The sequence below is a fragment of the Gordonia sp. NPDC003504 genome (genome assembly GCF_053587995.1).
The window spans coordinates 343,568-458,038 of sequence record NZ_JBSFPC010000002.1; the positions used below are offsets into that span (position 1 = coordinate 343,568).

110 protein-coding genes, 1 tRNA gene and 3 pseudogenes (2 of these 114 only partly in view) are annotated in these 114,471 nt (G+C 66.7%); 45 read left to right on the forward strand and 69 right to left on the reverse strand.

All coding sequences use genetic code 11. From position 1 onward, the window contains the following. Positions 1–948, forward strand: partial view of an acyltransferase gene (locus tag ACWDPV_RS05780; protein ID WP_449742125.1) — the 3' portion only. Its footprint begins 435 nt before the window's first position; the window shows 948 of its 1,383 coding nt (coding positions 436–1,383); its start codon lies off the left edge, out of view; it ends in the stop codon at positions 946–948. A 245-nt stretch (positions 949–1,193) separates the two neighbouring features. On the opposite strand, the gene ACWDPV_RS05785 is transcribed toward ACWDPV_RS05780, so the two are convergent. The 4 genes from ACWDPV_RS05785 to ACWDPV_RS05800 form a co-directional block, all read right to left on the reverse strand. Then, on the reverse strand, positions 1,194–2,126 hold the full coding sequence (locus ACWDPV_RS05785) for an SGNH/GDSL hydrolase family protein (RefSeq protein WP_449742126.1): 933 nt from the start codon (positions 2,124–2,126) through the stop codon (positions 1,194–1,196). A gap of 94 nt (positions 2,127–2,220) precedes the next feature. Further along, positions 2,221–3,108: an enoyl-CoA hydratase-related protein gene (locus tag ACWDPV_RS05790; protein WP_449742127.1), complete on the reverse strand. Its 888-nt coding sequence runs from the start codon at positions 3,106–3,108 to the stop codon at positions 2,221–2,223. Positions 3,109–3,248: 140 nt separating this feature from the next. Beyond that, positions 3,249–5,795, reverse strand: a complete 2,547-nt coding sequence (locus ACWDPV_RS05795; protein WP_449742128.1) for an ATP-dependent Clp protease ATP-binding subunit — start codon at positions 5,793–5,795, stop codon at positions 3,249–3,251. A gap of 269 nt (positions 5,796–6,064) precedes the next feature. Next, entirely contained in the window at positions 6,065–6,679 is a 615-nt protein-coding gene (locus ACWDPV_RS05800; RefSeq protein WP_449742129.1) for a TetR/AcrR family transcriptional regulator, read from the reverse strand. A gap of 67 nt (positions 6,680–6,746) precedes the next feature. Between ACWDPV_RS05800 and ACWDPV_RS05805 the strand changes: the two genes are divergently transcribed. After that, a complete protein-coding gene (locus ACWDPV_RS05805) occupies positions 6,747–7,667 on the forward strand; it encodes an alpha/beta fold hydrolase (RefSeq protein ID WP_449742130.1) in 921 nt (306 codons plus the stop codon). A gap of 90 nt (positions 7,668–7,757) precedes the next feature. Further along, positions 7,758–8,327: an LppP/LprE family lipoprotein gene (locus ACWDPV_RS05810; RefSeq protein WP_449742131.1), complete on the forward strand. Its 570-nt coding sequence runs from the start codon at positions 7,758–7,760 to the stop codon at positions 8,325–8,327. 181 nt (positions 8,328–8,508) lie between these two features. On the opposite strand, the gene ACWDPV_RS05815 is transcribed toward ACWDPV_RS05810, so the two are convergent. Further along, complete coding sequence (locus tag ACWDPV_RS05815; RefSeq protein ID WP_449742132.1) at positions 8,509–8,901, reverse strand: ester cyclase; 393 nt, start codon at positions 8,899–8,901, stop codon at positions 8,509–8,511. A 60-nt stretch (positions 8,902–8,961) separates the two neighbouring features. On the opposite strand from ACWDPV_RS05815, the gene ACWDPV_RS05820 reads away from it, so the two are divergent. From ACWDPV_RS05820 to ACWDPV_RS05835, 4 genes are all read left to right on the forward strand, one after another. Further along, positions 8,962–9,603 carry a TetR/AcrR family transcriptional regulator gene (locus tag ACWDPV_RS05820; protein WP_449742133.1) on the forward strand — a complete coding sequence of 214 codons (642 nt, stop codon included), beginning with the start codon at positions 8,962–8,964 and terminating at the stop codon, positions 9,601–9,603. An 81-nt stretch (positions 9,604–9,684) separates the two neighbouring features. Next, the gene (locus ACWDPV_RS05825; RefSeq protein WP_449742436.1) at positions 9,685–10,209 is read left to right on the forward strand and encodes a DUF1990 family protein; all 525 of its coding nucleotides are present in this window, start codon (positions 9,685–9,687) and stop codon (positions 10,207–10,209) included. Between the two features lie 58 nt (positions 10,210–10,267). Further along, positions 10,268–10,807, forward strand: coding sequence for an RNA polymerase sigma factor (locus tag ACWDPV_RS05830; RefSeq protein ID WP_449742134.1), 540 nt, complete (start codon positions 10,268–10,270; stop codon positions 10,805–10,807). Beyond that, positions 10,804–12,132: a VOC family protein gene (locus ACWDPV_RS05835; protein ID WP_449742135.1), complete on the forward strand. Its 1,329-nt coding sequence runs from the start codon at positions 10,804–10,806 to the stop codon at positions 12,130–12,132. Before ACWDPV_RS05830 ends, ACWDPV_RS05835 begins: the two co-directional genes overlap by 4 nt. Here ACWDPV_RS05835 and ACWDPV_RS05840 read toward each other — a convergent pair. After that, a complete protein-coding gene (locus tag ACWDPV_RS05840; RefSeq protein WP_449742136.1) occupies positions 12,120–12,551 on the reverse strand; it encodes a winged helix-turn-helix transcriptional regulator in 432 nt (143 codons plus the stop codon). The genes ACWDPV_RS05835 and ACWDPV_RS05840 overlap by 13 nt on opposite strands. 105 nt (positions 12,552–12,656) lie before the next feature. Here ACWDPV_RS05840 and ACWDPV_RS05845 point away from each other — a divergent pair, with 105 nt between their 5' ends. The 4 genes from ACWDPV_RS05845 (at position 12,657) to ACWDPV_RS05860 (ending at position 16,762) form a co-directional block, all read left to right on the forward strand. Further along, positions 12,657–13,526, forward strand: a complete 870-nt coding sequence (locus tag ACWDPV_RS05845; protein WP_449742137.1) for an NAD(P)H-binding protein — start codon at positions 12,657–12,659, stop codon at positions 13,524–13,526. Between the two features lie 51 nt (positions 13,527–13,577). Continuing rightward, positions 13,578–14,897 (forward strand): hypothetical protein, encoded by a 1,320-nt coding sequence (locus ACWDPV_RS05850; RefSeq protein ID WP_449742138.1) that lies wholly within the window; start codon positions 13,578–13,580, stop codon positions 14,895–14,897. Positions 14,898–15,101: 204 nt separating this feature from the next. Next, a complete protein-coding gene (locus tag ACWDPV_RS05855) occupies positions 15,102–15,905 on the forward strand; it encodes a lytic murein transglycosylase (protein WP_449742139.1) in 804 nt (267 codons plus the stop codon). A gap of 155 nt (positions 15,906–16,060) precedes the next feature. Further along, positions 16,061–16,762, forward strand: coding sequence for a S1 family peptidase (locus ACWDPV_RS05860; RefSeq protein ID WP_449742140.1), 702 nt, complete (start codon positions 16,061–16,063; stop codon positions 16,760–16,762). A gap of 145 nt (positions 16,763–16,907) precedes the next feature. Here the strand turns inward: ACWDPV_RS05860 and ACWDPV_RS05865 are convergent, their stop codons facing one another. From ACWDPV_RS05865 to ACWDPV_RS05880, 4 genes are all read right to left on the reverse strand, one after another. Further along, positions 16,908–18,197, reverse strand: coding sequence for a M18 family aminopeptidase (locus tag ACWDPV_RS05865; protein ID WP_449742141.1), 1,290 nt, complete (start codon positions 18,195–18,197; stop codon positions 16,908–16,910). A gap of 10 nt (positions 18,198–18,207) precedes the next feature. After that, positions 18,208–18,888: a phosphoribosylformylglycinamidine synthase subunit PurQ gene (purQ, locus tag ACWDPV_RS05870; RefSeq protein WP_449742142.1), complete on the reverse strand. Its 681-nt coding sequence runs from the start codon at positions 18,886–18,888 to the stop codon at positions 18,208–18,210. A gap of 11 nt (positions 18,889–18,899) precedes the next feature. Next, positions 18,900–19,139: a phosphoribosylformylglycinamidine synthase subunit PurS gene (purS, locus tag ACWDPV_RS05875; RefSeq protein ID WP_348804636.1), complete on the reverse strand. Its 240-nt coding sequence runs from the start codon at positions 19,137–19,139 to the stop codon at positions 18,900–18,902. Positions 19,140–19,253: 114 nt separating this feature from the next. Further along, a complete protein-coding gene (locus ACWDPV_RS05880; protein ID WP_449742143.1) occupies positions 19,254–19,736 on the reverse strand; it encodes a glutathione peroxidase in 483 nt (160 codons plus the stop codon). Between the two features lie 243 nt (positions 19,737–19,979). Between ACWDPV_RS05880 and ACWDPV_RS05885 the strand changes: the two genes are divergently transcribed. Next, entirely contained in the window at positions 19,980–20,474 is a 495-nt protein-coding gene (locus ACWDPV_RS05885) for a MarR family winged helix-turn-helix transcriptional regulator (protein ID WP_449742144.1), read from the forward strand. Further along, a complete protein-coding gene (locus tag ACWDPV_RS05890) occupies positions 20,471–22,039 on the forward strand; it encodes a DHA2 family efflux MFS transporter permease subunit (protein ID WP_449742145.1) in 1,569 nt (522 codons plus the stop codon). Before ACWDPV_RS05885 ends, ACWDPV_RS05890 begins: the two co-directional genes overlap by 4 nt. A gap of 314 nt (positions 22,040–22,353) precedes the next feature. On the opposite strand, the gene ACWDPV_RS05895 is transcribed toward ACWDPV_RS05890, so the two are convergent. After that, entirely contained in the window at positions 22,354–24,531 is a 2,178-nt protein-coding gene (locus ACWDPV_RS05895) for a S9 family peptidase (protein ID WP_449742146.1), read from the reverse strand. A 7-nt stretch (positions 24,532–24,538) separates the two neighbouring features. Next, a complete protein-coding gene (locus ACWDPV_RS05900; protein WP_449742147.1) occupies positions 24,539–25,426 on the reverse strand; it encodes a phosphoribosylaminoimidazolesuccinocarboxamide synthase in 888 nt (295 codons plus the stop codon). Positions 25,427–25,461: 35 nt separating this feature from the next. Here ACWDPV_RS05900 and ACWDPV_RS05905 point away from each other — a divergent pair, with 35 nt between their 5' ends. Next, the gene (locus tag ACWDPV_RS05905) at positions 25,462–25,758 is read left to right on the forward strand and encodes a SelT/SelW/SelH family protein (RefSeq protein ID WP_449742148.1); all 297 of its coding nucleotides are present in this window, start codon (positions 25,462–25,464) and stop codon (positions 25,756–25,758) included. A 130-nt stretch (positions 25,759–25,888) separates the two neighbouring features. Here the strand turns inward: ACWDPV_RS05905 and purB are convergent, their stop codons facing one another. From purB to ACWDPV_RS05920, 3 genes are all read right to left on the reverse strand, one after another. Next, on the reverse strand, positions 25,889–27,316 hold the full coding sequence (gene purB, locus ACWDPV_RS05910) for an adenylosuccinate lyase (protein WP_348804629.1): 1,428 nt from the start codon (positions 27,314–27,316) through the stop codon (positions 25,889–25,891). Between the two features lie 152 nt (positions 27,317–27,468). Then, a complete protein-coding gene (locus ACWDPV_RS05915) occupies positions 27,469–27,882 on the reverse strand; it encodes a hypothetical protein (protein ID WP_449742149.1) in 414 nt (137 codons plus the stop codon). Between the two features lie 49 nt (positions 27,883–27,931). Next, a complete protein-coding gene (locus ACWDPV_RS05920) occupies positions 27,932–28,534 on the reverse strand; it encodes a TetR/AcrR family transcriptional regulator (protein WP_348804627.1) in 603 nt (200 codons plus the stop codon). Positions 28,535–28,675: 141 nt separating this feature from the next. Here ACWDPV_RS05920 and ACWDPV_RS05925 point away from each other — a divergent pair, with 141 nt between their 5' ends. From ACWDPV_RS05925 to ACWDPV_RS05940, 4 genes are all read left to right on the forward strand, one after another. Beyond that, the gene (locus ACWDPV_RS05925) at positions 28,676–29,434 is read left to right on the forward strand and encodes a DUF6882 domain-containing protein (RefSeq protein WP_449742150.1); all 759 of its coding nucleotides are present in this window, start codon (positions 28,676–28,678) and stop codon (positions 29,432–29,434) included. Between the two features lie 234 nt (positions 29,435–29,668). Continuing rightward, positions 29,669–31,759 carry an MMPL family transporter gene (locus ACWDPV_RS05930; RefSeq protein ID WP_449742437.1) on the forward strand — a complete coding sequence of 697 codons (2,091 nt, stop codon included), beginning with the start codon at positions 29,669–29,671 and terminating at the stop codon, positions 31,757–31,759. 71 nt (positions 31,760–31,830) lie between these two features. Further along, entirely contained in the window at positions 31,831–32,097 is a 267-nt protein-coding gene (locus ACWDPV_RS05935; protein WP_348804625.1) for a metal-sensitive transcriptional regulator, read from the forward strand. A gap of 30 nt (positions 32,098–32,127) precedes the next feature. Then, positions 32,128–32,556: a DUF302 domain-containing protein gene (locus tag ACWDPV_RS05940; protein WP_348804624.1), complete on the forward strand. Its 429-nt coding sequence runs from the start codon at positions 32,128–32,130 to the stop codon at positions 32,554–32,556. 669 nt (positions 32,557–33,225) lie between these two features. Here ACWDPV_RS05940 and purD read toward each other — a convergent pair. The 4 genes from purD to ACWDPV_RS05960 are packed head-to-tail and all read right to left on the reverse strand — an operon-like array spanning position 33,226 to position 39,339. After that, complete coding sequence (gene purD, locus ACWDPV_RS05945) at positions 33,226–34,479, reverse strand: phosphoribosylamine--glycine ligase (protein ID WP_348804623.1); 1,254 nt, start codon at positions 34,477–34,479, stop codon at positions 33,226–33,228. A 23-nt stretch (positions 34,480–34,502) separates the two neighbouring features. After that, entirely contained in the window at positions 34,503–35,714 is a 1,212-nt protein-coding gene (locus ACWDPV_RS05950) for a low temperature requirement protein A (protein WP_449742438.1), read from the reverse strand. A gap of 50 nt (positions 35,715–35,764) precedes the next feature. Continuing rightward, a complete protein-coding gene (locus tag ACWDPV_RS05955) occupies positions 35,765–38,062 on the reverse strand; it encodes an ArnT family glycosyltransferase (protein WP_449742439.1) in 2,298 nt (765 codons plus the stop codon). Between the two features lie 8 nt (positions 38,063–38,070). Then, positions 38,071–39,339, reverse strand: coding sequence for a glycosyltransferase (locus tag ACWDPV_RS05960; protein WP_449742151.1), 1,269 nt, complete (start codon positions 39,337–39,339; stop codon positions 38,071–38,073). Between the two features lie 147 nt (positions 39,340–39,486). On the opposite strand from ACWDPV_RS05960, the gene ACWDPV_RS05965 reads away from it, so the two are divergent. Then, on the forward strand, positions 39,487–41,625 hold the full coding sequence (locus ACWDPV_RS05965; protein ID WP_449742152.1) for a RecQ family ATP-dependent DNA helicase: 2,139 nt from the start codon (positions 39,487–39,489) through the stop codon (positions 41,623–41,625). A 154-nt stretch (positions 41,626–41,779) separates the two neighbouring features. Here the strand turns inward: ACWDPV_RS05965 and ACWDPV_RS05970 are convergent, their stop codons facing one another. Beyond that, a complete protein-coding gene (locus tag ACWDPV_RS05970) occupies positions 41,780–42,205 on the reverse strand; it encodes an HIT family protein (RefSeq protein WP_348804619.1) in 426 nt (141 codons plus the stop codon). Positions 42,206–42,436: 231 nt separating this feature from the next. On the opposite strand from ACWDPV_RS05970, the gene ACWDPV_RS05975 reads away from it, so the two are divergent. Together ACWDPV_RS05975 and ACWDPV_RS05980 are read left to right on the forward strand one after the other, a co-directional pair. Beyond that, positions 42,437–43,441, forward strand: a complete 1,005-nt coding sequence (locus ACWDPV_RS05975; RefSeq protein ID WP_348804877.1) for a DNA adenine methylase — start codon at positions 42,437–42,439, stop codon at positions 43,439–43,441. Positions 43,442–43,446: 5 nt separating this feature from the next. Next, positions 43,447–44,286, forward strand: a complete 840-nt coding sequence (locus ACWDPV_RS05980) for a hypothetical protein (protein ID WP_449742153.1) — start codon at positions 43,447–43,449, stop codon at positions 44,284–44,286. 12 nt (positions 44,287–44,298) lie between these two features. Here the strand turns inward: ACWDPV_RS05980 and ACWDPV_RS05985 are convergent, their stop codons facing one another. The 6 genes from ACWDPV_RS05985 to ACWDPV_RS06010 all read right to left on the reverse strand — a co-directional run bounded on the left by ACWDPV_RS05985 (position 44,299) and on the right by ACWDPV_RS06010 (position 49,527). Beyond that, complete coding sequence (locus tag ACWDPV_RS05985; RefSeq protein ID WP_449742440.1) at positions 44,299–45,708, reverse strand: sensor histidine kinase; 1,410 nt, start codon at positions 45,706–45,708, stop codon at positions 44,299–44,301. A 131-nt stretch (positions 45,709–45,839) separates the two neighbouring features. Next, complete coding sequence (locus tag ACWDPV_RS05990; protein ID WP_449742154.1) at positions 45,840–46,574, reverse strand: response regulator transcription factor; 735 nt, start codon at positions 46,572–46,574, stop codon at positions 45,840–45,842. Positions 46,575–46,646: 72 nt separating this feature from the next. Further along, on the reverse strand, positions 46,647–47,132 hold the full coding sequence (locus ACWDPV_RS05995; protein ID WP_449742155.1) for an SRPBCC domain-containing protein: 486 nt from the start codon (positions 47,130–47,132) through the stop codon (positions 46,647–46,649). Beyond that, the gene (locus tag ACWDPV_RS06000; protein WP_449742156.1) at positions 47,132–47,842 is read right to left on the reverse strand and encodes a DUF899 domain-containing protein; all 711 of its coding nucleotides are present in this window, start codon (positions 47,840–47,842) and stop codon (positions 47,132–47,134) included. The genes ACWDPV_RS05995 and ACWDPV_RS06000 overlap by 1 nt, the downstream gene beginning before the upstream one ends. Before the next feature lie 87 nt (positions 47,843–47,929). Further along, on the reverse strand, positions 47,930–49,126 hold the full coding sequence (locus ACWDPV_RS06005; RefSeq protein ID WP_449742157.1) for a winged helix DNA-binding domain-containing protein: 1,197 nt from the start codon (positions 49,124–49,126) through the stop codon (positions 47,930–47,932). A gap of 2 nt (positions 49,127–49,128) precedes the next feature. Next, on the reverse strand, positions 49,129–49,527 hold the full coding sequence (locus ACWDPV_RS06010) for a RidA family protein (protein ID WP_449742158.1): 399 nt from the start codon (positions 49,525–49,527) through the stop codon (positions 49,129–49,131). Positions 49,528–50,044: 517 nt separating this feature from the next. On the opposite strand from ACWDPV_RS06010, the gene ACWDPV_RS06015 reads away from it, so the two are divergent. Beyond that, a complete protein-coding gene (locus ACWDPV_RS06015) occupies positions 50,045–51,307 on the forward strand; it encodes a DUF222 domain-containing protein (protein ID WP_449742159.1) in 1,263 nt (420 codons plus the stop codon). Between the two features lie 263 nt (positions 51,308–51,570). On the opposite strand, the gene ACWDPV_RS06020 is transcribed toward ACWDPV_RS06015, so the two are convergent. The 4 genes from ACWDPV_RS06020 to ACWDPV_RS06035 form a co-directional block, all read right to left on the reverse strand. Further along, entirely contained in the window at positions 51,571–52,893 is a 1,323-nt protein-coding gene (locus ACWDPV_RS06020; RefSeq protein WP_449742441.1) for a lipase family protein, read from the reverse strand. 192 nt (positions 52,894–53,085) lie between these two features. After that, positions 53,086–54,606, reverse strand: coding sequence for a carboxylesterase/lipase family protein (locus ACWDPV_RS06025; protein ID WP_449742160.1), 1,521 nt, complete (start codon positions 54,604–54,606; stop codon positions 53,086–53,088). A 7-nt stretch (positions 54,607–54,613) separates the two neighbouring features. Further along, complete coding sequence (locus ACWDPV_RS06030; RefSeq protein ID WP_449742161.1) at positions 54,614–55,837, reverse strand: arginine deiminase; 1,224 nt, start codon at positions 55,835–55,837, stop codon at positions 54,614–54,616. A 140-nt stretch (positions 55,838–55,977) separates the two neighbouring features. After that, positions 55,978–56,049, reverse strand: a tRNA-Thr gene (locus ACWDPV_RS06035). A gap of 5 nt (positions 56,050–56,054) precedes the next feature. On the opposite strand from ACWDPV_RS06035, the gene ACWDPV_RS06040 reads away from it, so the two are divergent. The 4 genes from ACWDPV_RS06040 to otsB all read left to right on the forward strand — a co-directional run bounded on the left by ACWDPV_RS06040 (position 56,055) and on the right by otsB (position 60,172). Beyond that, positions 56,055–57,485, forward strand: coding sequence for a threonine/serine ThrE exporter family protein (locus ACWDPV_RS06040; protein WP_449742162.1), 1,431 nt, complete (start codon positions 56,055–56,057; stop codon positions 57,483–57,485). 150 nt (positions 57,486–57,635) lie between these two features. Next, positions 57,636–57,803, forward strand: a complete 168-nt coding sequence (locus tag ACWDPV_RS06045) for a hypothetical protein (RefSeq protein ID WP_014358961.1) — start codon at positions 57,636–57,638, stop codon at positions 57,801–57,803. Positions 57,804–57,806: 3 nt separating this feature from the next. After that, positions 57,807–59,387 (forward strand): alpha,alpha-trehalose-phosphate synthase (UDP-forming), encoded by a 1,581-nt coding sequence (locus tag ACWDPV_RS06050; RefSeq protein ID WP_449742163.1) that lies wholly within the window; start codon positions 57,807–57,809, stop codon positions 59,385–59,387. Beyond that, complete coding sequence (otsB, locus tag ACWDPV_RS06055; protein WP_449742164.1) at positions 59,384–60,172, forward strand: trehalose-phosphatase; 789 nt, start codon at positions 59,384–59,386, stop codon at positions 60,170–60,172. Before ACWDPV_RS06050 ends, otsB begins: the two co-directional genes overlap by 4 nt. A 37-nt stretch (positions 60,173–60,209) precedes the next feature. Here otsB and ACWDPV_RS06060 read toward each other — a convergent pair whose 3' ends face one another. Genes ACWDPV_RS06060 through ACWDPV_RS06070 form a run of 3 tightly spaced genes read right to left on the reverse strand, consistent with a single transcriptional unit; the run spans position 60,210 to position 63,316 of the window. Beyond that, entirely contained in the window at positions 60,210–61,334 is a 1,125-nt protein-coding gene (locus ACWDPV_RS06060) for a zinc-binding metallopeptidase family protein (RefSeq protein ID WP_449742165.1), read from the reverse strand. A 5-nt stretch (positions 61,335–61,339) separates the two neighbouring features. Further along, on the reverse strand, positions 61,340–62,152 hold the full coding sequence (locus tag ACWDPV_RS06065; protein ID WP_449742166.1) for a transglutaminase-like domain-containing protein: 813 nt from the start codon (positions 62,150–62,152) through the stop codon (positions 61,340–61,342). Positions 62,153–62,197: 45 nt separating this feature from the next. Further along, entirely contained in the window at positions 62,198–63,316 is a 1,119-nt protein-coding gene (locus ACWDPV_RS06070; protein ID WP_449742167.1) for an ROK family protein, read from the reverse strand. Positions 63,317–63,385: 69 nt separating this feature from the next. On the opposite strand from ACWDPV_RS06070, the gene ACWDPV_RS06075 reads away from it, so the two are divergent. Then, the gene (locus tag ACWDPV_RS06075) at positions 63,386–64,144 is read left to right on the forward strand and encodes an SDR family NAD(P)-dependent oxidoreductase (RefSeq protein WP_449742168.1); all 759 of its coding nucleotides are present in this window, start codon (positions 63,386–63,388) and stop codon (positions 64,142–64,144) included. Between the two features lie 32 nt (positions 64,145–64,176). Here the strand turns inward: ACWDPV_RS06075 and ACWDPV_RS06080 are convergent, their stop codons facing one another. Both ACWDPV_RS06080 and ACWDPV_RS06085 read right to left on the reverse strand, forming a co-directional pair. Then, a complete protein-coding gene (locus ACWDPV_RS06080; RefSeq protein WP_449742169.1) occupies positions 64,177–65,433 on the reverse strand; it encodes a L,D-transpeptidase in 1,257 nt (418 codons plus the stop codon). Positions 65,434–65,492: 59 nt separating this feature from the next. Beyond that, on the reverse strand, positions 65,493–66,083 hold the full coding sequence (locus ACWDPV_RS06085) for a helix-turn-helix domain-containing protein (protein ID WP_449742442.1): 591 nt from the start codon (positions 66,081–66,083) through the stop codon (positions 65,493–65,495). 114 nt (positions 66,084–66,197) lie between these two features. Between ACWDPV_RS06085 and ACWDPV_RS06090 the strand changes: the two genes are divergently transcribed. Together ACWDPV_RS06090 and ACWDPV_RS06095 are read left to right on the forward strand one after the other, a co-directional pair. Further along, positions 66,198–67,070 (forward strand): class I SAM-dependent methyltransferase, encoded by an 873-nt coding sequence (locus ACWDPV_RS06090; protein ID WP_449742170.1) that lies wholly within the window; start codon positions 66,198–66,200, stop codon positions 67,068–67,070. After that, complete coding sequence (locus ACWDPV_RS06095) at positions 67,067–68,035, forward strand: NAD(P)/FAD-dependent oxidoreductase (RefSeq protein WP_449742171.1); 969 nt, start codon at positions 67,067–67,069, stop codon at positions 68,033–68,035. The genes ACWDPV_RS06090 and ACWDPV_RS06095 overlap by 4 nt, the downstream gene beginning before the upstream one ends. Before the next feature lie 35 nt (positions 68,036–68,070). Here the strand turns inward: ACWDPV_RS06095 and deoC are convergent, their stop codons facing one another. Then, complete coding sequence (gene deoC / locus ACWDPV_RS06100) at positions 68,071–68,748, reverse strand: deoxyribose-phosphate aldolase (RefSeq protein WP_449742172.1); 678 nt, start codon at positions 68,746–68,748, stop codon at positions 68,071–68,073. 28 nt (positions 68,749–68,776) lie between these two features. Here deoC and purU point away from each other — a divergent pair, with 28 nt between their 5' ends. Beyond that, positions 68,777–69,697: a formyltetrahydrofolate deformylase gene (purU, locus tag ACWDPV_RS06105; protein ID WP_449742173.1), complete on the forward strand. Its 921-nt coding sequence runs from the start codon at positions 68,777–68,779 to the stop codon at positions 69,695–69,697. Positions 69,698–69,728: 31 nt separating this feature from the next. Here purU and ACWDPV_RS06110 read toward each other — a convergent pair whose 3' ends face one another. The 6 genes from ACWDPV_RS06110 to ACWDPV_RS06135 form a co-directional block, all read right to left on the reverse strand. Continuing rightward, positions 69,729–70,523, reverse strand: coding sequence for a DUF1542 domain-containing protein (locus ACWDPV_RS06110; protein WP_449742174.1), 795 nt, complete (start codon positions 70,521–70,523; stop codon positions 69,729–69,731). A gap of 72 nt (positions 70,524–70,595) precedes the next feature. Continuing rightward, entirely contained in the window at positions 70,596–71,735 is a 1,140-nt protein-coding gene (locus ACWDPV_RS06115; protein WP_449742175.1) for an LmeA family phospholipid-binding protein, read from the reverse strand. A 66-nt stretch (positions 71,736–71,801) separates the two neighbouring features. Further along, positions 71,802–72,629, reverse strand: coding sequence for a carbon-nitrogen hydrolase family protein (locus ACWDPV_RS06120; protein WP_449742176.1), 828 nt, complete (start codon positions 72,627–72,629; stop codon positions 71,802–71,804). A gap of 9 nt (positions 72,630–72,638) precedes the next feature. After that, complete coding sequence (locus ACWDPV_RS06125) at positions 72,639–73,391, reverse strand: class I SAM-dependent methyltransferase (protein ID WP_449742443.1); 753 nt, start codon at positions 73,389–73,391, stop codon at positions 72,639–72,641. Positions 73,392–73,425: 34 nt separating this feature from the next. Continuing rightward, positions 73,426–73,935, reverse strand: coding sequence for a DUF2505 domain-containing protein (locus tag ACWDPV_RS06130; protein ID WP_348804594.1), 510 nt, complete (start codon positions 73,933–73,935; stop codon positions 73,426–73,428). 15 nt (positions 73,936–73,950) lie between these two features. Beyond that, positions 73,951–74,445 carry a DUF2505 domain-containing protein gene (locus tag ACWDPV_RS06135; protein WP_449742177.1) on the reverse strand — a complete coding sequence of 165 codons (495 nt, stop codon included), beginning with the start codon at positions 74,443–74,445 and terminating at the stop codon, positions 73,951–73,953. 111 nt (positions 74,446–74,556) lie between these two features. On the opposite strand from ACWDPV_RS06135, the gene ACWDPV_RS06140 reads away from it, so the two are divergent. Next, positions 74,557–75,636 (forward strand): UDP-N-acetylmuramate dehydrogenase, encoded by a 1,080-nt coding sequence (locus ACWDPV_RS06140; RefSeq protein ID WP_449742178.1) that lies wholly within the window; start codon positions 74,557–74,559, stop codon positions 75,634–75,636. On the opposite strand, the gene ACWDPV_RS06145 is transcribed toward ACWDPV_RS06140, so the two are convergent. The 10 genes and pseudogenes from ACWDPV_RS06145 to ACWDPV_RS06190 all read right to left on the reverse strand — a co-directional run bounded on the left by ACWDPV_RS06145 (position 75,620) and on the right by ACWDPV_RS06190 (position 84,206). Further along, a complete protein-coding gene (locus ACWDPV_RS06145) occupies positions 75,620–76,270 on the reverse strand; it encodes a GyrI-like domain-containing protein (protein WP_449742179.1) in 651 nt (216 codons plus the stop codon). The genes ACWDPV_RS06140 and ACWDPV_RS06145 overlap by 17 nt on opposite strands. A gap of 2 nt (positions 76,271–76,272) precedes the next feature. Further along, a complete protein-coding gene (locus ACWDPV_RS06150; RefSeq protein ID WP_449742180.1) occupies positions 76,273–77,340 on the reverse strand; it encodes an alpha/beta fold hydrolase in 1,068 nt (355 codons plus the stop codon). Between the two features lie 65 nt (positions 77,341–77,405). Next, entirely contained in the window at positions 77,406–78,248 is an 843-nt protein-coding gene (locus tag ACWDPV_RS06155) for a MerR family transcriptional regulator (RefSeq protein ID WP_449742181.1), read from the reverse strand. Between the two features lie 75 nt (positions 78,249–78,323). Beyond that, positions 78,324–78,762 (reverse strand): annotated as a pseudogene (locus ACWDPV_RS06160) (hypothetical protein). Continuing rightward, positions 78,759–79,946: an FAD-binding oxidoreductase gene (locus ACWDPV_RS06165; protein ID WP_449742182.1), complete on the reverse strand. Its 1,188-nt coding sequence runs from the start codon at positions 79,944–79,946 to the stop codon at positions 78,759–78,761. The pseudogene ACWDPV_RS06160 and the gene ACWDPV_RS06165 overlap by 4 nt, the downstream one beginning before the upstream one ends. Before the next feature lie 65 nt (positions 79,947–80,011). Then, the gene (locus tag ACWDPV_RS06170; RefSeq protein WP_449742183.1) at positions 80,012–80,479 is read right to left on the reverse strand and encodes an RrF2 family transcriptional regulator; all 468 of its coding nucleotides are present in this window, start codon (positions 80,477–80,479) and stop codon (positions 80,012–80,014) included. 235 nt (positions 80,480–80,714) lie between these two features. Beyond that, complete coding sequence (locus ACWDPV_RS06175; RefSeq protein WP_348804585.1) at positions 80,715–81,044, reverse strand: DUF2516 family protein; 330 nt, start codon at positions 81,042–81,044, stop codon at positions 80,715–80,717. A gap of 65 nt (positions 81,045–81,109) precedes the next feature. Further along, entirely contained in the window at positions 81,110–82,267 is a 1,158-nt protein-coding gene (locus ACWDPV_RS06180) for a heparin-binding hemagglutinin (RefSeq protein ID WP_449742184.1), read from the reverse strand. A 34-nt stretch (positions 82,268–82,301) separates the two neighbouring features. Then, positions 82,302–82,796, reverse strand: coding sequence for a helix-turn-helix domain-containing protein (locus ACWDPV_RS06185; RefSeq protein ID WP_449742185.1), 495 nt, complete (start codon positions 82,794–82,796; stop codon positions 82,302–82,304). Positions 82,797–82,859: 63 nt separating this feature from the next. Next, positions 82,860–84,206, reverse strand: coding sequence for a DUF445 domain-containing protein (locus ACWDPV_RS06190; RefSeq protein WP_449742444.1), 1,347 nt, complete (start codon positions 84,204–84,206; stop codon positions 82,860–82,862). Between the two features lie 52 nt (positions 84,207–84,258). Here ACWDPV_RS06190 and ACWDPV_RS06195 point away from each other — a divergent pair, with 52 nt between their 5' ends. From ACWDPV_RS06195 to ACWDPV_RS06205, 3 genes are all read left to right on the forward strand, one after another. Beyond that, complete coding sequence (locus ACWDPV_RS06195; RefSeq protein WP_449742445.1) at positions 84,259–85,056, forward strand: TetR/AcrR family transcriptional regulator; 798 nt, start codon at positions 84,259–84,261, stop codon at positions 85,054–85,056. Next, entirely contained in the window at positions 85,053–85,844 is a 792-nt protein-coding gene (locus ACWDPV_RS06200; RefSeq protein ID WP_449742186.1) for an SDR family NAD(P)-dependent oxidoreductase, read from the forward strand. Before ACWDPV_RS06195 ends, ACWDPV_RS06200 begins: the two co-directional genes overlap by 4 nt. Before the next feature lie 61 nt (positions 85,845–85,905). Further along, complete coding sequence (locus ACWDPV_RS06205; protein ID WP_449742187.1) at positions 85,906–86,805, forward strand: polyphosphate kinase 2 family protein; 900 nt, start codon at positions 85,906–85,908, stop codon at positions 86,803–86,805. A 90-nt stretch (positions 86,806–86,895) separates the two neighbouring features. Here ACWDPV_RS06205 and ACWDPV_RS06210 read toward each other — a convergent pair whose 3' ends face one another. Beyond that, on the reverse strand, positions 86,896–88,095 hold the full coding sequence (locus ACWDPV_RS06210) for a benzoate/H(+) symporter BenE family transporter (protein ID WP_449742446.1): 1,200 nt from the start codon (positions 88,093–88,095) through the stop codon (positions 86,896–86,898). 38 nt (positions 88,096–88,133) lie between these two features. On the opposite strand from ACWDPV_RS06210, the gene ACWDPV_RS06215 reads away from it, so the two are divergent. Then, positions 88,134–88,682 (forward strand): helix-turn-helix domain-containing protein, encoded by a 549-nt coding sequence (locus tag ACWDPV_RS06215; RefSeq protein ID WP_449742188.1) that lies wholly within the window; start codon positions 88,134–88,136, stop codon positions 88,680–88,682. Positions 88,683–88,780: 98 nt separating this feature from the next. Here the strand turns inward: ACWDPV_RS06215 and ACWDPV_RS06220 are convergent, their stop codons facing one another. The 4 genes from ACWDPV_RS06220 to ACWDPV_RS06235 form a co-directional block, all read right to left on the reverse strand. After that, on the reverse strand, positions 88,781–89,572 hold the full coding sequence (locus ACWDPV_RS06220; RefSeq protein WP_348805134.1) for a heparin-binding hemagglutinin: 792 nt from the start codon (positions 89,570–89,572) through the stop codon (positions 88,781–88,783). Between the two features lie 354 nt (positions 89,573–89,926). Further along, the gene (locus ACWDPV_RS06225; RefSeq protein WP_449742189.1) at positions 89,927–90,811 is read right to left on the reverse strand and encodes a 3-hydroxybutyryl-CoA dehydrogenase; all 885 of its coding nucleotides are present in this window, start codon (positions 90,809–90,811) and stop codon (positions 89,927–89,929) included. 111 nt (positions 90,812–90,922) lie between these two features. Next, positions 90,923–92,209 carry an isocitrate lyase gene (gene aceA / locus ACWDPV_RS06230; protein ID WP_449742190.1) on the reverse strand — a complete coding sequence of 429 codons (1,287 nt, stop codon included), beginning with the start codon at positions 92,207–92,209 and terminating at the stop codon, positions 90,923–90,925. 454 nt (positions 92,210–92,663) lie between these two features. Beyond that, a complete protein-coding gene (locus ACWDPV_RS06235) occupies positions 92,664–93,473 on the reverse strand; it encodes a hypothetical protein (RefSeq protein WP_348810268.1) in 810 nt (269 codons plus the stop codon). 51 nt (positions 93,474–93,524) lie between these two features. Between ACWDPV_RS06235 and ramB the strand changes: the two genes are divergently transcribed. Beyond that, positions 93,525–94,943, forward strand: coding sequence for an acetate metabolism transcriptional regulator RamB (ramB, locus tag ACWDPV_RS06240; protein ID WP_348810267.1), 1,419 nt, complete (start codon positions 93,525–93,527; stop codon positions 94,941–94,943). A gap of 958 nt (positions 94,944–95,901) precedes the next feature. On the opposite strand, the gene ACWDPV_RS06245 is transcribed toward ramB, so the two are convergent. The 5 genes and pseudogenes from ACWDPV_RS06245 to ACWDPV_RS06265 form a co-directional block, all read right to left on the reverse strand. Next, positions 95,902–97,287 carry an APC family permease gene (locus ACWDPV_RS06245; RefSeq protein WP_449742191.1) on the reverse strand — a complete coding sequence of 462 codons (1,386 nt, stop codon included), beginning with the start codon at positions 97,285–97,287 and terminating at the stop codon, positions 95,902–95,904. A gap of 4 nt (positions 97,288–97,291) precedes the next feature. Next, complete coding sequence (locus ACWDPV_RS06250; RefSeq protein WP_449742192.1) at positions 97,292–98,494, reverse strand: HAD-IC family P-type ATPase; 1,203 nt, start codon at positions 98,492–98,494, stop codon at positions 97,292–97,294. Beyond that, positions 98,419–99,411: an HAD-IC family P-type ATPase gene (locus tag ACWDPV_RS06255; RefSeq protein WP_449742193.1), complete on the reverse strand. Its 993-nt coding sequence runs from the start codon at positions 99,409–99,411 to the stop codon at positions 98,419–98,421. Before ACWDPV_RS06255 ends, ACWDPV_RS06250 begins: the two co-directional genes overlap by 76 nt. Then, positions 99,408–99,716, reverse strand: a complete 309-nt coding sequence (locus ACWDPV_RS06260) for a P-type ATPase (RefSeq protein WP_449742194.1) — start codon at positions 99,714–99,716, stop codon at positions 99,408–99,410. The genes ACWDPV_RS06255 and ACWDPV_RS06260 overlap by 4 nt, the downstream gene beginning before the upstream one ends. A gap of 55 nt (positions 99,717–99,771) precedes the next feature. Continuing rightward, positions 99,772–100,065 (reverse strand): annotated as a pseudogene (locus tag ACWDPV_RS06265) (cation-transporting P-type ATPase); the annotation flags it as partial. Between ACWDPV_RS06265 and ACWDPV_RS06270 the strand changes: the two are divergent. From ACWDPV_RS06270 to ACWDPV_RS06280, 3 genes are read left to right on the forward strand one after another with little or no spacing between them, the layout of a single operon-like run. Continuing rightward, complete coding sequence (locus ACWDPV_RS06270; RefSeq protein ID WP_348810264.1) at positions 100,064–101,008, forward strand: PPK2 family polyphosphate kinase; 945 nt, start codon at positions 100,064–100,066, stop codon at positions 101,006–101,008. The pseudogene ACWDPV_RS06265 and the gene ACWDPV_RS06270 overlap by 2 nt on opposite strands. Then, a complete protein-coding gene (locus tag ACWDPV_RS06275) occupies positions 101,005–101,691 on the forward strand; it encodes an MFS transporter (RefSeq protein WP_449742195.1) in 687 nt (228 codons plus the stop codon). The genes ACWDPV_RS06270 and ACWDPV_RS06275 overlap by 4 nt, the downstream gene beginning before the upstream one ends. Before the next feature lie 14 nt (positions 101,692–101,705). Then, positions 101,706–102,704 (forward strand): FUSC family protein, encoded by a 999-nt coding sequence (locus ACWDPV_RS06280; protein ID WP_449742196.1) that lies wholly within the window; start codon positions 101,706–101,708, stop codon positions 102,702–102,704. Between the two features lie 571 nt (positions 102,705–103,275). On the opposite strand, the gene ACWDPV_RS06285 is transcribed toward ACWDPV_RS06280, so the two are convergent. Next, the gene (locus ACWDPV_RS06285) at positions 103,276–103,743 is read right to left on the reverse strand and encodes a MaoC family dehydratase (protein WP_449742197.1); all 468 of its coding nucleotides are present in this window, start codon (positions 103,741–103,743) and stop codon (positions 103,276–103,278) included. Positions 103,744–103,768: 25 nt separating this feature from the next. Between ACWDPV_RS06285 and ACWDPV_RS06290 the strand changes: the two genes are divergently transcribed. The 3 genes and pseudogenes from ACWDPV_RS06290 to ACWDPV_RS06300 form a co-directional block, all read left to right on the forward strand. Then, positions 103,769–104,305, forward strand: coding sequence for a carboxymuconolactone decarboxylase family protein (locus ACWDPV_RS06290; RefSeq protein ID WP_449742198.1), 537 nt, complete (start codon positions 103,769–103,771; stop codon positions 104,303–104,305). Between the two features lie 9 nt (positions 104,306–104,314). Further along, entirely contained in the window at positions 104,315–104,962 is a 648-nt protein-coding gene (locus tag ACWDPV_RS06295) for a class I SAM-dependent methyltransferase (RefSeq protein WP_449742199.1), read from the forward strand. A gap of 164 nt (positions 104,963–105,126) precedes the next feature. Next, positions 105,127–106,044, forward strand: a pseudogene (locus ACWDPV_RS06300) (acyltransferase family protein); the annotation flags it as partial. Between the two features lie 53 nt (positions 106,045–106,097). On the opposite strand, the gene ACWDPV_RS06305 reads toward ACWDPV_RS06300, so the two are convergent. The 5 genes from ACWDPV_RS06305 to ACWDPV_RS06325 all read right to left on the reverse strand — a co-directional run bounded on the left by ACWDPV_RS06305 (position 106,098) and on the right by ACWDPV_RS06325 (position 110,939). Then, complete coding sequence (locus ACWDPV_RS06305) at positions 106,098–107,282, reverse strand: LLM class flavin-dependent oxidoreductase (RefSeq protein WP_449742200.1); 1,185 nt, start codon at positions 107,280–107,282, stop codon at positions 106,098–106,100. Next, a complete protein-coding gene (locus ACWDPV_RS06310; protein ID WP_449742201.1) occupies positions 107,279–108,019 on the reverse strand; it encodes an ABC transporter ATP-binding protein in 741 nt (246 codons plus the stop codon). The genes ACWDPV_RS06305 and ACWDPV_RS06310 overlap by 4 nt, the downstream gene beginning before the upstream one ends. Beyond that, positions 108,016–108,876 carry an ABC transporter permease gene (locus tag ACWDPV_RS06315; protein ID WP_449742202.1) on the reverse strand — a complete coding sequence of 287 codons (861 nt, stop codon included), beginning with the start codon at positions 108,874–108,876 and terminating at the stop codon, positions 108,016–108,018. The genes ACWDPV_RS06310 and ACWDPV_RS06315 overlap by 4 nt, the downstream gene beginning before the upstream one ends. Then, positions 108,873–109,865, reverse strand: coding sequence for an ABC transporter substrate-binding protein (locus ACWDPV_RS06320; RefSeq protein WP_449742203.1), 993 nt, complete (start codon positions 109,863–109,865; stop codon positions 108,873–108,875). The genes ACWDPV_RS06315 and ACWDPV_RS06320 overlap by 4 nt, the downstream gene beginning before the upstream one ends. A gap of 189 nt (positions 109,866–110,054) precedes the next feature. Continuing rightward, on the reverse strand, positions 110,055–110,939 hold the full coding sequence (locus tag ACWDPV_RS06325) for a DNA-3-methyladenine glycosylase family protein (RefSeq protein ID WP_348805346.1): 885 nt from the start codon (positions 110,937–110,939) through the stop codon (positions 110,055–110,057). 118 nt (positions 110,940–111,057) lie between these two features. Between ACWDPV_RS06325 and ACWDPV_RS06330 the strand changes: the two genes are divergently transcribed. The 3 genes from ACWDPV_RS06330 (at position 111,058) to ACWDPV_RS06340 (ending at position 113,561) form a co-directional block, all read left to right on the forward strand. Next, the gene (locus tag ACWDPV_RS06330) at positions 111,058–111,912 is read left to right on the forward strand and encodes a universal stress protein (RefSeq protein ID WP_449742204.1); all 855 of its coding nucleotides are present in this window, start codon (positions 111,058–111,060) and stop codon (positions 111,910–111,912) included. Between the two features lie 253 nt (positions 111,913–112,165). Then, positions 112,166–113,209, forward strand: a complete 1,044-nt coding sequence (locus ACWDPV_RS06335; protein ID WP_449742205.1) for a linear amide C-N hydrolase — start codon at positions 112,166–112,168, stop codon at positions 113,207–113,209. Between the two features lie 163 nt (positions 113,210–113,372). Further along, positions 113,373–113,561, forward strand: coding sequence for a hypothetical protein (locus tag ACWDPV_RS06340; protein WP_449742206.1), 189 nt, complete (start codon positions 113,373–113,375; stop codon positions 113,559–113,561). 87 nt (positions 113,562–113,648) lie between these two features. Here the strand turns inward: ACWDPV_RS06340 and lpdA are convergent, their stop codons facing one another. After that, positions 113,649–114,471 carry the 3' portion of a dihydrolipoyl dehydrogenase gene (gene lpdA / locus ACWDPV_RS06345; RefSeq protein WP_348805151.1) on the reverse strand. Its footprint extends 563 nt past the window's final position, so 823 of the gene's 1,386 nt are visible here — the last part of the coding sequence; its start codon lies beyond the right edge, outside the window — the gene reads right to left on this strand; the stop codon is at positions 113,649–113,651.

A 114,471-nucleotide genomic window follows, 5' to 3' on the forward strand; every position in this document is an offset into this window, starting at 1 on the left:
GACCTCCTCACCGGCCATGCCGCCTACCACCTCTACTTCCTGTCGGTGAGCATGCAGATCTATCTGGTGTTCCCGGCAGTCCTCTGGGTCCTCAAACGGACCTGGGGTTATCACCGATACCTGCTGGGCCTGAGCTTCGTCATCCAGATGACGATGATGTACCTGATGGTCCGGCCGCCGCTGTCGTTCCTCACCTGGGGGCTCCAGGGCGTGATCTGGCGCCACCTCGAGGTGCTGATCTTCCCGTACCAGTTCTTCATCTTCGCCGGCTGCGTGGCCGCCATGCACTACGAGGCCGTGCAGGCGTTCGTGAAGCGCTGGCGCGTCCACATGATGGCGATCGGTGCCGTCGTGCTCTTCGGGACCTGGCTGTACTACCTCTACACGGTCGACCAGGGCGAGAATCTGTTCCGCGCCACCAACGTCTTCATGCTGCACAACCTGTGGGCCTTCATCGCGATCATCGTGATCCTCTACAGCCTCGGCACCATCTGGCAGGAACGACGTCATCCCGGTTCCATCCCCGACAAGCTGATGAAGACCGCCTCGGACCGGTCCTTCGGCATCTACCTCGCCCACGCGCTCGCGATCTACGCACTGATGCCACAGATCGCCGACCCCGACATGCCGGCTGTGCCCCGAGTGCTCATCGCATACGTCGCGACCGTGGCGCTGACCGTCTTCATGGTCGAGACCCTGCGTCGCAGCCCGATCAGCCTGATCACCACCGGCCGCAACCGCATCGACTGGCGCTCCCAGAACGCGACGCGGTCCGTTCTCGTCGGTGCGGCCGCGATCGTGCTGGGACTCATCCTGCGATTCGGCTTCGACATGTGGGCGGGCAACCTCGTCGCCCTCACCGGCGCCTTCCTGATCTTCTCGATGGGCCTGGTGTACTGGCGTCAGGTCCGCCACCACGATCACGAGTTCGTCGAGCAAGCGGTCTGAGGTCGCGGGCCGGTACCGGCTCGGTCTCGGGTGCTCGGTGTGCCCACTCGATGCGCAAGGGCGGCCTTCCCGTCATTGACAGCGCTCACGCGCGCGCTGTCAACGAGAACCGGGCGCTGTCAACGGTTCGGGGGCGCCCGTTCGACGGGAAACAGCGCCCACTCGACGGGAAACAGCGCCCATTCGACGGGAAACAGCACCCACTCGACGCGCAAGGGTACCCACTCGACGCGCGAGGGGTTGGGTCAGCGAACCGCGTTGATGATCATCGCGGCGACGGCGGCCTTACCTGCGGAATTCGGGTGATACGGCACAGGCGTCTCGAATCCCCGCAGCCACGGATCCGTTGAGCAGACCGTGTGGTCGGCTCCGGCGACCGACGCCGTGATCAGTTCGGCGCCCGAGATCTGGGCCGCCGCGGCGGTGACCATCGCCAGGGCGTCGAAGACGCGGATGGTGGCCTCGATCTCGGTCGGCGACAGGGGCAGCTTGGCGCAGGTGGGTCCACCGAGCACCACCGCCGGTGGGTAATCGACCAGCAGGATGCGTGCCTGCGGTGCGCGCTGGCGCACCGCGAAGACCGTGGCGATCATCTTCTGCTCGAGCGCCGCGAACCGTTCCGGCCCGGGTTCGGCCGGGATGGGACGGCCGAGATTGCAGGTACGTGCCGCGACCTCTTTGGCCACCTCGGGCGCGACGTTGCGGCAACTCATCGCGATCAGCCGCTGGATGTAGCCGACGTCGTTGCCGCCGGTGGTGATGGTGACCAGCGAGGTCTCCGGGGTCACCGCGTCGATCTGCGAATTCGGGGTGAACCGCTGCGGACGGTCGAGGATGTTGTCCGACGTCGATCCCGAGCACGTCGCGTCCACCAGGCTCATCCCGAGCGCGGTGGCGACCTGATTCGGATAGTTGTCGGGCGAACGCAGGCACCGATTGCTCAACGATTCGATGCCTCCGGGTCCGGCGGCGTACGAACTGCCCAGTGCCACATACTTCTGCGGGGCGGGCGCACTGATGTTCACCGGTGTCCCGGTCTCGTGCTGCGCCGCGGTACGCACCGATGGTGCCGCCTCGGTGTGCGACGCCAGCCCCGAACTCCCGGACAGCACGACGACGCCCGCGGCCACCAGGGCTCCGCAGGCCGTTGCGATACGACCGATCAAGGCTCGAGACATAACCGTCCAAGTTTCACACACGCGGCGCCGGAATCCACGGCGCGACCCATGTTGGGTTGACCACGCCGACAAGAACTTCTGACAACGCGCCGGCTCACCACCCGGTGGGCGTGTCGAAGATGTCGGGAAGGTCCGTCGCGACCGAGTCGGTGAACACCGGATCTCGCTTCTCGAGGAACGACATCACACCCTCGCGGACGTCGGCCATGCGGCCGCGCGCGTAGATCGCCGTCGAGTCGGCGCGGTGTGCGTCCCACGGACTCGGTGCACCGGCCATCCGCCACAGGAGTTGGCGGGTCAGCGCCACCGACACCGGTGCGGACCCGGCCGTCATCGATCGGGCCACCGCGATCGCGGTGTCGACGACCTCCTCGGGTGCGACCACCTGCTGCACCAGCCCTGCGTCCAGTGCCTCGGCCGCACTGACCATCTGCGCCCCCATCGTCCATTGCAGCGCGGTGGGTAGGCCCACCAGGCGCGGCAGGAACCACGTCGAACAGGCCTCGGGAACCAGCCCACGCTTGGCGAAGACGAAGCCGAAGCGGGCGTTGTCCGACGCGATCCGCGCGTCGGCGGGCAGCGTCATCGTCACACCCACCCCGGCCGACGGACCGTTGACGGCCACCACGACCGGTTTGAGCGATTCGAAGATGCGCAGGGCGACGCGACCCCCGTAGTCGCGGGGCACCTCCCCGGCGGCCTCCTCGGTGAGCTCGAAGGTCGATGCGCCCGCCCCGAGGTCGGCACCTGCGCAGAACGCGCGCCCGGCGCCGGTGATGACCACGGCGCGCACGGAATCATCGGCGTCGGTGTCATCGAGGGTGGCCATGAGCTGATCGCCCATCTCCGAGGTGAAGGCGTTGAGCCGATCCGGCCGGTTGAGGGTGATGATGGCGATCTCGCCGTCGCGGGTCACGGTGATCGGCGCCGCTGCGGTGGTCTCGCCGGACGCCGGGTCGCGATGGTCGGATTCGGTGGTCACAGTGTGCAGTCTCCTCGATCGGTTGCCAGTAGTCACGGTACTGAGTGACCACGGGCCGTGGACCGGGTCGAGCAACGACGACGCCCGCCGTATCCCCATCCGGGGTCACAGCGGGCGTCGTGGTATTCGATTGGGCGCGATCAGCTCTCGCTGCTGCCCTCACCTGCCTTGCTCAATTCGACCGGGGCGTCCGGCAGTTCGCGGGGCTTCTCCGAGCCGGTGAAGGTGAACGTGGCGTCCTCGCTGTCGCCTTCGCCGTCCCAGCCCTGCACGTCGATGAGGACGATCTGGCCGGGCGTGATGTCGCCGAACAGGATCTTCTCCGACAGCTGATCCTCGATCTCGCGCTGGATCGTCCGACGCAACGGACGGGCGCCGAGCACCGGATCGAAGCCGCGCTTGGCCAGCAACGACTTGGCCTTGTCGGTGACCTCGATGGCCATGTCCTTGTTGCGCAGAGCGGTCTCCACCCGGTTGAGCATCAGGTCGACCATCTGGATGATCTCTTCCTGCGTCAACTGGTGGAACACGACGATGTCGTCGATACGGTTGAGGAACTCCGGGCGGAAGTGCTTCTTCAGCTCGTCGTTGACCTTCATCTTCATGCGCTCGTAGTTCGACTTGGAATCGTCGCCCTTGCTGAAGCCCAGACCCACGGCCTTGGAGATGTCCGAGGTACCGAGGTTCGAGGTGAAGATCAGCACGGTGTTCTTGAAGTCGACCGTGCGACCCTGACCGTCGGTGAGGCGGCCGTCCTCGAGGACCTGCAACAGGGTGTTGTAGATCTCCGAGTGGGCCTTCTCGATCTCGTCGAACAGCACCACCGAGAACGGCTTGCGGCGCACCTTCTCGGTGAGCTGGCCGCCCTCTTCGTAGCCGACGTAGCCGGGAGGCGCACCGAACAGACGCGACGCGGTGAACCGGTCGTGGAACTCACCCATGTCGATCTGGATCAGCGCGTCGTCGTCGCCGAACAGGAAGTTGGCCAGCGCCTTGGACAGCTCGGTCTTTCCGACGCCGGACGGGCCCGCGAAGATGAACGAACCGGACGGGCGCTTCGGGTCCTTCAGGCCGGCGCGGGTGCGGCGGATCGCCTTGGAGACGGCCTTGACCGCATCCTCCTGGCCGATGATCCGCTTGTGCAGCTCCTCCTCCATGCGGAGCAGACGGGTGGTCTCCTCCTCGGTGAGCTTGAACACCGGGATGCCGGTCCAGTTGCCCAGCACCTCGGCGATCTGCTCGTCGTCGACCTCGGCCACGACGTCCAGATCACCACTGCGCCACTGCTTTTCACGCTCGGCGCGCTCGGCGACGAGTTGCTTCTCCTTGTCCCGCAGGCCGGCGGCCTTCTCGAAGTCCTGCGCGTCGATCGCGCTTTCCTTCTCCTTGCGGGCGTCGGCGATCCGCTCATCGAACTCGCGCAGGTCTGGCGGTGCGGTCATCCGGCGGATGCGCATCCGGGCTCCGGCCTCGTCGATGAGGTCGATCGCCTTGTCCGGCAGGAAGCGGTCGTTGATGTAGCGGTCGGCCAGTGTGGCCGCGGCGACGAGTGCACCGTCGGTGATGGACACCCGATGGTGGCTCTCGTAGCGATCGCGCAGACCCTTGAGGATCTCGATGGTGTGCTCCACCGACGGCTCGCCGACCTGCACCGGCTGGAAGCGTCGCTCGAGTGCGGCGTCCTTCTCGATGTACTTGCGGTACTCGTCGAGGGTGGTGGCGCCGATGGTCTGCAGCTCACCGCGGGCCAGCTTCGGCTTGAGGATGGACGCCGCGTCGATCGCGCCCTCGGCGGCACCCGCACCGACGAGCGTGTGCAGCTCGTCGATGAACAGGATGATGTCGCCGCGGGTGTTGATCTCCTTGAGCACCTTCTTGAGGCGTTCCTCGAAGTCACCGCGGTAGCGGCTGCCCGCGACCAACGAACCGAGGTCGAGGGTGTAGAGCTGCTTGTCCTTGAGGGTCTCGGGCACCTGACCGTTGACGATGGCCTGGGCGAGACCCTCGACGACGGCGGTCTTGCCGACGCCGGGCTCACCGATGAGTACCGGGTTGTTCTTGGTGCGGCGGCTCAGCACCTGCATCACGCGCTCGATTTCCTTCTCGCGCCCGATGACGGGGTCGAGTTTGCCCTCCGACGCCGCCGCGGTGAGGTTTCGGCCGAACTGATCGAGGACCAGCGAGGTCGACGGGGTGCCACCCTGCTCGGTGGAGCGACCACCGGTCCCGGCCTCCTGCGGCTCCTTGCCCTGGTAGCCGCTCAGCAGCTGGATGACCTGCTGACGCACCCGGTTGAGGTCGGCGCCGAGCTTGACCAGCACCTGCGCCGCCACGCCCTCACCCTCGCGGATGAGGCCGAGCAGGATGTGCTCGGTGCCGATGTAGTTGTGGCCGAGCTGCAGCGCCTCACGCAGCGACAACTCGAGGACCTTCTTGGCACGCGGCGTGAACGGGATGTGCCCCGACGGCGCCTGCTGGCCCTGACCGATGATCTCCTCGACCTGACTGCGCACACCCTCGAGGGAGATGCCAAGGGACTCGAGTGCCTTGGCGGCGACTCCCTCACCCTCGTGGATCAGGCCGAGCAGGATGTGCTCGGTGCCGATGTAGTTGTGGTTGAGCATCCGCGCCTCTTCTTGGGCGAGCACGACAACCCGCCGAGCGCGGTCGGTGAACCGTTCGAACATTGTTCTCCCTCATTTCGCTTTCGCCCCGGCCGTCGTGTTGTCCCGATGATCACCGAGCGTTCGGTGATCGAGATAGGCGACAACTGCGATGGTGTCGGGGTACACGACGACCAGCCTGCTTCCACTCTAGAGGTCGTGTGGTGTGCACCTGCAGTTAACGCCCGCCTGAAGTGATGTCGAAACGGGTGACGACGGGGGTTCGAGCTGTACAACCGCCCTGCATGGCAGGCTGTTCCGGCCTCGCTACGCCGAGAGCGAACGCGGGACGATCAACCCTGTCCGGTCGTGAAGGAGTCGACAATCCGATCAAGGATCGCGGTCACCTGCGCGGTCGCGGTGGCCGAGTCCTCGGCTGCGGCCACGAACAGCGCCGACTCGTCAAGCGCGCCGAGTGCTACATGCGCCATCGGACGGGTGGGCCCTGGCGCGATCTGCCCGGCCTCCATCGCCGCAGCGAGCAGGGACTCGACGAGGGCAAAGCCGAACTCCTCTCCGCGCGCCCGCCACGCCGCCCAACCGAGAACCGCCGGCGCATCGACGAGGCCGATTGTCTGAGCCGCCGGATCGTGAAAGAACTCCAGAAATGCGCGAATGCCCGCCTTGAGGGCAGCCACCGGATCGGCGTCCACGAGTTCGGCCGTCGCGTCGACACAGAAGCGGGCCACGTCCTGTTCGAGTTCATCGAAGACGGCCGTGAAAAGACCCCTCTTGTCGTCGAACTGGTGATAGAGGGCGCCGCGAGTCACCCCGGCCCGCTCGACGATCGCCTGGGTTCCGACGCCCGCATATCCCTCACGTCCGAAAAGCTCCCGTCCGGCACTGACCAGCGCTGCACGGGTGGCCGCAGTGCGCTCCGCCTGCGTTCGACGACGATTGACATTCATACTGTGTGTACGTAACTTCCATACTCAGTGTTTGTAACTTGCTCGGCAACTCTACCGGGAGATCTCAATGCCATCGGTCCGTACAGTCGAACTCCCGTCGGGAGTCCTCGAGTACCGCGAGGTGGCGCCCGCTGGTCGCGCCACCAACCTGCCACCCGTCGTCTTCGTGCACGGAGTGGTCGTCGACGGTCGGATGTGGGAGTCGGTGGCCGCACGCCTCGGCGTGGCGGGTTTCCACTGCTATCTACCCACACTCCCCCTGGGTGCCCACCGCATCCCCTGGGGGTCAGACGCCGATCGTTCTCCACGTGGTGCAGCAACGCTGGTCCGTGAATTCGTCGCCGAACTCGGCCTGTCCGCGGCCATCCTGGTGGGCTGCGACACCGGCGGCGCAGTCTGCCAGTTCGCGCTCGACGCCGATCCCGGCTTCGTCGGACGGGTGGTCTTCACCAATTGCGATGCCTTCGAACAATTTCCACCACAGCCGTTCCGCATCATCTTCGGTCTTCTCACGCAACGGTCACTGCTGCGACCACTCATCGCCGGGCCACTACAGCTCCGAGCACTGCGCCATAGCGCGCTCGGCGTGGGACTTCTGATCACCGACCCCGACCCCACGTACACACGCTCGGTCTTCGATCCGCTGCGGACCGATCCGGCCATCCGCGATGACTTCGTCACGTTCCTGCGCGCCATCGATCGACGAGAACTCGCTGAGTTGACGCCTCGACTATCCCGGGTGACATGTCCGGTGTCGGTGGTGTGGGGCATGTCCGACAAGGCATTTCGTCCCACCCTCGGCCGACGGTTGGCAGCGGTGTTCGAGCAGGGCGAGTTCATCGAGGTCGCGAACTCCCGCACGTTCGTGGCGATGGATCAACCGGAGGCACTCGCCGAGTCGATCATCGCGAACAGCCGGAAGGTGGGTATCACGACCGAACGACAATTCCTGAACTCCGCTAACAATCCTCGGGCGACGCCGATGTGACGAGTACGGAATGACTTCAGGTAGGGAACTACTTCCGGGGTCGGGACAACGGTCGGGAACGAACGCCACCACATCGAGGAAGGCCGCATCATGATCGATCCATCACCAACCTCCCGCACATCCACACGTCGTCGCCCGCGCACTCTCCGGCGGCTGGTGATCGCGTGCCTGTCGGTGACCGGCATCGTCGCCGGCACCCTCGGCGCGACGTCGATCGGTGCGGGCAGCGCGGCAGCCGCACCCAACGGCAGCGGACACGGCATGTGCTTCGACATCAACTCAGCCCTGGCCCGCACCTCGGCCGCCAAGGTCGGACGAGACGTCAACGGCGGCACCTTCGTCCCGTACCGGGCCAGCAACAATCCCATCTCCCGCGGCTGCAACCTGGACTGGATGCTGGTGAACGGCAACGGGATCGGCGATGCGACGTATCAGTCGCGGGTGCTGCTGTTCGCCGGCGGACGATTCCTGGGCACAGTCGACCCGAAGCCCTTCGGATACACCAGCATCTCCGGATACTCGCCGTATCACGTGACCGTCCGTTACCGCTGGCTGCTGCCCCAAGATGCCTTCTGCTGCGCGAGTGGCGGACCGACGTATGTGACGGCGGTCCAATTCGCCGGCAACATCATCCGGTGGGGCAACTTCCCGCCGGCGTGATCCGGTACCACCATCGCCCCCTTGTCATCTCGGGCTGGTCGTCATCTCGCTCGGGCTGGTCGTCATCTCGCGCTGCGCGCTCGTCTGGTGGCGAGCGCGCAGCGCAGCAGGTAGCCCGGGCTCGGCGGGACCCACCCCAGTTGTCGCGCCATCCCCTGATCGTCCCGATTGGCCCAATGCTCTACGCACAGGCCATCGTCGAGCGATACCAATGAGTCTGCGTGACAGCGAAACGTCGACCGGTCGGGGCGACGGCCCGCTCGACGCGCCCGGCCGCGTCGTAGACGACGAACGGGCCGCGATGCGTTCCGGACATCGTCGCGTGAATCACGACGAGGCCGCGATCGGACACCACGTCGAGCACGTCGAAGGACAGGTCGGGAAAGGCCGCACGGAGCCACCGCGCGGTCGCCCTGAATGCTTCCGGGCCACGCCCACGACACGCGGGCGGTTCCTCGACCGCTTCACGATTGACTGCGTCCGGATGAATGTGGGCGCCGAAGGAGTCCAGGTCTCCCGCACCCATGTCCACCAGAGAACGCAGAGCCACTCCGGTCGGATCGACGACACTCATGGAATCCCCCACCAATTTGGATACAGATCGCTGTAATGAAAATAGAGTATTCATTACAGAGTGCCTGGAGTCAATAGCGCGTCTCGTGGATATGACAGCTCGCGTCGACGCGAACGCGCCCGGGAGACCCGTCGCCGCATCGTCGCCGCAGCCACCAAGGCCTTCGAGCGCGACGGGTTCGCCGCGACGATCGCCGACATCGCACGCGAGGCGGAGGTATCGCCGGAAACCGTCTACAAGGGTTTCGACGGCAAGGCCGGGCTGCTCAAAGAGGCTTTCGACCAGGCGATCGCGGGCGACGACAAGCCTGTTCCGATAGCCGAGCGCCCCGAGACCGCCGTCATCGATGCCGAACCCGACGCTCGCACCAAGATCCGCATGTACGCCTCGGTGGGCACGGAGCGTGCCGCCCGGGTGTCACGATTGATGCCGGTGATCCGGGCCGGAGCAGCGCAGGAACCGAAGCTGGCGCGGCTCTACGACGAGTTGCTGGGGCAACGCCTGGCCGGAATGACCGCCCTGGCCACCACGCTCATGAGCACCGGTGAGGTCCGTTCCGGGATCACCGTCGAGCATGCGCGCGACGTGCTGTGGACGCTGATCGCACCGGAGGTGTTCGACATGCTCGTCATTCAGCGCGGATGGTCACTCGAGGACTACCAGGAGTGGTTGATCCGATCCATGACCGCCGAATTGCTCTGATTTGCGCACGAATCCCGCCCGGTGAGGACGCACGTCCGGCAGAGAGTCCGGCTCGTAGGATCGGGGTATGTTCCGCACATGATCGATCCGAGCGCCTGGGCCGGGGTGCCACTCACCTATTCCGAGGTCGGTGCGACGGCGTCCGTCCCGCCCGCCGTCGCCCATGCGATTCACGTCGAGCGCGTCGTCGGAGCGGGCCGGACCGACTTCGTCGCCGCCGGCGAGTTCATCCTCGGCTACGGCATGCAGCGCGGTGCCGGACTACGCGTGCGCGCGAGCACACCGACCGCCGCCGTCGACACGATCATGGTGATGTCGGCGCCGGTATTCGGGCGCATCCGGATTCCGTGCCGGGTGGTGTACGTGCTCGACGAGCCCGATCGGGCCGGTTTCGCCTACGGCACCCTCGCGGGTCATCCCGAGAGCGGCGAGGAACTCTTCAGCGTCGAACACCGCCCGGACGACTCGGTGGTGGCGGTGATCCGGGCGTTCTCCCGCCCGGGACGCTGGTACACCCGACTGGGCGGACCGCTGGCGAGAGCGATGCAGGCCGCGACGACGCGACGCTACCTCTCCGCGATCGCCGACGCCGTCGGCGCGCACTGATCAAAAATACCTTCCCCGAGACCGCCGGATTTCGGCCCCCGCCGACGACGATAGAGACGTGAGCGGTCAACGCGGCGGTGCCCAAGCACTGCTGGAGTGCTACGACGAGGCACTGCCGGCGGTCTACGGGTACGTGCTGCGCCGCTGCTCGGACCGGGGCGTCGCCGAGGACGTGACGTCGGAGACCTTTCTGGCCGCGATGGACACCGTGCACCGCGACACCGACCTGATGCCCAGCGTGGCCTGGCTGATCGGCGTGGCACGGCACAAACTGGCCGATCACTGGCGCCGCGCCCAACGCACCCCCGAGCCGGTCGACGAGATACCGGAGAGCGCGGGCGACGACTGGGATGCGCACCTCGATCGGATGATCGCCCATCACACGCTCGCCCAGCTCTCCCCGATCCACCGCGCGGCGCTGACCCTGCGTTACGTTGACGACCTCCCGGTCGCCGAGTGTGCCGCCCTGCTCGATCGCACCGTCGGCGCCACCGAGGCACTGCTCACCCGGGCCAAGCGAGCGTTTCGCGCGGCCTACCCCGAGGAGAAGACCCACCCCGAACAGACCCGGCTATCCCGGAAAGGAGGACGCGCATGAGCACCGACGGGACCGAATTCGGTTCGACGACAGATCCTTTCGTCGCGCTGCGCGCGTCGGCCGGACCGGAATGGACCGATCCGATCGCACCCGACCCCGACTTCGCCGCGCGTCTGCGTGATCTCCTCGAGCGCGGCGCCACCCTACCGACAGGAGTTGTCATGTCCACCACCACCGTCGAGGACCCCACCGCACCCACCAACCCGACCGCACCGGTCGTCGAACGGCCCGGAGCCCTCCCCTATCTCACCGTGCGCGATGCCCGTGCGGCCGTCGACTGGTATGTCGCGCACCTCGGGGCGCGGCTTCGCGGTGAGCCGATCCTGATGGACGACAACACCATCGGGCACGCCGAACTCGAGATCGGCGACGGCGTGCTTTATCTCGCCGAGGAGTTCCCCGACATGGGTTTGCAGGCACCGGGTCCCGGCCACGTGTCGGTGAGCCTGATGCTCCCGGTGCCCAGCGCCGACGCGGCCCTCGCGAACGCCCGCGGCGGGGGCGCGATCGTGACCCGGGAACCGTACGAGGCACACGGCACCCGATCGGCCACCATCATCGATCCCTTCGGTCATCGGTGGATGCTCACCGGCCCGGTGCTCGCGACCACCGTTGTACCCGAGCCGCTCCGGCCCGGCGATATCGCCTACCTATCGCTGCAGACCCCCGATGTCGAGAAGGCGGCACGCTTCTACGGTGCGGTATTGGGGTGGGAGTACGATCCGAGCCGTCGCCAGGTCACCAATCTCGGCCACCGGCTGGGCATTTCGGCCGCGAGTGACTACGGGGTGAACACCCTGTTCTGCGTGTACGCCGTCGACGATTTCGTTGCCGCACACGCGGCGGTCGTCGCCGCCGGTGGTCGCGCCGGAGAGGTGTCGACAGCCGGCGACGGCGTGCGGGTACTCGACGCCGTCGACGATCAGGGAGTCGCCTTCTCGATGTACATCCCTCAGGCGAATGATCAACGCATGCAACAGAATCCGTCCGGCCACGGCGAGATGTCGTACCTCACGGTGCACACCCCCGACAGCAGCCGACTGCGGTCGTTCTACGGCTCCGTGCTGGGCTGGTCCTTCACACCCGGGCGCATCGACGACGGCTGGGAGGTCGACGGCGCCCATCCGCAGATCGGCATCGCCGGTGGTGCGGATTCGTCTGTCGCCGAACCGATGTGGAATGTCTCCGACATCGACGCCGCGGTGGCGCGGGTGCGCGATGCCGGCGGCCGGGTGCTACGCGAACCCGATCGTCAGGCCTACGGGATCACCGCGCACTGCGTCGACGATCAGGGCGCCCGGTTCTACCTCGGTCAGCTCTTCTGACGCGACTCGTCGAACGCGTCGCGTGACCGCGCGACACTCTCGACGCTGCCCTCGACAAGTTCGATCAACCCCAACAGTCGTGCCGCCACGTCGGCACCGAGTTCGGTCAGCGAATACTCCACCTTCGGCGGAATCGACTGCAGCACGGTTCGATTCACGAATCCGTCGCGTTCGAGGTGCTGGAGCGTCCGGGACAGCATCCGCTCACTGACACCGTCGACGCGGCGACGCAGGGCACTGAATCGCAGATCCCCCTCGCCGAGTGCGACCAGCGCGAGCAGTCCCCAGCGACTGGTGACGTTCTGCAGGATGTCGCGCGAGGCGCAGTCACGGGCGAAAACATCGGCCATCAGAGCCGGGTCCGGCTCATCGCCGACCGGGTCGATCCCGGGGTCGGTGGCGGCGGACTCGGCGGACATGACAGTCATCGTATGCCCCCATCCACGCTGGCGCTAACCCTCATGGTTGCACCGCACGAATAGTAAGTGCATGATGATCAGGAAGCCGAACGAAGGAGCATCACCATGACCAGCTACGCCGTGACCGGAGCCACCGGAGCCCTGGGTGGCCTCGCCGTGTCCGCACTCATCGACCGGGGCGTCGCCCCCGCAGACATCCACGCCGTCGTCCGCGACCCCGACAAGGCGGCATCACTGCGCGATCTCGGTGTGGACGTGCGCGTCGCCGACTACTCCGACCCCGCCGCGCTGCGCGCCGCACTCACCGGCGTCGACCGACTGCTCCTCGTGTCGGGATCGGCGGTTGGATCACGAGTCCCCCAGCACCGCAACGTGATCGAGGCCGCCCGCGACACCGGCGTCACCCTCGTCGCCTACACGAGCATCCTGCGGGCCGACACCTCGCCGCTGGCCCTCGCACAGGAGCATGCCGCAACCGAGAAGATCCTCGTCGAATCCGGCGTCGGCTACGTCCTGCTGCGCAACGGCTGGTACTGGGAGAACTATCTGCAGTCGGCGCCGGCCGCCATCGAATCGGGCGTGCTGTCCGGCGCGGCCGGGACGGGCACCGTCGGCGGGGCGGCTCGTGCCGACTTCGCCGGTGCGGCCGCCGCCGCCCTCGTCGACGCGGCAGGCGGGGAGATCTATGAACTCACCGGAGATGAGCACCTCACCTACCCGGAGATCGCCGCGGCACTGGCGCAGGTCAGCGGCCGGCCGGTCGCCTACCAGGACCTCCCCGAGGCCGACTACGCGGCCGGACTCGAGCAGGCCGGCATCCCGGCACAGTTCGCGGCGATCCTCGCGGACTCTGATGCGGGCGTGGCACGCGGTGATCTCGATTCCGACTCGACCGCGTTGCACGACCTGCTCGGGCGGCCCACCACACCGCTCGTCGACGTGCTGCGCGCCGGGCTGGTCAGCGCCCCCGCCTGAGCGCCGCCTGGCCTCCCGACGCCGGCCGGTCGACGTGATTGACTGTTCGCCATGTCACTTCGCGCCGACCTGCGCCGTCTGGCCCACCGCCTTCCGTTCGGGATCGGGACCGTGGTCGCGATCCTGGCGGCAGCGATGGTGGCATCGGTCGGCGCGGTCCTGGCGATGGGCACCCCCGACGACGCCGACACGGTTCACGACTACGGACAGTTGCGGTCGTATCCGCATGCCCCGGCGGCGGCGTGGACGATCACCGATCGGCGCCTGCCCGGGTACACCGCCGCCGTCGGTCGGATCGAGGTCGCGGCCACCCACGGCGACGAGTGGTTGCTCAGCTACCCGTCGGGCATCGGACGCAGCTATCTGCTCGTCGACCGCGGCGACGGCCACGCGCTGTGGCCGTCGCCGGTCCGGGCGGGCACCGGGAGTTGCGACATCACCGATGACGGCGTGGTGGGATGTGCCGTCAACGCGAGCAGCGACCTCGCCAAGGGCTTCTATCTCGTCGAGGACGACGGCACACCCACCGCCGCGCCGGGTGACGACGACTCCGCGAAGGTCGTCGCCGTCGGCCACAACTTCGCGCACATCGACGCGACCGGATATCAGGTCACGCTGCGCACGCCGTCGGGTCGCACGCTGTGGTCGCGCTCGTTCTCCGACAGTGCCACACCGGAGGTCACCGCCAACGGCCTGCTGATGATCACCACCTCCGGGGGTGCGCGGTTCATCGTCGACCGTGGCACCGGCGCCGATCTGCTGACGTGCTCGGGGTGCACGATCAACGTCTATCCCACCGGCATCACCGTCGACCGCACCGACGCCGACACCCGCACCTTCGATTCCTATGCCGTCGACGACGGTCGGATCGATCCGACCCCCACCGCGCACAAGGACGGCTGGCACGTCATACCGGGGCCGACAACCCTTCCGGTGCTGGCCCTGACCGGACTCGCGCAGATGCAGGCGACCGACGGGCTCTATGTGATCGTCGACCCGGCCCGATCCGGCGCGCTCTGGCAGGTGACCGATCCCGAACTCTCCAAGGCCAACACCCGCCCATGCGGCCGCTACGTCGCGTTCGCGCTGAAGGATCGGTCGCGGTCGATTCACGCCCTGTCCGACGGTTCGGCGGTCGGCTCGCTGCCGGCACCGTCGTTCGAGGATCCCAACGGCAACCTCGACAATCTGCGGTGCGTCGGATCCAGTGGATGCCTATTGGTCTTCGCCAACGGCGCGCGGATCTCGGCGGTCGATCCGGCCACCGAGTCGACCGCGTGGTCGGTCGACGTGAACGGGGCCGTCGACAGCGTCGACGGTTTCATCGTGGCGCACGAGGGAAGTACCCTGCGCGTCTTCCAGCCCAGCTGAGCACGCCATTGTGGCGGGTATCACATTGCTCCGATCGCGACCGTGATGACCTGCATCGGCATATGCGACGCTCAGCCGACTCCCAGGATTTGATAACGACCAGATAACGGATTGGACACGCTGGCGTGTAGCGTCGTCGGCGGTCCGCGACCGAACACATGCTCGCGGGCCTCGATGTACCCGAGATGTTCTGAGGTCCGACCGTTGGGAAAGCACTCCAAGCCACGCTCGCCACTCCTTCCACGAGCGCGTAAACCGTTGATGGCCACCGCCTTGATCCCGGTCGTCGGCGCCTTTGCCGTCGCGGCCGCCGCCGCCACCGACGACGGCGGGCAGGCCGTCGCCCAACCCGCCGCGATGTCGACGCCCACCGCTTCACACACCGCCTCGTCGGCCTCCCCGGAGGCGGTCGGCGCACCCGCGCCCGCGGCGCACACCGCAATCACCGCGACACCCGCCGTCGCCACCCCGGCCGCGGCGCCGCTGCCCGCCAGCGTGACCGACGGAGCGGTTCCGACAATCAACTTCGAGGCCTACCGCAAGGCCGCCGACACGATTGCCCGCACCGAACCGGTGTGTGGCATCGATTGGAAATTGATCGCGGGGATCGGCAAGGTCGAATCGCACCACGCCAACAACGGCGACGCCGACACGTCCGGCCGTCTGCGCACGCCGATCTTCGGCCCCACCCTCGACGGTTCGTTGGCCGGCAATCAGGTGATCACCGACACCGACGGCGGACGTCTCGACGGCGATGCCGTCCACGACCGGGCGGTCGGGCCGATGCAGTTCATCCCGGCGACGTGGCAGAAGTACGGGGCCGACGGCAACGGCGACGGCGTTGCCGACCCCCAGAACATCTTCGACGCGGCCCTCACCACCGCGCGCTATCTCTGCGACGGCGGCCTCGACCTGCGCAATGCCGCGGCCCAGACGACTGCGGTGCTGCGCTACAACAATTCGATGACCTACGTCTCCGACGTCCTGGGGTTCGCGCGCGAGTACTGACGGGCGCAGTGTGACGACGGGACCTGACGACGGGACCGGCAACACGATCGGGACCCATCACAGTTGACTTCCCCGACCCACTGGATAGAGTGACGTTACCCATCGGGGGATTCGACATCGTGAACTCCCCGTCCTCATTTGCGAACGGAGAGTTCATGAGGCGCATCCTGCGCATCGTCACCGTGGTTGTCGGGCTGCTGCTGGCCCTGACACCCGCATTCACGGCACACGCCGCACCGCTCGCACCCGTCGGTGGTGGTAGCGGCATCGTCATCGACTCGCGGTACGGCTGCACGATGACGACTGTGGGACACGATCGCGCCGGACGACTCATCGGCCTCACCGCCGGCCACTGCGGCGATGTCGGATCGCGAATCTCGTTGGAGAACAACCCCCGAGCCGGGGTCGTCGGCCGCATCGTCCAGAAGAGCAAGCCCGGCGACTACGCGGTGATCCAGCTCGATACCAGCCGCGTGTTCGGCACCCGGACCGCCGGCGGCGCCACCATCCGTTCCGTCGGAGCGTTCCCGCCCGCCGGCGCGTCGGTCTGTAAGACCGGCCGCACCACCGGTTTCAGCTGCGGCCCGGTCCTGCAGACCTCCAGCACCGACAGCCTCAGCTACGTCTGCGCCAACCACGGCGACTCCGGCGGACCGGTACTCTCGGGCAACCGCGTCGTCGGCATGCTCAACGGCGGACTGATCGTCGGTATCCCCGGCACGCCGATCAAGGGTGCCATCGGCTGTATCCACCCCGCCGTCCCGGTCTACACACCGATGGTCGCCACCAAGATGACCGCCATCGTCGGCGACCTGAACTACTACGGACGCTACGGAGCCGGTTTCCGTCCGATCTGAATGACGTTGGCAGCGCCCTGAATTACGTTGACAGCGCCCACCCTGACGCTCATCGCATTCGGGTGGGCGCTGTCAGCGTGAGGAAGAGCGCTGTCAGCGTCAGGGAGAGCGCCGTCAGCGGGTGGCGGGCTGCCGGTCGGGATCGCTAGTCGGCGCTCAGAAATGCCTGCAGCGCAGCCGAATACATCGGAACGTCGGCGGCACCCATCATCTCGCGGGCACTGTGCATCGCCAATTGGGGCGCACCGACGTCGATGGTCATCAGACCGGTGCGGGTGGCGGTGATGGGGCCGATCGTCGATCCGCAGGGCAGGTCGGCGCGGTGGATGTAGCGCTGCATCGGTACCCCGGCGGTGTCGCAGGCGAGCGCGAAGATGGCCTCCCCCACCGCATCCGAGGCGTAGCGCAGATTCTGATTCACCTTGAGCACCGGACCGCCGTTGATCGCGATGCGGTGAGACGGTTCGTGACGCTCCGGATGATTGGGATGGGTGGCGTGCGCCATGTCCCCGGACACGCACACACTCGAGGCCATCGCCTGCAGGTAGTCGGCACGGGTTCCGCCGCGCGTCAGCACGATTCGTTCGAGGGTGGTCGCCAGGAAGTCCGACGCGGCGCCCCGTTCGGATCCGCTGCCGACCTCTTCGTGGTCGAACAGCGCCAACACCCGGGTGTGGACCGACGGCGCACCGTCGAGCAACGCGCGCAACCCGGCGTAGCATGTGCCCTGATTATCCAGCCGTGGCGCGCTGAGTAGATCATGATCGGCACCGATCAGCCCCGACGGCGCGATGTCGTGGGTCATCAGTTCCCAGCCGAGCAACGAATCCGGTTCGATGCCGGCGTATTCGGCCACCCAGCTCAGCACGCTCGGCACGTCGTCACCGATACCCCAGATGCCATCGACGTGGCGCTGCGGATCCGGGGAGACACCCTTGCGGTCGGCGGAGAGGTGAATCGCCAACTGCGGCACCCGCACCACCGGTTCGGTCACATGAACCAGTGTGTGCGCCACGGAGTTTCCCGATCGGTACGCCAGCCGCCCGGACAGCCCGAGGTCGCGGTCCAGCCACGAGTTCAGCCACGCCCCACCGTACGGCTCGAGCGCGATCATCGCGACGCCCGCACTCATCCGGTCCGGACGTTGCTTGAGTCGCAGGTTGGGACTGTCGGTGTGGCCGCCGACGATGCGGAAGTCGTTGCCGTCACCGAGATCCCACGCGATGATCGAACCACCGCGGATGACGTAGAACCTCCGATCCGGTGACGGGATCGACGCGTCCTGTTCGGTGAGCCACTCGTGTTCCTCGAACAGCCGCCGAAAGCCCGCCGCCTCCAACATTGTTGCGACGGTGGCGCAGACGTGGAATGGCGACGGCGAGGCGTCGATGAACTCGGCGAGCCCGGCCGCCGTCGCCGTCGTGGACAGACTCATGCGCGGCGACTCATGCGGCCGAGAGCACGGCGTCGATGGCCGAGTAGAACATCCCCAGACCGTCGTCGCTCGGGCCGGTCAGCGCCTCGGTGGCATGCTCGGGATGCGGCATCAGACCGACGATGCGGCCGTCGGGGCTGCTGATGCCGGCGATGTCGAGTGCAGAACCGTTGGGATTGCCGCCCGCATAGGTGAAGACGATGAGGCCCTCGCCCTCGAGTTCCTCGAGTTTACGCTGCGGCGCGACGTAACGCCCCTCACCGGACTTCAGCGGAATGAGGATCTCCGCACCCCGCTCGAAGCGTGAACTCCAGGCGGTGGTGGTCGACTCCACCCGCAGCCACTGATCGCGGCAGATGAAGTGCAGTCCCTCGTTGCGCGTCAGGGCGCCGGGCAGCAGACCGGCCTCACACAGCACCTGGAAACCGTTGCAGATTCCGAGGACCGGCATGCCCTTGCCCGCGGCCTCGACGACCGAACCCATGACGGGCGCGAACTTCGCGATGGCACCGGCGCGCAGGTAGTCGCCGTAGGAGAAGCCGCCCGGCACGATGACCGCGTCGACCCCTTTCAGGTCCGCATCGCCGTGCCACAGGTCGACGGCCTCGGCGCCGGCGAGGCGGACCGCGCGGGCCGCGTCGACGTCATCGAGGGTGCCCGGGAAGGTGATGACCCCAATTCGTGCGCTCATCTGCTCCCGACCTACTCCGAGACCCGGGAGACGCTGAAGTTCTCGATGACCGTGTTGGTCAGCAGCTCCTCGGCGATCCGCTCCAGGGTCACGTCGTCGACGCTGTCGTCGACCTCGAGTTCGAATCGCTTGCCCTGCCGGACGTCACCGATCCCGCTGAATCCCAGGCGCCCCAGCGCGCCGACGATCGCCTGACCCTGCGGATCGAGGATCTCGGCCTTGGGCATCACGTCGACCACCACTCGTGCCATCGGCAATTGCTCCCATTCGGTATGTCCATGTGTCGCGTCGGAAAATGGACTTTGGCTGATCACGGGCTACCTTACCGGCATCACGGGCGCCCGCTCGCCCCGACCGCCACCGGTCTAGAGAGCCGCTTCGATGGCCTCGATCACCTCGGGGGCGGTCGGTTCGGTGCGCGGGCGGAACCGGGCGGTGACCTCACCGTCGGAGCCGACGACGAACTTCTCGAAGTTCCACTGGATGTCGCCCGCTTCTCCGTCGGCGTCGGTGGCCTGGGTGAGTTCGGCGTAGAGCGGATGGCGGTCGTCGCCGTTCACGTCGGCCTTCGCCAGCAGCGGGAAGGTCACGCCGTAGTTCGTGGAACAGAACGTGGCGATCTCCTCCGGGCTGCCGGGCTCCTGCCCCATGAACTGGTTGCAGGGGACACCGACGACGGTCAGCCCGCGGTCGGCGTACTTCTCGGCGAGCTCCTCGAGACCCGTGTACTGCGGGGTGAGGCCGCATTTGCTGGCGACGTTGACCACCAGCAGCGGACCGTCGAAGTCCGACAGCGACAGTGCCGATCCGTCGAGGGCGGTGACCGGGATGTTCTTGACATTGCTCATGGCATCCGAGCGTAGTCGCCTCGGTGTGACCCCCGTTGCTTCTGCGAGGGGTTGGCGGAATCGATTGTTCGCCGGCAAGGCGGAGGAGGGAGCAATGGCGGAGCCATTGTGACCGACGACAACGCAGCCAGGGGGGCAATCGAGCCGCCAAGACCCACAAAGGGCAACGGGAGACATGCCCTATGACCGAGCTCACCATTATTTGCGTTGGTGCGATAGTTGCGTCCCCGTTACTATTTCCCGGTGTCTTCCTCCGTCGATTCCGCGTGCGGCGCGCTCCGCGACTTCCTGGATCGATTGACCTGCCTCGGCAAGACCGCCGCCATGGACGATCTCGCCACCACCGACCTCACCCTCAGCCAGATCAGAACACTGTTCGTGACCGGTGACGCCGAGGAGCCGATGTCGGTGCACGAGATCGCCGATGCGATCGGTTTGTCGGTGGCCGCCACCGGCCGCACCGTCGACCGACTGGTCAAGTCGGGATTCGTCGACCGCCGCGAAGATCCCGACGACCGTCGGGTCAAACGGGTCAGCCTCACCGCCGAGGGCCGCGCACTGATCGACAAGCAGTTGACCGTCCAGCAAGGCGTGCTCCGCGCCTTCGTCGCCGGTCTGCCCGCCCAACACCAGGCCGCCCTGATCGCAGCACTCCGACCGATCGTCGACGCCGACGTCGACTACTTCGACCTCTCCCCCATCGACTCGTCCACTCGCAAGCAGAAAGTCACCTCATGACGTCATCCTCCACCGGAGGTCATCTCCATTCCGGGCCGCCGGACACCGGGCTCGACAAGCATGTGCTGAAGATCGCCGGCGTCGTCGTGCTCGGCGCCATCATGTCGATCCTCGACGTCACCGTGGTGTCGGTGGCGCAGAACACCTTCCAGGAAACCTTCGACACCGACGCCGCCGGTGCCGCCTGGACGATGACCGGCTACACCCTGGCGCTGGCCGCGGTGATCCCGCTGTCGAGTTGGGCCGCAGCACGTTTCGGCACCAAGAAGGTGTATCTGACGTCGTTGCTGCTGTTCCTGCTCGGCTCCGCCCTGTGCGCGGTCGCCTGGAACATCGGATCGCTGGTCGCCTTCCGCGTGGTCCAGGGCCTCGGCGGTGGCCTGCTGATGCCGATCGGCATGATGATCCTCACCAAGGCCGCCGGCCCCGAACGGGTCGGTTCGGTGATGGCCGTCCTCGGTATCCCGATGCTGCTCGGCCCCATCGGTGGCCCCATCCTCGGTGGCCTGCTCATCGAGAAGGCCAGCTGGCACTGGGTGTTCCTGATCAACGTCCCGATCGGCCTGGTCGCCCTCATCTATGCGTGGCTGGTGCTGCGTGACGACGAGGAGACCACGCGCCCGAGTATCGACATCATCGGATTGCTGCTGCTCTCACCGGGTCTCGCCTTGTTTCTTTACGGCATCTCCTCGTCCACCGAGGCCGGCACGTTCATCGACGCGAAGGTCCTCACGATCACCATCATCGGTTTGCTGCTGATCATCGGGTTCGTGTTCCACGCCCTGCGGTCGAAGAATCCGCTGCTGGACCTGCGTCTGTTCAAGAACAAGACCCTGGCCATCGCCGTCATCACGATGACGACGTTCATGATCGCCTTCTTCGGTGCGGCACTGCTCTATCCGCAGTACTTCATCGGGGTGCGTGGCGAGTCGACGCTGATGGCAGGACTGTTGCTGGCGCCACAGGGACTCGGCGCGATGATCACGATGCCGATCGCCGGCCGCCTCACCGACAAGATGGGCCCCGGCAAGTTCGTTCTCGCCGGTATCGTGCTGATCTTCTGCGGCATGGGGTATTTCGTCTTCCTCGGCCCCGACACCCCGTACTGGGCGCTGTGCATCGCGCTGTTCGTGCAGGGTCTGGGCATGGGTATGACGATGATGCCGATCATGTCCGCTGCCCTGGCCACCCTGAACAACAGGCAGGTTCCGGACGGTTCGACCTTGATGAACGTCGTTCAGCAGTCGGCGTCGTCGATCGGTACCGCGGTGATCTCGGTGGTTTTGGCCACCCTGTTCAAGGCACATCCGGAGTCGCTCCTGGCGATCAGCAGCAATGCCGCACCGGAGAAGTACGAGGCGGGTGTGCAGGCCGGGCAGTTACCTCCGGAGCCGCCGCAGCAATGGTTCGAGTGGGCTGCGAATGCGTTCGGCACCACCTTCATCATCGCCACCGTCCTGGTCGCGGTGACCCTCATCCCGGCGTTCTTCCTGCCCCGCAAGAAGATCGCCTCCCCGCTGGTCGAAGAGGACATGGATCGCCCGGCACCGACGATGCTGCACTGAGCGACGCTCCGCGTCGCACGATGCCCCGCACCCGTTCTCGGGTGCGGGGCATCGGCTGGTGGTGCACCCCGTCGCACTCGGGGCCGGTCGGGCCCTCTACCCCAATCTGGAGAAACCAGTGCGCCCCGAGCGCGTCACGGCCGTGTTCCGTGGCGGAATCGTGGCGCACACCATGGTTCCGGTGTCAGACACCGTCGTCGACTGACACCCGAACACCGCCGGGACACACATATAGATGGGATGAATAGCCGGACTCACGTCAATAATTGTCATGAGTCCCCTGAGCCATCCGGTTACATGAGGCCCTCTCCCACTCAGGGCGTGACCGCACCGGTCTGCTGCAGGATCCAGGCGATCTCGAAGGCGACTTCCTCCCACTGCTTGTACCGGCCGGACACGCCGCCGTGGCCGGCCGACATCTCTGTCTTGAGCAGGATGAGATTGTCCGAGGTGCTCAGATCCTGTAGCCGGGCAACCCATTTGGCCGCCTCGGTGAACAGCACACGGGTGTCGTTGAGCGAGGTCTGCGCAAGGATCGGCGGATAGGGCAAGGCGGTGACGTTCTCATACGGCGAGTACGACTTCATGTACTCGTAGACCACCGGATCGTGCAGCGGGTCCCCCCACTCATCCCATTCGATGACCGTCAACGGCAGCGACGGATCGAGGATCGAGTTCAGCGCGTCGACGAACGGCACCGATGCGAGGATGCCGTTGAACAGTTCCGGCGCCAGATTGGCGACCGCCCCCATCAGCAGCCCGCCGGCCGAACCACCTTCGGCCACCATCTGTTTCGGGGTCGTCCAGCCACGTTCGACCAGATACCGCCCGGAGTCCACGAAGTCGGTGAAGGTGTTCTTCTTGGTGAGGGTCTTGCCGGTCTCATACCAGTGGCGACCCATCTCGCCGCCACCACGGATATGGGCGAGGACGAAGACGACGCCACGGTCGAGCATCGACAGTCGTGACACCGAGAATCCGGGATCGAAACTCGCCTCGTACGAACCGTATCCGTACAACAGGAGCGGAGCCGGGGAGGCACCGTCCTCGCCGGGCGCGGCGACATCCTTGCGTCGCACGATCGACAGCGGGATCCGCGTTCCGTCGGCGGCGGTGGCCCATTCCCGGGACTGCACATAGTCATTGACGTCGAAATCACCGAGCACCGGCTGCCGTTTGAGCAGCACACGCTCGCCGGTGGTGACGTCGAGTTCGAACAACTCCGACGGTTCGATGAAGCTGCCGTATCCGAAACGCAGTCGCGGCGTGGCCCATTCACGGTTACCGGCCAGGCCCAGGGAGAACAGTTCCTGGGCGACGGCGACCTCGATGAAGTCCTCCGCCACCGGGATGCCGTCGATGCGACGGAGGTCGGCGATCGACACCCGGGGCAGTGCATCCGCGCGGTAACTCAGCACCAGGTAGTCACCGAAGGCGTCGATGTCCTCGATCCGGATGCCGCGTCGGTGTCCGATGAACTCGGTGCGCGCGGACGGATCATCGACCGGCGCGATGTCGATGGCGAAGTCTTCGCTCTTCTCACCACCACGCTCGTCGTTGTGCACGATGAGGAAGTAGTCCTTGCCACCGATCTCGGCATGTTCGACGTTGTACTCGACACCGTCGACTCGTGGTGCGACGCTGCGGAATTCGCCGGTCGGATCGTCGGCGGCGAGGACGAAGCACTCGGAGGTGATCTTGGATCCGACGGCGATCATCAGGTACTTGTCGCTGCGGGTGGTCCCCATGCCGACCCAGTAGCGTTCGTCGGGTTCGTAGAACACCTTGACGTCGGGTGTGGAGGTCCCGATGTCGTGGCGCCACACCGTGTCCGGACGCCACGCGTCGTCGACGGTCTGATAGAAGACGTGGCGGGTGTCGGCCGACCAGACCGCACCGCCGGCGGTGTCGGCGATGGTGTCGGGCAGCAGTTCACCGGTGCGAAGATCCTTGAACCGCAGGGTGTATCGCTCGTCACCGACGACGTCGATGCTGTAGGCGAGCCAGTTGCCGTCGTGGCTGACGGTCAGGGCGCCCAACGAGAAGAAATCGTACCCCTCAGCTTCGGCGTTCGCGTCGAGCAGGACCTCTTCGCCGGGCAGGGCTGCGTAGTCGGACACCTCCGGGGGTGTCCAGTCGTCGGCGTCGACGATCGGGCAACGGCAATGCGTCGCATATTGTTTACCCTCGTGGGTGCGTCCGTAGTACCAGAATCCGCCGCGTCGCGACGGTACCGACATGTCGGTTTCCTTGGTGCGGGAGCGGATCTCACCGAAGATGTCGGCTCGCAGTCCGGCCAGCTGCGCGGTGTGCTTCTCGGTGAACTCGTTCTGCGCCTTCAGGAAGGCGATCACCTCGAGATCATCCTTGTCGCGCAACCACTCGTAGTTGTCGATCACGGTGTCGCCGTGGTGCGTGCGTTCCTTGGGAACCTTCTTCGCCGCCGGAGCGCCGTTGCGGCCGGTGTCGGTCGACGATGCTGCGTCGCTCACTGAACTCCTATCCTTGCGGCCAGTCGGTGAAGGACTTCTGCGAAATCCATTCGTAGGCCTCGATGTAGCGTGCCCGGGTGCGTGCCACCACGTCGTCGGGCAGTGCGGGTGGGGTGGTGTCGGAGGCGCGGTCCCAGCCAGATGCCGGTGAGGTCAGCCAGTTGCGAACGATCTGTTTGTCGAAGCTCGGCTGGACCTGACCGGGGGTGTAGCCGGTCGCCTCCCAGTACCGCGACGAATCGGGGGTGAGCACCTCGTCGGCGAGGACGAGGGTGCCGTCGGCGTCCTGGCCGAACTCGAACTTGGTGTCGGCGAGGATGATTCCGCGGTCGGCGGCGATCGCGGCACCCCGCGAGTAGATGTCGAGGGTGGCCGCGCGAAGCGCGGTGGCGAGGCCGTCCCCGACCGTCGCCGCCACCGCCTCGAAGCTGATGTTCTCGTCGTGGTCGCCCTGCTCGGCCTTGGTCGCCGGGGTGAAGATCGGTTCGGGCAGCCGGTGGGCCTCGTCGAGGCCGTCGGGCAGCGCAACCCCGCACACCGAGCCGGTGGCCCGGTAGTCGATGAGTCCAGAGCCGGTGAGATATCCACGCGCCACGCATTCCACCGGCACCATCGGAAGCTTGCGCACCACCATGGAGCGGCCCACCGCACCCTCCGGGATGCGCTCGTCGGTGGGTCCGCCGGCGAGGTGGTTGGGCACCCCGAGGGCGTCGAACCAGAAGAAACTCATCGCGGTGAGGATGCGTCCCTTGTCGGGGATGGTCGGGGTCAGGATGTGGTCGTACGCCGAGATCCGGTCGCTGGCCACCATGAGCAGGGTGTCGTCGTCGATCTGGTAGATCTCGCGCACCTTGCCCGAGGCGATGTGGGTGTACGAGTCGAGTGCCGGCCGCATGGCTTCGACCTTAGAGGTATGACAGGCTGACCCGCATGGCCGGGCCGCACGTCACCATCACCTACTGCACTCAATGCAACTGGCTGCTACGCGCGAGCTGGATGGCGAGTGAACTGCTGAATACCTTCGGTGCCGACCTCGGCTCGGTGACCCTGGTACCCGGAACCGGCGGCATCTTCGTCATCGACGTCGACGGCACACAGCTCTGGGAACGGAAGACCGACGGTGGATTCCCCGACGCCGCCGAACTCAAACGCCGACTGCGGGACGCGGCCCTGCCCGACTGGCGGTTGGGGCATTCGGAGGGGACGAGTTCGGCGTCCGAGGCGTAACCCGTCACCCGAGGCGTCCTCGACGCGGTGCCTCCACACTCACGTTCCCGGTGCAATGATCGCGCAAAGGAGCAGGTGCCGCGTGAGGAAGCAGTGACCGCGGCGGCACCGTCGAGCAGCGCCACTCGCCCTACAGAATCGGCGCCGGGCTATAAGCCGCAGCCTCCGGATACTCCCCGATGATCTTCTCCGCAGCAGCGATCACGTCGGCCACCTGCCTGCCGGCCGCTCCGACGAAGGCTTCCTTGTCCTCGAGCAGGGCGTCGAGCTGCGCCCGATCGAGCGGGATGCGGTCGTCGGCGGCGAGCCGGTCGAGCAGGTCGGGTTCGCGACCCTCCTCACGCATCGCGAGGGCCACGGCGACGGCGTTCTCCTTGATCGCCTCGTGGGCGGCCTCGCGGCCGACCCCGGCGCGCACCGACGCCATCAGCACCTTGGTGGTGGCCAGGAACGGCAGGTAACGGTCGAGCTCGTTGGCGATCACGGCCGGATAGGCACCGAACTCGGCGAGGACGGTCAGGAAGGTCTCCATCAGGCCGTCGATGGCGAAGAAGGCGTCAGGCAGTGCGACGCGGCGCACCACCGAGCAGAAGACGTCCCCCTCGTTCCACTGGGCGCCGGCGAGTTCGGCGGCCATCGAGGCGTAGCCGCGCAGCACCACCTGCAGTCCGTTCACGCGTTCGCAGGAGCGGGTGTTCATCTTGTGCGGCATCGCCGACGACCCCACCTGCCCCGGCTGGAAACCCTCGGTGACCAGCTCGTGGCCGGCCATCAGGCGGATGGTGTGGGCGAACGACGACGGCCCGGCGGCCACCTGCACCAACGCGGAGACCACGTCGTGGTCGAGTGACCGCGGGTAGATCTGGCCGACCGAGGTCAACGACCGCGCAAATCCGAGGTGCCCGGCCACCCGCGATTCGAGGTCGGCGAGTTTGCCTGCGTCACCGTCGAGCAGGTCGAGCATGTCCTGGCTGGTGCCCATCGGCCCCTTGATGCCGCGCAACGGATAGCGGTCGATCAGCTCGGAGAGCCGGGTGAGCGCGATCATCAGTTCGTCGGCGGCCGACGCGAATCGCTTGCCCAGGGTGGTGGCCTGCGCGGCGACGTTGTGGCTGCGTCCGGCCATCACCACCGTCGAGTACTCCGCGGCCCGCTCGACGAGGCGTGCGAGCACCGCGACACCGTGGGCGTGCACGTACCGCAGGGACTGCAGGATCTGCAGCTGCTCGACGTTCTCGGTGAGGTCGCGGCTGGTCATCCCCTTGTGGATCTGCTCATGCCCGGCCAGGGCGTTGAACTCCTCGATGCGCGCCTTCACATCGTGGCGGGTGACGCGTTCGCGGTCGGCGATCGATGCGAGGTCGATGTCGTCGACGACCCGCTCGTAATCGGCGATGGCCGTCTCGGGTACGTCGATGCCGAGGTCGCGCTGGGCCCGCAGCACGGCGATCCAGAGGCGGCGTTCGGCCGCGATCTTGTTGGTCGCCGACCAGATCTCGACGAGATCGGCCGATGCGTAGCGGCTCGCGAGGACATTGCTGATGACGGGTTTCGGCACGTCAACAGTCTAGTGTCTGGTGTTTGGTATGTGGTTTCTGGTGTCGACGCCGCGATCAGCGGAAACCGCGAGCGCAGTGCTGCACTACAGGGCGAGCACGGCGGTGCTAAAGGGCAAAGCACGGCGGTACTAAAGGGCGAAGCACGGCGGTACTAAAGGGCGAAGCACGCCCAGCCCGAGCCGTAGCCCTGATGCACGGGTGCGGTCACAACGGGACCCTTGACGCCGTTCTGCACCGCATAGAGCGTGCGCTTGCCCTGGTGCCGAGGAATCCAGTCGACGGTGGCCACGAGCTGGTAGGCCTGTGCCTTGCCGATGAACAGCGGCTTCTGTCCCTGGCCCTGCTCCCAGAAGTAGACCATTCCGGACGCGTTCACCGGGACGACGAGTTGATAGGTGCAGCCGGTGCCGTAGACGGCCGAGGAGAAGGGGACACCCGCATCCACCTGCCCGGACGGGGCCGCCGCCGCCGATCCGGCGCCGATCAAACCGGCCGCGGCCACCGACGCCGCCGCCATCGCCGTCACGGCCCACCGTCGCATCCGATACGTCATACCTTCTCCCATGTCCTCCCCTGACCCGGCCACCGTGCCCGACGACAATCGTTGCTGCTCTTCATCTTCGAGGTGCCAGGATATCGACGACACCGCCGAGTGCCGCGCGTGCGGCCGCGAACGGCGATTCGGCACCGGAGCCCAACGTCCCGACGACCGCACCATCCTCCACCGCGATGAGCCATCGCACCTGCTCCGGCTCCGATCGCCGCCCGGACTTCTCGAGCACCTCGCCGTGCAACGCCGACACGTGTTGCCGACGCTCCTCGACGACCTCACGCAGTCGTGGGTAGCGCGCGGCGAGGGTGATCAACTCGTAGCGGGCCGCGAGTTCCTCGATCGGGGTGTCGACGCCGACGAACACCTCCGACAGCACCTCCGCGGTGGCGCCGACGCCGCGTCGGCGACGGGTCACCGCCGCACCCCGGGCGGCGATCGCCTCGTCGGCGTCCCGCGTCACCTGACGAGCGGCCTCGGCCATCAACTCCTCGAGAGAGGCGAAATAGTAGGTGGTCGATGCCAGCGGCATCTGGGCACGATCGGCCACGGCACGGTGCCGGACGGCGTCGAAACCGCCCTCGAGCAGCAGGGAACCGGCAGCCTCGATGAGTTGAGACCGTCGCCTCGTCCCCTTCGGTGTGGCCGCCGATGTCATGGCGACCATGCTGCCAGGGTGATCTGCGCCACTGCGCCCTTTTCGTGGATCCGCGCCTCGATCCGCGGCCCGCGCAACGTCCCGGACGCCGGTCGGTTGATCACCCGACAGCCGGTCCGCGGCGGGTCCACGCGCATTAGCGTGAGCGGCATGCATCTGGACGGTTTGCGCGCGGTGGCCGATTGCGGCGCCTGGTACGCGCGGCTTCGACGCGACATGTTCGACGCCTTCCTGGCACGCGAACTGGGCGAGTGCACCGCGACATTCACCGGCACGCGGGTCGTCTTCACCTCCGTCGACGACCCGCGGCGCCTCGTCGAGACGCACGCCTCGCTGGTGGCGACGCTTGCCTCCGACGCATCGAGGGCCCGCTGGGGCTGGGCCGTCGACGCGGGTCCGACCGACCTGTCCACCGCGGAGTTGCGCCGGGCCGCAGAACGACTCGGGCTCACCGCGATGTCGGTTCCGGAGATGCCCATCGGACCGCCGCAGCACCCAACCGGCAACGTCCTCGACACCCTCGGCACGACGCTCGGCGCGGTGGCCGTGCAGCTCCTCGGACGTGGTCCCGACATGTGCGTCGTCCGTCCCGACGGCGGCCGCGACGTGGTCCTGCTGACCGACGTCGCTCTACCCGAACCCACCTTCGCCGACTTCGTCGCGGCCCTGCCGGATCTCCTCGCCGACGTCGAGGTCGGCGATCACCGGGTCGCGGTCCACGGACTCGCCGCACGTCGGGGATGGCACATCCGGTGGCAGACGCCGGGACCGGCCGAGGCCACCCACCGTTTCGACGTCACCGAACCGGGCGCGTCGATGTGCCTGGTCTCCGACGGTCGCGCGGTGACCCCGCTGTGGTTCGATCGCGCCGGTCGCGGGTTGACCGAAGCCGCAGAACTGTCCGCCTGATCGGCCCAGAGCTTCCCGCTCCGCCGCGTTCTCCCCTCGCATGTCCGAGGTACGGGCTTGGGCTTGCCGTTTTGATACCCCTAGGGGTATGTTGGCCACACCCATCCGATACCCCCATGGGTATGCTCGTGAGGAGAGAACGTGGCCACCAGCAAAGAGCTCGACGAATCACCACCGCCGACGGCACCCGAGCCGTCGGGGACGTCGACCCCGACGACATCATCACCCGGCCCGATGGCCCGGCTCGGTCTCTGGACCGCCACCCACCGCGGCTGGGTGTTCGCGGTGTGGGCGATCCTGGTGATCGGACTCGGTGCGGCCGCACCGAGTGTGTTCAGCTCGCTGGCCGGCGCCGGATGGCAGGCCAACGGGTCGGAATCGGTCGCGGTGCGCGATCTCGCCCAGGAGCACTTCGGCGGGAACTCCTCGGCCGCGGTCCAGGTGGTGATCCACTCCGACGACCAGCAGATCTCGAGCCCCGCGGTGCAGCAGGTCATCGCCGAGATCACCGAGGTCGCACACAGTGATTCGCGCTTCGCCGCGGTCGTCGCGCCGCAGCCGGGCATGACGATCAGCCAAGACGAGCACACCGGAGTGGTCATCATCGGCGCGAACGCCGACACCGACGCCATGGTCAAGGCGGTCGACGACCACAAGGAAGCACTGACGGCGTTGTCCGGCAACGGAATCGACGTCTACCCCACCGGGGCGTCGGCGCTGTGGAGTGACTTCAACAAGGCCAACCACGAGGCAATGATCAAGGCGGAGATGTTCTCCTGGCCGATCACCCTGGCGATCATGGTCGTCGCATTCGGTTCCCTGGTCGCAGCCGGACTTCCGTTGCTGCTCACCATCGCCGGGCTGGTCGCCTCGGCCGGCGGTCTGGTCCTGTTGAACACCGTCACACCGATCTCGGTGTGGGCCATGAACTTTGCCATGATGTTCGCCCTCGCCCTGGGAATCGACTACGCGCTGTTCATGGTGTCGCGGTTCCGTGCGGCGATGGTCTATCACGACACCCCGAAGCACGCGACCGCCGAGACGATGGACACCGCGGGTAAGGCGGTTCTGCTGTCGGGCCTGACGGTCCTGGTCAGCCTGTCGACGGTGCTACTGGTTCCCGCACCCGCGGTGCGCACGATGGCGGTCGGCATCATGCTGGCGGTGATCTTCGTCCTGGCCGCGACGATGACCCTGCTGCCCGCCGTGATGGCGGCCCTGGGCCCGAAGGTCAACGCCGGATCACTGCCGTGGGCCCGCAAGCAACAGCATCGCTCGCACCTGTTCGGCAAGTGGGGTGAACTGCTGCATCGTCATCCGTGGCCGTTCGCCGTCGTCTCGCTGGCCATCCTGATCCTGCTGGCGCTGCCGGTTCTGGGTCTCAAGGTCGCGATGCCGTCGATCAACGTCGTCCCCTCCGGCGCCCCGGTGCGCCAGGGCTATGCGATCGTCGCCGAGAACATGGGTCCGGGAGCACCCGGCGCCCTGCAGATCGTCGTGCCGCAGGCCGATGCCGCGGCGACGGCCGCCGCGGCCGCGCAAACCAAGGGCATCGCCATGGTCACCCCGCCCCAGAACGCTACCGACGGTTCCGGATACGCGATGATGCAGGCCATTCCGTCGGTCGATCCGTCGGATGCTTCGATGAACGACATCCTGTCCCGGCTACGCGAGAACGTGCCGGCCGATGCCCTGGTCGGCGGTGCCCCCGCGGAGAACATCGATCTGCAGACAGCGCTGAACGACTGGTTCCCGGTGATCGTCGCGGTGATCCTGACCCTGGGCTTCCTGTTGCTGCTGATCGCACTGCGCGCGCCCGTCATCGCCCTGCTGGGCACCCTGGTCAGCCTGCTGTCGACGGCCGCGGCCTTCGGCGTCGCGAAGCTGATCTTCCAGGACGGCCACGGCGCGGGACTGCTCGGTTTCGAGCCCCAGGGCTTCCTGGACGGCTGGGGTCCGGTGTTCTTCTTCGCGATGATCTTCGCCATCGCCATGGACTACACCGTCTTCCTGCTGGCCACGGCCAAGGAGCACTACGAGAAGTCGGGTGATCCGCGGTCCGCCCAGATCGACGGTCTGGCCTACTCCGGACGCATCATCTTCGCCGCGGCGGCGGTCATGGTGGCGGTGTTCTTCACCTTCGCGTTGGCCGATCCGCTCCCACCGAAGGAGATGGGCATCATCCTGGGTGTGGCGGTGTTGCTCGACGCCACGCTGATCCGCCTGGTACTGCTGCCGGTGCTGCTCCGGATCACCGGACATGGCGCCTGGTGGACCCCGCGCTGGCTCAACCGCATCCTGCCCAACATCTCGTTCAGCCACTGATGCAGAGCGACCGGTAGTCATACCCCAAGGGGTATGATGGATGCAAGTCAGCACGACAGAAAGGTCAGCCAATGGTAGGCGACGACGAAGCAATCGCAGTGGTTCTCAACCGACTGCGCCGGGCACATGGGCAACTCGCCGGTGTGATCTCGATGATCGAAGACGGGCGGGACTGCAAGGACGTGGTCACCCAGCTCGCCGCGGTCTCCAAGGCACTCGACCGCGCCGGTTTCAAGATCGTCGCCACCGGCCTGCGCGAGTGCCTCACCGGTGACGACGCCACCGGTGAGCCCATGACCCAAGAACAGCTTGAGAAACTGTTCCTCGCCCTCGCCTGAGGCGAGCCCATCCAGAGAGTAGGAGTTCCGATGGATATCGCGATCGCCACCACCCTGCCCGACACCGGCTTCGCCGAGGCCGTCGCCCGCACCCGGGAAGCGTTGGCACAACAGGGTTTCGGTGTCCTCACCGAGATCGACGTGACCGCAACGATGAAGAACAAACTCGACGAGGACATCGAGAATTACCTGATTCTCGGTGCGTGCAATCCGCCGCTGGCCCATCGCGCCCTGGGCGCCGACCGGCAGATCGGGTTGCTGCTGCCCTGCAACGTCGTCGTCCGCGACGACACCACCAACCCGGGATCGGTCATCGTCGAGGCGATGAACCCGGATCTGATGGTGCAGTTGCGGGACGCACCCGGACTGCCCGAGGTGGCCGCCGACGCCGCGACCAAGCTGCGTGCGGCGATCGCAACCCTCGACGCCGGGGTTCCGGTGGCCGAAGGGAGCGCCTGACATGTGCTACCCGGTGCGATGTGCGGTTTGCGGCAAGATCACCTGGGACGGCTGCGGCGCACATGTCGACGACGTCCGCGCGACGGTCCCACCGGAGCAGTGGTGCGACGGCCGGCATCAATCCGCCGGAATCGGCGGATAACCACGCGGTCAACGATGTTCGTCGACGGCCGGGGAATCCATCCCCGGCCGTCGACGGCGTCCGGGGTCTGCACGACGTCAACCCGGCGGGAAGGAAGACAGCCAGTGCCTTCGGAGTTGCTGAGCTCTTGTCCCGTTGGGGAGATCCGATCGATCCACGTCCGGTTCCCCGGCGGTACCACGACGAATTCGGTGACCGTCTGCCGCAACTCATGCTCGACAGGTGGCGGGAGATCGGCTTCGCCGGAGTCGTCGACACCTGGCTGAGCGGAATCGAAGTACCCGAAAGTCATCGGGGCAACCATATTCCGCTGTTCCGCAACGCTTTTGGCAAGATCTTCGGCTTCACGCCCGAACTCGGCCCCACGATCACCATCGACCCACTGTCATCGACGATCGTTGCGGAATCACCGTCCCCGCTTCGGGGTCGACGGTGGCTCGACCTCGAACTCGCGCATCGGCGCGCTCGAGGTCCCGACAGTCTCCGCCGTGTGAGCAGGTCGACGCCGACGGTGCCCGGTCGGACGACTAAAGCGAGATCCGGCCCTCCAGCGCGGCCAGGCCGATGTCGGTCCGGAAATGGGAACCGGGGAGCTTGATCCCGGCGACCCGATCGTAGGCCTGCGCCCGCGCCGCGGCCAGATCGGCGCCCACCCCGACCACCCCGAGCACACGACCGCCGGCGGAGACGACCTCTCCGTCGGCGTCTCGTTTGGTACCGGCGTGCAAAACTCCCTCGCCGTCGGCACCGGTGATCACGTCGCCGGTGCGCGGCGTCGACGGGTAGTTCTCGGCCGCGATCACCACGACCACCGCGGACCCGTCGGCCCATTCCAGCGGCGGCAGGTCGGCAAGCGTTCCGGAGGCGGTCGCCTTGAGCGCCTGTCCCAGCGGGGATTTCAGCAATGCCAGGACCGCCTGGGTTTCCGGATCGCCGAAACGACAGTTGAATTCGACCACGGCCGGGCCGTCGGCGCCGATCGCCAGGCCGGCATAGAGCAGCCCGCTGAACGGACAGCCTCGTCGCACCATCTCGGCGGCGACCGGCTCGACGACGTCGGTGACGATCTGCCGGGTGACCTCGTCGGGCAGCCACGGCAGCGGCGTATAGGCGCCCATGCCACCGGTGTTGGGTCCGGTGTCACCGTCGCCGACCCGCTTGTGGTCCTGCGCGGGGATCAGCGGGACCACGGTCTCCCCGTCGACGAGACAGAACAGGGAGACCTCGGGACCGTCCAGGAAACTCTCCAGCAGCACCGGGTGCCCACTCTCGAGACATTCGGCGGCATGATCGCGGGCGGCGGCGCGGTCGGCGGTGACCACCACGCCCTTCCCGGCGGCGAGGCCGTCGTCCTTGACCACCCAGGTCGGTCCGAAGCGGTCGAGGGCGGCGTCGAGGTGGGCCGGGTTGTCGACGGTCTCGGCGTGCGCCGTGCGCACCCCGGCAGCGGCCATGACGTCTTTCGCGAAGGCCTTGGAGCCCTCGATCCGGGCCGCCTCCCGGGACGGACCGAAGGTAGCGAATCCGTTCTCCCGCAACGCGTCCGCGACGCCGAGCACCAGCGGAACCTCGGGGCCGATGACCACCAGGTCGGCGGCGATCGAGGTGGCCAATGCCACCACATCGTCGGACGAGGTGACATCGACGGTGTGGTTGGTGGCCACCGTCGCCGTACCGGCGTTACCCGGCGCGACATGCAGATCGGTGACCGACGGGTCGTCGGCGAGTCGCAGGAGCAGGGCATGTTCGCGGCCGCCCGAGCCGATCACGAGTACGCGCACGTCCATGACTCTAGCGGCCGGCGTCATTCGACGTCGACGCCGATGTCACGCAGGGCGTGGGCCCGCCGCGGCACCCCGGCGATCTCGTCGATCACCGCGATCGACACCGGTGCGAGCGCGATCACCACCACCGCGGCGATCAGCGAGACACCGGCCGCGGCCATCCACACCCCGGCGACGAGAAGGACCAGGACGCTGACCCCACCGACAACGGTGACCGGCTCGAAGGGCAGCAGGTAGTTGTACAGGGTCAGCATGCCGAGGCAGTAGATGCCCAGCGGCACCGCCACGCAGGCGACCACCGCACCCGGGGAGATGCTGGCCTCGTGCTCGCTCCACAGTGCGGCCACCTCCAATCCGGCTCCGGTGGCCGCCGCCGACATGAAGATGATCAGGTGGCCGTAGCCGAAGCCGAAGCTCTTGTCCCGATGAGCGTGGAGGGCGTCGCCGATCGGAACGGTGAAGTAGATCCACCACATGCCGAAGGTCACGACCATCGCCGCGAGTCCGAACACCGCCGCCTCGACCGACCACCCCTGTTCCTCGACGACTGCCTGCAACACCGCGACGGTCGCGACGATCCCCTCACCGAGGGTGATGATCGTCAGCAGGGAGTAGCGCTCGGCGATGTGATGCGGATGCCACGGGGTTGGCTTGACGCGGGTCTCGGCGATCACCGGGCCCATCAGTTCGATGAGTGCACAGACCAGGATCGCCACGATGGTCGGCCACAGTGCGAGAGGGATGATCGCGACGATCACCCAGGCGATCTGTGCGGCGAGCACCGCGGTGGCGTAGGTGAAGCAGGTCTTCCGATACTCGGGACTCTGCAGGCCGGCACGTATCCACTGGGTGAGCAGTCCGACGCGCATCACCACGTAGCCGATGACCAGCACCCTGATGTCGACGTGCTCGTTGTGATCGATCGAGCTGAACACGGGGGCGACGCCCAGTGCCAGGATCGCCACGCCCACCATCTGGATGAGCACGACGCACCGGAAGAACCAGTCGTCGGTGTCGAAGGCCGAGGCGAACCAACTGAAGTTGATCCACGCCCAAATGCCCGCGAAGGTACACAGCACGTAGCCGAAAACCGCGGTGCGGTAGTGCCCTTCGGCGAGGTAGTGGGCCATCTGGGTGCCCGCGAGGGAGAAGATGACCACGAAGACGAGGTCGTAGAACAGTTCCAACCCGGTCGCGGCCCGCTCCTCCTGGAGCGGGTCGCGACCGGTCATGCGGGTGAGACGATGCCCGATTCGAAGTGCCACATCGGCACTTTAGCCAATCACTTCGGCGCGGTCAGGTCGTACAACGTCACGTTGTCGATGATCGACGAGGTGAAGTTCTGCTCCACCCATTCGGTGATCTGCGACGAGGTGCCCTCGGAGCCGCCTCCCATCATGCCCCGACCACTGGCGATGAAGTAGTGGATCTTCTTCTCCTCCACCAGTTTCTGGAACTGGGCGAGCGTCGGCGACGGGTCGGTCCCGTTGAAGCCGCCGATCGGCATGACGGAGTACCCGGTCTCGAGTTGGTAGCCGGAGGCGGTGTTGGATCCGATCGCGGCGGCCACCCAGGTGAACTGATCGGCGTTGCGCTGCAACGTCGAGACCATTTCGGCGCTGGGTTTCGAGCCCATCAGGAGGCCGCCGGCCGGGCCGTTCATGCCGCCCATACCCGTGTAGCCGCCGCCCTGGCCCGTTGCACCGGGCATCTGGTTGCCTTGCATCTGGCCCTGGCCGAAGCCGCGGGGCACCTGACCCTGGCCACCCTGACCACCGGGCATGCCGGGCATCTGGCCCTGGCCGAAGCCGCCGGGCGGCATGCCCGGCATCTGACCGTTCTGTTGGCCGCCGTTCTGTGGGCTCCCGTTCTGTTGGCTCCCGTTCTGTTGGCCCCCGGTCCAGCGGTTACCGCCACGCCCGGGTCCGCCGAAGCCGCCCGGTCCACCGCCCTCGACGGTCGGCCCGGCCGAGATGATCGAGCCTTCTTTGGCGGTGGTGATGGTGTCGACGGTGTAGGCCAGCGGTCCGGCGAGCGCCGCGATGAGTGACAGCGCCACCGCGACCGCACCGAGGTAGGCGCGATGCGCGATGAGCATGACCGCGCCGCCGACGAGACCGAGGAACAGTACGATCCACCGCAGCCACGGAACGAAGTCCGGTGAGCGGTCGAGCAGCACGAATCCCCAGATGGCGGCGAACCAGACCGCCGCCGCCAGCAGGATTCGCACCCAGAGGGTGGCCCGGGCGCGCCAGGCCACGGCACCGCCACCGGCGAGCACGGCGGCGACCGCCGGCGCCAGTGCCGCGGTGTAGTAGCTGTGGAAGATGCCGGCCATGAAGCTGAAGACGGCCATCGTCACGATCAGCCACAGGCCCCAGACCGACAGGTAGGCGCGGCGCATGTCGGTACGCGCGGCGCGACCGATGATCACCAGAGCGCCGATGCCGAGGATCAACGCGCTCGGGATCAGCCAGGCGATCTGTCCACCCTGGGCGGGTTCGAACATCCGCAGAATGCCTGTCTCTCCCCACATTCCGCCACCCGGGCCGCCGCGGCCGCCCGGACCGCCGGGGAAATATCCACCGGGACCGCCCATTCCGCCCATTCCGTCGGCGTAGGCACCGTACCCACGGTTCCCACCACCGGGCATGACACTGCCCCGCTCGTTCCCGTTGAGACGACCGAAACCGTTGTAGCCCAACGTGAGTTCGAGGATGGAGTTGTTCTGCGAGCCACCGATCCACGGACGTGACGACGCCGGCCACAACTCGACCGTGAGAATCCACCAGCCGGCAGACACGATCATCGCGGCCAGCGCGGCCAACAGATGCCACACCCGCTTGAGCCACCCGCCCGGCCCGAATGCCAGATACGTCAGCGCCAGCGGCGGCACGATCAGCATCACCTGCAATTGCTTTGTGAGAAAACCGAATCCGACGAAGACGCCGGTCAGGATCATCCAGCGCAGACGACCGTCCTCACAGGCCCGAAGACATGCCCAGGTCGCCGCCACCATGAGCAGGACCAGCAGCGCCTCGGGATTGTTGAAGCGGAACATCATCGCCGCCACCGGCGTCAACGCCAGAACGACACCGGCGAGGATGCCGGCCCAGTGCCCGAGATACCGGCGGGTCATCCAGTACAGCAACGCCACCGCGGCCACACCCATCAGGGCGTTGGGCACCAGCATCGCCCAGCTGTTAAGGCCGAAGATCCGCACGGAGATACCCGGAATCCACAGCGACGCAGGCGGTTTGTCGACGGTGATCGAATTCGCCATATCCGACGAGCCGAAGAACCAGGCCTTCCACGACTGCGAGCCGGCCTGGATGGCCGCGGCGTAGAACGAGTTGGCCCAGCCGTTGATCGACAGGTTCCAGAGATTGATCAGCGCGGTGCCGACGATCAGGGCGACCAGCGACAACCACTTCCACAGCGTCGGCGGATCGGCGGGCACCGAAACAGGGCCACGGCCCCGGGAGGAACTCTCCGGGGCCGCGGCATCTTCGGTGACGTCTGCCGATTCGGTTGTGGCGATGGAATTGTCGGACTCTTCGGGTGAATCGGGTTGACTCATCATCTCTCTCACTGGGCCGGTTGCGGCGCGGGGCGGTGCATGTGTGATCGGAAGACCCACCGTAGCCCGACGAATCGGGTGGCGGTGGCGACGAGGTTGGCGATCACCAGGACGAGCAGTTCGATGTGCTTGCCGGCGTCGGGCGCGAAGTAGTGCAATGCGACGAGCGAGAGCGACGTGACCGCCCACCCGAACAGGAAGACGCCGAAGCCGAAGAACTGGTGCTTGACCGCATCCTCACGTCCACGGACGCCGAAGCTGAACCGGCGGTTGGCCGCGGTGTTGGCGATGGCCGTCACCGCGAGCGCGACGAAGTTCGACACCTGCGCGCCAAGAAATGAATGCAGGAGCAGGTATAGAACGGCGTAGGCGACGGTGGAGGCGACTCCGACGACGCAGAACCGGGCGAGCTGACCGACCATGCCGTGCGGGACGCCGTCGAGGGCGGGTCCGGGGGCACGTTCCCGACCGATGGTGGAGCGCAGTTCGGCGATCGGCAGCCGGCCGGTGCTCAGCGCATAGCCGACGCGGGCGCATCCCTTGAGGTCCTCGACCGCGGTGGACACGATGTCGACGGTGCTGTTGGGGTCATCGGTCCAGTCGACCGGAACCTCGGCGATGCGCAGCCCGATCCGTTCGGCGAGCACCAGGAGTTCGGTGTCGAAGAACCAGCCGGTGTCCTCGACGTAGGGCAGCACCTGCCGCCCGATGTCGGTGCGCATGGCCTTGAATCCGCACTGGGCGTCGGAGAACTTCGCCCGCATGGTGGTGCGCAGGATGAGGTTGTAGGAACGCGAGATGAATTCGCGTTTGGGGCCGCGGACCACGCGGGCGTCCCTCGACAGTCGGGTGCCGATGGCGACGTCGGAGTGTCCGGAGATCAGCGGCGCGATCAACGGCATCAACGCGTTGAGGTCGGTGGACAGGTCGACATCGCAGTAGGCGACGATCTGCGCGTCGCTGCGGCTCCACACGGCCTTGAGTGCCCGGCCGCGCCCCTTCTCGTCGAGGTGCGCAACGCGGATGCCGTCGAGTTCGTCGGCGATGTGGGATGCGATCGCGACGGTCGAGTCAGTGCTCGCGTTGTCGGCGACGGTGATCCGCGCGGCGAACGGCACGTTGACGCGGAGATGTTCGTGCAGACGATGCAGGCACTCGGCGATGTCGAGTTCCTCGTTGTAGACGGGGACGACGATGTCGAGGACCGGAGCTGGTGCGGAACTGTCGGCGACCACCGTGATCGGGGCGGCGGCCTGCGGAAGCGCTTCTGTGGTCATGGCTACAAGCTTGGGCTCGCCCCCTGGGGCCACTCTGCGCCGAAGCTGCCAGTCTCCTGTGAGCCGCCACCAGCGTCGAACGGCGCCCACGATGCCCGATCCACGCAGGTCAGGGCGATGTCGGAGCATGACGATAGATTTAGGCGCATGTCGGGAACCGCACTGTCTGATACCGCCGCTGCCATCGCGGATGCCGTGATCACCAGCCTCGCCGGTCCGGACGCGCGCCTGCGGGACGACCAACTCGAGGCGATCACCGCGCTGACCACCCGGCCGGCGGCCCGGGTGCTGGTGGTGCAGGCCACCGGGTGGGGGAAGTCGGCGGTGTACTGGGTGGCCACCGCGATTCTCCGGCGCGATTCGGCGGGCGGGCCGACTCTGCCCGGCGCCGGGAGCGCAGCGAGCGGGCCGACTCTCATCGTTTCGCCGTTGTTGTCGTTGATGCGTGATCAGGTGGCGGCGGCGGGGCGAGCCGGGTTGACGGCGGCGACGCTGAACTCGTCGAATATCGACGAGTGGGATGAGATCGAGGCGTCGTTGCGGGCGGGCGAGATCGACGTGTTGCTGGTGTCACCGGAGCGGCTGGCCAATCCCGGATTCGGGCGCCGGGTGCTCGACGCGATGGCCGGGCGCCTGGGTTTGCTGGTGATCGACGAGGCTCATGCCATCTCCGACTGGGGCCACGATTTCCGGCCCGACTATCGGCGCGTCTCGGATGTGTTGCAGTCGCTGAATCCGGCGACACCGGTGCTGGCCACCACGGCCACCGCCAACGAGCGGGTCACCGCGGATGTGGCCGCGCAACTCGGTGGGCAGACGTTGGTGTTGCGTGGTTCCCTCGCGCGGAAGTCGTTGCATCTGAACGTGATCGACGGACTGTCACCGATTCAGCGGTATGGCTGGGTGGCGCAGTATCTGCCGGAGCTGCCGGGGTCGGGCATCGTGTATGTGCTCACCGTCGCCGACGCCGATCGCCTCGTCGGCGCCATCCGCGCGGTGCACGGCGACGATTACCCGGTCGCGGCCTACACCGGGCAACTCGAGGGCGATACCCGTCATCGACTCGAAGATGCGTTGTTGCGCAACGAGATCAAGGCGTTGGTGGCCACCTCGGCGTTGGGGATGGGATATGACAAACCCGATCTGGGGTTCGTCGTCCATGTGGGTTCGCCGCCGTCGCCGGTGTCCTATTACCAGCAGGTGGGTCGCGCCGGGCGTGCGCTCGACGACGCGGTGGTGATGCTGCTCGCCTCGGCCACCGACGCGCGGATCTGGGAGCACTTTGCCACCTCAACCATTCCGGAGCCGACGCGGATGGCGGCCGTGCTGGACGCGTTGAACTCGTCGCCCGAACCGATGAGCGTGGTGGCGTTGGAGGCGCAGACCGGTCAGCGTCGTGGCCGAATCGAGTTGATGCTCAAGCAACTCGCAGTGGACGGCGCCACCGAACGCGGCCCGGACGGATGGTCGGCGACGGGGCGGGATTGGACCTTCGACGCCGCGCACTACGACGGTGTGCTTGCCGTTCGACGCCGCGAGGCCGACATCATGCGCGACTACGTGGCGGGCCGTCGATGCCTCATGCAGTTGCTCACCGAGTCACTCGACGATCCGGCGGCCGAGCCGTGTGGCCGGTGTTCGGTGTGCCTGGGACATCTCACCGACCCGCTCGCCGCGGATGTCGACGCCACCGTGATCCGGTCGATCACCGCGTCGCTACGACAAGCGGCCCAGGTGCTCGAGCCACGCAAGATGTGGCCGGCCAAGAACGACTTCGGGCGGCGCGGACGGATCGCGGCGGCGGCGGCCGCCGAACCCGGGCGGGTGCTGGCGCACGCCGATGCGCCCGAATGGACGGATCTGTTGGCCGCGGCCCGCGATCATGACGAGCAGGCGGTGGCCGATCTGGGCGATGCGGCGGTCGCCACGCTGGCGGCGTGGGGTCGCGAATCGGGTCTGCGCCCGGAGGTCATCTGCTCACTGCGCCTGGGCGGCACATCCCTGGCCGAGGACGTCGCAGCGTACCTGTGTCGCGTCGGCAAGCGCGACGGCACGTCGTTGCCGGTGCGCCTGGGCGACCCGCCGCCGCGCGATGCCCCCGGCACCGTCGAGGCGGGGTACTGGCATGACCATCTCGGGCCGGCGCCCACCGAGGTCGCCGGCCGTTCGGTGCTGCTCGTCGTCGACGAGTCCCGCTCCGGTTGGGCGATCACCCTGGCGGCCGCACTGCTCCGGGAGTCCGGCGCAACCGCGGTGTTGCCGTTACTGATTCACCGGACGGTGTAGCGCGCTGACAGCGCCCGCCGCATCGCTGACAGCGCCCTCTCCACCGTTGACAGCGCTCTCGACGGTGCTGACAGCGCCACGCAGCGGGATCACCGAGCGCTGTCAGTGATCAGGTGAGCGCTGTCAGTGATCAGGTGAGCCGCGGGGCTTCGCCTCAGTCGTCGACGTATTCGGTGTAGCCGGTGGCGCGCAGGGCCGCCCGGATCTTGTCGGCGTCGGCGTCGAGTTGTTCCGGGGTGATGTCCTTGCGGGCGTTGCCGAGATCGAAGGTGTCCATGCTCAACGCCGGAAACACGTGGATGTGCACGTGCGGTACCTCGAGGCCGGCGATCAGCAGGCCCATGCGCGGTGCGTCGAAGGCCTCCCGTACGGCACGGCCCACCTTCTGCGCGACGTCGGCGAGGTGGGTGAAGGACGCGGTGTCCATCTGCTCCCAGTGATCGACCTCTTTGCGCGGCACCACCAGCACGTGGCCGGGGGTGACGGGCTCGATGGTCAGGAAGGCTACGGCCTGACCGTCACGCCAGACGAATCGACCGGGCAGTTCTCCGTTGATGATCTTCGTGAATACCGACGACATGACCCACAGTCTAGGGCCGGACACCCCACCGACAGTGGTGTTGGGGCCGATGTTCGGGGCGTTCGTCTCACCACGACGACCGGAGTTCACCGACGTGTTGATCTTTTGTTGTCGGAGGTCCGTGACATCCTGTGTGCTGTGAGTCGCCGAGCCTTCGATCCCGCCCGTGGTGCGCCCGCCGCTTCCGTCGACATCGTCGATGCGGCGCAGCGCTTCCCGCGGCTTCGCTACATGGGCTCGAAGTACCGACTGCTCCCGCACCTCGAACGCGCCTTCGCCGAGATCGGCGGCGCGACGGCGGTCGATGCGTTCTCCGGCTCCGGTGTCGTCTCGTACCTACTCAAGGCGCAGGGCTTTGCTGTGGCCAGCAACGATTTCCTGAACTTTCCGCACATCATCACGCGCGCGACGGTCGCCAACTCCTCGGTGCGGCTCGAACCCGATCTGATCGAGGAGATCTGTGGTCCCCCCGCCGACGACCGCGACTTCATCTCCTCGACGTTCGACGGCCTCTACTTCGACGCCGACGACCGCGCTTTCCTGGATTCGGCGTGGTCGCATATCGATCGGCTGCGCGGCTATCGACGCGACCTGGCCATCGCGGCGCTGGTGCTCTCGGCGGCACGCAAACAGCCACGCGGCGTGTTCACCTTCACCGATTCCACTCGCTACGCCGACGGCCGACGCGATCTGCGGATGTCGTTACGTGATCATTTCCGTCTCCGGTCGGCCGCCGAGTACAACGCGACGGTGTTCAGCAACGGTCTGCGCCATCACAGTTCCTGCGGCGATGTCTTCGACTTCGACGCCACCGCGGCCCTCGGGGGCGCCCCGGATCTGGTGTATCTCGATCCGCCCTACGCCCCGCCCACCGACGACAACGACTACATCAAGCGCTATCACTTCCTCGAGGGTCTGTCGGCGTACTGGCAGGGCATGACCATCATGGAGAACACCAAGACCAAGAAACTGCCGAAGCGGTTCACCCCGTTTGCCTACAAGCGGACCATCGAGGACGCCCTGGTGCGGACGTTCGAACATTTCCAGGACGCCGGCGCGATCGTGCTGTCCTATTCGTCGAACGCCCTGCCGGACGCCGATCGCATCACCGACCTGCTGGGCAAGGTGAAACCGTCGGTGGAGGTGATCGCGATCGACCACAAGTACAGTTTCGGCACGCACGCCGCCGCCACCCGCCGCGACGTCAACGAGTACCTCTTCATCGGACGCGACTGACCGCGATGGCCGACGCACCGGATTTCGACGAGTACCTGAAGACATTGGGACGCTTGACGTCTCACGTGGACCCGACGGCGTCGACGCCGGAGGCCGAGCACATCGCGGCCGCCACGGCCGGTCTCGGCGAACTCCTCGACACCGATATCGCCGGCCTCGCCGCGTGGGTCCGGGAGAATCCCGGCGACGTCCCGGTCTTGGGTCTGGCGATCGGACTGTCGCAGGAGAAGCTGAAGAATGTGCTGCGCGACCGATTCGACACGTCCGGCTGGCATGGCCTGGCGCGCAGCCGTCCGGTCGAACTGGTGACCTGGCTCGACGAGGAGTTCGATCTCGTCCGCATGCTGGCGGCGCAGATGCACCGGACCTATTCCTTCGCCGACATACTCGTCGCCCGCGCGGGTACCCGCCTGACGGCCACCCGGGCCGGGGCGTCGGGCCGCCGGATCGAAGACGAGATCGAGGACATCGCCCGCGACCTCGGCCTCGACTACACGACGCGATCCCGGTTCTCCGGCCGCAACGGACGCACCGCGCCGGCCGATCTCATCGTCGGCGATCCGTCGAGACCCGACATCGTGGTCGCGGCAAAGGGTTTCGATTCCACCGGGTCGAAGCTGACCGACGCGGTCCGCGAGATCGAGGAGATGGCCGAGGTACGTTTGCCACGCCAACTCGTGTTGGCGGTGATCGACGGGATCGGCTGGAAGTCACGTCAGGCCGATCTGCGTCGCATCCATCAACTCTGGGCGGACCGTCAGATCGACGGGATGTACACGCTGGTCACCCTCGACCGCTTCCGGGACGACCTCACCGACTTCGCCCGGCTACGGCAGTTGATCTGAGCAACCGCCACCTCAGTCGGCCAGGCGCGGCAGCCGCACCCAGAAGCAGGCACCCGATCCGGGCGTGGAGTCCACGCCGACGCGACCTCCGTGCGCACCGACGAGTGCGGCGACGATGGACAACCCCAAACCGCTGCCACCGCTGCCCTCACCCCGTGAGCGTGAGCTGTCACTGCGGTAGAAGCGTTCGAAGACGCGGGCACGTTCATCGGAGTTCAGGCCCTGCCCCGTGTCGGCGACGGTGACCACGACATCGCCGTTGCCGGTGGGGGATTCGTCGACGCCTACTCCGACGGTGATCGATGCGTCGTCGGCGGTGTGCATCACCGCGTTGTTGACGAGATTGCGGATCACCTGCACGAGCCGGGCCGAATCACCCAGCACCACAGGAGGTTCGGCCGATGGGATGACCTGCAACCGGATGTCGCGATCCGGCGCGGCCGCCCGCGAGGCCTGCACGGTGTCGGTCGCGAGCATCAGCATGTCCACCGGTTCGGAGAGCAGCGGACGTTGCGCGTCGAGCCGGGCGAGCATCAAGAGGTCCTCGACGAGGAGGGTCATCCGGCCCGCCTCGTCGTCGATGCGGCGCATCGCGTCGCCCGCGTCGGACACCGCGCCCTGCCGGTACAACTCGGCGAAACCCTTGATCGAGGTGAGCGGGGTCCGCAGCTCGTGGCTGGCGTCGGCGACGAATCGTCGCATCTTCTCCTCGGACTGCCTGGCCTGCTGTTCGGACGCGGCGGTGGTGGCGAACGCGTGCTGGATCTGCCCGAGCATCGTGTTGAGTGAGGCCGAGAGACTGCCCACCTCGGTGTTCTGCGGTCCGGGGGCCACCCGCATGTTGAGGTTGCCGGCGGCGATCGCGTGGGCGGTCTCCTCCACGCGGCGCAGCGGTCGCAGGCTGGATCGCACCAGCAGATAACTCAAGACGCCGAGCACCGCGACGACCGCCGCCCCGATCCCGAACTGTAGCCACATCAATCGCGACAAGGTCTTGTTGACGTCGGTCAGGGGTGTCGCGACGATCGCCGCGCCGTCCGGTCCGGTGGTCTTGACCACGCGCCACTGCGGCCCGTCACCGACGGAGTCGACGGTCGTCGGCGCCACGTTGGAGTCCGTCAGGCCGGAGACATCGGGTTCGGCGCTGAAGTCGGCAGCGTTGGAGATCACCAGACCGGAATTGAGTGTCGTCATCACAAAGTAGGGCGAGGGGGGACGGCGGGGACCGATCGGCGGTCCCTGCGAGGAACCCATGTCGGGGTTGCGGGGTTTGGCCCACCCCTCCGTCGCCGACACCAGCCCCTGGTCGGTGCGCGACATGAGATCTGAGCGCATCGCCGATGTCACGGCGATTCCGGACACCAGCAGTCCCACGGCCACCAGGATGAGGGTCAGTCCGACCAGCGAGATCCGCAGCGGCACGCCGCGGAGGCGTTTCGCCCCGGTGACAGTCGGGGCTGCCGCCGCCGCGCTCGATGCGGATGCCGTGCCGGACCGTACGTGCGACGCCGGGCCTCGTGCACCGGAGTGCACCGTGGCGCTCGGGCCAGCGGTCACCGCGGCTCCCGCATGACATATCCGACACCGCGCAGCGTGTGGATCAGTGGTGTGACGCCGTAGTCGAGTTTGCGTCGCAAGTACGAGACATAGGATTCGACGACGTTTACCTCACCGCCGAAGTCGTAGTTCCAGACGTGGTCGAGGATGCGCGGCTTGGACAGGACCGTGCCGGCGTTGACCATGAAGTACCGCAGCAGGGTGAACTCGGTCGGCGACAGCGAGATCAGCTTGCCGGCCTTCCACACCTCGTGCGTCTCGTCGTCAAGTTCGAGATCGGCGAAGGTGACCCGCGAGGTCTCTTTCGCGCGCTCGTCGAACCCGCTGCGCCGCAACAGAACCTGCAGACGCGCCACGACCTCTTCGAGACTGAACGGTTTGGTGACGTAGTCGTCGCCGCCGATGGTGAGGCCGTTGATCTTGTCCTCGATCGAGTCCTTGGCCGACAGATACAGCGCCGGTGCGGCGATACCGTCGGCGCGGAGTCGGCGCAGCAGCCCGAATCCGTCCATTCCCGGCATCATCACGTCAAGGACGAGGACGTCCGGTTTGAAGTTGCGGCACCGGTCGATCGCCTCCGGGCCACCCGCCGCGGTCTCGACCTCGTACCCCTGGAACTTCAGCGACACCGACAACAACTCACGAATATTCGCCTCGTCGTCGACGACGAGGACTTTCGCTCCCTGGCCAGATTCATTCACGCCTATCACCTCACACCTCCAGTCTGCCATGAGCCTGGACTTTGACTGGGAGCTTTCTGTGAGGTCTGACCTGCGGCGATGAGTGTGTCCGGGTGCCGGCCGTCAGCCTGCCGTGAGGGCGGCGTCGAGCGCCGCCAGGGACTTCTCCAGGAATTCCGGTCCGAACGGCGGCATGCCGCCGATGTCGGCGCGCACGGATTCCGGGGTCCGTGACCAGTCGTAGGTGAGGGTGACCCGGGTGCCGTCGGCCTCCGATGCGAGGTGATAGCGCCACTCCCATCCACCGGGGCGGTGTCGACCGGCGTCGTCGATCTCGCCCGGCAGCCACGCGATGTCGGTGTCGGGAACGATCTCGCTGACGCGGTTGTGGACGACGTAGTGCCCGTCGGCCTTGTCGAAGTACATGTTCATCGCGAAGATCTGCCCGACCTCGGTGAGCGAGGCGGTGTCCACGGCGTCACGAACCCAGTCCGACGGCTCGGTGTCCTGATGTCTCGTCGGATCGCGCAGCAACGCGAAGACGTCCTCGGGCGCGGCGTCGACGAACCGCGAGACGACCATGGTCTCGGCTGCTTGGGAGGTGGTCATCAGGAGTCCTCTCCGTAGAAGTGCGCGATGTCGGCCGAGTCCGCCCAGCCGGAGTAGGTGGGTCGTTGCGGCCAACCGTCCGGCGAGTCCTGCCATTCCTCTTGCCTGCCCCACGGCAGCACGTCGAGCAGCGCGAAGCTGTGACCGAGTTGTTCGGTGCCGCGACCGTTGGTGTGCCAGGTGCGGTAGACCCGGTCGCCGTCGCGGAGGAATACGTTGATCGCGAATCCCTCGCCGGGTGCGGCGTCGACCTCGGACCCGAAGGTGGTGCCGGCTGCGGAGAACCATTCCATCCGGTTGCCGACGCGACGCCGGTAGGCCAGCGCCTCGTCGATCTGGCCGTTGGTCACGATGACGAATCGGGCGTCATAGTTGTCGAGGAACTCCAGCCGGGTGAACTGCGAGGTGTATCCGGTGCAGCCGGGGCACTGGAACTCTGCGCCGTCATTCCACATGTGGTGGTAGGTGATCAGCTGGGATCGGCCGTCGAAGATCTCGGCCAGGCTGATCGGGCCGTCGGCGCCGGTCAGGGTGTGGTTGGTGACCTCGACCATCGGCATGCGTCGTCGTTGGGCGGCGATCGCGTCGAGTTCGCGGGTGGCCGACTTCTCCCGGCGACGCAGGTCGTCGAGGGCCGTGCGCCAGGCGGCGTCATCGACCACCGGCGGCATCGCCTGCGGGTTCTTGGGCGTGGACAACTGGTCGTTCATGGCGGACTCCTCACCGTCGATGCGTGGTGGCCGCAGGCGTGACAACCGCGGCCCCGTACAGAGACCGACCGGTTCGGATCGCAGAACTCATCGCTGCTCTCGCAATCCGCGGACGAACGGGGCCGGGTAGCCGGGCCGGATCTGGGCGCCACCGAGCCAAGTGGCCAGTTCGTCCGCCCGATCGTCGACGGCGCGACGAGCGCCGGCGGGCAGCTTCTCGAAGAGATGCACCCGGATGCTCGTGTCGTCGTCGCGGTACCAGCCACCGACGATGCGACCGTCCCACCACACGGTCTGGCCGCCGTTGCCGTTGCGATCGAAGATGTGCTCGCCGTGTGGCCCGAGGTAGAAGTCGCGGATCTTGTGACCCATCGTGGTGGAATCCAGTTCCGGCAGCAGGACGGCCTGGGGTTCGAGATCATCGTCGTCGGGCGAGACGACGTCCTCGGCGAGGACGTACCCCACCGAGCCGTCGTCGAGTTCGACCTCGGCGATGTCGAGTTGCGCCAACGCCTGCCGCACCGCAGCCTTGGTCGAACCCAGCCACCACACCAGGTCGGATTCGGTGCCGGGGCCGAAGGACGCGAGCCAACGACGGACCATCGCTGCATACGCGGTCGCGGGATCGGGCGGATCGAGTTGCTCGCCGAGCCAATCCCGCATGGACGACCACGAGGGTCTCGACATATGCCATCCCGCCGAATTGGGTCCTCGCACAATGTCTCCCGCGGCACTCATCATGTTGATGATGCGCGGCAACATCGGGTTCGTGCCGCCGTACGACTTTCCCGGGCTCACGATGACCGTCCGGTTGAACTCGGGCAGGCGCTCGCGTATCTGCGACGATGTGAGAGTGACGCCGTCGACGAGTTCGGCGGCGACCGCCGTGCGCGCCGCGTCGATCCATCCGTCGGGATCGGTGCACCACTCGCTGCGGCGGAGATCGCGGAGCATGTTGGTGCGTTCGGATGCCGTCACCCGGGGGCCCACGGCACCCACCGCCTCCCGCAGGAGGTCGCGAGGAAACACGAAAAGCGTTCGGCGCATGGCCAACTGCTTGACCAGACTCCGGTCGACGTAGAGCGCGTCGTCCATCGATGCGGACGTAAATCCGTCGATGCGCGCCCACGCGGCGAGGTAGACGGTCGACGGTGTGGTGGAATGCAGGCCGACCATCGATTCGGCGGTCTCGACGACGGACGTCGCGCGTGTGTCGGCGGCCAGTCGGTGGCGGCGTAGCAACCGGTTTCGGCGGGCGCGGTCGGTGACTCTGGGACGCGTCATGATCACCCGTGCGGCGGTGCGGCGACCGCCTCGATCTCGACGAGTTGACCGTCGTACGGAAGTACGGTGACACCCATCATCATTGCCGGAGGAACGGTCTCGAACTCGGCGACCACCGCCTCCCACGCGACGTAGAGATCGGCCTGAAGTCGTTCCGCCACATAGATGGTCAGCTTGGCGACGTCGGCAAACGTGGCGCCCTGCTCACCCAGCACGGCCGCGAGGTTCGCCAGACATATCCGCGTCTGCCCCACCACATCACCGAATGCGCCGACCGCGCCGTTTTCATCGAGCGGACTGATACCCGCGGTGAAGATGAGCGACCCCGGCGACACCGTCGCGCTGTAGGGAAACCCACCGTCGTGCAGAACTGATGACCCATTGAGCCGTACTCGAGACATGCCGCCACTGTAGCCGCCCGCACCGACAATCCGGACCCGTTCCCATGTCGCCACTGACAGCGCTCGCCTCTTCGCTGACGGCGCTCTCGATATCGGTGACAGCGCTCTGGATCACGCTGACAGCGCTCTCCTCATCACTGACAGCGCTCTGTATTACGTTGACAGCGCTTTCGATTCCCTTGACAGCGCTTTCGATTCCGTTGACAGCAACCCAGTTTCGGTCGCGGCGACCTCACCCCACCGGTCGAGCCGACCCCATCCCGCCGGTCGAGCCGACCCCATCCCGCCGGTCGAGCCGGACGGAGCGATAGCGAAGTCCGAGTCGAGACCACGCAACCCAACGCTGGAATCTTCACCACCACAACACCTCCCGCGAAATCGACGCCCCATACCACACCCCACCGACAGAAAAATCCGGTCGACGACGAGTTATCCACAGACCAAACGTTATGCACAGCAACAGGATTCACGAAACTGACCCTTGCCACGAACGGATATCCGGCGTACTGTGGTGAACATGATACCGGGGGAACTTGACACCACCATCGACTTCTTATCCGAACTCGACTACACCAACCGCAGCCTCACCCGCGACAACGCAAAGCACGCACTGCACGCCATCCTGCTCATCCGCAATCTCGTCGACCATCATGCGAGTGTGCTTGTCGGACTCTGCGATCACCTCAAGGTCGCAGAGAACGAGGGCCGCAAACTTCAAGAGCTACTACACGAATGGGGTGTCGCCCCGGCCTCGGCGTCTCGCATGATCCGACTGGGCACCACACCCGACATCGAGCGAGTGCACCGCCACACCGCGCTGGGCACGCTCTCGGCCGAACACGCCGACGCCATTGTCCGAGGATTGGCGCACATCGAGAAACGATCCGGCGAGCCCGTCACCACCGAAGAACGCGACGCCCACAGCATTGCCCTCCTCGGGCACGCCACCGCCGGGTTCACACCCGCCGAAATCCGCGACTACGCCAAAAGCCGAGGAAATCAGCAGGCCGATGACACCGACGGTTTACCCGCCGCTGAGGACCGTTCGATCAACACCCTGGACTTCCACGATTCCGATGATGGACGCCTCACGGTCACCGGCGATCTGCACGCCGTACTCGGGGAGAAGTTGAGGACGGCGATCGAAGTGTTGTCGGCGCCACGACCCCAACCCGACGGATCCCGCGATCCGCGTTCCGCGGGTCAGATGCGTGCCGACGCATTGGAGATCATCCTCGACACCGCCGCCCACGCAGCCCGAGGCGAGCACTGCGACGACGGACCACGCATGCCCACCGAGTTGGTCAACCTCACCATCCCCACCGGCACACCATCGTTGGCGTCGTTGCAGTTCATGGGATCGGTCACCGAAGCCACCGCCCGCAAACTGTGCTGCGACGCCACCGTCGGCGTCATGATCGTCAGCAAAGACGAGGTACCACTATCGCTCGGGCGCACCATCCGCTTGTTCAACCGGGCCCAACGACGCGCCCTGGCGCACCGGGATAAGGGGTGCATCAAGTGTGGAGCACCGCCCTCGCGGACCCAGGCGCACCATATCGTCCACTGGGTTGACGGCGGCGAAACATGTGTGGAGAACGGCGCTTTGCTCTGTTCGGCCTGTCATGACGATGTCCACCATAACGGATGGGACGTCGTCATGGGAGCCGATCACCACCCGTGGTTGATTCCACCGGAAAGTGTTGACCCGCAACGCAGGTGGCTGCGGTCGTATCACCGCCGGACCATGACGTTGGATGGATTGCCGGGTGCGGCATGATGATTCGGTTCCAGCCTTGGCTTGCGGGGCCTCCTTGCGTTGAGCTCCGTCGAAACGACACGGCTCGACCGACGGGCAAGGGCTCGACCAACGGGGTAAGACCCTCGCCCACAGATAGATAACAGACCAACCAACCCGCACCCGGCTCCGGCCGGGACCGCATCGGTACCTTGACAAGTCCACAGTGAAATGTGAATGCCGGGAACAGGTATCGCAGCTCGACGGCCCTCTAGTGAGGGTGCGTAGCACGCGATACCCATCCCTCAGGCGCTCAGGCGAGCGCTCATCCAGTCGATGGTCTGCATTCCGAAAAGGTCTGTACCCCAGCGGTACATGTTGGTGAGGAGTGTCAGCATGCTGCAGTCGGTGGGCTGATAGTCGACGCGGGTGCCGCCACGGCGGTACGTCGCGGCCAGGGCTCGGGCGTCGGCAGCGGGAACCAGCGACATGAACGAGTCGTCGCGGGCGCACGATGCGATCAGCACGGGCGCCTTGGGTGCCCTGGTGCCCAACTGATTGTCGCGATAGACATGCTGGAACTCGGGGATGTCGGCGGGGTTCCGGCCGTTGAACAAGACCGACAACGGCAGGAAGGGGGTGCCGAAGTATGCCGGCGTCTGGCACTGTGTGCGGAACACGTCGGCGAGGGCTTTGCCTGCCGGGCTGAGCTTCTCGTCGATCCGCATCTCCGGATATCGCGGTTCCAGACCCAACAGCGTCGCGAAGGCGAACCCGGATCCGATGGAACCGTCCGACGCGCGGATGAAGTTACGCTGATTGACGGCCATACCCTCGAGGATGGACCCGCGGATATTCAGTTCGGGCGCGTACCGATCCGCATTCTCGGCGGCGAAGGCCGCACCGACACCGCCACCGGCAACGCCGAACAACGCGATCGGCGCAGACGCCGACAGCCCCGCCGGAGAGGTAGCGATCGCGGCGCGCAATCCGTCGAGAAGCGTGTTGCCACCGAACCTTCCGGCGAAAACGCCATGCGGATCGGGATCGGCGTTGTTGCCGACGTCGCTGATGAGAACGGCGTAGCCCTTGCCGAACATCTGAGCCAACGGTCCGAGCGCCGACCACGTCGCACCGTCGAGCGGATCACGACCGGTCCACATCGTCGATGGATGGCAGTAGGCTCCGACGCTGTCATTGGCGAATTGGTAACCGACGATCGGCCGGTCGGCATTGTCGCGACCGTCGCGCGGGACCATCAGGATGCCGGTGCTGATGTCGGCCTCGTCGTGGAGTCCGCGGGTGACGTACATCAGCGCGTAGGCGTCGAGATTCCCCGGCCGGAACCCGGTGAACTGGACGTCGACCTTCTTGGCCTTCAGCAGCGTCCCGGGGCGTTCGTCACCACGCAGTCGTGGCTCGACATAGAACGGGTCGTCGGACACCAGCGGCGCGAAGATCTCCTGCGGGCTGGCCAGTCGACCTGAGGTGAAGGTCCCGACCACATACCCGTTGAACACCTCGGCGAGCTGTGGAGTTCGGTTCGGCGGACCGGCGTGGGCCACACCGGCGACAGAGGTCACCGCCGCAGCGGCGATGGCACACAGGACGACGATGACGGCCAGCATGGACCGCAGCACACTACGCACAGGTTCTCCCGGTGTCGGAATCATTCGCGTCGGACGAAACACATTCAGGCCGGTCCCCGACTCCTGACCGCACGGTAAGGAGAACCGAATGAGACGGAACATTAGCGACGTCTCACCGTCCGGGGCAACTTCTCCGGACGTGACTCACGTCACCGCGGGCTCATGCCGCGGTCATCGGAAGGCGAGGACCTCATCTCCCCACGCCGCCGCGATCCGATCGTCGAGGCCGTCGACGGGTCGGTCCTGCGCGGAGATCACCATCGAGGTACGCCGGTCCGGCGAGAAGGCAGACCAGTCGGTCCCACCCCGATGGCCGGGTACGCCATCACGCACGAAGGAACCCCACCGATCCAGCATGCGCTCGGCGACCTTCTCGCCCGTCGACCGCCCACCGAGTTTGTAGGTGATGTCCCGCGATCCGGTGGGCAGGTTGCCCCACATGTAGTTGAGCTCGGTTCCGTGGGTGGCTCCGAGGCGAAGCACCTTGTACATCCTCGGGGCCCAATCGAACCGATACAGGTACACCGGAACCCGAACCGAATGCGCGTGGGCCACCCAGATCGCCGGCATCCGGAACGCGAGATCGCGGGCAATCGCCAGGCCCGCGGCCTTCGGATGTCGCGGATACACACCGAGAATGCGTCGCTCGTCCGGAATCGACAGGTTCGGCTGCTCAATCGCGATGCGCTCGAACATCTTCCGGATCTGCGACAGGTCTATGGGCATCAGCGGTGACTTCATGTACCGGAACACCGCCGACTCGTCGCGGTTGCTGCCGATCAGCAGCGGCACCTGCATCGCCTCACCGGCCCGGTACACGTCCAACGGATGCCGCGGGACCAGGTCACCGTCGACCACCGGAGCGAACGCCAGCACTCCCGGATCATTCTGCGGCACTTGGGCAAACGCGAGCATGCCCGCGGTCACCACCGCCGACGACGACGCGGTGGCCAACGACCCCGACACCGCGCGGTCAATCCGGTGCGCGACGTCGACCATCCGCTGGGTGTCGAATACCGTTGTGGCGGGCGAACTCTGCGCGATGGCGCGATGGAACAGGCCGCGGGCCGACGGGACGGTGAGCATGGTGGTGACGATGCCGCCGCCCGCAGACTCCCCGGCCAGGGTGACCTGCGCCGGATCGCCTCCGAATCCGGCGATGTTGTCGCGCACCCACGTCAACGCGGCCAGCACGTCGGACAGCGCGGCGTTGGGTTCGGCTCCGTCGATCACCGAACTCAGGTCGGTGAATCCGAAGGCGCCGATACGGTAGTTGATGGTGACGACGACGATCCCGGCTTCGGCCGCCATCCGCGCCCCGTCATAGAGCGGCTGACTCCCCGATCCGTACACATAGGCACCACCGTGCACCCACACCATCACCGGCCGCGGCGAATCCGACGGCACCGCCGGAGCCCAGACGTTCAGGAACAGGCAGTCCTCGTCCATCACCGGGTCGTCACCGAACACGATGACCGGATGTCGTTGCTGCGGACACACCGCACCGAATCGGTCCGCGTCGACCACCTCGGCGTGGGCGTCGACGGGCCGCGCCCGACGCCACCGGTTCTCCCCCACCGGCGGTGCGGCATAACGCATTCCGCGCCACACATCGACCGCACCCGCGCGGACACCGCGGTAGGGCCCCGACGTCGTCTCGACGATCAACGGTGGATCGGACACCACAGACATCGCCCGATCACGCGTCGCGTTCGATCGGGCACGACATGCACCGCGGGCCGCCGCGACCCCGGCCGAGCTCGGAACTCGACAGTCCGATCACCTGAATCCCGTTGTCGCCGAGAAACTTGTTGGTGGTGACGTTGCGTTCGTAACCGATCACCACACCCGGACTGACCGCGACGAAGTTGTTGCCGTCGTCCCACTGGGCGCGCGCCGCCTCGAGCCGGTCGATCGGCGCCTTGAGGACGCGCAGACGGTCCACCCCGAGGGCCTCGGCGACGGCGGCGAACAACTCGGTGTTCTCCGTCACGGTGAAGTGTCCCTGGTCACCGTGCGGGGTGAGTGTGTAGGACCGCAGCGTCTCGGGCAGATACGGGTAGACGCTGAACGCGTCGCGATCGATCTGCGTCATCGCGGTGTCCAGATGCATGAACGCCCGCTCCATCGGCAGTTCGACGACGAGCACCCGGTCGACTGTACCCGCCTTGAACAGGCTCTCGGCGAGCACCTCGATACCCTGCGGCGCGGTGCGTTCGCTCATCCCGATCATCACCGTGCGGTTGCCGATCACCAGGATGTCACCACCCTCGATCGTCGCCGGTGTGTAGCGCATCGGGTCGTTGCCGTTGTAGAACGCGAACTCCTCCGCGGTGAACATCGGGTGGAAGTTGTAGATCAGCCGCGAGTTGATCGTCTCGCGCTGCCGCGCCGGCTTGGCCATCGGATTGAGATTGACACCCTCATAGATCCAGGCCGAATTGTCGCGCTGGAACAGATGATTGGGCAACGGGGCGAGCAGGAAGTCGTCGTCGTGCAGGCTGTCGAGCAGCAGACTGGACACACCCTTCAGGTAGGGCGCGGCCTCACGCTTGAGGATCCCACCGATGAGCAGTTCGGCGAGTTGCGCCGGCTCCCGCTCGTCGAGGAGTCGCTGCAGGGGACCGTCGAGTTCGGTACCGAACTGGGTCTCGGTGACCAACTCCGCCGTGAGTTCGTCCCGGGCGCCGTCCTGGGCCAGCGCGGTGGCGAGAAGATCCTGGTACAGGTACACGGTGACGCCCAGATCACGCAGGATCTGCTGGAACTGTTCGTGTTCCTCTTGCGCTTTCTCCGCCCACATCACATCGTCGAAGAGCAGACTCTTGACGTTGGCCGGGGTCAATCGGAGCAGTTCGATCCCGGGCTTGTGCAAAATGACCTGCTTGAGCTGACCGACCTCGGAGTCGACATGGAAAGCCATGAGATAACTCTAATCGCGCGCACAGCTGCACGCGGGACGATGTGAAACATCGCCGCCGGGCAGGCCGCACAGCGGTGCGACAACAACGTCGCACAACATGATCGGCCCGTCCGGCATGATCACCGAACGGGCCGAATCCGAGCCCCCTGTCGGGATTGAACCGACGACCGCTCGCTTACAAGGCGAGTGCTCTACCACTGAGCTAAGGAGGCATTGCTTGCGCGAGTATATCCGCCGCGCCGCCCGACGCCTCATCGGCACCAGCCAGGCCACGATCGACACGATCGAGCCCGGCAGCATCATGGTCGCGCCGCGCTGGCCGATCGACCGGTTCGACGTCGCGGCCATCACCGAGGTGCTCGATCTGGCCACCAAGATCGGTGCGGTGCTGCTCGATTCGGGCACCGGCGCGATCGACACCGCCACCCAGATCCGCTTCGTCGCCGGCGTCTACGGGCTCGACGACGTCGACGTCGACGTCACCTACAACACCATCGTGGTCAGTGCCCGACGCGGCGCGACGTTGCCGCCGATCACCACCATGCAGACGGTGCAGTACCGCTCGCTGGACTTCACCCGGCTCGCCCAGGTCGACCGGCTGATCCGACGGATACGGGATTCGGCGATCGCACCGTCGACCGCGCACCGGATGGTCGATGCGATCATCGCCGCACCCCACCCGTACCCGTACAAGGTGGCGACCTTCGCCTGGGGACTGATGGCGGCCGGGATCTCGGTCCTGCTCGGCGGTGGACCGCTGGTGGCTCTCTTGGCCTTCGTGACCACCGGTGTCACCGTCACCATCAATCGGCTGCTGAACCGCATCGGGACGCCGGTGTTCTTCCAGCAGGTGGCGGGCGGGTTCATCGCCGTGGTGCCGGCCGCGCTGGTCTTCGAGGGCGGGGAGCGCATCGGCATCGAGATCCTGCCCTCGCAGGTGATCGCCGCGGGCATCGTGGTGCTGCTGTCGGGGTTGTCGTTGGTGGGGTCGGTGCAGGACGCCATCACCGGTGCGCCGATCACCGGGGTCGCGCGTTTCTTCGAACTGCTGCTGATGACCGGCGGCATCATCGCCGGGGTCGGCATGGCCCTGCGGATGCTGGAGACCACCGGTCTCTACCTGCCGACGATCACCACATCCACCCAGTTCGCCGCCGTCGACGTCCCGGTGCGGGTCGCGGCCGGCGCGGTGGCCGCCCTCGCCTTCGCGTGGGCCAGCTATGCCGAGCGACGCGCCCTGCCCGTCGCGTTCGTCGCCGGGATGATCGGCGTCGGCGTGGTGGCGGGCTCCTCCTTCATCCCGGTCGGCGACGTGATCGGGTCCGGGATGGCCGCGGTCTGCGTCGGCATGCTCGGCGGTCTGCTCGCCCGGCGTGCCGTCACTCCACCCCTGGTGGTCGCCGTCGCCGGCATCACGCCACTGTTGCCCGGCCTGGCCGTCTACCGAGGTCTGTACGGCATTCTCAACGAACAGACCCTGGAAGGTCTGACCTGGGCGGCAAGCGCGTTGGGCGTCGGCTGCGCCCTCGCCGCGGGGGTCACGCTCGGCGAGTTCATCGCCCGCACCCTGCGCCGCCCACGAATCGCCGCCCCCGCCTGGGCGCGTCCGGCGCGCTGGCGACGCGGCGGCAACCGCAACGTGTGGTGACGCCCCGTCGTCGCCCTTCGCCAAACGGGTAATATGGGCAAGGTTGTCGCGTACGCCACACTGGCATAAGGAAGAGCACAGCGTGACGCCCACAGACGAACGAGTACGAGACCGCGTCCGCCCCGCGAACCGGGGCCCGACCAAAGGGACATGATGGCTGCAGCCAAGACCACCGACATCGCCGACGAAGAGCTGGAGCCGGTGGCCGACGAGACAGCCAGTTCCGCCCGCCGCGTCGTCGCCGCCTACGCGACCGACGCCGACGAGTGCCGGATGCTGCTGTCGATGCTGGGAATCGCACCGGGCGAGAACGCCTGAGTCGTGACCTCCACCGACGCGGGGCCGAACAGCACATCGTCGAACACCGGTCACTCGGACTCTCCCGAAGACGGGGCGGAGTTCGTGGTGGTGGCCAATCGGCTGCCCGTCGACAAGGAGGTCGGCCCGGACGGTGAGGTGCGCTGGAAGCGCAGCCCCGGCGGTCTGGTCACCGCGCTCGAGCCGATCCTGCGCTCGCACACCGGCGCCTGGGTCGGTTGGTCCGGGATCGCCGACTCCGACGACAATCCGGAGGTCGAGGGCATCGGCATCCAGGCGGTGCCCCTGTCGACGCAGGAGATCGCCGAATATTACGAGGGATTCTCCAACGCCACCCTGTGGCCGCTGTATCACGATGTGATCGTCAAGCCCGAGTATCACCGCGAATGGTGGAACACCTACGTCGAGGTGAACCGACGTTTCGCCGAGGCAGCGTCCAGGGCTGCCGCGCACGGGGCGATTGTCTGGGTGCAGGACTATCAGCTGCAACTGGTGCCGAAGATGCTGCGGATGCTCCGTCCCGATCTGCGCATCGGTTTCTTCCTGCACATCCCGTTCCCGCCGGTCGAGTTGTTCATGCAGATGCCGTGGCGCACCGAGATCGTCGAAGGCCTCCTCGGTGCCGACCTCATCGGTTTCCATCTGCCCGGTGGGGCGCAGAACTTCCTCTATCTGGCGCGCCGACTGGCCGGGCAGGCCACCAGCAAGGGCACCGTGGGTGTCCGGTCCCGGTTCGGGGTCGTGCAGGTGGGATTCCGCACGGTGCGGGTCGGCGCCTTCCCGATCTCCATCGATTCCAGCGAACTCGACACGATGGCCCGCTCCCGGGAGATCCGCAAGCGGGCCGCCGAGATCCGTAAGGAACTCGGCAACCCCACGACCATCCTGCTCGGCGTCGACCGCCTTGATTACACCAAGGGCATCGACGTCCGGTTGCGGGCATTGTCGGAGTTGTTGGCGGAGAAGCGCATCGACGCAGCCGACACCGTCATGATGCAGCTGGCCACGCCGAGCCGGGAACGGGTCGAGAGTTACATCCAGATGCGGGCCGGCATCGAACAACTCGTCGGCAACATCAACGGGACCTACGGCAGCGTCGGCCATCCGGTCGTCGAGTATCTGCATCGGCCGGTGCCACGCGAGGATCTGATCGCGTTCTTCGTCGCCGCCGACGTGATGTTGGTGACGCCACTGCGCGACGGGATGAACCTGGTGGCCAAGGAGTACGTGGCCTGCCGCAGCGACCTGGGCGGCGCGCTGGTGCTGAGTGAATTCACCGGCGCCGCAGCGGAATTGCGATCGGCCTATCAGGCCAACCCGTATGACCTGGACGGCGTCAAGGACGCCATCGAAGCCGCCGTCGTCCAGACCCCGCAGGAGGGTCGACGGCGGATGCGGGCCCTGCGTCGGCAGGTCCTCACCCATGACGTGGCCAAGTGGGCGGAGAGTTTCCTCGGCACCCTGGCGGCCACCGCGGAGACCACGTCGTCGGCCAATCGTGGTGTGCAACTGGTGAATCCGGACGACTCGGAGTCCTTCGCGTCCGAGCAACCCGGGTCCGACCGGTCCGAGTCCGAACAGTGAGCGCCACCGACCTCCCCGCCGAGGTCCGCCGAGTCCTGGAGGATGCGGCCACCGTTGAGCGGCTGCTGCTGGCAAGCGACTACGACGGATGCATCGCGCCGATCGTGTCACGCCCGCAGGACGCCGTTCCACTGCCCGAATCCATCGATGCACTGCGCGCGGCGAGTGCACTCGAGCGGACCTGGGTGGCTGTGATCTCCGGGCGCGCATTGTCGGACCTCGCGGCCCGCTCGGGCCTCGGCGACGACGCCGACATCACCCTGATCGGCAGTCACGGTAGCGAGTTCGACACCGGCTTCGAGCAGCCCGTCACCGCCGGACAACACGCCCTGCTCGACCGGATCGTCGACGAATTCACCTCCATCGCAGCGCAATTCGACGGTGTAACGGTGGAGACCAAGCCGATCAGCACGGCGCTGCACGTGCGCAACGCCGCCCCCGATGATGCGGCGGCCGCCCTGGACGCCGCGCGCCGCGGTGCTGCGTCATGGCCCGGCGTCGAGGCCACCGAGGGCAAGGCCGTGATCGAACTGGCCGTCATCAAGACGAGCAAGGGCCTGGCGCTAGACTTCCTGCGCGAACGCACCGGAGCCGACGTGGTGATCTATCTCGGCGACGACGTGACCGACGAGAAGGCCTTCGCACATCTTCGGCACGGGCAGGATGTGAGCATCAAGGTGGGCGGAGGCGACACTGCCGCCGAATACCGCATCGGCGACCCGCACGACGTCGCGGCGGTGCTCGCCCTCGTCGCGGAACGTCGCCGGGTGGCCGTCGCCGGCTGAGTTCGGGAGACCGGCGGCTCAGACCCGGCGCCCGGGCTCAGGACTCCGACGCCGGCACCGTCGCGGTGGTCACCAGCGGGTCGGTGACCGGATGGCGTTTCGCCGTCTCGCGGATCACCCGGTGCACGAACCCGAGTTTGCGCACCACCGGCTGCGGGATCTCGAACGGATAGAGCGGCCGCCGCCCCATCGCCTGGTTCACCCGATTGAACATGGTGGCCAACCACTTCCAGTCGTAGAGCAGCTTCTCGATGGGCTGATCGGCGTAGGACTCCAACGGCACGATGTCGCGGTCCATCGAGAACCGCACCTGATCGCTTTCGAGCATCAGCCCCGATTCACGGGCGGTGTGGATGGTGCCGGTGATGTGCAGGTAGTGCGCGAAGCACTCGGCGAAGTCCTCCCACGGGTGCATGGTGGCGTATTCGGAGATGTAGGAGTCCCGCCAATTGTCGGGCGGGCCTTCTCGATAGTGCCGTTTCAGCGCGTCGGCGTAACTCTGCCGTTCATCACCGAAGATCTCGCGACATTTGTCGAGATAGAGGTCGGCGCCCTCCCCGGTCTCGACGAGCACGTTCTCGTAGTAGTGGCCGGATTCGTGGCGGAAGTGCCCCAGCATCGTGCGGTACTGCTCTCCGAGTTGCACGCGCAGCCGTTCCCGGTAGGCATCGAGGGTCTCGGCGAGATCGATGGTGATGACGCCGTTGGCGTGGCCGATGAGGACCTGCCGGCCCTCCGACAGGCTGGAGAGCAGATCGAAGGCCAGGCCGCCCTTGCTCCGCCAGTACGGTTCGACCGGCAACCCCAGATCGACGAGCTGGAAGACGAGCATCCGCAGATCGAAGGTGGTGGATGCGAGTTTCTCGCTGGCCAAGGTGTCACTGGGGTCGGGGCGCCGCCGCACCAACGAATCCGGGAAACACAGGCCGCGCAGGCCGGCATTCTCCTCCGACACCTCCGACAACGTCATCCAGTTGCAGCCGTTGCGATCCCAGTTCGAGCAGCGCTCCCAGCGCTGCCCGTCGATGTCGATGCCCTCCTCGGAGGCCACCACCAGGGTGCGGCTGGGCAGATGCACACCGACGGTGGTGCCGCATTGCGGACAGTTCTGATTGGCGAATCCCGACAGGGCGTTGCAGATCGGACACGTCAGCGCATGCACGATGCTCAGCCTATGCGGATCCGTTCCGATCCATCGTCGAAGGGTAGGTCGCCGCGCACCACCGCGGTCACCTGATAGGAGTCGAGGTTGATCGAGCCGCTGTGGTTGTCGAGGAAGGCGGTGTCGGCGGCGTCGCGTCCGGTCGAGATACGCACCAGACCCTGACGCGGCGCGAGGCGGGTGGCGTCGACGACGACCCATTCGCCGTCGATCAATGCCTCGGCGACCGCGTGGAAGTCCATCGGATCGCAGCCCGGTGCATACACCGCCACCAAGCGTGCCGGGATGTTGAGCGCCCGCAGCAACGCCACCACCAGATGCGCGTAGTCGCGGCACACACCGGCGCCTGCGAGCAGTGTGTCGACGGCACCGTCGATCGGATCGCTGGCACCGGGGATGTAATCGAGGCGGTCCTCGACGTAGGCGGTCACCTGGTTGAGGAGTTCACCGTCGGGCAGCGAGGCATCGAACTGACCGGCGGCGAAGCCGAAGAACTTGTCGGCCTCAGAATATCGGCTGGGGCGCAGGTAGATCGACCGGTCGGTGATCTGCACGGCCACCGGGTCGGCCGGGGTCAGCACCGTGGCGCGGTAGTCGACCTGCACCAGCCCGGACTCCACCGAGAGGCGGTGGATGCGGCCACCGTAGGTGTCGAGTAGCTCCTCGACGTCGACCGACGCGCCGTCGACGGTCACCTCCAGTGACTCGTCGACGCTCAGTCCGGGCATGTGGGCGACGGCTATCTGCATCTCGAGTTCGGTGGGGGCGGTGACGGAGATGGACATCGAGGCGGCCACGTCACGTGGCGGGATTGTCATGACCACACGGTAAGGCAGAACGTCGCCGGCTGCGCGGGCGGCCGATCAGTGCACCGACATCGCGGCGACCGGATCGGCGTAGATGACGCTGAGTGCCACCACGATTGCCGCACTCTCCTGCACCGACAGCCCGAACCGGGACGGGGTGAGCTCCAGCGGCCACCCGATGGCCGACGCCGCGTCGAACGCCGCCTGCACCGGCGCGAGCCCCTGCGGGTGCGCGCCGAATGCCGCGCCGGCGACGACCACCGAGTCGGGGTTGACGGCGTCACGGAACTGCGCCACCACCTCGCCGAGGATGCGGGCCCGCTCGTCGACGATGCGTGAGGAATCCTCGCGGAGCCCGAGCCGTACCGCGGCGCGGCGTCCGACCTCGACGCCGACGACGTCCTGGAATCGCGTGGGTCCACCGCACAGGACCGGGGCCGACACCGGCACACCGGCGACCGATCCCGCGCCGCGGCTCGGTACCACCACCCGGCCGTCGACGGTCACCGCCATGCCGGTGGTTTCGCGCGCGTAGAAGAACAGTCCCAGATCCCCACCGCTGTGCGGCGAACTCAGCAGCAGTTCGGCCGCCGCCATCGCCTGGACGTGCTCGCACACCGACACCGGGACGCCGAGGGCGTCGGCGAGTCGCGCGCCGATGCCGACCCGGCGCCAGCCGAGCAACGGATGTTCGACGACGCCGGTCGTGGTGTCGACGTGACCGCCGATCGCCACTCCACCCCACAGCAGGCGACGACCCGAGAACCGTTCGGCGAGTTCGGCCACCTGTGCGCACAACGCACTCGCAGCGGCGTCCGGATCGTCGTGCGGGGTGCGGACCGCGTGACTGTAGAGGGTGCGCCCACCGAGGTCGGCGATCGCCAGCAGGGTTCGTCGCGCACCGATGTGCATCCCGGCCACGCAGAGGCGGTCGCGATCGAGCGTCAGCGGATACTTGGGCCGGCCGATCCCGCCGTGGTGCACGAGATCACGGCGTTCGACGACGAAGCCGAGTTCGGTCAGGGCGGTCACCTGTCGGTTGATGGTCGCCGGTGACAGTCCGCTCACCTGCGCCAGGGTGTCGCGCATGATCGGCGCACCCACCCGGATGGCCTGCAAAACCGTTGCCGCGGGCGAGGTCCCGACAGCCAGGGTCGCCGGGATCACCGTCTGCATGACAGATCAATCTAGGGCATGCCCGAACCGAAAGGGGTGCCATCGGCGCCGAGTCGTAAGCTGGCGACCATGAGCGAGTCCACACAACCCACCTCCGACAGCCGCATCGCCGTGGTCACCGGAGCCAGCTCGGGTATCGGTGCGGCCACCGCCCGCGCCCTGGCCACACAGGGCTATCACGTCGTCCTCGGTGCCCGCCGCGTCGACCGCGTGCAGGCGCTGGCCGCCGAGATCGGGGGAACCGGAAGGCAACTCGACGTCACCGACGAGGAGTCGGTGGCACGGTTCGTCGACGGGCTGGATGCCGTGCATGTCCTGGTCAACAATGCCGGCGGCGCCAAAGGACTCGACCCGGTGGCCTCCGCCGACCTCGACGACTGGCGCTGGATGTGGGAGACGAACGTTCTCGGCACGCTGCGAGTCACCAAGGCGCTGCTGCCGGCCCTGGAGGCGTCCGGCGACGGACTGATCGTCACCATCACCTCCATCGCCGCGATCGAGGCCTACGACAACGGGGCGGGCTACACCTCGGCCAAGCACGCGCAGGGTGTCCTGCACCGGACCCTGCGGTTCGAGTTGCTCGGCAAGCCGATCCGGCTCACCGAGATCCTGCCCGGCATGGTCGAGACCGATTTCTCGCTGGTCCGTTTCGACGGTGATCAGGAACGCGCCGACGCCGTCTATCAGGGGCTGACCCCGCTGGTGGCCGACGACGTCGCCGAGGTGATCGGCTTCGTCGCGTCACGTCCACCGCATGTGAACCTCGACCAGATCGTGCTCAAGCCCCGCGATCAGGCCTCCGCGCGGCGCAACGTCAAGACCGGATAGCGGGTTCCGGATAGCGGGTTCAGGGCGCTGCGTCAGTTGGGTGCGCTCACCGACGACGGCGCCCCCTGCGGGGTGGCCGGCACCGACGAGGACCGCGGGGTGCCCTTGATCGCCGACATCGATTTCCAGGTCGGCCAGTCGAAGATCCAGTCAAAGATGTCGCCGTCGGCCTCCGAGAGGTCGATGCGGGTACCGGTCACCTCGACGGGATCACCGTAGATCGCGGTGTTGAAGTACTGCTGCGCGTTCTCCAGCGACAAATTGATGCAGCCATTGGTGACGTTCGACGATCCTTGCACGCCAACGGTTTCCGGGTTCGCGTGGATGAACTCGCCATTGTTGGAAATCCGGACCGCGTACCGTTCACGGACGTTGAAGTACCCCGCGGCCGGGTTGGACATGTAGAAGTCCTCGTGCTTCTCACTGACCACGTGGATGCCCGAGCGGGTGACGTTGCGGTCGAGGTCGCCCTCGCCGTAACTGCACGGCAGCGTCATCAGGGTGGCCCCGTCGCGGACCACCACGATCTGATGCGACGACGCCTCGGCCTTGACGATTTGCGAACGCCCGATGACGTAATCGCTGGTGACGTCGGCGGCACCGTAGGAACCGTCGCCGTGATCGAGGCCGTAGAGCTTGGCCGTCATGTGCACCTTGGTGCCGGGTGCGAAGTACTCCTTCGACCGCCAGTGCACACGCGACCCGTTGTCCTCGCCGAGCCACGCCCAGGAACCCTCGGTCTCCGGGGTGGTGGTCACCGTCAGCGCCCGCTCGACGGCCTCCTTGTCGGTGACGGTGCCGTCGAACTTCAGGATCAGCGGCGCCGCGATCCCGACCTCCTGGCCGTCGGCGATGTTGACCACCAGGTTCAGCTGGGTCTGTGGGGCCAGGGTGGTGAACGATCCCTCGACCGGCACCGACAGGCGATCCTGGCCGACGGCGCTGCCCTCCCACGTGTAGGTGGTGTCGTAGCCGAGTGGTTCGTTGACGGTGAAGGTGGTGCGGTCCTCCGACAACGTTCCCGCCACCGACTTACCCCGCGGATTGAGCAGTTTCACGTCCGGATTGAGCGTGCCGCCGGATGCCTTCACCTCGAACGTCGAGGTGGGATTGGGGGCATCCGGATCGTCGAGGGCGGGCGTATAGGTGACCTTGACCGTCGGCTCCCGCGATTCCTGCGCGGCCGGGGTGTCGGTGGATCGCCCGCACGCGGCGGCGACGAGTCCGGCGGTGGCCAGACCGGCCGCGGCGAGAACCGTGCGGCGGTTGGGAATCGGGTACGTAGTCATGACCGAACCAGCGTACCGAGCCGATCTGAGGAAACGCTCCCTGCCAGCTGTGATCGCAGTCAGGTGAGCGACGCCGCGGATGCCGGTGAACCCCGCAGGTGCGCCCGTTCTCCGTCGTGGTCGAAGATCGACAGGATCTCGGCCGGACCGTCCTGCGGCGCGATGGAATGCGGCACGGTGCACGCGAACTCGGCGGCGTGACCTGCGGGAATGATGATCGTCCGTTCGGCCAGGCGCAGCCGGACCGTTCCCGAGAGGACGGTGAACCACTCGTGACCCGGATGCACCCGCAGCTGCCGCGCATGCTTTTCGACGGTGGGGTCCATCCGCATCTTGGCCACCACGACCCCGGCCGGCGTCGCATCCCGTGACAGAGGCCACACGGTGATCCCGTCAGTGGTGTGGGGTTCGGGGCGGATGACGACGTCGGTGTCGGCGACCGGCTCGACCAGCACGTCCAGTGAGGTGCCCAGCGCGCGGGCGATCGGCACCAGCTGATCCAGCGCGACACGACGATGTCCGGTCTCGATGCGGCTGAGTGTGGAGGGGCTCAGGTGGCATCGGTGCGCCAGCGAGTCGAGGGTCCAGCCCTTGGCGACGCGCATCGCGCGGATCCGTTGCCGCACGACGGTGTCGATGTCGGGGTCGATGTCGTCGAGTTCGCCCACGTCGGGCTCCGCCCCGTCGATCTCGGCCTCATCCATTTCTTGCGTCATGGGCAAGAGTGTATGCCGAATCGACAAGTCGCCGCTAGCGTGGCAGTCATGGGGACACATCACCACCAACACCACGCACAGAGTCACGGGCACGAGCACGGGCACGGGCACGGGCACACCGACCACGACATGGGCGAACTCCTGGAACTCGACGCGGCCGTCGTCGGGTCCTATCTCGCCGACGTGACCGATCTGATCACCGCGGCGCTGCGGCGTACCCCCGAGGTCGTCGTCGACCTGGGCGCGGGCACCGGCGTCGGTACCCGCGCGCTGGCCGCCGCGTTCCCCGGCACCGAGATCGTCGCCGTCGACGCCTCGCTCGAGATGGCCGCCCGACTTGGCGCGAACACACCCGCCGCGCGAATCGTGATCGCCGACCTCGACGACGGATGGCCCGCCGACATCGGTGATGCCGACGTCATCTGGGCGTCGGCATCGCTGCACCACGTCGCCGATCCCGCCGCACTGCTGCGCGAGGCCCGCGACCGCCTGCGCCCGGGTGGCGTCCTCGCGGTGATCGAGATGCCGCATCAGCCACGTTTCCTGCCCGAGCCACCCGACGGCACCGGCGTCGAGACCCGGATGGAGGCGATCATGGCCGGACGCGGCTACAACTCGTTCCCCGACTGGACCGGCACCATCGTCGACGCCGGCTTCGCGATGGCCGGCACCCACACGATCACCATCGACATCCCCGAGACGACCGATCTGACCCGGGCCTACGCCCACGCCTGGTTCGCCCGGGTGCGCGCGGGCCTCGCCGACGACCTCGCCGCCGAGGATCTCGCCGCCGTCGACGACCTGCTCGGCGGGGGCCCGGCCTCGCTCGCAACCCGCACCGATCTGCACATCCGCACCGGGCGACTCGTCTGGATCGCCCGCACATCCCACGACACACCCCACGACGAGGAGCCCTCATGACCACATCCGAGACCGACATCCCCACACACGTCGACGCCCTCATCGTCGGCGGCGGCGCGGCCGGGCTGGCCGCAGCCGTCGCGCTTGCCCGATCGTTGCGCTCGGTGCTCATCGTCGACGCCGGCCATCCCCGCAACGCACCGGCCGACGGCGCGCACAACCTCCTGGGACGCGAGGGCATCTCGCCCCTCGAACTCCTTCGGCTCGGCCGGGACGAGGCCCGCGGATACGGAGCACACATCGTCGAGGGCACCGTCGCCTCGGTGACCCGATCGTCCGTCGACGGCGAGGTGGGCTTCGTCGCCCGGACCGCGGCCGGCGACGAGATCACCGCACGACGGCTGCTGCTGGCCGGCGGCCTCGTCGACGAACTCCCCGACGTGCCCGGCCTGACCGAGCTGTGGGGACGCGACGTGCTGCACTGCCCGTACTGCCACGGCTACGAGGTACGCGGGGCACGCATCGGCATTCTCGGCACCGGTCCCATGGCGGTGCATCAGACCCTGCTGTTCTCGCAGCTCAGCGACCACATCACGGTGATCGATCAGGGTATGCCGACGCCCAGCGCCGACGAACGCGCACAACTGGCGGCACTCGGCATCGACGTCGTCGCCGGTCCCGTCGTCCGGCTGGACTCGACCGACGGCAGGCTGCGGGCCGCCGTCCTCGCCGACGGCCGCGAGATCGGCCTCGGCGCGCTCGTCGTCGGTCCCCGGATGGTCGCGCGCGACGGCCTCTACGAATCGCTCGGCGGCACGTTGCAGGAGAACCCGATGGGCACGGTCGTCCCGACGGAGTTCGGTGGCCGCACCCCCGTTGACGGCGTGTTCGCGGCGGGCAATGCCGCCGACCTCGCCGCACAGGTCGGCGCGTCGGCCGCGGCCGGGGTCCAGGCCGGCGCGTTGATCAACGCCGACCTGATCCAGGCCGATGTCCGACGACGCGTGCTCGCGACCGCCGGGTGAGGTACTCGACGGGGTGAGTGACTCGGCCGTACGACCTACTCGGGGAATCCCTCGAGCACCGCGCGACTTCCCGACAGTCCCAGACGCGTCGCCCCGGCCGCGATCAGCTCGGCGGCGAAGCGTGCGTCCCGGATACCACCGGACGCCTTGACCCCGACACTGTCCGGGACCGCGGCACGCATGATCTCCACGGCCCGCACACTCGCCCCGCCGGCCGGATGGAAGCCGGTGGAGGTCTTCACGAAACTGGCCCCGGCCGCCACCGACCGTCGGCACACCTCGACGAGGGTGACCTCCCCGGCGAGTTCGAGCAGGGCCGCCGATTCCACGATCACCTTGAGGACGGTGTCGGCGCCGACCGCCTCACGCACGGTGAGCACGTCGGCGAACACCTCGTCGAACTCACCGGCCAGCGCGGACCCCACGTCGATGACCATGTCCACCTCGTCGGCACCGGAATCGACGGCCAGCCGGGCCTCGGCCGCCTTGACCAGCGAATGGTGTTTGCCGGACGGGAATCCGGCGACGACGCAGCTGCGCTGCGCACCGGTGTCGATGGGCAGCATCGACGGCGACAGGCAGACCGCGTAGACGCCGAGGTCGGCGGCCTCGGCGACGGTGGCCCGCGCGTCGGCGCGGGTGGCCTCGGGCTTGAGCAGGGTGTGATCGACGAGGGCGGCGACGTCGTCACGGCGGAGGTCGGTGGTGGTCACGATGTCGAGCTTGGCACACTTGAGGATCGTGACCACCGCTGTGCCCGCCCCGACCGTGTCCGCCACCACCGACCGCCGCTACGTCCTGACCCTGGGATGCCAGGATCAGACCGGGATCGTCGCGCGGATCTCGACATTCCTGGCCGAGATCGGCGGCTGGATCACCGAGGCGGCCTATCACTCCGACGAGGACTCCGGCTGGTTCTTCACCCGGCAGGCGGTGCGGGCCGACTCGGTGTCGCTGTCGCTCGACGAGGTCCGCACCCGGTTCGCCGAGGTGGCCGCCGAGTGGGGCCCGCAGACCGAGTGGAAGCTCACTGACACCGGCGAGCGCAAGTCGGCGGTCCTGTTGGTCAGCAAGGAGAGCCACTGCCTGACCGATCTGCTTGGTCGCGCCGACCGCGGTGAGCTGCCGGCGACGGTGTCGGCGGTCGTGGGTAATCATCCGGACCTGCAGGAGCTCACCGAACGTTTCGGGGTGAGGTTCCACCATGTGCCGTTCGCCGGTCCTGACGGTCGCTCCAGCGCCCGCTCCAAGCGCGCGGCCTTCGATCAGGTGGAGGCGATCGTTGACGGCTACGCCCCCGACGCGGTCGTGCTGGCCCGGTTCATGCAGATCCTGCCGCCGGAACTGTGCGAGGCGTGGGCCGGACGGGCGATCAACATCCACCACAGCTTCCTACCGAGTTTCATCGGCGCCCGCCCCTACCATCAGGCCTTCGCCCGCGGCGTCAAATTGATCGGCGCCACCTGCCATTACGTGACCGCCGACCTCGACGCCGGGCCGATCATCGAACAGGACGTCACCCGAATCGACCATTCCGACGCGGTCATCGACATGGTCCGGCAGGGCCGTGACATCGAAACCCTGGTTCTCGCACGGGGATTGCGCTGGCATCTGGAGGATCGGGTTCTGGTGCACGGCCGAAAGACCGTGGTGTTCAACTGATCTCGGCATCAGGCAGCCGATCGGAGCACCGTCAGAAGCCGCCGAAGTCGCCACCGCCACCGAAGTCGCCGAAACCACCGCCCCCGAAATCACCACCGCCGAAGTCCCCTCCCCCGGCGTCTCCACCACCGTCGCCGTAGTCGCCGTTACCACCGTCGCCACCACCACCGTCGCCGTAATCACCGGCACCGCTTTCAAAGGCCGCGGCGTTGTAGCCGACGCCGGCCATGCCGGAGAACAACGACGAGAACAGCAGCATCGATCCGACACCCCACGCACCGGCGACCAGTGCGGGTTTCCACCAGGGTTCCGAATACCACCCGGCCGGCACCGGACGGCCCGCGACCCGGCCGCCCGGATAGTAGTTGGGGGTCGCCGACGACGGCTTCGGCGAGGCCGCCACGGTGCGGCCCTCGAATTCGATGGCGCGGTCCTCGGTCACCGCGCCGGCGCTGCGCTGACCGTCGAGTTCGGGGATCGCCGGACCGGGATCCATTCCCATCGACGTGCGCGCGGCACGGATGTAGTACAGACCTTCGATCGCGGTCTGTTTGGCCAGCCGGGCCTGCGCGGGACTGGCCGCCTGATCGATCTGAGAGCCGGCCGCGGTGAGCCGCTCGGACGCGTCGGCGAGGGCCTGCTTGGACGCGGGCGAATCACCGACGAGCATGTACACCTGACCACCGAGACGTTCGATGACCTGCCGGGCGTCGGCCTTGGCGTCGTCGAGGGTGCGGGCGGTGCCGGCACCGGACCGCTGTTGGAACAGCACCACCACCCCCACCACGAGCAGGATGACGATGGCGATGAGCAGTAGCTGTCCCACGGGAGCCTCCGGGAGGGGTTCGAGAATCGGACATCTCCCAGCGTACCGACGTGGCCGGACACACCTGGGGCGTCAGGTCAGCGAGCAGCCCTCCGACTGGTTACCCGAGCTGGTGGTGGCGCCGGTGAGGTCGACGTCGGTCCCGGAGACGGCGAAGTCGACGCCCTGGTCGGTCACCTTCAATGACTGCACCTGGATCTCCTTGGTGAAGTCACCGAACAGGCTGTCACCGAAACCGTCGACGAACTGCTGCGCAAAGTCGGCGGGGATACCGAAGACGAAGGCGTTGGCCTGCTCGACCTGGAAGTGCACCTGTCCCTGATCGACGACGGGTTTGATGGTCAGGCTGACCGGCACCGGGAAGATGGCGACCTGCACGGTCGCATCGACCTTGACGGTCCCGTCGGTGGAGTTGCCGACCACCGAGGTGACCTCGGCGCCGCTGGGCAGGAGCGCATTCTGATCACCGGATCCGCCGGTGCCGTTACCGCCACCGCCACTGCTCGATGACTGCTGGGCGCTCAGATCGATCACCCGCTGGAACGGCACATATCCGGTGCCCGACAGCGACGAGATCTTCAGGGCGTCGCCGTCCTGACTGAGGCCGTCGGCGCGCGCATGCAACCGGATTCCGGTGGAGCCGTCGTCGGCGGTGTCGACCTGCACGTACGGGAAGTCGTTCGAGAACTTCTGCAGCAGAATGGGTTTCTTGCTCAACGACACACTGGTCGACTGGCCGGTCAGTGAACCGAACTGGCTCTCCAGGCAGTCGGTCACGCGGCTGCGCAGAAACAGTTCGGTGCCAACCAACGCGATCACGACGACGAGGATCACCCCGACCGCGCCGAGAGCGATGAACTTGCCCTTCCCACCGCGGCGTGGGGATGTCGTCACCACACCGGTGGACTGCGGCCCAGCACCGGTCTCCGGTCCGACCGGATTCTCACCGGTCGGGAACCGTGAGGTCCCCGTCGGCGCCTCCCATCCGGCCGCCGGCGGTGGTGTGACCGGTGAGGTCGTGGCCGCCGAGACGTCGGAGTAGGCCCGGGCGTGCTGCGACGTCGACGCCGGTTCCCATTGTTCGGTGGCCGCTGACGTCTCTTGTTCGGTGGCCGCTGACGCCTCGTCAACGGTGGGGCGATCGACCTTCTTCGTCGAATCCGGGTCCTGCGGAGTCCGTTCGGTGCCCGGACCCTCGGTCTCGTCGGCCATGCATTCCGTCCTAGCGTTTCTCGGCTGTGGGTGGTCCCCAGTCGGTTCTCGTTCGATCCGTGTCGCTCAGATGCTGTGCGATGCCGGCGATGCAGTGGTGTGAAAAGTTCGCCGATTCGCGAGCACCGCGAGCTGTTCGCGGGCTGTGGTGACGACATCCAGATCGATGTCGTGTACCCCGATGTGACGCTCCCCCCGATATGACGCGACCACGCTACCGAAGGGATCTGAGATTTGGCTATGTCCGGTCCCGGTCGGCGCCTTGGCCTTCCGGGCCGCCTCCGCCACCGGTACCGCCTGCCCGACGGCGACCACGAATGACGTCGAATCCAGTGCCCGCGCCGTCGCCAGGGTGCGCCACTGATCGACCTTGCCGGGGCCCGCGCCCCAGGACGCCGGCACCACGATGACCTGCGCACCCTCGGCGGCCAGCGTGGTGAACAGCTCGGGGAACCGGATGTCGTAGCAGGTCGCCAGTCCGACGGTGATCCCGTCGACGTCGATGCTCACGGCGGTGTCACCGGGTGCGACGGTCTCGGATTCGCTGAATCCGAACGCGTCGTAGAGGTGGATCTTGTCGTAGCCGGTGCAGGTGCCGTCCGGGCCTGCGGCGATGAGTGTGTTGGCCACCCGGCCGTCATCGGCGGGGGTGAACATGCCGGCGACGATGGTGAGGTCGTGTTCGCGGGCGAGGTCGGCGATGCCGGTGGCCCACGGACCGTTCAGTGGCTGCGCCACCGGTCCGAGCGGGACACCGAAGCGGCACATCATCGCCTCGGGGAACACCACGAGTCGCGCGCCGTCGGCGGCGGCCTCCCGGGTCGCGTCGGCGACAGCGCGGAGATTGTCGGCCGGGTCGGTTCCGGAGTTGATCTGGGCCATCGCGATGCGCATGCGGCCAACCTACCCGTGTGGTGCGACACACTCCCAGGGCACCGTCAACAGATTGTCGACGACGCGGCGTCGGCTGATCGCGACGTCGACACCGGCCGCCCGCATCGACCGCAACGTCTGCGCCCATCGGGCCCGCGGCCCGAACACCGTGTGCCCGGCGGCGTTGTCCCAGCAGCGATCGGCCAGGGTGAGCAGGTCGTGGATGCGTTCGCCGGGCACGTTGCGGTGGATGAGCGCCTTCGGGAGCCGTTCGGCGAGATCGGAGGGACGGTCGGAGTGCCGGGGAGACCAGCACAAGGTCAGGCTGCGCGGGCCGTCGGCGTCCAGCAGCACCCAGGTACAGCGACGGCCGATCTCGTCGCAGGTGCCCTCCACGATGAGCCCGCCCGGTGCGAGCCGGGCCTGCATCCGCGCCCAGGCCGGGCCGACCTCGGCCTCGTCGTATTGACGCAGCACGTTGAAGGCCCGCACCAGACGCGGTCGCAGGCCCGCGAGTTCGAAGCCGCCGACGGCGAAACGGACATCATGACGAGGCGGGACGACGCGGTCCGGATCGATTTCCAGTCCGACCATCTCCAAATCGGGCGCCACCGCGCGCAGACGGTGAGCCATCTCCACGCAGGTGTCAGGGCGGGCACCGTAGCCCAGGTCGACGACCAGGGGCCGCGGCGACGTGGTCAGCGCGCCGATGACCGCCGGGTCGTGCGCCATCCACCGATCCACCCGGCGCAGCCGGTTGATGTTGGTGGTGCCGCGGGTGATGCGGCCGGCCGGCTTTCCCGACGCGGGGTTGCGGTCAGAGATTCTTGTCGATCCAGTCCTTGGCGTATTCCGCCTCGGCGCGGAACAGGTCCACCAGATTGACCAGCATCAGCTGCTCGAGCTTGCCGTTGATGAACGGGATGAAGACCTTCACCTCGGACGTCTTGCGGATCGTGCATCCGGTGTCGGTGGGGAACAGTTCCTGCCAGCCGGTCAGGCTGCCCGGGCCGGCCGGGATGGAGGCGGTGTAGTCACCCTTGGTGTTGTCCGGGTCGAACGGACCGAAGGTCTCCTCGCGAGTGATCACCATGTCCTTCATCAGGACGGTCTGAGCGATCGCGGGGAGCTGGTCGCGGCCGATGTGCTGCTTGAGCACCACCTTCATGCCGGTTTCATCAGCGCGGAAGTCCTCCACCTCGCAGTGCGGGGAGATCATCTGGAAACCCGCCATCATGTCATCCCAGTACCTGCGGGTCATCTGCGCTTCGTAGAGCTTCTCCGCAGGATGGGTGTAGCGAGCGGAGTAGCTGAGACGTCGTGCCATAACGGTCAGGTTACGTCAGCGGTGAGCGGCCTCCCAAGTCACCGTCTTCTCCCGCTCGTTGTCGAGGAGTTCCACCAACTGCTCGATGACGGCGGTTTCGATCTTGCCGCCGACGAACGGGATGCCCACTTTGGCACTGCCGGTGTAGTCGACGTTCGCCGGATCACCGGTGGCGGTGAAAGCACCCTCGACGTGGGCCGGGGCGCCGGTCACCGACGCGCTCATGGTGCCGGTGAGCACGTTTCCGTCGAAGCCGAAGGTCATGGTGCGCGGGATCTCCAGATCACCGGGACGGACCTTGGTGACCACCGACGGCAGCCGGTCCTCGGGCACACCCTGCTGCAGTTCGACGTGGACGTCGGTGCCGTCGATCCGGAACGAGATCAGCTTGCCGTGGCTGGAGTTGGTGGCCTCGAGCAGGCCGTGCCAGTACTGCTCGTCGGAGACGAGTTCCCAGTACCGGGCGGTGGAGAAGGGAAAGGACACCGAGTGCTTGAGCGAGCTCGCCATGGCAGAGAGATTACTCGACGGACCAGATCTCTTGACGGCCCAGATCCCTTGACGGCCCAGATCCCTCGACGGGGCAGACCGCTTGACGGGGCCGCGGGTTACGGTGGGGCCGTGACCGAGACACCGCTGCAGCGCAGCGTCCCGCTGGCCCGGCTGACCACGTTGCGGGTCGGCGGTCCGGCGCGAGCACTGATCCGCTGCACCGATACCCGTTCGGTCGTCGAGGAGATCCTGGGTGCCGACGCCGAGTCCGAGCCCGCCCTGGTGATCGGCGGCGGTTCGAATCTGGTGATCGGCGACGACGGCTTCGACGGCACCGCCATCCGCATCGAGAGTTCCGGCATCGACTTCGGCACCGGCCGCGAATCGGGCCGCGCGCACGTGACCGCCGACGCCGGGGTCGTCTGGGACGATCTGGTGGCGGCCACCGTCGACGAGGGCTTCGGCGGGCTCGAATGCCTGTCGGGTATCCCCGGATCGACCGGCGCCACCCCCGTCCAGAACGTCGGCGCCTACGGGGTGGAGGTCGCCGACATCCTGCGCAGCGTGCACGTTCTCGATCGTCGCTCGGGCACCCTGCGGTGGGTCTCGCCCAACGAACTCGGTCTGGCCTACCGCACGTCGCGGCTCAAGCACCGCGACGACATGATCGTCGTCGCGGTGTCGTTCTGGCTCGACGACGCCGGGCAGAGCCGGCCGCTGCGGTACCGGGAACTCGCCGATGTCATGGGGGTGGAGCGCGATTCGTCCGCCGACGCCGCCGCGGTCCGCGATGCCGTGCTGTCGCTGCGCCGGGGCAAGGGCATGGTGCTGGACCCCGATGATCACGACACCTGGAGTGCCGGTTCGTTTTTCACCAACCCGATCATCTCGGCCGACGACGCCGCTGCGGTACTCGAACGCATCCACACGCGCGTGGGTCGCGACATCTCGGTGCCGTCGTATCCGGCCGATGACGGCGTGAAACTGTCCGCCGGATGGCTGATCGAGCGAGCCGGCTACGCCAAGGGCTATCCGGGCCCGGGATCTCCGGTCCGGTTGAGCACCAAACACACTCTGGCACTGACCAATCGGGGTGGCGCGACCGCCGAACAGATCCTCGATCTGGCCCGCGATGTCCGCGACGGCGTCGCCGGGGCCTTCGGCGTCACCCTCGCACCCGAACCGGTGTTGGTTAACTGCGTCCTGTAACCGGTTGCCGCAGAATCGTTTTCCGACGATCCTCCGGCGTCTTACGGAAGTCACTCAGATAGATCTCGTGGTGGCGGCCGGTCATGGTCAACCCGTTGTCGGGGATGAAGCTGTCGTGCATCTCGGCGAGGACGGACCCCTCGTCGTCGAAGGATCCGACGTGCAGCGTCTGGACGCAGCGTCCCTCCGACATGGACTCGACACGCAGGTCAGCGATCCGGGGAGCCGCACCCTTGGCGCGTACCGCCGCGATGGCGTCGTCGATCAGATCGGCGGTGACCCAGTCGGGCACCATGATCATCAACGTCCAGGACCACCGCGATTTGTCCCGGGCCCGGGTGAACGAGGTCATGTCCTCGGCCCACCACAGTCCCTCGAGTGGTGGCACGACGTAGTCGCGGCCGAGGCGGCGTTTGCTCCCGAACTTGCAGGCATAGGCCACCGGGTACATCGTCTCGATGGCCTCCGCGAACACCTGCGTCGTGTTGGGGTCGCCGTGACCGTCGATCATCAAATAGGCCATGTCGGGAATGTCGACGATCCGGAACCGCCCGCGTCGCGCCCGGTAACAGTCCAGATCCTTCTTCGGGTCGGCCTTGCCGCGCGGTGACGATGCGGTGGCCGGGCCGGTCATCGTCAGCGCTGCCCGACGGGCGCTGACAATGTCTGCGCCGCTTGCTGTTCCAGGATCTCGTCGACGCGACCCGCCGCCTCGATCGGCGACATGTGCCCGACACCGGGCAGCACCACATGCTCACGCAGATGACCGTGGCCACGCAGGATCTCGGCGATCTGCTCGGCGTGGGCGGGTGGGGTGAGTCGGTCCTCGTCGCCGACGATGACGGTGGTCGGCACCGTCAGCGCCGCCAGTCCGGCGCGCACGTCGAGTCGTCCCATCGCCGATCCCCAGCCGGCCCGTGCGCGCGGCGGGCAGGCGGCGATCATCGTGTCGACGAATTCGACGTGGGAGGCGCGAGCCGCCGACCCGAGGGCGACGTAATGCGCGAATCGGCCCGAGTACGCCGTGTGCGGCAGCGGCACCGGTGCCGAGGTGAAGGCGCGGTTGATGGCCGGAACAAAGGGGCGGGTGTACCGGGGGAGGCCGGTCGGCAGGAGCAACGTCGAGTTGACGACGTTGTGGGCGGCGGTGGAGGCCAGGACCGCCGACGCCGCGACCGTGGGAACCTTCTCCGGGAACTGCGCGGCCCACGACATGATGGTCATCCCACCCATACTGTGCCCGACGAGCATGGCGCGACGGGCCGGCGGGACCACCGCGGCCAGCACGGCGTCGAGGTCGCGGCCGAGCATGTCGATGGTCGGTCGGGCCCGACCCAGTTCACTGCGACCGTGCCCGCGCTGGTCGTAGACGACCACCGTGTGGGTGCCGGCGAGGTGATTGATCTGAGCGTTCCAGAAGGCTGTGTTGCACGTCCACCCGTGAACCGCGACGACGACGTCACCGGTGTCCTCGCCGCGGGGACCGTGGATCTCCACATGCAGTCGGGTGCCGTCGACGGTGGTGACCATCCGGCGTTCCGGTTCGGTCCGGGGCGCCACCAGTAAGTCGTCCGGCCCGTCGTCGACGGCCAACTCGGCACGCAGCACGTCGCGGGCCAGAGCGCCCACGATGGTCCCCACGCCGACGGCGGCCCCGGCCGCCACGGCTGCTCCGGTTCCGGCCAACCAGTGACGTCGACTCATGTCCGCATCCACTCCTTCGCCGCGTTGACCACGGCGTCGTCCGGTGTGGCGGTTCGGTCACGCCCCTATTCGGGGACGGTGTCGGACTCCGGTGTGGGGCCATTCGACCGTTCCACCACAGCATCGTTCGATGTCACACTACTTGTTGTCACATCGATTTCGCCATCCTCGCCGGTGACGGCGGCTTCGGCGACGTCGAAGTAGGTCGAGGCCTCACCGAGCGCTCGGGTGATCTCCTCGTCGAGGGCCTTGCGGAAGGTGGTCTCGACGATCTCGTGCGCCATCGGCCGCACGGTCTGGATCAGGTCGGCGACACCGCTGATCTTGGACTCGTCGAGATCCGGCAGGTTCTCGTTGAGGTATTTGTCGGTGATGATCGAGACGAAGCTCTTCGCCGCGTCCTCGAGGTCGTTCTGCACGCGGACGAATCGGTCGAGCAGAACGTCGATGTCGATACCGCTCTTGACCAGCACCTCGGCCCCCTCGAGGACCTCGGGGTTCTTGATGGCGTAGTGCGCGCCGTCCTTCACCAGCAGTCCGAGCTTCTGACTCAGCGCGATCGACTTCTCGCTGGCGTTGAGCGACTTGCGCAGTTCGGTGAAGGTGATGGTGGCCGCCCGCTTGAAGGTGCGGAACCGCCCGCCCTTGGTGGGTGCGCCGCGCAGCACGTGCTCGACCTTCATTCCGTAATGCGCGGCGTGCAGCAGCTCGCTGATGGTCGCGAAGGTGTAACCGCGTTCGAGCATGCGCGAGATCAGATTCAGCCGGACCAGGTGGTCCTCGGAGTACCAGCCGGTGCGACCGCGGATCACCGGCGGCGGCAACAGACCCCGGTCCTGATACACCCGGATATTGCGGACGCTGACCCCCGATGCCTCCGCCAGGTCGTTGATCCGATACTCAGCCACGGTGGCCAGTGTATTCCGCGCCCGACCGCGAACCGACGAGCCACACCACGCCGAACACGCCGCGGTGTCCGATCATCATGCGGCCAGGAGCGTCATCCCGGTCGCGATCAACAGCCCGACCTTGACGACCTCGGCGGCGACATACACCAGGTGCGCATGACTGCGAGGCCCGTCGATGACGACCTCGCCCGCCAGCACCGCATCCGACCGGCGATTGAGGGCGGGCCGGATCGCGAGGACCTGCACACCGAGGAGAACCACCGCCACCACCGCGAGAATGCCCGCCCGCGTCCGCCACCAACCCGGCGGACACCACCGCGACGACGAGCACGACGGCCCACACCATCTCGAATGCATTGAGCGCGCGGAACACCAGCCGCCCGATGCCCAGGCCGAGGGGAATGGTGATGCCGGGAGCCCGGAACTTCAGCGGGGCCTCGACGAAGGAGATGGCCACGACCATGCCGAGCCACACGAAGGTGACGGCGACGGCCACCGCCTGCGCTGAACTCACCGCGAACCACCGCGGACCAGCTCGGGACCGAAGGTCTCGTAATGAATGTGGTCCTCGGTGACCCCGCGGGCCAGGAGTTCATCGCGCATCGAGGAGAGAAATCCGGCCGATCCGCACAGCATCGCCTCGACACCGGCAGGTACGTCGATGTCCTCCAGCGAGATCGGACCCGATCGCACGCTGTCGGAGATCAGATGATCGACACCCTCCCGGTACCACTGGATCAGGCGCGCGGACTCCAGGGAATCGACGAGGTCGGCCAGTCGACCCCGATGGGGTTGCGCCGACCGCGATCGATCGGCGTGCATGACCGTCACCGGCCGGGTCGAGCCGGTACCGGCCAGCGCGGACAGCAGCCCGATCACCGGCGTACACCCGATACCCGACGATGCCAGGAGTAGTGGCGAATCCCCCTCGGGCAGAACGAGATCACCGAAGGGTGTCGACATCCGCAGCGAGTCACCCTCGAAGACGTTCTCGTGCAGGTATCCCGACACCTCGCCGGCGAGCTTCACACTGAACTGCCACTCGCACCGCTCGTCGGCGGGACCGATCAGGCTGTACTGACGGATCTGGTGGGCGCCGTCGGCCAGCGGCACCTGGATCGAAACATACTGCCCTGGAACAAAACCGGGAAGTCGAGCATCGGCCGGGTCGGCGACGGTGAAGGACACCACATCGGGAGCGGTCTGAGTCCGGTGGGTCACGATGAGGTCATGCCAGACCTGCCCGTCGACGACACCGGCGGCCGCATAGAGATCCGCTTCCTGACCGATCAGGAGATCGGCCATCTCCCAATACAATTCATCCCAGGCAGCCGCGACCTCCGCAGTCACCACCGAACCCAGGACGTCGACGATCGCCGCGAAGAGATGTTCGTGGACAACCGTGTACTGGTCCCGGGTGACCCCGAGCGAGGCATGCTTGTGGGCGATCCGGTCGAGGATGAACCGCTGCCGCGGCAGATCCTCGTCGAGTTGTAGTTGTGCGAACGCGGCGATCGACCCGGCCAGCGCCATCGGCTGCTCCCCCGTCGTCTGATGGGTTCGGTTGAACAGATCGTCGAGCAGGTTCGGGTGCGCGGCGAACAGCCGCCGATAGAAGTTCGGGGTGATCTCGCCGAGGGCCCCCGACACTGCGGGCAGCGTCGCGGCAATGACCTCTCGTGATGTCTGACTGAGCATGGTGAACTCCCTTTCTGTTGCGGCGGGCGCCCCCATGGGCCGCCGATCGATATGCGGATGTGGCGTCACTGCGCGGTGCGGTCACCGCCGGCCTCGGACCGGTCACCGATGGTGAGACGCAGGAGGACGGCACCGGCGGGATCGGCGACGAGATCCCCGATCGTGTGCGCATCCAGGGATTCAAAGAAGGCCCGACGGGCGCGGGCGAGCGCCCCACGAAGGGCGCACCCGTGCCGGAGTGGACACGGGGTGGGGCCCTCGCAGTCGATCACCTCGCCGTCGCCTTCGAGTCGCGACGCCAGCCATCCGACGCGGGCGGTCCGCCCCAGGTCGGTGATCACCAGGCCCCCATTGCGGCCGCGGCGCGCATGCACCACGCCGAGCTCCGACAGTCGCACGACGACCTTGGCGACGTGCGTGTACGGCACCGCGAGCGCCGTCGCCAGATCCTTCGAGGTGACCGACTCGTCAGGACGGGCCGCCAGACGCATGACGACGCGGAGGCCGATGTCGGTGAACCGCGTCAACTGCATGGCACCCAGACAACCATAATTTGCATCTGGGATGCATATTATTTTGAGTGACCCCTGTCACGAGCGGGAGATGGGCACGCCGGCGCCACCGGCGGCGGAAATGACACCGCCGGAAATGACATCGCCGGAAATGACATCGCCGGAAATCGAAATGACACTGCCCGTGTCGTCGCGGTGACGGACACGGGCAGTGCGGGCGAGTTCGAAGCGTTCGGCGAAACGGAGTCGGGGGACGTCAGTTCAGCTTGCGGAACCAGGACTTGTTCTGGATGGCGTCGACTCGTTTGCGCACGTCAACGAGGTAGACCAGGGTCGCGACGATCGCGGCGATGGCCAGGATGCCCATGATCCCCGAGGCGAAGAAGCCGAAGAACACGAGCACGATGGCCGAGGCGGCGAGGATCGACACCCAGATGACCTTCGATTGCCGGTCGACCGCGGTGAAGGCGTCCGGACGCTGGACCGCCGCATGGATCAGGGCGACCACCGCAGCGAGTGCAGCGGCAATGCTGATGACCAGGATGAGGATCATTTGTCCCGTGGCCATCGCCGAGAAGAAGTTCATGATGTCCGAGTCTACGGGTCAGACGTGCGAACGCGGAGGTAGGCGACGCGCCGAGCGGTCCTACGCTATGAGCGCGGTGTCCGCTTGGCCGGAGCTTTCTTGGCCGGCGCCTTCTTGGCGGCGGTCGTCGTGGCCGGAGTTTTCTTGGCGGCGGTCGTCTTCTTGGCAGCCGTCGTCTTCTTGGCAGCCGTCGCCTTCTTCGCCGCGGTCGCCGTCGTCTTGGCCGGAGCCTTCTTCGCAGCCGGAGCCTTCTTCGCCGCGGTCGTCGTCTTGGCCGGAGCCTTCTTTACCGCTGTCGTCTTCTTGGCGGCGGTCGTCTTCTTGGCGGCCGTCGTCTTGGCCGGAGCCTTCTTGGCCGCCGCCGTCGTCTTGGCCGGAGCCTTCTTCGTGGCAGTCGTCTTGGCCGGAGCCTTCTTCACCGCTGTCGTCTTCTTGGCGGCCGTCGTCTTGGCCGGAGCCTTCTTCGCCGCCGCCGTCGTCTTGGCGGCGGTCGTCTTCTCCGCCGCCGTCGTCTTGGCCGGAGTCTTCTTCGCGGCAGTCGTCTTGGCCGGAGCCTTCTTCGCCGCTGTCGTCGTCTTGGCCGCCGTCGCCTTCTTGGCCGCCGGCAATTCCGGAGTCGCCGCGGCGGAACTCATTCCGACACCACGGGCCGCGCGTTCACCGACGAGCCTGGTCTGGGTGGCGATGGTGCCCAGCGCGTCTTCGGTGAGCGCGACCGCGTCGGTGTACACCTTCTCGAGTTTGGGAAGGTTCTCCTCGACCAGCGGTTGGGACTTGAGTTTGCCGAGGACCTCCTCGCTGCGCTCCGACAGCGACGTGAGCAGGGCCGCCGCGACGGCGAGGTAGGCGTCGGCCACCTTGCGGAGCTCTTCCGGGGTGAATCGGGCGCGCAGTTCGTCGATCTCTTCGGGCAATTCGATCGGCAACGACGACAGCTTCGCCTTCGCCTCCTCGAATGCGGCGAGCGCGGCCGCCAGCGCGTCATCGACCTTCGACTGGGCACCTTCGACGGTGTCGGCCAATCGGGCCTGGGCGTCGTCGCGAGACTCCGACAGTTTCTCCTGGGCGACGCCGATCGATTCGAGAACCTTGGTTTGTGCCTCATCGACGGCGTCACCGATCTTCGCCTGCGCCTGCTCGGTGGCTGCCTCTCCCCGCTCACGGAACTCGGTCAGCAATGCCGACACCTGGCCGAGGGCGGTGGACAACGGATTCTCGGACATGCTCCTCCTGCGGTGGTGTCAGTCTTTCGAGCGATCACTCATGTGGGTCCGCCCCGGCAGCGTCGTCGACGCCGGCGGCATTTTCCTTTCGGAAGGATTCGTAGATCTCGAGCAACATCTGTTTCTGACGCTCGCTGATGGAGTCGTCGGCGATCAACGCGTCACGCACCGGGCTGGCCGGTCGTTCTTCGAGGATTCCGGCCCGAACGTACAGCACTTCCGCCGATACCCGCAGGCCCTTGGCGATCTGGGCCAACACGTCGGCCGACGGTTTGCGCAGGCCCCGTTCGATCTGCGACAGGTACGGATTGCTGACCCCGGCGCGCTCGGCGAGTTGACGCAGTGACACCTCGGCCGACAGTCGTTGCGAGCGGATGAAGGCACCGATGTCCTGTGCGGCGGTGGCCACCGCATCCGAGGCGACGGCGGTGACCGCTTCGACGGTCTGCGTCACGCCACCCACGTCGTCACCGGCCGAGGTGTCCTCGTCCGGGGCGTCCGCTGCGTCGGGTGTCGGTTCGTCGCTCACTGGAGCCAGTATCGACTCAGGTGCTAACTAGTGCAAGCACTGCTGCATGCGGCCGTCGCCGGGTCAGTGGAAGATCAGCACCGAGATCGTGTAGATCGCCAGCCCCGCGAGCGAGCCGACGACGGTGCCGTTGATCCGGATGAACTGCAGGTCACGGCCCACCTGCAACTCGATCTTGCGGCTGGTGTCCTCGGCGTCCCAGCCTCGCACCGTCTCGGTGATCACCGAGATCACCTCACGCGAGTAGTTCACAGCGACGTGATTGGCGACACGTGCGACCCACCCGTTCATCTTCTCCTGGAGGGGCCGATCGTCGCGGATTCGCCGACCGAGATTGATCGCCGCGTCGGCCAATGTGTTGCGCAGGGTGCTGTTGGGGTCGGCGAGCATCTGTTCGATGACGGCCTTGCCGGTGTTCCACGCCGTCGACGCAGCGTCGGCCACCTCGTCACTGCCGATCAGTTCGTGTTTGATGGCCTCGAACTTGGCGACCATCTCCGGGTCGTACTGCAGGTCGTGGGCGAACTGCTGGACGAACTGATGCATCGAGCGCCGCATCTCGTGATTCGGGTCGCTCTTGACCTTGTAGGTGAAATCGACCAGCTCACGGTAGATTTTGTCACCCATCAGAGTGGTGACGAACTTCGGTTTCCACGCCGGGCCGACATCGCTTTCCACGACCCGGTCGATCAGCGCCTGACTGCCCAGTGCCCAGTCGTGCGCTCGATCGCACAGCAGTTGGAAGACCGGTTCAAGACGCTCCTCGTCGATCAGCTGGTGCAGGATGCGGCCGATCGGTGGTGCCCATTCGGGCTCGGCGGCCCAGCGCAGTGCGGCCTGGATGAACTGCTCGATGTCCTCGTCGCGCAACATCTCCGAGGCAAGTTTGATGGCACGCGCGGCCTCGTCGGAGACACGTGGCGCATTGGCCGGATCGGCGAGCCAGGTGGCCACCCGCCGGGGCAGGTCGAGTTGCTCGGCGCGTTCCTCGATGACGGCCGGGGTCATGAAGTTCTCTTCGATGAACCCGCCGAGCTGATCGCCGATGTCGTCCTTCTTCTTGCGGATCAGCGCGGTGTGCGGAATCGGCAGGCCCAACGGATGACGGAACAGTGCGGTGACGGCGAACCAGTCGGCGAGCGCGCCGACCATTCCCGCCTCCGACGCCGCGCGGACATATCCGACCCAGGCGGCGACGGCGTCACCGTCGCGGTTCTCGAGGTAGCGGGTGAATAGATAGATCACCGCGGCCACACCCAGCAGGCTGGTCGCGATGATCTTCATCTTGCGCAGTTCACGGCGACGGCGCTCGTCGCCGGAGGAGCCTCCGGCTGCGAACCCCGGCGACTTGGTGGGCTTTGCGTGACGCCCCCCGGACGCTGCATGACGACCCGCGACGTCCCGACTCAGTGTTGACACCCATCCAGTCTTACCTATCGGCACCGACTACTCTGGCCGGGTGATGGCAAATCGCCCCAATCCCGCGTCGGCGGCTCGTGCGGCGGTGTCGGCGGCGGCGAACGTGACGCGCGGCTTCGAGCAGGCCATCCTGGGCACATCCGGCGACGACCGGGTCAAGCCGGACGGCCGGCGGCAACGCTGGGAGAAGCACAAGCAGGCCCGTCGCACCGAACTCACCGACGGCACGATGGCCGCGATCCGGGAACTCGGCGCCGATGTCGGCATGGACGAGATCGCCAGGCACATCGGCGTCTCCAAGACCGTGCTCTACCGCTATTTCAGCGACAAGAACGACCTCGGGGTGGCCACGACCATCCGGTTCTTCGAGACCACCCTGATGCCGCGGTTGACCGAGACGATCACCGACGATGTCGACGAGTACACCCTCACCCGCACGGTGATCAGCGTGTATGTGCACGCCGTCGCCGACGAACCCGAGTTGTATCGCTTCGCCATCTCCGCGTCGCCGACGTCGTCGGTTACCTCGGCGGAGTCGGAGAAGCTGGTCGCCCAGTTACTGACCGCGACCATCATCACGCGTCTGGACGAACGGGGCGGCGACACCACGGGCGCCCAGGTATGGGCCTACACCCTGGTCGGCGGCATTCAGCGGGCCGTCGACTGGTGGATGGCCGATCATCCGATCGCCGTCACCGAACTCATCGATTATCTGACGATGATGGTGTGGAGTTCGATCGTCGGGGTCGCCGGGGTGAACGGCTCCCGTGAGGCATTCGTGACGGCACCGCCTCCGCTGCCCGATCCCCTGGCCGACGCCACCACATCGGAGGCGGAGTGACCGAGCGTCGCGTCGCCCTGGTCACCGGCGGAAGCCGGGGCGTGGGACGGGGCGTGGCCACCGCGCTCGTCGACGCCGGGTGGACGGTTTATGTGACCTCGCGTCGTGGTGTCGGCCCCGACGGCACCCACGCGCTGGCCTGCGATCATCGTGACGACGCAGCCGTCGCCGAGGCTTTTGCGACGATCTCGGGTGCGGCCGGGCGCCTGGATCTGCTGGTGAACAACGCGTGGGCGGCGCCGAAGGGATTCGGTGGTTTCTCCGAACCCTTCTGGAAGCGCCCGGTGTCGGATTGGGACACGCTGATCGGTGTCGGGCTGCGCGCCCACTACGTCGCGTCGGTGTACGCCGCGCGGGCGATGGTCGACGCCGGGTCGGGTCTGATCGTCAACATCTCGTCGTTCGGTTCCCGTGGTCATCTGCATTCGGTGCTCTACGGCATGAGCAAGGCCGGGCTGGACAAGATGGCCGCCGACATGGCGACCGAACTCGAGGGCACCGGAGTCACCGCGATCTCGTTGTGGCTCGGCCTCATTCGCACCGAATTGCTGCTCTCGCTCGGGGTCGACGAGTTCGCCGGTTTCTCGCTGAGCCGCGCCGAGGACCCGGCGTTCGTCGGCCGGGTGATCGCAGCGTTGGCCGACGACCCGGCTTTGGCGTCGCTGAGTGGACACACCGTCATCGGCGCCGAGTACGGACGGGATCACGGGATCGTCAACAACGATGGTGCACAACCGGATTCGCACCGCGAGGCGTTCGGCGGCGGCGGGCTGTATCCGCCGAAGTGAACGTCGACCACCCCACCGCCCGGTAGGCTCTCCTGGACGTCGACGAGGAGGTCGTGAGGCAATGGGCAAGAACGGCAACAAGAACGGGCACGCGAAGTCCCCGAAGTCCACGACCGGCTGGTCCGCGCCGCCGACCACCGCCCTCCGGGTCGCCCACACCGGACCGATCGCCGGCTTCGACGCCGACTCGACCCCCGGATTCGACGGTGACCGCGAACTCGGCGAGACCCTCCTGACCGAACGCGGCACCGTCCTCGCCGACCTGCAGGAGTTGTTGTACGCGAACGGCCGCGCGGGCGATCGCCGGTCGGTGCTGCTGGTCCTGCAGGGGATGGACGCCGCGGGCAAGGGCGGGATCGTCCGCCACGTCGGCGGCCTTCTCGATCCCCAGGGCCTGGCCATCAAGGGTTTCGGCAAGCCCACGCCCGAGGAACTCCAGCATGACTTCCTGTGGCGCATCCGCAACGCGCTGCCACCCGCCGGACGTATCGGCGTCTTCGACCGGTCGCACTACGAGGACGTCCTGCCGGTCCGGGTGCACAATCTGGTGCCGGAGTCGGAGTGGTCGGGGCATTACGACATCATCAACCAGTTCGAGTCCGAACTGATCGACGCCGGCACGACGATCATCAAATGCGCTCTGGTGGTGTCGAAGTCGGAGCAGAAGGCACGTCTGACCGAACGTCTGGAGCGGCCGGACAAGTACTGGAAGTACAACCCCGGCGACATCGACGAACGCGCCTACTGGGACCAGTACCTCGAGGCGTATCAGGCGATCTTCGACCGGTGCGACTCCGATGACGCGCCGTGGTACCTGATCCCGGCCAACCGCAAGTGGTTCTCCCGACTCGCGGTCTGCGAACTGCTCATCGACGCACTGTCCGGACTCGATTTGGATTGGCCGCCCGCAGATTTCGAGGTCGAGGTGGAGAAGAAGCGGGTCGCGGCACTGGACGTCTAGCAAGGTGGGAGTTGCGCGTTCGGCTCCCATATACACGGAATGCATTGCGTGCGTATGAGAGTTGAGCATGCGAGTGGATTACGCGCCACGTCAGGCCGGTCGCCGCAACACCCCGTGCGCCACCAGTCCGACGACGATCGCCCAGAACGCCCCGCTGATCCCCCAGAACGTGACGCCCGCCGCAGCGGTGACGAAGGTCAGTGCCGCCGCGATGCGGAACTCGTCGTGGGCGAAGGCACCCAGCAGGGCGTTCGCGAAGGTCGCCAGCAGCGCCAGTCCGGCAACGGATTCGAGGAGTCCCTGCGGTGCGATGGCGGTGATGGTGACGAGCACCCCGGACAGCCCGGCGAGCACCAGATACGAGATGCCGGCGGACACGCCGGCGATCCAGCGTCGACTCCGGTCGGCACCCGCCTCCTCACCGGCGGCGAGTGCCGCCGACAGTGCGGCCAGGTTGATGGCGTGCCCGCCGAACGGTGCGCCGATCACCGTTCCGGCTCCGGTGACGAACATGGCCGGACGCCAGGGTGTTTCGTAGCCGAAGGATTTCAGGACGGCGACGCCGGGCACATTCTGTGACGCCATGGTGACCACGTACAGCGGGACGGCCAACCCGATGATCGCCGAGACGTCGAAGGAGGGTGTCGTCCAGGCGATCTGCGGCCACCAGTCGATGGCGACGCCGTCGTCGATTCCGTGCACCCCGACGTAGGCACCGATCACCACGAGTGCGGTCACCAACGCCAGCGGAAGCGCCCAGCGGGTCAACCATCGGGTCGCGGCGAGCCAGACCATCAGGATCGGAAGAGTCAGCAGCGGTTGCAGTGCAAGCGATTTCATCGGCGCCAAGCAGAGCGTGAGCAGCACCCCGGCCAGCATCGCCTGCGCGATCGGCGTCGGGATTCGCCCGATGAGATCTCCGAGGGCCGGGATCAGACCGGTTGCGAGGATGAGCACGCCGACGACGAGGAAAGCCCCGACCGCCGCCGACCATCCGGCGTGATAGTCGGCGCCGGCGGCCACCAGCATCGCCGCGCCCGGCGTCGACCAGGCCAGCGTGATGGGTTTGCGGGTCACGACGCACAGGACGACGATGCCCACCGCGAAGGTGACGGTCAGGGCCAGCAGCCCCGACGCGGCCTGCTCCGACGACGCCCCGACCGCCCGCAACCCGGCGACCACGACCACGAAAGACGAGGTGAATCCGACGAGCGCGGTGATGATTCCGGCCGTGATGGGTTCGCTCATCGAGGGCGCTCTGGTGGTCACGTCGGCCAGCATAGCGTGTATCGTTCTGTTTACAGAACGATGGGAAGGACGGTGGAACCGTGCCCGACAACGATCCGGATGCCACCGCCGCCCGCCGCCGGGCGATCGGCGACCGGATCGCCGGCCTGCGCTCCGCACGTGGGATGAGCCTGTCCGCATTGGCCCGCGCCGCCGGCATCGGCAAGGGATCTCTCTCCGAACTCGAAGCGGGACAACGCAACCCCACCATCGACACGCTCTACGCCGTCGCCGGACCACTCGGCGTCCCGCTGTCGGCACTACTCGGCGAGGACGCGGGCACCGAGGGCTCCGGCACACACCTGTCGGCGCGACTCCTGCACGTCGAGCATCATCCCGACGGCGCGACGACCGAGGTCTTCTGGCTCCGGGTGTTGCCCGGCGGCATCCGCACTTCACCCCCACACGGCGACGGCGTCGTCGAACATGTGCACGTGGTGTCCGGACTCCTGACCGCCGGCCCGACGGGGGCCGAACGGTCTGCCGGACAAGGTGAATCGCTGCAGTGGCCCTCCGACACCGAACACACCTACCGCAGCGACGACGGCGCCCTGGCGGTCCTGACGATCCACTCGCCGGCCCGGCCCTGAGAACAAAACAGCACAGAGAACACGACACCAAGACAACACGACACGACCCCCCGCGGAAAGCATCCGCGGGGGGCCGTGTCTGTGGTCGGTCGTGCCGATCAGGCCTCCGGGCCGGTGGCCTTCTTCGCCGGAGCCTTCTTGGCGGGAGCCTTCTTGGCGGCGGCGATCTTCTTGGCCGGTGACGAGTTGGCGGTACGCGCCTTGCCCTCGACGGTGCCGGCGGCTCCGTCAACCTTCGACGCGGCGGTGGCCGAGTTGGCCTTGATGGTCTGACCGGCTTCGGTCACGGCCTCGCCGGCCTCGTCAAGCTTCTCGCCGACCTCGAGGGCGGCCTCGTCGATCTTGTCGCCGAGCTTGTCGGCGGCGTCGTCGAGCGCGTCGCTGGCCTCGCCCACGCGGGCGCCGACCAGTCCGGCGATCTTCGCAGCCTGCTCACCGACGGAGCGGGTCTGGTGCGATACCACTCCGAGGGCGTCCTCGGTCAGGTCGACAGCGTCGTTGTAGGTCTTCTCGGCGCGGGTCAGGCCTTCCTGGACCATCGGCTGCTGACGCAGACGCTCGAGGGTCTCCTCGCCGCGCTCGGCCAGCGAGTTGTAGAAGCTGGTCGCGAGTTCGACGTAGGGCTCGACGAACTTCGTGATCTCCTCGGTGGTCAGCTTCGCGCGGATCTCGTCGATCGAGGGAACATCCTCGGGCAGGCTGTTCAGCTTGGTGCGGGTTTCCTCGAGCTTGGTCTTGGACTCCTCGAAGCGCGTGGTCGCGCTCTCGGTGGCGGCCTCGGTGCGCTCACGCAGCTGCGTGACGGCATCGGTGACCTGCTGCAGGGCCAGATCGCCCGCACCGACCACGGCATAGAAGGGATTCGCAAGGGTACGTTCGGTGGTGCTCATATCGGCCTCCTTGATAAGGGTTTGGCAGAAGTATTGCGGCGCAAGTATTTTCGGGCAACAGATCAGGTGGGTGATCAATGACCGCCGGTCGGGGATCACTCGTGCAGCGCTTCCACCTACCAGTATCCACTTCTCGCTAGCAATTGCAAGCAGTTTGTTAGCACGGTCATAAAGAGTACAGGCGTACCACATCGCGGGATCGACGGAGACCGGCTCCGGATATCCGAAAAGCTTTTCAGCACAGTCGATTACGCACGTGCCTCGCACCCGCTCGAAAATCGGCCCACCGCCGAGGCCCGCGCAGAAGTGCACTCACTCCGAGTTCAATATCTCGCATTCGAGATATGCCATATCCTATCGGGCGGCGTTGGGGGACGCGTAGTCGTAGAAGCCGGCACCGGCCTTCTTGCCGAGCCGCCCCTGCGCGACCATGCGCGCCAGGATGGGCGGCGGGGCGTAGAGGGGCTCACCGAATTCCTCGTACATCCCCTCGGCGATCACCTTGACCGTGTCCAGACCGACCAGATCGGCCAGCCGCAACGGACCCATGGGGTGCGCACAGCCCAGCACCATACCCTTGTCGATGTCCTCGGCCGCGGCAAAACCGCTCTCCACCATGCGGATTGCCGACAGCAGGTAGGGAATGAGCAGTGCGTTGATGATGTAGCCGGATCGATCGGCGGAGCGGATGACCTGTTTGCCCAGGACCTCGCTGGCGAATGTCTCGGCCCGATCGGCGACCCCCGGAGCGGTCAGCGGGGTGAACACGAGCTCGACGAGCGGGAGTACCGGAACCGGGTTGAAGAAGTGCATGCCGATGACCCGGCAGGCGTCGCCGGTGGCCTTGCCGAGGACGGCGATGGGGATCGACGACGTGTTGGAGGCGAGTACCGCGTCGGGGTCGGCGACCACCTTGTCGAGCGAGGCGAAGATCTCGGTCTTGACGCCCTCGTCCTCGATGACGGCCTCGCACACCATCTGCCGATCGGAGAAATCGCCGAGATCGGAGGTGAATCGCAATCGGCCGACGGCCTGTTCACGTTCCCGCTCGGTCAGTTTGCCCGTCGACACGCCACGGTCGAGCGACCGCAGGATGCGGGACCGGCCGGCCGACACCGCCGCCTTCGTCGGCTCGAACACGAGGACGTCGACGTGGGCCCGCGCGCACACCTCGGCGATCCCGGAGCCCATCTGCCCGGCGCCGACGACACCCACACGCGAGATCATCTCACCGGACACAACCAGACTCCTCACAGATCACCCAGATGCCGACAGGCGGCCCGCAGCGAAGGCCGCGGACCGCCTGTCTTGTCAACTCCGAAACCGCGTACCTGCGGTCTGACCGAGTTCCTAGTGGAACTGGCCTTCCTCGGTCGAGCCCTTGAGAGCCGCGGTCGAGGTGTTGGGATCGACGGTGGTGGCGATCCTGTCGAAGTAGCCGGCACCGACCTCACGCTGATGCTTGGTGGCGGTGTAGCCACGGGCCTCGGCAGCGAACTCGCGCTCCTGCAGATCGACGTAGGCGGCCATCTGCTCACGGGCGTAGCCGTAGGCCAGGTCGAACATCGAGTAGTTCAGGGCGTGGAAGCCGGCCAGGGTGATGAACTGGAACTTGAAGCCCATGGCGCCGAGCTCGTTCTGGAACTTCGCGATGGTCGCGTCGTCCAGGTGCTGCTTCCAGTTGAAGGACGGGCTGCAGTTGTAGGCGAGAAGCTGGTCCGGGAACTCGGCCTTGACGGCCTCGGCGAACTGGCGGGCGACCTCGAGGTCGGGCTTACCGGTCTCCATCCAGATCAGGTCGGCGTACGGGGCGTAGGCCTTGGCACGCGCGATGCAGGGCTCGATGCCCTTCTGCACGTTGTAGAAGCCCTCGGAGGTGCGCTCACCGGTCACGAACGGCTTGTCGCGATCGTCGACGTCCGAGGTGATCAGGGTGGCGGCCTCGGCGTCGGTACGGGCGACGACGACGGTCGGGGTGTTGGCGACGTCGGCGGCCAGGCGGGCCGAGGTCAGGGTGCGGATGTGCTGCTGGGTGGGGATGAGCACCTTGCCACCGAGGTGACCGCACTTCTTCTCCGAGGCGAGCTGATCCTCCCAGTGGGTACCGGCGGCACCCGCGGCGATCATCGCCTTCTGCAGTTCGTAGACGTTGAGGGCGCCACCGAAGCCGGCCTCACCGTCGGCGACGATCGGGACGACCCAGTTGTCGACGGCGTTGTCACCCTCGACGCGGGCGATCTCGTCGGCACGCAGCAGCGCGTTGTTGATGCGACGCACCACCTGGGGCACCGAGTTGGCCGGGTAGAGCGACTGGTCGGGGTAGGTGTGGCCGGAGAGGTTCGCGTCACCGGCGACCTGCCAACCGGACAGGTAGATGGCCTTGAGGCCCGCGCGCACCTGCTGCACGGCCTGGTTACCGGTCAGAGCGCCGAGAGCGTTGATGTAGTTGTCACCGTTCACGCCCTCCCACAGGATCTCGGCGCCACGCTTGGCGAGGGTGTGCTCCTCGAGGACGTTGCCCTGGAGTTCGGCCACCTGCTCGGCGGTGTACTCGCGCTTGATGCCCTTCCAACGCGGGTTGGTGTCCCAGTCCTGCTGGATTTCCGCGGCGGTGCGGGGCTTTCCGACGTTGCTCATTAGCCACTTCGCTTTCGTTGTGCTGCTCGGCCGACGTAAGGGGCCGTGGGTGGTTGCGCCGGTACGGCGAACCCTTCTGACAGACATCCGGGGGCTCGGTTGCGAACTCTCCGTAGCTCTCCGGCGGTGTCTGCAATCAAGATTGCCACAGGGCAAACCCGCAGGTCCAGTCGGGTTTATCGTGCGAAAGGCGGCCAGCTTTCGCGAAGATTTTGCAAATCTTGCGAAGGTGAGAGTGTGAAAACACGGCCACGCTCGCAAAAAGTACGCGCGTACTGGGTTTTTCCCATCGTACGTGGCCGACCCGACGTGCACACGCCGAGGCGCCCTGGCCGCACACGGCGTCGTCCGCCCCTCACCCGCTGTGACGGGATTCACAGGCAAACGCCGAAGGGCCGGTGTCCTCCCCGCGACCACGCCGGTTCACGGCATGTGATCAGCGCCGACACCGTCGTCAGGTGTGACCTTGCGCCGCGGTGGTCACGGCGGTGCCGAATAGCGTGACGAACTCCTCGCGGGACATCGGCGGACGTGCCACGGGCGCCGGTGCAGGAGGCCGCACCGCGTCGGTGGTCTCGCCCGACACCGTCAACGACACCGTCGCCGGCGACCGCACCGGCACGCCACCGGGCCGGGTGAGCAGCGCATATCCGCTGTAGGAGACGGCGGTCTGCACGCCCTTGTCGGGAAGGGTGGTGGTGGTCGCCGACTCCACGACGTGCATCTGTTCGACGTCGTCGGCGTGATCGGTGAGTGGCGGCTGCGGCAGGACGGTCGACACGGTGACGATCGTGGTGCCGGCCAGGTTGCCCTGCCGGATGGTCGTCTCGGTACGCGCGCAGGCTCCCGTGGTGGCGGCGATGTCCGCACCGAGATCGCGTGTCTGCATGGTCACCAATTCGACGAGATTCCCGAAACCCGACTGGGCACCGAGGACCGCGGTGTCGGCCTCGGTCAGCCGATGATTGAGGTCGGCGTCCGCAGTCGGCCGGCACTGCGGCGGGGTGACGGTGGTCGACTGTGCCGCCGACAACTGCGTCGCGTTGGCGTCGATCAACTGCTTCACGGGCAACTGCACCGGGGTGAAGCCGGCCGGCAGCCCGGCCGGGTCGAGGAGCAGATCCGCGGGGGCCACCGAGGCGGCCGGGACCGTCGTCGCCTCGTGGGAGCATCCCGCCGCGAGGGTCGCCGTCGCCGACAGCGCCACCATCACCCCGAGGGTCCCGACCGTCGATCTGCGCCGAAGAGCGCGCTGCACCCGCACGCGGTCACCGTATCCTGTGGAACACACGCCCTGGCACAAGGAGGTGGGGCGATGCCGAAGACGTATGTGGGCTCTCGCCTGCGTCAACTGCGCTCCGAGCGCGGGTTGTCCCAGGTCGCACTGGCCCAGACCCTGGCGATCTCACCGTCGTATCTCAACCAGATCGAACATGACGCGCGGCCGCTGACCGCGGCGGTGTTGGAGAAGATCACCCAGACCTTCGGGGTCGACGCGGGATTCTTCGACTCCCAGGACGATGTGCGTCTCGTCGCCGAGCTGCGCGAGGTGCTCCTCGACGACGACGTGGAGGCACCCGATGCCGCCCACGACGCGCAGGGGATCAGCACCATGGTCTCCGGTCATCCCGAGATCGCGGCCGCCATGGTGAACCTGTATCGCCGCTACCGGATCGCCACCGATCAGCTCGCCGCCGCCACCGACGAACGCGGCGACCGTTCCATGCGCGGCGCGATCAGCGCCCCCCACGACGAGGTCCGCGACTACTTCTCCCAACGCCGCAACTACATTCACGAGCTCGACGTGGCGGCCGAGGAGATGACCACGCGGATGCGGATGCACTCCGGCGATGTGCGCCGAGAGATCATCGACCGGCTCGAGAAGCGCCACGGCGTGACCGTCGCCCGCCGCGTCGACCTCGGCGACTACGTGCTGCATCGCTTCGATCCGGCCTCGCGGCGCCTCGAGGTGTCCGCGGCGTTGTCGGCGGGACAACGGGCCTTCAAACTGGCCGCCGAACTCGCCTACCTGGAATACGGCGACCTGATCGGGCAACTCGTCGACGAGGGCAACTTCAGCAACGACGACGCACGCTCGCTCGCCCGCTACGGACTGGCCAACTACTTCGCCGGCGCGGCACTGCTCCCCTACGCCCAATTCCACGGCGCCGCAGAAGATTTCCGCTATGACATCGAACGCCTCTCGGCCTTCTACGCGGTCAGTTACGAGACCGTATGCCATCGCCTGTCCACCCTGCAACGCCCCAACCTGCGTGGCATCCCGTGGTCGTTCGTCCGCGTCGACCGGGCCGGCAACATGTCGAAACGGCAGTCCGCCACCGGATTTCACTTCTCCGCATCCGGTGGCACCTGCCCGCTGTGGAATGTGTACGAGACGTTCGCCTCGCCGGGCAAGATCCTCACCCAGATCGCCGAGATGCCCGACGGCCGTGAGTATTTCTGGATCGCCCGCACCGTCGAACGACGCGCCGCGCGCTTCGGCCAACCGGGCAAGACCTTCGCCATCGGCCTCGGCTGCGAACTACGCCATGCCGCCCGCGTCATCTACTCCGACGGCCTCGAGATCGGACCGCAGGCCCGCATCACCCCGATCGGCGCCGGCTGCCGCGTGTGCGAACGTCAGAGCTGTACCCAACGCGCCTTCCCGTCACTGGGCACCGAGTTGCGGATCAACGAGCACGGCTCGACGGTGTCGCCGTATATGACGGTGTGACTCACTGTCGGCGCAGATGCTCGGTCGGCGCCGCGCCGTCGCCGGGGTCGACCCGTCCGTCGGCCGCCAATCTGAGCCGGGTTGGATGCCAACCACTTTCGCGCAGATACATCGGAGTACTCGGGGTACATGAACGCCTCGACGAAGATCGGCTTTCTCATCTCCGATGTTCTGCACATGGTGACCGGCGACGAGACCCTGAATGTAGTACTGCCCCTCCGCAGCCTTGGGCGCCAGTGCAATTAACGCATTCCGCCGGGCTCGACCTCGACGAATGCTGCCGAAATCGTCTTGGCGGCTGGGAAGGTGTTCACGTCGAAAACACTGATGTCTCCCACGGTCTTTCGGAAGTTCACGGCGTCGACATCCTGCGGTGTGTGCGCGAACCAGTCCGACAGAAGAAACGTGAAATTCTCCGAGAAATCCGGGTCACTGAAGACCAGCAAGAACTCGACGCCACCCCTCGAGCCCCTGGATCGAGTGCGGGAGCCCGGCCTCCAAGCTCCACAGATCGCCGGCCTTGACGTCATCGATGAACGAGCGTCCGTGCTCGTCAATCGCCGTCACGCGACAGCTACCGACCAGCACTGAGCCCACTCGACTTCCTTGTGCCAGTGCAGTTCTCGGTATGCCTCTGGCTCCAGTGCCATGTTCACGCCAGCGACGTCGGTGGACGCGTGGGTAGTTAAGTGGTCCTTTTTCGGAACTGGCTCAGAATTGAACACCGCGTCATTGAACACCGCGTCCTGGAGCGGTCGACTTCGGATCGGCGTGGTCTCACGCTTGGTGATCAAGGAGCCGTGCTGAATGGCCTGCTTCTCGGCGGGTCTCTCCACGACCACCACGGCGTACGCGTGGCAGCGACACAGCCTTGGAGTTCACGAATCGACGTCTGGGCGTGGCGAACGTCGATCGATGGGGTTGCATCGGCGAAGTCTGTGTGTGGGTGCGTTCTTGGTCATCGGGTGGATCGGCCCTGGGGTCGGCCCTCGTCGGTGCCGGTGGCAGCGGCGATCGGCCTGGGGAGTGCGGTCGGCGACCAGATTCGCAAGGCGCGTCCGGTGATTCGCCGGTAGACGTACTCCGCCACGAAACTGAGCACCAGCACCACGATCAGGGTAATCCAGGTGCTCGCGGGTCCGGTGGTGATCGCATAGCCCAACAGCAGGCAGAACAGTGCAAGATTCAGCACGATGGCCAGAACAAGAATCCATTTGTTCGCACCGGTGTCACGATGCACTCGCAGGTGGCCGACGCTGACGGTACCGTAGACGATCAGGAAGGCCAGGCTCGCCATCTGTCCTACTGCTGCCAGCGGGAAGAATATGACAAAGGCACAGGTCAGGGCGCCTGCAAGCAAGAGGCCCCAGGTTCCACTGCGCCATACTCCACGAGCGAAATACGACGGCATCTCACCAGTTTTCGCGACGGTGAACGCTAGATTGGCGTCGCCGAACAAGGTCGCATTCACCCCTGACGCGGTCGCCAACAACGCAGCAGCACCGACTACCACGAACCCGAACTGACCCAGTACGGCGCGACCCGCGTCGGAGAGCACATGCCCCTGATTGGTCTCGATATCCGACAGCGACATCACCATCACCACCAGCGAACTGACCACGACGTAGACAAGAATCACAATGAACAGGGACTGGTACATGGCGCGCGGCAATTGTTTCACCGGGTTGCTCATGTCACCGGCCGAATTGGTGACCACACCGAATCCCTCGTAGGTCACATAGAGCAGTCCCGCGGCAAAGAAAATTCCGATGATCCCGTCGCCACCCACCTGATCGAAACGCCCGGGCTCGGCTTTGAAGCAGGCAGCCACGACGAAGGCGGCAATGATCGCGAGTTCGGTGGCGATCACAAACATCTCGGATCGGCCGACCAGTTTCGAGCCGAGCACGTTGACCAGGATCAGTACCACGACCAGGCCGACCCCGATGGCCTTTCCCGACCATTCCGGGGTGTCGAAGGGCAGTAGGTGACGTGCGTAACCGGCGAACCCGGCTGCGTAGAGAGCCATCGCGATGATCCAGCCGAGGAACTGGAAAATGTTGAGACCACCCGCGACGATTCCGTCACCGAAGCACCGGATCAGAAATTCCGCAGCGCCACCGCGACTCGGAAATCGGGCCCCGAGCTTGGCATACGAGTACACACTGAAGAGCGAAACCATGCCGCCCACAAGAAAAGCCACCGGTAGCCACACCCCAGCGGTCGTCGCCGCCAAACCGAGCAGGGTGTACAGACCGGCACCCATCATCCCGCCTACGCCGATCGCGGTCGCCGAGGCCACGCCGATGGCGCTTTTGCGAACCGGCTGAGTTGACGACGTCATGTGCTCACTTTCTCGTTTGGGCGGCATGGGCGGGATGCGGCCGCACCATGGCGACCTCACGCAGATCCTGCACGAACATCTCCTCGGCCTTGTTCCACGGGCCCGACCGCCGGTCGATGGCCTTCTCGGCCACCAGCCGCACCGCGCCGAGGATGAACACCCACACCACGCAGTACGCCAAAGTCACGCCCACCATCTCCCAGGGCAGCGCAGTCATCAGCCAGCCGAATCCGCTCATCAGAATGGCCAGAATCTGGGTTCCGGCGATCGCGGCGACAAGTTGCCACGACGGGAACGGCCGCAGGAAGAACCACCGCTGCGCACGGGTGACGAAGATCAGCAGGTGCCCGCCGGTGACGAGTTGCAGGAACACCGCCGTCTGGATCTGATCCATCGCCAGGTGCTGGTCGCCCGACCACGACGCCACCCTGAATAGTCCACCGCTGACCTGCGCCGCGCCGTAAACGAGGAACAGCAACCCGAGAGACTGGATCACCGAAAAGAAGCCGAGCACAGCGGAATTACCCAGAACCTTCGGCATCTGCCACCGAATCGGTTTCTTGCTGACCGGGGTGTTGTCGTAGGCGATCGTCATGATCGGCACATCGTCGAGCAGCGAGATGATGACGATCATGACCGCCGTCAACGGCTGGAAGCCGAGGATGAGTGTCGCGAGGACAACCAGAAACATGATGTCGATCGTGAGGGCGACGCGGTAGATGGTGTAGCTGTTCACCCGCCCGAAGATGCGCCGCGCCTCATCGATCGCGCTGTTGATGACCGAGAGGCCGGGCGCGGTCAGGATCAGCGCCGCCGCGCCGCGCGCGGCATCGGTGGCACCCGAGACGGCCGTGCCACAATCGGCCTGTTTGAGTGCCGGCGCATCGTTGACGCCGTCGCCGGTCATCGCGACGAGATGACCACGCTGCTGCAACGACTTGACGATCGCGTACTTGTGCTCCGGGAACACCCGGGCGAATCCGTCGGCTTTCTCGATCGCATCGGCGATCGCCGGTGGCACGCTGTCGGGATCGAAATCGGCCGGGAAGACGTCCCCGGCGGTCAGGATGTTGGTGCCCAAACCCAGTTCTCGTGCGGTTTCGACGGCGATGGCGGTGTCGTCACCAGTGATCATCCGCACCTCGACACCCTTCTCGCGCGCCAGATCGATGGTCGCTTTACTGTCATCGCGGGGCGGGTCGAACATCGGCAGCACCCCGAGCACCGACCAGCTCGACCCCGGTCGTCGCACGATTCGGCAACGGCCAGTGCGCGATTGCCGTGGGCGGCGAGATCGGCGACCGACGTCGTGACGGTGGCCGACACATCGTCAGCGGCATTGGCCAGGTCAAGGATGGCCTGCGGAGCGCCTTTCGCGACGATCTTGGCCGTCCCGTCCGCGGAGCGGACCAACGCCTTGGTGTACTTGGTGACGGGATCGAACGGGGTGAACTGCTGCACGGTCCAGGCAGAGACGGCGCCGGGGTCGGCCAACCCCGCGATCACCGCGTCGTCGATCGCATCGTGGTCCTCGGCACGCGAGGCGAGTGCGCCGGCCAGGATCACCTCCGAGCCCTGCGTGGCGGCCACCAGGATCGGGTCACCCAGGGTGAGCTTGTTCTTCGTCAACGTGCCTGTCTTGTCCGAGCACAGGATGTCGATGCCCGCCATCTCCTCGATGGATTGCAGACGCGAGACGATCGCCTCCTGTTTCGACAAAGCGAGCGCGCCGAGTGCCATGGTCACCGAGAACACCGCGGGCATCGCGACCGGAATGGAGGCAACCAGCAGGACCAGCACGAACTGGACGATGCCCAGTGCCTTGTTGACCTGATCGCCTGCGCTGCCCGACCATTCGGTGTCGAAGTTGTGGAACACCTCGAACAAGACGAGGACCGCCGCCAACGCGACGGCGACGATGATCAGGAAGTTACCGATCTGGAACATCGCCTTCTGGGCATGGGAGATCGTGCCCGCTCCCGCGACCAGCTTGGCGGTCCGGCCGAAGAAGGTGCTACCGCCGGTGGCGATGACCACCGCCGTGGTCTCGCCCTGCTTGATGATCGACCCGGAATACGCCTCGTCACCGGCGTTCTTGCGAACCGGAACCGACTCACCGGTCAACGCAGACTATCGATCGAGACGTCCGCGTCGCCGAGCAACCGCAGATCCGCGGGCACGATCTCGCCGAGGCGGATGCTCACCACATCGCCCGGCACCACGGCATGCGAGGCGATCGTGGTCCACGAGCCCGCGCGCATCACCGTCGCCGTCGGCGCCAGTCCCTTCTTGAGGGCCGCGAGCGCACTCGCCGCCTTCCGGTCCTGCCAAAATCCCAGTGCCGCGTTGAACAGCAGCAAGGCCACGATGATGATGAAATCGTCCCAGTGCTGCAGCGCCCCGGAAACCACCGCCGCGATTTCGATCATGTAGGCGATGGGACCGGTGAAGTAGGAAAGGATCTGGCGCGAGACTCTGCGTCTTCTCCGGGATGCCATTGGGCCCGTATTGCGTCAGGCGCGCTGCCGCCTCTTGTTCCGTCAGACCTGAGTCGGCGGAAACACCGAGATGCTCAAGAACATCGGGCAGCGGCGCTTTTTCCAGATCGATCGCCAATGTTGTAGGGGGTGCGCCAGTTGCTGCTGTGCTCTCATGAGACATGGCGATACAGTATCGGGTAAATTGTCCACGCGCTCGAATTGCGCCCGCGCAGTGGACTTTCGATTCTTCGACAATGTCCGGGCGTGACGGAACCTGACAACGAAAGGTCCTGGACATGGTCAACTGGAGTGAGGTGGCAGCGAAGACAGTCGTCGAACCCGGCCAAAAGGTAACCCTGCCGGACGATTTCGACGCCGCACGACACGACCGGCAACTGGGCAAGGCAGGTGGGCTCGCGGCAATCGAACATGCCAAGGAGACCCTGTTCGATCTCCAGGACCGCTTCTTCGCCGCCGCCGACCGCTCGTTGTTGATCGTGCTGCAGGCGATCGACGCCGCGGGCAAAGACAGCACCATCAAGCATGTGATGTCCGGCGTCAATCCCGAAGGGGTGGACATCTACAGTTTCAAGGCGCCCTCACCCACCGAACGCGCTCACGATTATCTGTGGCGGCATCAGTTGGTCCTACCGGAATTGGGTCGAATAGCCGTGTTCAATCGGTCGCACTACGAGAATGTGACCGTGACCCGCGTTCACCCGGAGATGTTGTGGCCGAAATCAGCGGTGTTGAACAACGACGGTCTCTGGCATCGGCGGTACAAGCAGATCAACGAATGGGAGCGCCATCTCACCGACAACGGCACCACGGTGGTCAAGCTATTCCTGAATGTGTCCAAGACCGAGCAAGGGCGCCGATTCCTCGAACGCATCGACCGTCCCGAGAAGAACTGGAAGTTCTCCCCGACCGACCTCACCGAACGCGGGTACTGGGACGACTACCAGCACGCGTTCAGCGAGATGCTCAGCCACACCAGCACCGACCACGCTCCGTGGCACGTGATCCCGGCCGACCACAAGTGGTACAGCCATCTGTGCTCGCTCGCGGTGATCGTTCATGAACTCGAGAAGCTCGACCCGCAATATCCCGACGTCGCAGCCGACGTCAAGGCACACCTGGCGGACGCGAAGAAGGCTCTGCTCGCCGATCCGTCCATGTCCGATTCAACGGTGTCCGATTCAACGTTGCCCGACTCGTCGGATACCGGCACCTCGAAGTGAGCAACTCACCACCGATCACCACCCAACTCAAGGGTTTTCTTCCGCCGTGGCTGATGGGCTATGCCATGGTCGGCATGGTCGTCAGCGGCATCGTCCCGATCCTGCTGCCGCTGAGTGTGGAGTCCACGGGGACCTTCGTGGTGGGTGCGGTGGTCGCCGCGTTCTATCTCGGCACCCTGCTCGCGCCGATATTCGGCAGTTTCGCCGACCGTACCGGCTCACAGCGACTGGTCTTTCTGGTCAGCTTCCCGGTGATGGCCGTCGGGGCCATCGTGTTCGGTCTGGTCGACAACGCGGTGGTGTGGTTTTTGTGCATGCTGGTCGCCGGTGCCGGCGCCGGGGCCGCGCAGATCACGGCGAGCATGTTCATCGTCGAAGGGCGTCCCCACAGCGAATGGAACGACCGTATCGGATGGATGCGGCTGGCCTTCGGCGCCGGCCAGGTTCTCGGACTCGCGGTGTCGGCGTTGTTCACCCGGCACCTTGACGTCGGGTGGTTCGTGGCCGGAGGACTCGTCGGTATCGGAACACTCCTCGGCTCCCTACGGTCGTCCGAGCCGCCGATCAGCTGTTGGCGCGACTGCTCGCCGACGACGTCGACCGCGACCTGTGCGCCCGCACGGCCGCACGGCTGGACATCTCGGCGCCGGCCGTCCGATCCGGAGAGAAGCTGCCGCCGTTAAATCTCGAAGGCGACATGCTCATTCGACTGTGCATGCTGGAGTCGGCCATGTGGGCCGACCTGCCGCAGATTCGTGAGGACCGTGGACCCGGGGGACGGTCGCGGCCTGCCCTGCCCGGTCCGGCGCTGCTCACCTCGGCCACACAGTTGGCATTGTCCACGGGTGTCGCCTACGCGGCGTTGTTCTATCTGCCGGTGCCACGCGGATATTGGATCGCCCTCACCGTCGCCCTCGTGATGAAGCCGGATCTGGGATCGGTGTTCAGCCGTGCGGTGCTGCGCAGTGTGGGCACGGTGGCGGGTGCGGCCATCGCCGTCCTGGTCGGCCTTGTGATCGACGGCCCGGCGGCGACAGCGGTTGTGATCGGAATCGTCGCCGCCTTCCTACCGTGGGGCATGGCGCGCTCCTATCTGTGGCAGGCGATCTTCATGGTGCCGCTGATCATGTGGCTGATCAACCTGGTCGCTCCCGCGGAATCCCTTCGCACGCTCAGCGAGGCCCGGTTGTCCACCACCATCATCGGCGGCCTCATCATCTTCGGCTACCTGATCTGGCCCTCGATGCGCCGACCGCAGATCGCCCGAGAGTTCAACCGAGCGCTGACGGCACTGGCCTACTATGCCAAAGTTGTTGCCGACGGGGCCGCTCCCGCACAGGTCACCGCATCCCGACGCGACACCTACCGGAAGCTCGCCGATACGCGAGTCCACCTGCAGCGCAACCTTTCCGAGCCTCCACCGGCCGGCGCGGATGCCTGGTCGTGGATTCCTGTCGTCGCCGGCGCCGAGCGGGTCGCCGACCGGATCACCGCCGCATCGGCATCACGGACCCCGACCTCCGGCGACGACATCGCCGCAGTCGCGGCGACCCTGGAAACGCTGAGCCAGGCGTCACCCCGGCCTCCGGTCACCTCGGCCAGCGAACCCCGACCCCGCCGGCGCACGGCGGACAAGCCGCCGATCCGTCCGTCCGTGAGATGGCCGACGAACTCGCACACCTGGGGTCGATGCTGACCAGGGGTGGCCCGTCCCAACCCGAGGCGAGGTAGCCTCGTCCCGATGATCGACCAGACACCTGCGACCGCGCAGCGTATCGGGCTGACCGCGTGCCGTGGCCATGCTCATCGAGACCTCGAGCGCCAACTCGATCATCGGCGAGATCTGTCGTGCCACAGCGGGACCCAGCCGTGCATGAGGTACGTCGAAGAGCGCGACGATGTAGGCGTCGGGATGGTCGGCGATCACCGGCGCGAGGTCGGCCGAGTCGCGGGGCACCGCTGCCACGATGGCCGATGGCCGTGAATTGAGGGTGCGCACCGCACCCTCGGGGCGTGCTGCGGGTTGCTCGTTCCTGCCGGCGACGGCAGCTGCCATCGTCGATCCGCGGGGCTCGAGTGCAAACACGGTCCCGGCCGAACCGGCCAACACCACGGCGGTGATCAGGCTCGACTCCCTCGCGGATGCGGGGTGTGGGGGGCGCGGCAGCAGCCCGAGGGCCGCTAGTCGTCAGACGATCGAGTCGTCGAGATCGGCGGTCGCGTCGACGACGATCGGGGTGAAATCGGGTGTCGGGTTCACCGCCGGGTCAGAACACCATCACCCGGACGTTCTCCGCGACGCACGCCGGCTTGTCGGCGCCCTCGATCTCCACCGTATTGCGCACCACCATCGTCACACCCTTGGCACCCTCCTCGATCGAGGTGATCACCGCATTGGCCCGGACCCGCGAGCCCACCGGAACCGGATTCGGGAACCGCACCTTGTTCAACCCGTAATTGATCACAAGCTTCGGGCCCTCGACGGTGAAGATGGACCCGGCGAGCATCGGCAGCAGCGACAAGGTCAGGAAACCGTGAGCGATCGGCGCACCGAACGGACCCGACGCCGCCCGCTCGGGATCGACATGAATCCACTGATGATCACCGGTCGCGTCGGCGAACTGATTGACCCGCTCCTGCGTGATCTCCAGCCATTCGCCGGAACCGAGATCCTCGCCGATCGCGGCCTTGATGTCGTCGAGGGAGGTGAACACGCGCGGTGTGATGGTCGTCATAATCGCGGTAGTCTACCGTGACACCATGAGCACCCCACGGATCGCTCCCGGCGGCCTACGCGACCTCGGTCCGATCAACTGGGCGTTCAGTCGCATCGCCGCCCGCGCCATCGGCGTGCACGACGCCCACATCTTTTCCACACTCGGACGCACCCGCGGATTGTTCCGCGGCTGGCTGCACTTCTCGGCCCGGCTGATGCCGTTCGGGACGTTGCCGCGCAAGGACTCCGAGATGATCATCATCCGCGTGGCCCATCTACGCGGGTCGGAGTACGAACTCGATCACCACCGGCGACTCGGGAAGCGAGCGGGTATCGGCGACGACGAGTTCGGTCGCATTCTCGACGGCCCCGACGCCGGATGGGGTGACCGCGAACGCGCGCTGCTCCGCGCGGCCGACGAGCTGGTGACCGACTCCGACATCAGTGACATCGCCTGGTCGGCGCTGCGACGCCACCTCGACGAACGTCAGGCGATCGCCTTCGTGCTGCTTGCCGGCCAGTACGACATGCTGGCCACCACGTTGCACACCCTGCGCGTGCAGCCCGACGTGCGGGCCTGAGGCGGCCCGATGGAATCACCGGCCACCCGGTTGATGCGCAACCCCGTCTTCTCCCGCATCTACCAGAAGGCATGGCGACCGATCTTCACTCGCGGGTTCTCCCTGGGCGGGCACGCCACCGCCGACTACGACAAGGCACTGCGCGCCTATCTCTGCCGGCCTGGTGAACGCATGGTGCTCGACATCGCTTGTGGTCCAGGTAATTACACCCGTCACATCGCGGACGGCCTCACCGGCGACGGACAGGTTGTGGGCGTCGACTACTCCGCGCCGATGCTGGCCACCGCCGTCGCCACCAACAGCGCCGGGAGAGCATCCTATCTGCGGGTCGATGCACATGCGATCCCGTTCTCCGACAACAGTTTCGACGAGGTGATCTGCCTCGCCGCGCTGTATCTGATCCCCGATCCGCTGCCGGTCCTCGACGAGATGATGCGCGTGGCGCTTCCCGGCGGTCTCCTCGTCGTGTTCACCTCGGTCGCCGGCCCGATCTCCACCCTGCCCGGGGTGCGTACGCTCGCCGGCATCGGCGGATACCGCGTGTTCGACCGCGACGAGATCACCGGACGGTTGCGCGACCTCGGCGCCGAACACATCGAGCAAACCTTCATCGACGAGGGACAGTATGTGTTGTGCCGCAAGCCGAGCGGTGCCTGATACGTCCGTCTTGAGAAGGTTCCTCTTCCCTCCCGCCGATTCGCGCGGTACTGTCGACGGATCTCAATCCGGGGGGGATTGTGCACAACACAACGGGCCGACTGGCCTTCCTCAATGGTCTGCGCGCGCTGGCCGCACTGTTCGTCCTGGTGCACCATGCGTTCATGACGTCGTCGGTGCTGCCGCGTGGCTCCACCCTCACGGGATGGGAACGCTATGCCTTCTGGTGGGCGCAGTGGGGGCACTTCGGTGTCACGGTCTTCATCGTGCTCGCCGGATATTCCTTGGCGCTGAGCACAACTCGTGACGGTCGGCTGTCCGACGGCATGTTCGGCTACCTGCGCCGCCGGGCGCAGCGCATCGCGCCACCGTACTGGATCGCTCTGACCCTGACCATCGTGCTGACCGTGCTCTGGCTGCATGAGACCACCGGCACTCACTGGGATCTGTCGCTGCAATCCGGCCCCAAGGGGTGGATCGTCGACTACTTCCTGTTGCAGGAAGTGATCCCGGTTCACGATGCGTCGTACACCTTCTGGTCGGTGTCGGTGGAATTCCACATCTACCTGCTGCTACCTCTCATGCTGGTGATCCTGCGCTGGCGCGGATTGGCCGCCGCCGCCGTTTTCGGAGTCGGTGTGGGGGCGATCGGCATGATCACCGCCGCGTTCATCGACGACCGCGCCGGACGCTTGTGGCCCGCCTACTACCTGATGTTCGCTGCTGCCGCCGCGGTATGTCTGCTGGTGCGGGACCACCCACAGGTGGCCCGCCGGGTGCCGTGGCGGGTGGTGAGCGGGGCCGGTGCGGCGGCGTTGATCGCAGTCTGCGCGTTCGCCGATCCGCACTGGGTCGAGTCGAACTACCTGTGGTTGGACCTCTGTGCGGGCATCGCGACGATCGGTCTCATCGTGGCCATGCATCTGGGGACCGCGTCGAGGACCGCACAGGCGATGTCCTGGCGCCCGCTCGCCGGCATCGCGGCATTCGCCTACAGCATCTACCTCATCCACGCCCCGTTGCTGCAGATAGGGTGGCTGACGATGGTGCGGCCCCTGCACGCGGCACCGTTGGTCCAGTTGCTGATCTTGTGGGTTGTCCTCTGCCCGGTCATCGTGGCCATCTCCTACGGGTTCTACCGCGTCGCCGAGAAGCCCTTCGTACCCTCGTCGAAGCGATCCACATCGGTATCGGCGCCGGCCACCACCGATGCGACGGTGTCGGAGGATGCTCGGCGCTCGGCCGCACGGACCAGCGGCGCCACACCTTCGGCGAACCAGAATGCCTCTTCGATGTGGGGCTGGCCGGACAGGACGAAGTGATCGATGCCGATCGCGCGGTACTGTGCGATCAGGTCGGCCACCTCGGCGTGACTGCCGACCAGAGCGGTACCGGCACCCGGCCGCACCAAGCCGTATCCGGCCCACAGCCCCGGATAGACCTCGAGGTTGTCCACGTCGGCGTTGAGTGCGAGTTGACGTCGCTGACCCTCGGAATCGCTCTGCAACAACCGTTCTCGCGCCAACGCGATCAGCGCCGGGTCCATCCGGCCGACCAGCTTGCGGGCTTCGGCCCACGCCTCCTCCCGGGTGTCACGGGTGATCACGTGCGCCCGGATACCGAAGGACAGTTCCCGGCCGTACCGGGCGGCCCGCGCGCGCACGTCGTCGACAAGTGCGGCGACCTTCTCCGGCGGTTCGGTCCAGGTGAGGTAGGTGTCGACGGTCGCCGCGGCGGCCTCACGGGCGGGCTCGCTCGCACCGCCGAAGAAGACCTGAGGCGCCACGGCCGGCGGATGCCCGACCACCGCGCCGGTCACATCGTGGTGATCCCCAGTGAAGTCGAAGGGCGTTCCGGTCCAGGCCTGTCGCACGATGGTGACGAACTCACGCGCCCGGGCGTAGCGTTGCTCCTTGGTCAGCCGATCCCCGAAACGCTGCTGCTCCTCCCGATCGCCGCCGGCGACGATATTCAGTGCCAACCGGCCGCCGGAGAACTCGGCGAACGTCGCGGCCTGCTGTGCGGCGAGGGTCGGGGTGATCAGCCCGGGCCGGAACGCGACGAGGAACTTCAGCCGACTGGTCTCCTGGATCAGCGCGGCCGTCGTCAACCAGGCGTCGTGGCACCAGGTTCCGGTGGGCGTCAGGACCGACTCGAACCCGAGTCGCTCCGCGGTCCTGGCGACGAGGGCGAGGTAGTCCAGATCCGGGGGCCGCACCGCCGACGCGGTCCCCAGGATTCCGGCGGACTGCAGCCCGCCGATCACCTCCCGCCCATCTCCCGAGGTCGGCAAGAACCAGTGAAAGTGCGTGTCGCTCATCGACTCTCCGATCCGGCGGTGGTGGCGCCGCCGACCAATGCGCCGACGCCGAGATGGGCCAGGACCCGCTCCCGCAGGGCGACGAGTTCGGCCGCATCACGTTCCCGCGGACGGGGCAGGTCGACCGTGACGTCGTGCGCGATCGCCCCGTCCTCGAGCACCAGGACCCGGTCGGCGAGGACGACGGCCTCCTCGACGTCGTGGGTGACCAGGAGGGCGGCGAAGCGGTGTCGTGCCCACAACCGGGTGAGCAGACCATGGGCCTCGAGCCGGGTCAGCGCATCCAGCGCTCCGAAGGGTTCGTCGAGCAGCAGCAGATCCGGATTGCGCACCAGCGCCCGCGCCAGTGAGACACGTTGCGCCTCACCACCGGACAACGTCAGGGGCCAGGCTCCCGCCCGATGCGAGAGTCCCACCTCGGCCAGCGCGTCGGTGGCGCGAGCATCGGCGTCGGCGACCTTGAGGTTGAGAGAGACGTTCTTGTCCACACGCCGCCACGGCAACAGCCGCGGTTCCTGGAAGGCGACCGCCCGGGACCCGTCGACGGTCAACTCACCCTCGTGACCGGGATCGAGTCCGGCGATGATCCGCAGCAGCGTCGACTTCCCGGAGCCGGAACGTCCGACCAGAGCCACGATCTCACCGGCATGCAAGATCAGGTCAATGCCCTCGAGCACGTGGACGTCACCGAAGGAACGCGACAACCCCTCCGCACGCACCACCACCCGCGGGCTCATCGGGTCACCCGCCAGCGCAGCAGGTAGCTCTCCAGCCCACGCACGATGGAGTCACTGATCAGGCCGAGCAGAGCGTAGATCACCAGGCCCAGGACGATGATGTCGTTGCGGAAGTAGGTGCGCGCGTTCATCACCAGGTATCCCAGCCCGGCGTCGGCGTTGATCTGTTCGGCGACGATCAACGACAGCCAAGCGACCCCGAGCGACAACCGGAAACCGGTGAGGGCACCGGCCATCGAGCCCGGCAAGATCACGGTGCGCGCCAGACCGATTCGGCCGAGCCCGACGGAGCGTCCGGCCTCGATGAGTTTCGGATCGACGCCCTTGATCGCCGACACCAGGTTCAGGTACAGCGGGAACAGCACGCCGAGGGCGACCATGTAGATCTTCGGTTCCTCACCGATCCCGAACCACACCACGAACAGCGGGATCAGACCGAGGAACGGGACCGTCCGCAGCATCTGCAACGGCGGGTCAATGGCGAGGTCGGCCACCCGGAAGAAACCGACGAGCAGGGCCAGCGAGACGGCCACCACCACACCGAGGACCAGTCCCAGGCCCACCCGCTGCAGCGAAATCGCCAGTGCTTCTTGCAGACTCCCGTCGGCCCAGAGTTCCTGGGCGGCCGCCCACACCTGCGTTGGCGGCGACAACTTCGCCTCGGGGATGACCCCCCGCACGGAGAGGAACTGCCACAGCCCGAGGATCACCAGCGGCGAGATCAGCCGCAGCCAGGAGCCGGCCCGCAGACGCGGCAGACGCGACCACAGCGAGCCGCGGTGCGCCTCGGCCGTCACATCGCCCGCCCCCTCGACCGCCGTTCCCGATACCCGCCGATCGAGCACGATCTGGGTCATCGGGACGCCCCCGCGCCGGTCACCGCGGCATTGAACTGCGGATCGAAGTAGGCACCGGCGTCGGAGGCCTTCGGGATCTCGCCGGCCTTGGCGAACAGGTCGATCAGCCTCTGCTGCTTGGCGATCTGCTCGTCCCCGATCGCGACGAGGGTTCCCGACGAGGTCGCGAAGGTCGCCCGGGCGACGGGTTCAGGGAGCTTGGTGAGCTTGCTGTAGGTGGGAATCCAGGCATCCTCGTGGGTGACCGACCACTGGTTGGCGCGGGTGATCCGACCGATGAGGTCCTTGATCGCGGCATTCTTGCCGGAGTCGGCGAGCGCGGATTCCGGTGCCAGGTAGTAGCCCTGCTGGGTGGTCAATTCGGCACCGTCGGCGATCACCTTGCCGTGGGCCTGTGTCTGGCCGACGGTCGCGAATGGGTTCCACACCGCCCAGGAATCCACCTGGCCCGCGGAGAACGCCGAAAGCGCCTCGGTCGGTGACAGATACGTCGCCTCGATGTCATCCGGACCCAACCCCGCCTGTGCGAGCAGGGCCAGCACCAGACCGTGCGAACTCGACCCCTTGGCGAACGCCACCTTCTTACCCTTGAGCGCGGCGATGGAGGTCACCGACGAACCGGCGGGCACCAGCAGGAAGTCATTGGGTGCGGTGCGGGATTGCACCGCAACGATTTTCAGGGGTGCACCACCGGCCTGGGCGAACACCGGCGGGACGTCCCCGGTGCCACCGAAGTCGACCTTGCCGGCCGCGGCGGCTTCCAGCAGGGGTGGCCCGGATTCGAATGCCGCCCAGTCGATGTCGTAGGGCAGATTGTCGAGTTCGCCCGACGCCTCGAGCAGAGACCGGGTCTGCTGCACCTGGTCGCCGACGACGAGCGTCACCCGGCCGCCGGAGCCGCTCGCGGCGTCGTCGGAGGAACACCCCGTCACCACCGCGGTGACGACGGCAATGACGGCCACGACGGCCCCGGCAATTCTCGATGACATCAACAGTCCCTTCACACGCGCCATGACCCGGGCACGGGGCACGGCAATCCTTCGAGAGGGAATTCTGGTGGTGCCGGCCAGGACGGACAATTCGGCACATCCGGCCGGTGCGGACTCGGGCCGTCATCACCGCAGGTAACCGGGGAGATCGAGAGTTCTGTTCAGCGCGAGTCGATCTCGGGGACGATCTCAGATTCCCCGGTAGTCGCGCACACTCATCCGGGCGCCGCGTCGCTGCGGCGCGCTGCCGTACATCTCGATCATCCGGATGAGGCGATAGCGGTGTCCGGCATAGGGTTCGAGGAGTTCGAGCATCCCCGCGTCGTCGACGCGTTCACCGATGAGGGTCTGCCCCACCAGCGACGGAATGTGATAGTCACCCACCGGCACCGCGTCGGCGTCGCCGACCGCCCGGGCGCGGGTCTCGGCGACGGTCCACGGACCGACGCCGCGCAACACGTCGAGGTGGCCGGCGTGACGTTCGGTGTCGATGGTGGCCGCGCCGCGGATGGTGCGCATGCGTACCGGTTCGGCGCCGCTGCGGTGCCATTCCCACACCGGGATGTCGATCCAGGCCGACCGTGGCGGCGGGACCCGCATGTCCGCCGGCACCGGGCCCGGCGCGGGTTCACCGAATCGCCGGAGCAGATATCGCCAGGCCCGCCACGCCTCGGTGCCGACCACCTTCTGTTCCAGAATCGCCGGGGCGAGGGCCTCCCACACCCGGCCGGTGCTGCCGATCCGCAGTCCGGTGGCGCGGGCCGCGAGACCGGCGACCACCTCGTCGTGGATTGGCATCGCCTCGGGATGGTCATCGGCGCCGAGCGCGTCGGGCAGCGTCTCCAGCAGCCAGTCGGCGCCGGGCCCCCACGCCCGGCCCACCACGCGGTCGTGCTCGACGCGCATGGTCACGGTGCCCGGGCCGTCGGGAGTCCACACCGCGCGCCACACCGAGCCGTCACGTCCGTACCGGAACGCCGGATCGCCGCTGCCGCGTCGGTGCAGACCCACGGTCGCCCGCAGATCGAGTGGACCGGGCGGGGTCCACTGACGCGCGCGGGGCGAGGCTGACATCACCGTCCGACTCTACGGCCCCCTCCCCGGTACCGCGCCGCGCGATCAGGCACACAGCCGCGCGGGATGGGGTCCAAAGCCTCGTGCCCCGCCGCCGCGATCGGCACACACTGGAGGTATGAGGTACTCGAAAGGCATCGCCGTCGGTACCGACGGCTCGACGACCGCACTGGAAGCAGTGCGCTGGGCGGCACACACCGCAGCAATCCATCAGACCCATCTCGACCTCATCTACGCGATCGATGCCGTCTCTCCCCCGTTGATCGAATATGCCGTCCCGGAGGTGTACTTCGACGGTGCCCGCCAGGTCGCGCAGACGGTCCTCCAGAACTCGAAAGCCGTTGCGCTGGAAGTCGAGCCCGACCTGGAGGTGCACACCCACATCATCCGGGATTCGGCGCGCGGCGCACTCCTCGGACGCTCGCGGCACACCTCGCTGCTCGTCGTGGGCAACTCGGGCAGCGGGCGGGTCAGTTCCGCCCTGGTGGGTTCGGTGACCGGTGCACTGGCGACGCACGCCTCGTGCCCGCTGGCGGTGATCCGTGGCCCGGAATGGGATCGGCCACCGTCGGGCGTCGTCACGGTCGGCGTCGACGGTTCGGCGTCCGCACAGGTCGCCCTGGACTGGGCGGCACACGAGGCCGCCGAACGAGCCGCTCAACTCGACGTGGTGGCCGCGTGGGATTCGAGCGGATTCGACGGCCCGGACAACGCATTCGCCGATGCGTACGCGCAGATCGAGAACCACCTCGCCGACGACGTCGACCGGCTTGCGCGACGACTGCCACGGGTGCGGGTGACCACGCAGGTCGTCGACGACGATCCCGTCTCCGCATTGGCCAAGGCGGCGCAGTCCTCGGATCTGCTCGTCGTGGGCAGCCGCGGACGCGGCGGCTTCACCGGTCTGTTGCTCGGATCGACCAGCCAGGGCCTGCTCTACGCGACGCATCGCCCGCTCGTGATCGTCCGCTGACACACACGCATCACCATCGATAAGCACTCATGAAAGGTACGGTGCTGATTTCGTGACGTATCGCGCGCCAAAGTGTGACCAATTGCGCGAACGTCCAGGACTGATTTCATGTCGATGACATTCGCGGACGGGAAAATTGGTTGTGTGCACCGACTTTGGGCGACGTCGAAGGTCATCGGCCGTTATTTTCACAGCACTAGAATTGACATTGTCACGTACACCGATGCGCATTTGCGCACGAAGAAGATGACCCATGTGTACACGCGTAATCTGGCCCGACGCCAATGGCGCGGTCGTCGTCGGCCGCAATATGGATTTCCACAAGGATCTGATGACCAATCTGTGGAAGCAGCCCCGAGGCGTCACCCGTGACGACGGCGTCAAGGGCGAGCTGACCTGGACGTCGAAGTACGGCAGCGTGATCGCGGCGGCCTTCGACATCATCTCCGTCGACGGCATCAACGAAGCAGGCCTGGGCGGGCACATCCTCTGGCTGGCGGAGTCCACCTACGGTGAGCTCGACGAGTCGCGGCCGGCCCTGAGTCAGGCCGTCTGGTTGCAGTACTTCCTGGACAACTACGCCACCGTCGCCGAGGCGGTCGAGTGGATCGAGAAGACCGACGTCCAGGTCATCCAGATGCCCGATCCGACCGGCGGCAACCCGCCGACGATCCACCTCGCACTTGACGACGCCACCGGAGACTCGGCGATCATCGAGTACATCGACGGGCAGGCGAAGGTCTACCACAGCTCCAAGTACCACGTGATGACGAACTCGCCCACCTACGATCAGCAGCTCGAACTCCTCGGCCGCTGGGAAGGCCTCGGCGGCGACCAACTGCTGCCGGGTGACACCATGGCGGAGCATCGATTTGCCCGCGCCGCCTTCTACGCCACCCGACTGCCGCAGCCGAAGTCGCAGCTGGAATCCATCGCGAGCATGTTCAGCGTCATCCGCAATGCGGCGCAACCGTTCCGCATCCCCGATCCCGGCAAACCCGATGCGTCGCAGACCATTTGGCAGGTGGTGCTCGACCTGACCAACAAGCGCTATGTGTACGAGTCGACGACCCGGCCCAACGTCGTCTGGGTGGATCTCGCCGACCTCGACTTCAGTGAGGGTTCGCCGCAACTCAAGCTGGATCTCATCGGCAAACTCTCTCTGGAGGGCGGTATCGCCGGCAACGTCGCCAAGCATTTCGAGGACGAGGGCCCGATGACCTTCCTGTCGTTCAAGCTCCTCGAACAACTCGGGGCCGCGCAGAAGGCGCAGGCCGCGACGAGCATCAACGCGTGAAGCGGCAGTCATGCTGACCGAGGGCTCCCCATCGGGGTGATCGATTCGGGCGTGGGCGGGTTGACGACGCTCGCCCAGCTGTCGCACCTGTTGCCCGGCGAGAACACCATCTACTGCGGGGAACGTCGCGTTCATCAACCCGGCCAAGGACCAGGCCTGTGACGTGCGTCTGCACCTCGTGGGCGGGAAGCTGTTGCGTGACGGTATTCACGACTCCATCGGTACGGTGGAGATCAACACCAGCCGAACGCGACCCGTGTATGAGACGGTGCTCGGCGAGCTCGGCATCGAGCGACCCTACACGCTCACCGAGAAGGTCGACTTCGCTTCGGCCACCGCTGGTTCCCACTGATCGGTCGCTGGAGAAACGACAACGCGGTTCGTCCTCGGGGACGAACCGCGTTGTCGTATCGGAGCTTTCGTTATGGGTTGGTCATGATCACAGGTTGATCATGTGCCCGATCGCGCCGTGGAACGTCTCCTGCAGTGCCTCACTCATCGTCGGATGGGTGTGCACGTTGCGGGCGAGTTCCTTGGCGGTGAGGTCCCACTTGTGGGCCAGGGTGAGCTCCGGCAGCATCTCGGAGACGTTGTCGCCCACCAGATGTCCGCCGAGCAGTTCGTCGGTCTCACCGTTGGTGACGAGCTTGACGAAGCCGGCGGTCTCAGCCAGACCCTGCGCCTTGCCGTTGGCGCTGAACGGGAAGGTCGACACCTTCACGTCGTACCCCTCGTCCTTGGCCTGCGCCTCGGTGAGCCCGAACGAGGCCACCTGCGGCTGACAGAAAGTGGCGCGCGGCATGAACCGGTAGTCGCCGAGGGTCATGGTCTCGGCGCCGGCCATGGTCTCGGCGGCGACGACGCCCTGCGCCTCGGCGACGTGGGCCAGCTGCAGCTTGGCGGTGACGTCACCGATGGCGTAGATGCCCTCGACGTTGGTGCGCATATGGTCGTCGATGGCGATGGCACCGCGGTCGGTGAGTTCGACACCGGTCTTCTCCAGGCCGAAGCCGTCGACGCGGGGTGCGAAGCCGACGGACATGAGCACCTTGTCGACGGTGATCTCGCCGTCGTTGCCCTTGGGGTCCTTGTAGGTGACGCGGACGCTGTCGCCGTTGTCGGTGACGGTCTGCACGCCGGTGGAGGTGAGCACCTTCACGCCGAGCTTCTTGTATTCCTTGGCGATGGCCTTGGAGACGTCGACGTCCTCGTTGGGCAGCACGCGGTCGAGGAATTCGATGATGGTGACGTCGACGCCGTAG

Bases quoted from the DNA above. Each gene is read 5' to 3' on its own strand.
- ACWDPV_RS05930 (WP_449742437.1), top strand. From the start codon at position 29,669: ATGGCCCGGCTCGGTCTCTGGACCGCCACCCACCGCGGCTGGGTGTTC.
- ACWDPV_RS06115 (WP_449742175.1), bottom strand. From the start codon at position 71,735: ATGGCCGACGAGACCGAGGGTCCGGGCACCGAACGGACTCCGCAGGAC.
- ACWDPV_RS06025 (WP_449742160.1), bottom strand. From the start codon at position 54,606: ATGTCTGTGGTGTCCGATCCACCGTTGATCGTCGAGACGACGTCGGGG.
- ACWDPV_RS05955 (WP_449742439.1), bottom strand. From the start codon at position 38,062: ATGAGTCAACCCGATTCACCCGAAGAGTCCGACAATTCCATCGCCACA.
- ACWDPV_RS06120 (WP_449742176.1), bottom strand. From the start codon at position 72,629: ATGCGCATCGCGATGGCCCAGATCAACTCCGGAACCGACCCGGCCGAC.
- ACWDPV_RS06070 (WP_449742167.1), bottom strand. From the start codon at position 63,316: ATGCAGACGGTGATCCCGGCGACCCTGGCTGTCGGGACCTCGCCCGCG.
- ACWDPV_RS05970 (WP_348804619.1), bottom strand. From the start codon at position 42,205: ATGTCGTCGGTATTCACGAAGATCATCAACGGAGAACTGCCCGGTCGA.
- ACWDPV_RS06315 (WP_449742202.1), bottom strand. From the start codon at position 108,876: ATGACCCAGATCGTGCTCGATCGGCGGGTATCGGGAACGGCGGTCGAG.
- ACWDPV_RS05940 (WP_348804624.1), top strand. From the start codon at position 32,128: ATGGATATCGCGATCGCCACCACCCTGCCCGACACCGGCTTCGCCGAG.
- ACWDPV_RS06010 (WP_449742158.1), bottom strand. From the start codon at position 49,527: ATGTCTCGAGTACGGCTCAATGGGTCATCAGTTCTGCACGACGGTGGG.
- ACWDPV_RS06080 (WP_449742169.1), bottom strand. From the start codon at position 65,433: ATGACTACGTACCCGATTCCCAACCGCCGCACGGTTCTCGCCGCGGCC.
- ACWDPV_RS05890 (WP_449742145.1), top strand. From the start codon at position 20,471: ATGACGTCATCCTCCACCGGAGGTCATCTCCATTCCGGGCCGCCGGAC.
- ACWDPV_RS06320 (WP_449742203.1), bottom strand. From the start codon at position 109,865: ATGTCATCGAGAATTGCCGGGGCCGTCGTGGCCGTCATTGCCGTCGTC.
- ACWDPV_RS06245 (WP_449742191.1), bottom strand. From the start codon at position 97,287: ATGACGTCGTCAACTCAGCCGGTTCGCAAAAGCGCCATCGGCGTGGCC.
- ACWDPV_RS06335 (WP_449742205.1), top strand. From the start codon at position 112,166: ATGTGTACACGCGTAATCTGGCCCGACGCCAATGGCGCGGTCGTCGTC.
- ACWDPV_RS06295 (WP_449742199.1), top strand. From the start codon at position 104,315: ATGGAATCACCGGCCACCCGGTTGATGCGCAACCCCGTCTTCTCCCGC.
- ACWDPV_RS06330 (WP_449742204.1), top strand. From the start codon at position 111,058: ATGAGGTACTCGAAAGGCATCGCCGTCGGTACCGACGGCTCGACGACC.
- ACWDPV_RS06250 (WP_449742192.1), bottom strand. From the start codon at position 98,494: ATGTTCGACCCGCCCCGCGATGACAGTAAAGCGACCATCGATCTGGCG.
- ACWDPV_RS05995 (WP_449742155.1), bottom strand. From the start codon at position 47,132: ATGACCACCTCCCAAGCAGCCGAGACCATGGTCGTCTCGCGGTTCGTC.
- ramB (WP_348810267.1), top strand. From the start codon at position 93,525: ATGCCGAAGACGTATGTGGGCTCTCGCCTGCGTCAACTGCGCTCCGAG.
- ACWDPV_RS06290 (WP_449742198.1), top strand. From the start codon at position 103,769: ATGAGCACCCCACGGATCGCTCCCGGCGGCCTACGCGACCTCGGTCCG.
- ACWDPV_RS06015 (WP_449742159.1), top strand. From the start codon at position 50,045: ATGATACCGGGGGAACTTGACACCACCATCGACTTCTTATCCGAACTC.
- ACWDPV_RS06135 (WP_449742177.1), bottom strand. From the start codon at position 74,445: ATGGCGAGCTCGCTCAAGCACTCGGTGTCCTTTCCCTTCTCCACCGCC.
- ACWDPV_RS05980 (WP_449742153.1), top strand. From the start codon at position 43,447: ATGGCCGACGCACCGGATTTCGACGAGTACCTGAAGACATTGGGACGC.
- purS (WP_348804636.1), bottom strand. From the start codon at position 19,139: ATGGCACGAGTGGTGGTCGACGTGATGCCCAAGGCCGAGATCCTCGAT.
- ACWDPV_RS06045 (WP_014358961.1), top strand. From the start codon at position 57,636: ATGATGGCTGCAGCCAAGACCACCGACATCGCCGACGAAGAGCTGGAG.
- ACWDPV_RS06180 (WP_449742184.1), bottom strand. From the start codon at position 82,267: ATGTCCGAGAATCCGTTGTCCACCGCCCTCGGCCAGGTGTCGGCATTG.
- ACWDPV_RS06000 (WP_449742156.1), bottom strand. From the start codon at position 47,842: ATGAACGACCAGTTGTCCACGCCCAAGAACCCGCAGGCGATGCCGCCG.
- ACWDPV_RS05925 (WP_449742150.1), top strand. From the start codon at position 28,676: ATGCATCTGGACGGTTTGCGCGCGGTGGCCGATTGCGGCGCCTGGTAC.
- ACWDPV_RS05905 (WP_449742148.1), top strand. From the start codon at position 25,462: ATGGCCGGGCCGCACGTCACCATCACCTACTGCACTCAATGCAACTGG.
- ACWDPV_RS06065 (WP_449742166.1), bottom strand. From the start codon at position 62,152: ATGACAATCCCGCCACGTGACGTGGCCGCCTCGATGTCCATCTCCGTC.
- ACWDPV_RS05950 (WP_449742438.1), bottom strand. From the start codon at position 35,714: ATGACCGGTCGCGACCCGCTCCAGGAGGAGCGGGCCGCGACCGGGTTG.
- ACWDPV_RS06310 (WP_449742201.1), bottom strand. From the start codon at position 108,019: ATGAGCCCGCGGGTGGTGGTGCGTGCGGAGGGGTTGTCGCGTTCCTTC.
- ACWDPV_RS05845 (WP_449742137.1), top strand. From the start codon at position 12,657: ATGACCAGCTACGCCGTGACCGGAGCCACCGGAGCCCTGGGTGGCCTC.
- purQ (WP_449742142.1), bottom strand. From the start codon at position 18,888: ATGAGCGCACGAATTGGGGTCATCACCTTCCCGGGCACCCTCGATGAC.
- ACWDPV_RS05840 (WP_449742136.1), bottom strand. From the start codon at position 12,551: ATGTCCGCCGAGTCCGCCGCCACCGACCCCGGGATCGACCCGGTCGGC.
- ACWDPV_RS05915 (WP_449742149.1), bottom strand. From the start codon at position 27,882: ATGGGAGAAGGTATGACGTATCGGATGCGACGGTGGGCCGTGACGGCG.
- ACWDPV_RS06195 (WP_449742445.1), top strand. From the start codon at position 84,259: ATGGCAAATCGCCCCAATCCCGCGTCGGCGGCTCGTGCGGCGGTGTCG.
- ACWDPV_RS05900 (WP_449742147.1), bottom strand. From the start codon at position 25,426: ATGCGGCCGGCACTCGACTCGTACACCCACATCGCCTCGGGCAAGGTG.
- ACWDPV_RS05795 (WP_449742128.1), bottom strand. From the start codon at position 5,795: ATGTTCGAACGGTTCACCGACCGCGCTCGGCGGGTTGTCGTGCTCGCC.
- aceA (WP_449742190.1), bottom strand. From the start codon at position 92,209: ATGAGCAACGTCGGAAAGCCCCGCACCGCCGCGGAAATCCAGCAGGAC.
- ACWDPV_RS06285 (WP_449742197.1), bottom strand. From the start codon at position 103,743: ATGACGACCATCACACCGCGCGTGTTCACCTCCCTCGACGACATCAAG.
- ACWDPV_RS05785 (WP_449742126.1), bottom strand. From the start codon at position 2,126: ATGTCTCGAGCCTTGATCGGTCGTATCGCAACGGCCTGCGGAGCCCTG.
- ACWDPV_RS06130 (WP_348804594.1), bottom strand. From the start codon at position 73,935: ATGGCACGACGTCTCAGCTACTCCGCTCGCTACACCCATCCTGCGGAG.
- ACWDPV_RS06020 (WP_449742441.1), bottom strand. From the start codon at position 52,893: ATGCTGGCCGTCATCGTCGTCCTGTGTGCCATCGCCGCTGCGGCGGTG.
- ACWDPV_RS05960 (WP_449742151.1), bottom strand. From the start codon at position 39,339: ATGACCACAGAAGCGCTTCCGCAGGCCGCCGCCCCGATCACGGTGGTC.
- ACWDPV_RS06205 (WP_449742187.1), top strand. From the start codon at position 85,906: ATGGGCAAGAACGGCAACAAGAACGGGCACGCGAAGTCCCCGAAGTCC.
- ACWDPV_RS06175 (WP_348804585.1), bottom strand. From the start codon at position 81,044: ATGAACTTCTTCTCGGCGATGGCCACGGGACAAATGATCCTCATCCTG.
- ACWDPV_RS06090 (WP_449742170.1), top strand. From the start codon at position 66,198: ATGGGGACACATCACCACCAACACCACGCACAGAGTCACGGGCACGAG.
- ACWDPV_RS05920 (WP_348804627.1), bottom strand. From the start codon at position 28,534: ATGGTCGCCATGACATCGGCGGCCACACCGAAGGGGACGAGGCGACGG.
- ACWDPV_RS05880 (WP_449742143.1), bottom strand. From the start codon at position 19,736: ATGAGCAATGTCAAGAACATCCCGGTCACCGCCCTCGACGGATCGGCA.
- ACWDPV_RS06170 (WP_449742183.1), bottom strand. From the start codon at position 80,479: ATGCAGTTGACGCGGTTCACCGACATCGGCCTCCGCGTCGTCATGCGT.
- ACWDPV_RS06005 (WP_449742157.1), bottom strand. From the start codon at position 49,126: ATGACGCGTCCCAGAGTCACCGACCGCGCCCGCCGAAACCGGTTGCTA.
- ACWDPV_RS05805 (WP_449742130.1), top strand. From the start codon at position 6,747: ATGCCATCGGTCCGTACAGTCGAACTCCCGTCGGGAGTCCTCGAGTAC.
- ACWDPV_RS06165 (WP_449742182.1), bottom strand. From the start codon at position 79,946: ATGCTCAGTCAGACATCACGAGAGGTCATTGCCGCGACGCTGCCCGCA.
- ACWDPV_RS06280 (WP_449742196.1), top strand. From the start codon at position 101,706: ATGCTCATTCGACTGTGCATGCTGGAGTCGGCCATGTGGGCCGACCTG.
- ACWDPV_RS06145 (WP_449742179.1), bottom strand. From the start codon at position 76,270: ATGACCGGCCCGGCCACCGCATCGTCACCGCGCGGCAAGGCCGACCCG.
- ACWDPV_RS05850 (WP_449742138.1), top strand. From the start codon at position 13,578: ATGTCACTTCGCGCCGACCTGCGCCGTCTGGCCCACCGCCTTCCGTTC.
- ACWDPV_RS06030 (WP_449742161.1), bottom strand. From the start codon at position 55,837: ATGGCTTTCCATGTCGACTCCGAGGTCGGTCAGCTCAAGCAGGTCATT.
- ACWDPV_RS06075 (WP_449742168.1), top strand. From the start codon at position 63,386: ATGAGCGAGTCCACACAACCCACCTCCGACAGCCGCATCGCCGTGGTC.
- ACWDPV_RS06325 (WP_348805346.1), bottom strand. From the start codon at position 110,939: ATGTCAGCCTCGCCCCGCGCGCGTCAGTGGACCCCGCCCGGTCCACTC.
- ACWDPV_RS06270 (WP_348810264.1), top strand. From the start codon at position 100,064: ATGGTCAACTGGAGTGAGGTGGCAGCGAAGACAGTCGTCGAACCCGGC.
- ACWDPV_RS06150 (WP_449742180.1), bottom strand. From the start codon at position 77,340: ATGAGTCGACGTCACTGGTTGGCCGGAACCGGAGCAGCCGTGGCGGCC.
- ACWDPV_RS05835 (WP_449742135.1), top strand. From the start codon at position 10,804: ATGAGCACCGACGGGACCGAATTCGGTTCGACGACAGATCCTTTCGTC.
- ACWDPV_RS05975 (WP_348804877.1), top strand. From the start codon at position 42,437: ATGGGCTCGAAGTACCGACTGCTCCCGCACCTCGAACGCGCCTTCGCC.
- ACWDPV_RS06220 (WP_348805134.1), bottom strand. From the start codon at position 89,572: ATGAGCACCACCGAACGTACCCTTGCGAATCCCTTCTATGCCGTGGTC.
- ACWDPV_RS05815 (WP_449742132.1), bottom strand. From the start codon at position 8,901: ATGAGTGTCGTCGATCCGACCGGAGTGGCTCTGCGTTCTCTGGTGGAC.
- ACWDPV_RS06305 (WP_449742200.1), bottom strand. From the start codon at position 107,282: ATGAGCGACACGCACTTTCACTGGTTCTTGCCGACCTCGGGAGATGGG.
- ACWDPV_RS05865 (WP_449742141.1), bottom strand. From the start codon at position 18,197: ATGAGTCTGTCCACGACGGCGACGGCGGCCGGGCTCGCCGAGTTCATC.
- ACWDPV_RS05965 (WP_449742152.1), top strand. From the start codon at position 39,487: ATGTCGGGAACCGCACTGTCTGATACCGCCGCTGCCATCGCGGATGCC.
- ACWDPV_RS05990 (WP_449742154.1), bottom strand. From the start codon at position 46,574: ATGGCAGACTGGAGGTGTGAGGTGATAGGCGTGAATGAATCTGGCCAG.
- ACWDPV_RS06095 (WP_449742171.1), top strand. From the start codon at position 67,067: ATGACCACATCCGAGACCGACATCCCCACACACGTCGACGCCCTCATC.
- ACWDPV_RS05860 (WP_449742140.1), top strand. From the start codon at position 16,061: ATGAGGCGCATCCTGCGCATCGTCACCGTGGTTGTCGGGCTGCTGCTG.
- ACWDPV_RS05800 (WP_449742129.1), bottom strand. From the start codon at position 6,679: ATGAATGTCAATCGTCGTCGAACGCAGGCGGAGCGCACTGCGGCCACC.
- ACWDPV_RS05810 (WP_449742131.1), top strand. From the start codon at position 7,758: ATGATCGATCCATCACCAACCTCCCGCACATCCACACGTCGTCGCCCG.
- ACWDPV_RS06260 (WP_449742194.1), bottom strand. From the start codon at position 99,716: ATGATCGAAATCGCGGCGGTGGTTTCCGGGGCGCTGCAGCACTGGGAC.
- ACWDPV_RS05935 (WP_348804625.1), top strand. From the start codon at position 31,831: ATGGTAGGCGACGACGAAGCAATCGCAGTGGTTCTCAACCGACTGCGC.